Origin of the sequence: Streptomyces iconiensis, assembly GCF_028657195.3 — a bacterium.
Taxonomy (GTDB): domain Bacteria; phylum Actinomycetota; class Actinomycetes; order Streptomycetales; family Streptomycetaceae; genus Streptomyces; species Streptomyces iconiensis.
Genome location: NZ_JANCPR020000014.1, coordinates 112,064 through 200,092, shown reverse-complemented (window position 1 = coordinate 200,092; position 88,029 = coordinate 112,064). Strand labels below are relative to the sequence as shown.

Annotated in this window: 81 protein-coding genes and 1 pseudogene (1 of these 82 running past the window's edge); 42 read left to right on the top strand and 40 right to left on the bottom strand. The window is 70.5% G+C overall.

Translation table 11 applies throughout. The features are described from left to right. Positions 1-39 precede the first annotated feature (39 nt). From NMN56_RS16715 to NMN56_RS16705, 3 genes are all read right to left on the bottom strand, one after another. Positions 40-3,114 (bottom strand): bifunctional [glutamine synthetase] adenylyltransferase/[glutamine synthetase]-adenylyl-L-tyrosine phosphorylase, encoded by a 3,075-nt coding sequence (locus tag NMN56_RS16715; RefSeq protein ID WP_283742488.1) that lies wholly within the window; start codon positions 3,112-3,114, stop codon positions 40-42. Between the two features lie 173 nt (positions 3,115-3,287). Beyond that, complete coding sequence (locus tag NMN56_RS16710; RefSeq protein ID WP_274039479.1) at positions 3,288-4,649, bottom strand: glutamine synthetase family protein; 1,362 nt, start codon at positions 4,647-4,649, stop codon at positions 3,288-3,290. 218 nt (positions 4,650-4,867) lie between these two features. After that, the gene (locus tag NMN56_RS16705; RefSeq protein ID WP_274039480.1) at positions 4,868-5,878 is read right to left on the bottom strand and encodes a LacI family DNA-binding transcriptional regulator; all 1,011 of its coding nucleotides are present in this window, start codon (positions 5,876-5,878) and stop codon (positions 4,868-4,870) included. A 209-nt stretch (positions 5,879-6,087) separates the two neighbouring features. Here NMN56_RS16705 and NMN56_RS16700 point away from each other — a divergent pair, with 209 nt between their 5' ends. The 10 genes from NMN56_RS16700 (at position 6,088) to NMN56_RS16655 (ending at position 15,305) form a co-directional block, all read left to right on the top strand. After that, positions 6,088-6,840 (top strand): glutamine amidotransferase, encoded by a 753-nt coding sequence (locus tag NMN56_RS16700; RefSeq protein ID WP_274039481.1) that lies wholly within the window; start codon positions 6,088-6,090, stop codon positions 6,838-6,840. Between the two features lie 6 nt (positions 6,841-6,846). Beyond that, positions 6,847-7,392 carry a hypothetical protein gene (locus NMN56_RS16695; protein ID WP_274039482.1) on the top strand — a complete coding sequence of 182 codons (546 nt, stop codon included), beginning with the start codon at positions 6,847-6,849 and terminating at the stop codon, positions 7,390-7,392. Then, positions 7,389-8,411, top strand: a complete 1,023-nt coding sequence (locus NMN56_RS16690; protein ID WP_274039483.1) for a DMT family transporter — start codon at positions 7,389-7,391, stop codon at positions 8,409-8,411. The genes NMN56_RS16695 and NMN56_RS16690 overlap by 4 nt, the downstream gene beginning before the upstream one ends. Positions 8,412-8,503: 92 nt before the next feature. After that, a complete protein-coding gene (locus NMN56_RS16685) occupies positions 8,504-9,541 on the top strand; it encodes a phosphotriesterase family protein (RefSeq protein ID WP_280842605.1) in 1,038 nt (345 codons plus the stop codon). Between the two features lie 164 nt (positions 9,542-9,705). Continuing rightward, the gene (locus NMN56_RS16680) at positions 9,706-10,821 is read left to right on the top strand and encodes an LLM class flavin-dependent oxidoreductase (protein ID WP_274039956.1); all 1,116 of its coding nucleotides are present in this window, start codon (positions 9,706-9,708) and stop codon (positions 10,819-10,821) included. Further along, positions 10,818-11,519 (top strand): FMN reductase, encoded by a 702-nt coding sequence (locus NMN56_RS16675; protein WP_274039485.1) that lies wholly within the window; start codon positions 10,818-10,820, stop codon positions 11,517-11,519. The genes NMN56_RS16680 and NMN56_RS16675 overlap by 4 nt, the downstream gene beginning before the upstream one ends. 139 nt (positions 11,520-11,658) lie before the next feature. Beyond that, the gene (locus NMN56_RS16670) at positions 11,659-12,198 is read left to right on the top strand and encodes an RICIN domain-containing protein (protein ID WP_274039486.1); all 540 of its coding nucleotides are present in this window, start codon (positions 11,659-11,661) and stop codon (positions 12,196-12,198) included. A 418-nt stretch (positions 12,199-12,616) separates the two neighbouring features. Beyond that, a complete protein-coding gene (locus tag NMN56_RS16665) occupies positions 12,617-13,561 on the top strand; it encodes a polyprenyl synthetase family protein (RefSeq protein ID WP_274039487.1) in 945 nt (314 codons plus the stop codon). A 95-nt stretch (positions 13,562-13,656) separates the two neighbouring features. Next, complete coding sequence (locus NMN56_RS16660; protein WP_274039488.1) at positions 13,657-14,553, top strand: ABC transporter ATP-binding protein; 897 nt, start codon at positions 13,657-13,659, stop codon at positions 14,551-14,553. After that, positions 14,550-15,305, top strand: a complete 756-nt coding sequence (locus NMN56_RS16655; protein WP_274039489.1) for an ABC transporter permease — start codon at positions 14,550-14,552, stop codon at positions 15,303-15,305. The genes NMN56_RS16660 and NMN56_RS16655 overlap by 4 nt, the downstream gene beginning before the upstream one ends. Positions 15,306-15,598: 293 nt before the next feature. Here NMN56_RS16655 and NMN56_RS16650 read toward each other — a convergent pair whose 3' ends face one another. Together NMN56_RS16650 and NMN56_RS16645 are read right to left on the bottom strand one after the other, a co-directional pair. Beyond that, complete coding sequence (locus tag NMN56_RS16650) at positions 15,599-15,754, bottom strand: hypothetical protein (RefSeq protein ID WP_274039490.1); 156 nt, start codon at positions 15,752-15,754, stop codon at positions 15,599-15,601. 308 nt (positions 15,755-16,062) lie between these two features. Then, positions 16,063-17,139 carry a terpene synthase family protein gene (locus NMN56_RS16645; protein ID WP_274039491.1) on the bottom strand — a complete coding sequence of 359 codons (1,077 nt, stop codon included), beginning with the start codon at positions 17,137-17,139 and terminating at the stop codon, positions 16,063-16,065. Positions 17,140-17,522: 383 nt separating this feature from the next. On the opposite strand from NMN56_RS16645, the gene NMN56_RS16640 reads away from it, so the two are divergent. Beyond that, on the top strand, positions 17,523-17,657 hold the full coding sequence (locus tag NMN56_RS16640; RefSeq protein WP_280842606.1) for an RICIN domain-containing protein: 135 nt from the start codon (positions 17,523-17,525) through the stop codon (positions 17,655-17,657). 70 nt (positions 17,658-17,727) lie between these two features. Here NMN56_RS16640 and NMN56_RS43020 read toward each other — a convergent pair. Together NMN56_RS43020 and NMN56_RS16630 are read right to left on the bottom strand one after the other, a co-directional pair. Next, positions 17,728-17,847: pseudogene (locus NMN56_RS43020) on the bottom strand (DUF397 domain-containing protein); the annotation flags it as partial. Then, positions 17,807-18,733 carry a helix-turn-helix domain-containing protein gene (locus NMN56_RS16630; RefSeq protein ID WP_347178601.1) on the bottom strand — a complete coding sequence of 309 codons (927 nt, stop codon included), beginning with the start codon at positions 18,731-18,733 and terminating at the stop codon, positions 17,807-17,809. The gene NMN56_RS16630 and the pseudogene NMN56_RS43020, both read right to left, overlap by 41 nt. 144 nt (positions 18,734-18,877) lie before the next feature. Here NMN56_RS16630 and NMN56_RS16625 point away from each other — a divergent pair, with 144 nt between their 5' ends. Further along, positions 18,878-19,048: a hypothetical protein gene (locus tag NMN56_RS16625; RefSeq protein WP_274039493.1), complete on the top strand. Its 171-nt coding sequence runs from the start codon at positions 18,878-18,880 to the stop codon at positions 19,046-19,048. A 1-nt stretch (position 19,049) separates the two neighbouring features. Beyond that, on the top strand, positions 19,050-19,271 hold the full coding sequence (locus tag NMN56_RS16620; protein ID WP_274039958.1) for a hypothetical protein: 222 nt from the start codon (positions 19,050-19,052) through the stop codon (positions 19,269-19,271). A 344-nt stretch (positions 19,272-19,615) separates the two neighbouring features. On the opposite strand, the gene NMN56_RS16615 is transcribed toward NMN56_RS16620, so the two are convergent. The 4 genes from NMN56_RS16615 to NMN56_RS16600 form a co-directional block, all read right to left on the bottom strand. Further along, complete coding sequence (locus NMN56_RS16615; RefSeq protein WP_274039494.1) at positions 19,616-20,986, bottom strand: hypothetical protein; 1,371 nt, start codon at positions 20,984-20,986, stop codon at positions 19,616-19,618. A 255-nt stretch (positions 20,987-21,241) separates the two neighbouring features. After that, entirely contained in the window at positions 21,242-22,447 is a 1,206-nt protein-coding gene (locus NMN56_RS16610) for a S8 family peptidase (protein WP_274039495.1), read from the bottom strand. A 156-nt stretch (positions 22,448-22,603) separates the two neighbouring features. After that, positions 22,604-23,758, bottom strand: a complete 1,155-nt coding sequence (locus NMN56_RS16605) for a LuxR C-terminal-related transcriptional regulator (RefSeq protein WP_274039496.1) — start codon at positions 23,756-23,758, stop codon at positions 22,604-22,606. Positions 23,759-24,045: 287 nt separating this feature from the next. Then, positions 24,046-24,222 carry a hypothetical protein gene (locus tag NMN56_RS16600; RefSeq protein WP_274039497.1) on the bottom strand — a complete coding sequence of 59 codons (177 nt, stop codon included), beginning with the start codon at positions 24,220-24,222 and terminating at the stop codon, positions 24,046-24,048. A gap of 44 nt (positions 24,223-24,266) precedes the next feature. Between NMN56_RS16600 and NMN56_RS16595 the strand changes: the two genes are divergently transcribed. From NMN56_RS16595 to NMN56_RS16580, 4 genes are all read left to right on the top strand, one after another. Further along, complete coding sequence (locus NMN56_RS16595) at positions 24,267-25,175, top strand: nitroreductase/quinone reductase family protein (RefSeq protein ID WP_430542604.1); 909 nt, start codon at positions 24,267-24,269, stop codon at positions 25,173-25,175. Positions 25,176-25,399: 224 nt separating this feature from the next. Further along, complete coding sequence (locus tag NMN56_RS16590; RefSeq protein WP_274039499.1) at positions 25,400-25,888, top strand: hypothetical protein; 489 nt, start codon at positions 25,400-25,402, stop codon at positions 25,886-25,888. A 597-nt stretch (positions 25,889-26,485) separates the two neighbouring features. Next, positions 26,486-28,126: a multicopper oxidase family protein gene (locus NMN56_RS16585; RefSeq protein WP_274039500.1), complete on the top strand. Its 1,641-nt coding sequence runs from the start codon at positions 26,486-26,488 to the stop codon at positions 28,124-28,126. Between the two features lie 229 nt (positions 28,127-28,355). Then, on the top strand, positions 28,356-30,107 hold the full coding sequence (locus NMN56_RS16580; RefSeq protein WP_274039501.1) for an NAD+ synthase: 1,752 nt from the start codon (positions 28,356-28,358) through the stop codon (positions 30,105-30,107). Between the two features lie 127 nt (positions 30,108-30,234). Here the strand turns inward: NMN56_RS16580 and NMN56_RS16575 are convergent, their stop codons facing one another. The 5 genes from NMN56_RS16575 to NMN56_RS16555 form a co-directional block, all read right to left on the bottom strand. Further along, positions 30,235-30,798 carry a GNAT family N-acetyltransferase gene (locus NMN56_RS16575; RefSeq protein ID WP_274039502.1) on the bottom strand — a complete coding sequence of 188 codons (564 nt, stop codon included), beginning with the start codon at positions 30,796-30,798 and terminating at the stop codon, positions 30,235-30,237. Then, positions 30,791-31,420, bottom strand: coding sequence for a lasso peptide biosynthesis B2 protein (locus NMN56_RS16570; protein ID WP_274039503.1), 630 nt, complete (start codon positions 31,418-31,420; stop codon positions 30,791-30,793). The genes NMN56_RS16575 and NMN56_RS16570 overlap by 8 nt, the downstream gene beginning before the upstream one ends. Next, complete coding sequence (locus tag NMN56_RS16565; protein WP_274039504.1) at positions 31,417-33,090, bottom strand: albusnodin/ikarugamycin family macrolactam cyclase; 1,674 nt, start codon at positions 33,088-33,090, stop codon at positions 31,417-31,419. The genes NMN56_RS16570 and NMN56_RS16565 overlap by 4 nt, the downstream gene beginning before the upstream one ends. A 66-nt stretch (positions 33,091-33,156) precedes the next feature. Next, positions 33,157-33,291, bottom strand: coding sequence for an albusnodin family lasso peptide (locus tag NMN56_RS16560; RefSeq protein ID WP_274039505.1), 135 nt, complete (start codon positions 33,289-33,291; stop codon positions 33,157-33,159). A 434-nt stretch (positions 33,292-33,725) separates the two neighbouring features. Then, complete coding sequence (locus NMN56_RS16555) at positions 33,726-34,289, bottom strand: ATP-binding protein (protein ID WP_274039506.1); 564 nt, start codon at positions 34,287-34,289, stop codon at positions 33,726-33,728. 266 nt (positions 34,290-34,555) lie between these two features. On the opposite strand from NMN56_RS16555, the gene NMN56_RS16550 reads away from it, so the two are divergent. The 4 genes from NMN56_RS16550 to NMN56_RS16540 all read left to right on the top strand — a co-directional run bounded on the left by NMN56_RS16550 (position 34,556) and on the right by NMN56_RS16540 (position 36,083). Further along, on the top strand, positions 34,556-35,377 hold the full coding sequence (locus NMN56_RS16550; protein ID WP_274039507.1) for a helix-turn-helix domain-containing protein: 822 nt from the start codon (positions 34,556-34,558) through the stop codon (positions 35,375-35,377). Further along, entirely contained in the window at positions 35,374-35,589 is a 216-nt protein-coding gene (locus NMN56_RS16545) for a DUF397 domain-containing protein (protein WP_274039508.1), read from the top strand. Before NMN56_RS16550 ends, NMN56_RS16545 begins: the two co-directional genes overlap by 4 nt. A 123-nt stretch (positions 35,590-35,712) precedes the next feature. Then, a complete protein-coding gene (locus NMN56_RS43515) occupies positions 35,713-35,871 on the top strand; it encodes a Scr1 family TA system antitoxin-like transcriptional regulator (protein ID WP_488199812.1) in 159 nt (52 codons plus the stop codon). Continuing rightward, positions 35,868-36,083, top strand: coding sequence for a DUF397 domain-containing protein (locus NMN56_RS16540; RefSeq protein WP_274039510.1), 216 nt, complete (start codon positions 35,868-35,870; stop codon positions 36,081-36,083). Before NMN56_RS43515 ends, NMN56_RS16540 begins: the two co-directional genes overlap by 4 nt. Before the next feature lie 78 nt (positions 36,084-36,161). On the opposite strand, the gene NMN56_RS16535 is transcribed toward NMN56_RS16540, so the two are convergent. The 4 genes from NMN56_RS16535 to NMN56_RS16520 all read right to left on the bottom strand — a co-directional run bounded on the left by NMN56_RS16535 (position 36,162) and on the right by NMN56_RS16520 (position 41,409). After that, positions 36,162-37,367: an MFS transporter gene (locus NMN56_RS16535; RefSeq protein ID WP_274039511.1), complete on the bottom strand. Its 1,206-nt coding sequence runs from the start codon at positions 37,365-37,367 to the stop codon at positions 36,162-36,164. A 540-nt stretch (positions 37,368-37,907) separates the two neighbouring features. Further along, positions 37,908-38,831, bottom strand: a complete 924-nt coding sequence (locus NMN56_RS16530; RefSeq protein ID WP_430542603.1) for an endonuclease/exonuclease/phosphatase family protein — start codon at positions 38,829-38,831, stop codon at positions 37,908-37,910. Between the two features lie 398 nt (positions 38,832-39,229). Beyond that, a complete protein-coding gene (locus tag NMN56_RS16525) occupies positions 39,230-39,826 on the bottom strand; it encodes a TetR/AcrR family transcriptional regulator (protein ID WP_274039513.1) in 597 nt (198 codons plus the stop codon). Beyond that, positions 39,823-41,409: an MFS transporter gene (locus NMN56_RS16520; RefSeq protein ID WP_274039959.1), complete on the bottom strand. Its 1,587-nt coding sequence runs from the start codon at positions 41,407-41,409 to the stop codon at positions 39,823-39,825. The genes NMN56_RS16525 and NMN56_RS16520 overlap by 4 nt, the downstream gene beginning before the upstream one ends. A 292-nt stretch (positions 41,410-41,701) precedes the next feature. On the opposite strand from NMN56_RS16520, the gene panB reads away from it, so the two are divergent. The 3 genes from panB to NMN56_RS16505 all read left to right on the top strand — a co-directional run bounded on the left by panB (position 41,702) and on the right by NMN56_RS16505 (position 44,744). Next, positions 41,702-42,571: a 3-methyl-2-oxobutanoate hydroxymethyltransferase gene (gene panB / locus NMN56_RS16515; protein ID WP_274039514.1), complete on the top strand. Its 870-nt coding sequence runs from the start codon at positions 41,702-41,704 to the stop codon at positions 42,569-42,571. Between the two features lie 293 nt (positions 42,572-42,864). After that, entirely contained in the window at positions 42,865-43,866 is a 1,002-nt protein-coding gene (locus NMN56_RS16510) for an ATP-binding cassette domain-containing protein (RefSeq protein WP_274039515.1), read from the top strand. Next, complete coding sequence (locus tag NMN56_RS16505; RefSeq protein WP_274039516.1) at positions 43,863-44,744, top strand: ABC transporter permease; 882 nt, start codon at positions 43,863-43,865, stop codon at positions 44,742-44,744. The genes NMN56_RS16510 and NMN56_RS16505 overlap by 4 nt, the downstream gene beginning before the upstream one ends. A 275-nt stretch (positions 44,745-45,019) precedes the next feature. Here the strand turns inward: NMN56_RS16505 and NMN56_RS16500 are convergent, their stop codons facing one another. Then, positions 45,020-48,955, bottom strand: coding sequence for an AfsR/SARP family transcriptional regulator (locus tag NMN56_RS16500; RefSeq protein WP_274039517.1), 3,936 nt, complete (start codon positions 48,953-48,955; stop codon positions 45,020-45,022). Continuing rightward, positions 48,919-49,842: a LysR family transcriptional regulator gene (locus NMN56_RS16495; protein ID WP_274039518.1), complete on the bottom strand. Its 924-nt coding sequence runs from the start codon at positions 49,840-49,842 to the stop codon at positions 48,919-48,921. The genes NMN56_RS16500 and NMN56_RS16495 overlap by 37 nt, the downstream gene beginning before the upstream one ends. Before the next feature lie 142 nt (positions 49,843-49,984). Here NMN56_RS16495 and NMN56_RS16490 point away from each other — a divergent pair, with 142 nt between their 5' ends. After that, the gene (locus NMN56_RS16490; RefSeq protein ID WP_274039960.1) at positions 49,985-50,950 is read left to right on the top strand and encodes an EamA family transporter; all 966 of its coding nucleotides are present in this window, start codon (positions 49,985-49,987) and stop codon (positions 50,948-50,950) included. A gap of 2 nt (positions 50,951-50,952) precedes the next feature. Here NMN56_RS16490 and NMN56_RS16485 read toward each other — a convergent pair whose 3' ends face one another. Beyond that, a complete protein-coding gene (locus NMN56_RS16485; protein ID WP_274039519.1) occupies positions 50,953-51,180 on the bottom strand; it encodes a DUF397 domain-containing protein in 228 nt (75 codons plus the stop codon). Next, on the bottom strand, positions 51,177-52,043 hold the full coding sequence (locus tag NMN56_RS16480; protein WP_274039520.1) for a helix-turn-helix domain-containing protein: 867 nt from the start codon (positions 52,041-52,043) through the stop codon (positions 51,177-51,179). Before NMN56_RS16480 ends, NMN56_RS16485 begins: the two co-directional genes overlap by 4 nt. Positions 52,044-52,234: 191 nt before the next feature. On the opposite strand from NMN56_RS16480, the gene NMN56_RS16475 reads away from it, so the two are divergent. Both NMN56_RS16475 and NMN56_RS16470 read left to right on the top strand, forming a co-directional pair. Further along, on the top strand, positions 52,235-52,819 hold the full coding sequence (locus NMN56_RS16475) for an ATP-binding protein (protein WP_274039521.1): 585 nt from the start codon (positions 52,235-52,237) through the stop codon (positions 52,817-52,819). Further along, positions 52,816-53,766 carry an MvdC/MvdD family ATP grasp protein gene (locus tag NMN56_RS16470; protein ID WP_274039523.1) on the top strand — a complete coding sequence of 317 codons (951 nt, stop codon included), beginning with the start codon at positions 52,816-52,818 and terminating at the stop codon, positions 53,764-53,766. The genes NMN56_RS16475 and NMN56_RS16470 overlap by 4 nt, the downstream gene beginning before the upstream one ends. 14 nt (positions 53,767-53,780) lie before the next feature. Here NMN56_RS16470 and NMN56_RS16465 read toward each other — a convergent pair whose 3' ends face one another. After that, the gene (locus tag NMN56_RS16465) at positions 53,781-54,740 is read right to left on the bottom strand and encodes an Lrp/AsnC family transcriptional regulator (protein ID WP_274039524.1); all 960 of its coding nucleotides are present in this window, start codon (positions 54,738-54,740) and stop codon (positions 53,781-53,783) included. Positions 54,741-54,857: 117 nt separating this feature from the next. Between NMN56_RS16465 and NMN56_RS16460 the strand changes: the two genes are divergently transcribed. Further along, positions 54,858-56,462 carry an MFS transporter gene (locus tag NMN56_RS16460; protein WP_274039525.1) on the top strand — a complete coding sequence of 535 codons (1,605 nt, stop codon included), beginning with the start codon at positions 54,858-54,860 and terminating at the stop codon, positions 56,460-56,462. A 357-nt stretch (positions 56,463-56,819) separates the two neighbouring features. Next, entirely contained in the window at positions 56,820-57,617 is a 798-nt protein-coding gene (locus tag NMN56_RS16455; RefSeq protein ID WP_274039526.1) for a site-2 protease family protein, read from the top strand. Positions 57,618-57,955: 338 nt separating this feature from the next. On the opposite strand, the gene NMN56_RS16450 is transcribed toward NMN56_RS16455, so the two are convergent. The 9 genes from NMN56_RS16450 to NMN56_RS16410 all read right to left on the bottom strand — a co-directional run bounded on the left by NMN56_RS16450 (position 57,956) and on the right by NMN56_RS16410 (position 67,160). Next, the gene (locus tag NMN56_RS16450; protein ID WP_274039527.1) at positions 57,956-58,144 is read right to left on the bottom strand and encodes a hypothetical protein; all 189 of its coding nucleotides are present in this window, start codon (positions 58,142-58,144) and stop codon (positions 57,956-57,958) included. A gap of 213 nt (positions 58,145-58,357) precedes the next feature. Further along, on the bottom strand, positions 58,358-59,887 hold the full coding sequence (locus NMN56_RS16445; RefSeq protein WP_274039529.1) for an MFS transporter: 1,530 nt from the start codon (positions 59,885-59,887) through the stop codon (positions 58,358-58,360). Between the two features lie 91 nt (positions 59,888-59,978). After that, a complete protein-coding gene (locus NMN56_RS16440) occupies positions 59,979-60,638 on the bottom strand; it encodes a hypothetical protein (RefSeq protein ID WP_274039530.1) in 660 nt (219 codons plus the stop codon). A gap of 32 nt (positions 60,639-60,670) precedes the next feature. After that, positions 60,671-61,396 (bottom strand): NADPH-dependent F420 reductase, encoded by a 726-nt coding sequence (gene npdG, locus NMN56_RS16435; protein WP_274039531.1) that lies wholly within the window; start codon positions 61,394-61,396, stop codon positions 60,671-60,673. Positions 61,397-61,873: 477 nt separating this feature from the next. Next, on the bottom strand, positions 61,874-62,677 hold the full coding sequence (locus NMN56_RS16430) for a TrmH family RNA methyltransferase (protein WP_274039532.1): 804 nt from the start codon (positions 62,675-62,677) through the stop codon (positions 61,874-61,876). A gap of 44 nt (positions 62,678-62,721) precedes the next feature. Beyond that, positions 62,722-63,594, bottom strand: coding sequence for a carbohydrate ABC transporter permease (locus NMN56_RS16425; RefSeq protein WP_274039533.1), 873 nt, complete (start codon positions 63,592-63,594; stop codon positions 62,722-62,724). Then, the gene (locus tag NMN56_RS16420; RefSeq protein ID WP_274039961.1) at positions 63,591-64,448 is read right to left on the bottom strand and encodes a carbohydrate ABC transporter permease; all 858 of its coding nucleotides are present in this window, start codon (positions 64,446-64,448) and stop codon (positions 63,591-63,593) included. Before NMN56_RS16420 ends, NMN56_RS16425 begins: the two co-directional genes overlap by 4 nt. A 190-nt stretch (positions 64,449-64,638) precedes the next feature. After that, positions 64,639-66,009 carry an ABC transporter substrate-binding protein gene (locus NMN56_RS16415; RefSeq protein WP_274039534.1) on the bottom strand — a complete coding sequence of 457 codons (1,371 nt, stop codon included), beginning with the start codon at positions 66,007-66,009 and terminating at the stop codon, positions 64,639-64,641. Then, positions 66,006-67,160 carry a sialidase family protein gene (locus tag NMN56_RS16410; protein ID WP_274039535.1) on the bottom strand — a complete coding sequence of 385 codons (1,155 nt, stop codon included), beginning with the start codon at positions 67,158-67,160 and terminating at the stop codon, positions 66,006-66,008. Before NMN56_RS16410 ends, NMN56_RS16415 begins: the two co-directional genes overlap by 4 nt. Before the next feature lie 185 nt (positions 67,161-67,345). On the opposite strand from NMN56_RS16410, the gene NMN56_RS16405 reads away from it, so the two are divergent. From NMN56_RS16405 to NMN56_RS16370, 8 genes are all read left to right on the top strand, one after another. Continuing rightward, entirely contained in the window at positions 67,346-67,957 is a 612-nt protein-coding gene (locus tag NMN56_RS16405; RefSeq protein WP_274039536.1) for a hypothetical protein, read from the top strand. Between the two features lie 179 nt (positions 67,958-68,136). Then, positions 68,137-69,222 (top strand): substrate-binding domain-containing protein, encoded by a 1,086-nt coding sequence (locus tag NMN56_RS16400; RefSeq protein ID WP_274039537.1) that lies wholly within the window; start codon positions 68,137-68,139, stop codon positions 69,220-69,222. A gap of 215 nt (positions 69,223-69,437) precedes the next feature. Next, positions 69,438-70,796: an ABC transporter substrate-binding protein gene (locus NMN56_RS16395; protein ID WP_274039538.1), complete on the top strand. Its 1,359-nt coding sequence runs from the start codon at positions 69,438-69,440 to the stop codon at positions 70,794-70,796. A 116-nt stretch (positions 70,797-70,912) separates the two neighbouring features. After that, on the top strand, positions 70,913-71,890 hold the full coding sequence (locus tag NMN56_RS16390) for a carbohydrate ABC transporter permease (RefSeq protein ID WP_430542600.1): 978 nt from the start codon (positions 70,913-70,915) through the stop codon (positions 71,888-71,890). Beyond that, positions 71,887-72,747, top strand: coding sequence for a carbohydrate ABC transporter permease (locus NMN56_RS16385; protein WP_274039539.1), 861 nt, complete (start codon positions 71,887-71,889; stop codon positions 72,745-72,747). The genes NMN56_RS16390 and NMN56_RS16385 overlap by 4 nt, the downstream gene beginning before the upstream one ends. Positions 72,748-72,971: 224 nt before the next feature. Next, entirely contained in the window at positions 72,972-73,973 is a 1,002-nt protein-coding gene (locus NMN56_RS16380; RefSeq protein WP_430542599.1) for a hydroxyacid dehydrogenase, read from the top strand. Further along, complete coding sequence (locus NMN56_RS16375; protein WP_274039540.1) at positions 73,970-75,925, top strand: DUF2264 domain-containing protein; 1,956 nt, start codon at positions 73,970-73,972, stop codon at positions 75,923-75,925. Before NMN56_RS16380 ends, NMN56_RS16375 begins: the two co-directional genes overlap by 4 nt. 43 nt (positions 75,926-75,968) lie before the next feature. Beyond that, on the top strand, positions 75,969-77,249 hold the full coding sequence (locus NMN56_RS16370; protein ID WP_274039541.1) for an MFS transporter: 1,281 nt from the start codon (positions 75,969-75,971) through the stop codon (positions 77,247-77,249). A 321-nt stretch (positions 77,250-77,570) separates the two neighbouring features. Here the strand turns inward: NMN56_RS16370 and NMN56_RS16365 are convergent, their stop codons facing one another. Continuing rightward, a complete protein-coding gene (locus NMN56_RS16365) occupies positions 77,571-78,059 on the bottom strand; it encodes a MarR family winged helix-turn-helix transcriptional regulator (RefSeq protein ID WP_274039542.1) in 489 nt (162 codons plus the stop codon). Between the two features lie 109 nt (positions 78,060-78,168). On the opposite strand from NMN56_RS16365, the gene NMN56_RS16360 reads away from it, so the two are divergent. Continuing rightward, positions 78,169-78,513: an EthD domain-containing protein gene (locus tag NMN56_RS16360; protein WP_274039543.1), complete on the top strand. Its 345-nt coding sequence runs from the start codon at positions 78,169-78,171 to the stop codon at positions 78,511-78,513. Positions 78,514-79,051: 538 nt separating this feature from the next. Here the strand turns inward: NMN56_RS16360 and NMN56_RS16355 are convergent. Then, positions 79,052-79,303: a hypothetical protein gene (locus NMN56_RS16355; protein WP_274039544.1), complete on the bottom strand. Its 252-nt coding sequence runs from the start codon at positions 79,301-79,303 to the stop codon at positions 79,052-79,054. Between the two features lie 68 nt (positions 79,304-79,371). On the opposite strand from NMN56_RS16355, the gene map reads away from it, so the two are divergent. Beyond that, the gene (gene map, locus NMN56_RS16350; RefSeq protein WP_274039545.1) at positions 79,372-80,229 is read left to right on the top strand and encodes a type I methionyl aminopeptidase; all 858 of its coding nucleotides are present in this window, start codon (positions 79,372-79,374) and stop codon (positions 80,227-80,229) included. 125 nt (positions 80,230-80,354) lie between these two features. Continuing rightward, positions 80,355-81,035 carry a biliverdin-producing heme oxygenase gene (locus NMN56_RS16345; RefSeq protein WP_274039546.1) on the top strand — a complete coding sequence of 227 codons (681 nt, stop codon included), beginning with the start codon at positions 80,355-80,357 and terminating at the stop codon, positions 81,033-81,035. Positions 81,036-81,410: 375 nt separating this feature from the next. Here the strand turns inward: NMN56_RS16345 and NMN56_RS16340 are convergent, their stop codons facing one another. Further along, positions 81,411-81,842: an ATP-binding protein gene (locus NMN56_RS16340; RefSeq protein WP_274039547.1), complete on the bottom strand. Its 432-nt coding sequence runs from the start codon at positions 81,840-81,842 to the stop codon at positions 81,411-81,413. A gap of 249 nt (positions 81,843-82,091) precedes the next feature. On the opposite strand from NMN56_RS16340, the gene NMN56_RS16335 reads away from it, so the two are divergent. Next, positions 82,092-83,285, top strand: a complete 1,194-nt coding sequence (locus NMN56_RS16335) for an RtcB family protein (RefSeq protein WP_274039548.1) — start codon at positions 82,092-82,094, stop codon at positions 83,283-83,285. A 138-nt stretch (positions 83,286-83,423) separates the two neighbouring features. On the opposite strand, the gene NMN56_RS16330 is transcribed toward NMN56_RS16335, so the two are convergent. Next, positions 83,424-83,810, bottom strand: a complete 387-nt coding sequence (locus NMN56_RS16330) for a hypothetical protein (protein WP_280842608.1) — start codon at positions 83,808-83,810, stop codon at positions 83,424-83,426. Between the two features lie 121 nt (positions 83,811-83,931). On the opposite strand from NMN56_RS16330, the gene NMN56_RS16325 reads away from it, so the two are divergent. Next, positions 83,932-84,720: a helix-turn-helix transcriptional regulator gene (locus NMN56_RS16325; protein ID WP_274039550.1), complete on the top strand. Its 789-nt coding sequence runs from the start codon at positions 83,932-83,934 to the stop codon at positions 84,718-84,720. 202 nt (positions 84,721-84,922) lie between these two features. Here the strand turns inward: NMN56_RS16325 and NMN56_RS16320 are convergent, their stop codons facing one another. Beyond that, a complete protein-coding gene (locus tag NMN56_RS16320) occupies positions 84,923-86,620 on the bottom strand; it encodes an HtaA domain-containing protein (protein WP_274039551.1) in 1,698 nt (565 codons plus the stop codon). 63 nt (positions 86,621-86,683) lie between these two features. Continuing rightward, positions 86,684-88,029 carry the 3' portion of an HtaA domain-containing protein gene (locus NMN56_RS16315; protein WP_274039552.1) on the bottom strand. The gene runs 250 nt beyond the window's last position, so the window shows 1,346 of its 1,596 coding nt (coding positions 251-1,596); its start codon lies beyond the right edge, outside the window — the gene reads right to left on this strand; the stop codon is at positions 86,684-86,686.

The following is an 88,029-nucleotide window of genomic DNA, read 5'->3' as shown; positions in this document are numbered from 1 at the left end:
CCCAAGAACAAACAGGCGCAGGGGGCGAAGCCCGCACGCCTACGCAGCGCCATAGAACAACCGCTCAACAACCAACCGAGCCCGCCGAGTCACCCGACGGGAGTCGTCCAGCATCTCCCCCACATGCCCCGGCCCATACCCCAGATACCGCCCCACCCCCGCCAGCTCCCGCGACTCCGAAGGAAACGTGTCCGCGGGCCGCCCCCGCACCCCCCGCACCAACGTCACCGCGTTACGCAGCCGCGAAGCCAGCACCCACGCCTCGTCGAGGACACGCGCGTCCTCCTGCCCCAGCAGGCCCGCCGCGAGCGCAGCGGCCAACGCGGCCCGCGTCCGCGTGGTCCGCAGCCCGGCGACCTCCGCCCCATGCCGCAACTGCAAAAGCTGCACGGTCCACTCGACATCCGTAAGCCCCCCACGCCCGAGCTTCATATGGGTCGTGGGGTCGGCGCCCCGCGGCAGCCGCTCGCTCTCCATCCGCGCCTTGAGGCGCCGGATCTCCCGGACGGCGTCGTCGTCGGGCCCGCCCACCGGATACCGCAGCGGATCGACGAGCGCGAGGAACCGCGCCCCCAGGTCCTCGTCCCCCGCGACGTACTGCGCACGCAGCAGCGCCTGGCTCTCCCACACCAGCGACCAGCGCCGGTAGTACGCGGCGTACGAGCTGAGCGAGCGCACGAGCGCCCCCGACTTGCCCTCCGGACGCAGGTCGGCGTCGATGACCAGCGGCGGATCGGCGGTGGGCAGCTGCAGCAGCCGCCGCATCTCGGTGGCGACGGCGAAGGCGGCCTTGCCCGCCTCCTGCTCGTCGATCCCGTCCCGCGGTTCGTGGACGAAGAGGACATCGGCGTCGGAGCCGTATCCCATCTCGTGCCCGCCGAAGCGGCCGAGCCCGATGACGGTGAACCTGGCGGGAAGCTCGTCGCCCCACTGGGCGCCCACGGCGGCGCGCAGCGCGCCGGAGAGGGTGGCGGAGTTGAGGTCGGTGAGCGCGTCACCGACGCGGTCGAGGGAGGCGGCCGGGTCCTGGGGCGCGGCGCCCTCGGTCCCGTAGGCACCGATGAGGTCGGCCGCCGCGGTACGGAACAGCTCGCGGCGGCGCACACCGCGCGCCGCGACGACGGCCTGTTCGGCGTCTCCGGCGCGGCCGACCGCTGACAGCGTCTCCTGCACGAGCGCGGTCCTGCTGCGGGGCCGCAGTCCGTGCTCGTCACCGAGGATCGCCACGGCCTCGGGGGCACGCAGCAGCAGGTCGGGGGCGTAGCGGCCGGCGGACAGCACGCGGGCGAGGTTCTCGGCCGCCGCGCCCTCGTCGCGCAGGAGCCGCAGGTACCAGGGGGTCTTGCCGAGCGCGTCGGAGACCTTGCGGAAGCCGAGGAGCCCGGCGTCGGGGTCGGCCGAGTCGGCGAACCAGCCGAGCAGTACGGGCAGCAGGGTGCGCTGGATGGCCGCCTTGCGGCTGACGCCGGAGGCGAGGGCCTCCAGGTGGCGCAGGGCAGCGCCGGGGTCGGCGTAGCCGAGCGCTTCGAGGCGCTGGACCGCGGCCTTCGGGGACAGCCGCGCCTCGCCCACGTCCAGCTGTGCCACGGCGTCGAGGAGCGGCCGGTAGAAGAGCTTCTCGTGCAGGCGCCGTACGGCGGCGGCGTGCCGCCGCCACGCCTTGTGCAGCTCGGCGACGGGCTCGCTGCGGTAGCCGAGGGAGCGGCCCAGGCGCCGCTGGTCCGCGTCGGAGGAGGGCATGAGGTGGGTGCGGCGCATCTGGTAGAGCTGGATGCGGTGCTCCATGGTGCGCAGGAAGCGGTACGCGGAGTCGAGCGAGGCGGCGTCCTGGCGTCCGACGTAGCCGCCGGCGGCGAGCGCGTCGAGTGCGTCGAGCGTGGTGGAGCTGCGGAGTGTGGGGTCGCCGCGGCCGTGCACGAGTTGGAGCAGCTGTACGGCGAACTCGACGTCGCGCAGCCCGCCGGGGCCGAGCTTCAGCTCGCGGTCGAGCTGCGCGGCGGGGATGCTGGCGACGACGCGGCGGCGCATCTGCTGGGTGTCGGTGACGAAGTTCTCGCGGTCGGCCGCCTGCCACACCATCGGCGCGACGGCCTCGACGTACTCCGCACCGAGCGCGAGGTCCCCTGCGACCGGCCTGGCCTTGAGGAGGGCCTGGAACTCCCAGGTCTTGGCCCACCGTTGGTAGTAGGCGACATGGCTGCTGAGGGTCCGTACGAGGGGTCCGTTGCGGCCCTCGGGGCGGAGGTTGGCGTCGACGGGCCAGATGGTGCCCTCGGGTGTGCTGTCGGAGCAGATGCGCATCATGTGCGCCGCCAGCCGGGTAGCGGCCCTGAGCGCCTCGCCCTCGGCGTCGCCCCCGCCGGCGCCCTTCGCTCCGTTCGTCGCGTTCGTCCCGTCCGCTCCCCTCGCCTCCCTCGCCTCCCTGTCAGCCGGTCCGCCGCCCGCAGGCTCGGCGACGTAGACGACATCCACGTCGGAGACGTAGTTCAGCTCGTGGCCGCCGCACTTGCCCATGGCGATGACGGCGAGCCTGCACAGCGCGGCGTCCTCGGGTGCCTCGGCCTCGGCGAGCCGGAGCGCGGCGCGCAGGGTGGCGGTGGCCAGGTCGGCGAGTTCGGCGGCGGTCTCGGCGACATCGCTGGTCCCGCACACGTCGCGGGCCGCGATCGACAGGATCGCGCGGCGGTAGGCGACGCGCAAGGTGTCGGGGCTGACGACGTCGCTGAGCGCTTCCTCGAACTCCTCGACACCGGGGTGCAGGTCCGTGGACTCGTAGGTGACCAGGGCCTTCCAGTCGTGCGGGTGCGTGGCCAGGTGGTCGGCGAGCGCGGCGGAGGCGCCGAGCACTCCGAGCAGCCGGTCGCGCAGGGGCTTGGCGGTGCGCACGGTGTCCAGAAGGGTCTGCGCCTCGGTGTCCAGCGCCTCGACGAGCCGGACGAGTCCGATCAGCGCGAGGTCGGGGTCGGCCGTGGCGCCGAGCGCGTCGAGGAAGAGGGTGTCGGTGCGCAGCGTCGCCAGTTCGGGTTCGTCCAGCAGCCGTGCCGCTGCCGCCGGGTCCGCGAACCCGTACCGCAGCAGCCTCCTGAACGCACTGTCCGGCCGTCCGCTGACCACCTGAAGGCTCCTCTCGTCTCCACACACCGACCGCACCACGCCCACCAGCCCCACCGGCCGCGCCTGCCCGGGCACGACGGGCGTACCCGGCGGCGGGCGTGCGTCGCCCAACGGCGGGCCGTGCCCCACGGCGCAACGGGAGGGGCGTGCCCGCGGACACGTCGGGCGTGGCATTACAGCACGGGCAACGACTTGCGCAGCTCGAACGCGGTCACCTCGGAGCGGTACTCCTCCCACTCCTGCTTCTTGTTGCGCAGGAAGAAGTCGAAGACATGCTCGCCCAGCGTCTGGGCGACGAGTTCGCTGCGCTCCATGAGGCTGATGGCCTCGCCGAGGTTCTGCGGCAGCGGCTCGATGCCCATCGCGCGCCGCTCGGCGTCGGAGAGCGCCCATACGTCGTCGTCGGCGCCGGGCGGCAGCTCGTAGCTCTCCTCGATGCCCTTGAGCCCGGCGGCGAGCAGGACGGCGTAGGCGAGGTAGGGGTTGGCTCCGGCGTCGAGGGAGCGCATCTCGATCCGCGTCGAGCCGGTCTTGCCCGGCTTGTACATGGGCACGCGCACGAGCGCCGAGCGGTTGTTGTGGCCCCAGCAGATGTACGAGGGCGACTCGCCGCCCTCTCCCGCCGTGCGGTTGGCACCGCCCCAGATGCGCTTGTAGGAGTTGACCCACTGGTTGGTGACGGCGGAGATCTCGCCGGCGTGCTTGAGCAGGCCGGCGATGAAGGAGCGGCCGACCTTGGAGAGCTGGTACTCGGAGCCCGACTCGTAGAACGCGTTGCGGTCGCCCTCGAAGAGGGAGAGGTGGGTGTGCATGCCGGAGCCGGGATACTCCGAGAACGGCTTGGGCATGAAGGTGGCCTGGACGCCCTGTTCGAGCGCGACCTGCTTCATGACCAGGCGGAACGTCATGATGTTGTCGGCCGTCGACAGCGCGTCCGCGTACCGCAGGTCGATCTCCTGCTGGCCGGGGGCTCCTTCGTGATGGGAGAACTCGACGGAGATCCCCATGGACTCCAGCATCGTGATGGCCTGGCGGCGGAAGTCCATGCCGACGTTCTGCGGGGTGTGGTCGAAGTACCCGGAGGAGTCGGCGGGCACCGGGCGGGTGCCGTCGACGGGCTTGTCCTTGAGCAGGAAGAACTCTATCTCGGGGTGGATGTAGAAGGTGAAGCCGAGGTCGGAGGCGCGGGCGAGGGCCCGCTTGAGCACGTAGCGGGGGTCGGCGTAGGACGGCGAACCGTCCGGCATGAGGATGTCGCAGAACATCCGGGCCGTACCCGGGGCCTCGGCCCGCCACGGCAGTATCTGGAAGGTGCTGGGGTCCGGTTTGGCGATCATGTCCGACTCGTAGACCCGCGCGAAGCCCTCGATGGCGGAGCCGTCGAAGCCCATGCCCTCGTCGAACGCCTGCTCAAGCTCGGCGGGCGCCACGGCGACGGACTTGAGGAACCCGAGAACGTCGGTGAACCAGAGCCGGACGAACCGGATGTCGCGCTCCTCCAGCGTCCGGAGCACGAACTCCTGCTGTTTATCCATCGCTAATCCACCCATCCTCGCTGGTCCGGCCGGCCTCTCCGGACCTCGTGATCACAGGCCGCTTACGTGACACCCATGAGCGTCCCGCCTCCCCGTTTCGCGCAGATTACGCGGGTGCCGGCGGTGGCCCACGACCATTGCACCAGACACCGGCGACCCGGGCCGCATCCACGGCCTGCGGATCGGCTCGGCCGGGCCGCCCGGCCCGGCGCCCGGGGTCAGGTGGCGGGGGCCGTGGCCGAGCCGCGGATGACGAGGTGCAGCGGGAAGACCCGGGTGACGCGCTCGCCGCCGGGGTCCTCGATCCGGGCCTGTACGAGGTCGAGCGCCGAGCGGGCCAGGTCGGCGACGGGCTGCTGGAGAGTGGTGAGCTTGGGCCGCAGCCACTCGCCGACGCGGATGCCGTCGCAGCCGACGACGGACAGGTCCTCGGGGATGCGCAGTCCGTGCAGCCCGGCGGCCGAGAGCATGCCGACGGCGACGATGTCGCTGCCGGCGAAGACGGCGGTGGGCGGTTCGGCCGCGCCGGTCAGGTACGGGAAGGTACTGGCGCCGAACTGCTCGGTGTAGGGCCCGTGCAGGACGAGTGCCTCGTCCACGGGCAGCCCTGCGTGCTCCATCGCCTCGCGGTAGCCGCGCAGCCGGTCGCGGCTGGTGGACAGCTCGGGCGGGCCCGCGACATGCGCGATACGGCGGTGCCCGAGCTGGGCGAGGTAGGCGGTGGCCTGGTAGGCGCCGCCGTAGTTGTCGACGGAGATGGCGTCGGCCCGCGAGGTGTCGGCGATCTCCTCGTCCAGGACGACGACGGGAAGCCCGCCGCTGATGGCCTTGACGAGACGGGGATTGCGGCGGTGGATGCCGACGTAGATCATGCCGTCCACCGCCTCGGTACGCGCGACCAGTTCGCTCAGGCTGGACTCGCGGCGGGCCTGCTGCCCGGTGACGCCGACGACGAGCGCCACTCCGCTCGCGGCGGCCGTCGCGGCGATCTCCTCGGCCAGTTCGGCGAAGAACGGGTTGACGAGGTCGGGAACGATCAGCGCGACGACGGGGCTGTTCTCCGGCGCCGGCGGCGGCGCGGCGGAGGGCGGCGCCTCGTACCCCAGCTCGCGGACCGCGGCGTCGATGCGCTCGGCGGTCTCCGGGTTCACCTTCAGCTGCCCGCGCAGATACCGGGACACCGTCGAGACCGAGACGTGCGCGTGTTGCGCAACACGGGCCAGCGTCACGGTCTTCTCCTCTTTGCCGGTGTGCGCATACGGCTGCCGAGTGTACCGACCTTCCCCGTTCCCTCCCCCTCGACCGCACTCGCCTCCCACGTGGGCAGCGTCTGTTGGCACCCATCGGCCGTACCCATTGACTGCGCACAACAGCGGACTTAGCGTTGCGCAACACAAGGCAATACCGAGCAATATTTGCGCAACACTAGGAGACAAGAATGGCCCGCGTCCTCCTCGCAGGCGAGTCCTGGATCAATGCCTCGACCGATTTCAAGGGCTACGACGCCTTCCCGCACGCACAGCTCGAAGTGGGCGCGACCCCGCTCATCGAGGCGCTGGAGGCCGAGGGACACCAGGTGACCCACCTGCCCTCGCACGCGGTGGCGACCGACTTCCCCGAGACGCTGGAGAAGCTCGGCGCCTACGACGTCGTGATCCTCTCCGACATCGGCGCCAACTCGCTGCTGCTCCCCCCGCAGGTCTTCGCGCAGGGGCGTCCCTTCCCCAACCGGCTGAAGCTGCTCGCCGAGTGGGTGCGCCAGGGCGGCGGCCTCGCGATGGCGGGCGGCTACCTGAGCTTCCAGGGCTTCCAGGCCAAGGCCAACTACCACGACACCGCCGTCGAGGCCGTGCTGCCCGTCTCGATCCTCCCGTACGACGACCGCGTGGAGTGCCCCGAAGGCGTCTCCGGCGAACTGACCGACCAGGCCCACCCGGTGACCGCCGGGCTGGACGCCACCTGGCCGATCCTGCTCGGCTACCAGAAGCTCACGGCGAAGCCGGAAGCCCAGGTGCTCGCCACGGTCGAGTCCCGTCCGCTGCTGGCCGTACGGGAAGAGGGCGCGGGGCGCACCCTGGCCTTCGCCTCCGACATCTCCCCGCACTGGGCCCCCACCGAGTTCATCGAGTGGAAGGGCTACCAGCGCCTGTTCCACCAGGCCATCTCCTGGCTCGCGGCAAGCGCGGAGTGACTCCCGATGCCGACATCAGGGATCACGGTGGTGGGCAGCCTCAGCACGGACCTGCGGCCGAGCGCCGCACGGCTGCCCCGTAACGGAGAGACGACAGCGGCGTCCGGGCCGGCCCGTTCCATCGGCGGCAAGCGCGGTCGCGGCGGCTACCCGGCGGTCGCCGCCGCGCGGCCCGGACGCCGGGTCTCCATGGCCGGTGCCGCCGGCCGTCGCGCTGTGGGAGCGGCCCGGGCCGGCACGGCCCCGGCGGGTGCCTCACGGGCCCCCGCCACCGTGGACGACGTCGCGGCACCGGCTCGTACGCTGTCCCTGGAAGGGGACCTCGTCGTCACCCTCGGAGCCGGCGGCAGCGCCGTCGTGCCACGCCGCGCAGGCCGGGCGACCCGCGTACCGGCGCGCGGCGGCGCCTCCCCCGTCGAGTCCGCCCGCCGGGCGGGCGCCGTGGCCTCGGTCACCACCGCACGGCACGGCGGGCCGGGCTCTCTGCCCGCCGGCGCCGATGTGCCCGGGTCCCCCTCCAGAACGCAGCGCGAAAGGGCGGCGACACGATGACCCATCTGACTCCCCCGGCACCCTCACCCGCCGTGGACGCCGGGCAGCCCGAGTCCCAGCGGCGCTCGGCGCGCGGCACGGCGACGGCACTGCTCGTCGTCGCGACCGTACTGGCGGGCACGCTCAGCCCGCTCCAGTCCACCGTCAACGGCGCCCTCGGAAAGGAGATCGGCGACGGGAACGCCGCCGCCGTCATCTCCTTCGGCAGCGGCCTGATCCTGATGTTCCTCATCGTCTTCGCCCGGCGCACCACCCGCCGTCAGGCCCTGGCGCTGCCCCGGCTGATCCGCGGCGGCGAGGTCGGCTGGTGGAACTATCTGGCGGGCCTGTGCGGCGGCGCCGTCGTCCTCTCCGAGGGGATCGCCGTCGGCGCGCTCGGGGTCGCCGTCTTCCAGATCGCCCTGATCTGCGGCATGGTCATATCCGGTGTCGTCTGCGACCGCTTCGGCGTCACCTCCGAGGTCAAGCAGCCCGTCTCGCCGCCCCGGCTGCTGGGCGCCGTACTGGCCGTCGCCGCCACCACCCTCGCCATCTCTCCCGCACTGCACGTGCCGGGCGCCGTCGCCCTGGCCGTGCTGCCGTTCGCCGCGGGGCTGCTGGCCGGCTGGCAGCCGGCGGGCAACGCGGCCGTCGCACGGAGCAGCGGCTCCATGCTGGTCTCGATCGGCTTCAACTTCCTCGTCGGCTTCACGGTCCTGCTCGTCGGCTACCTCGTCAGGCTCGCCACCGGCTCAGGGCACTTCGCGCTGCCCGACGCCTGGTGGATGTACACGGGCGGCGCTCTGGGGCTGCTCTCGATCGCCTTCATGGCGCTGCTCGTACGCGGCCTCGGGCTGCTGCTGCTCGGGCTCTCGTCCGTCGCGGGTCAGCTGCTGGGCTCCCTGATACTCGGCGCCGTCAGCCCCTCGCTGGGAGAGGACGTCCACCTGGCGACCATCGGCGGTACGGTGCTGGCGCTCGTCGCCGCCGGTATCGCGATGATCCCCGCCCGCAGCACGAAAGTCGCAGGCCAGTCATGAGCACCGCCCCGTCCGGGCCCACCGGACCTACCACACCCCCCGAGCCCGCTGAACCCGCCGCCGCTCCGGCCGGCGGCCGGGCCGCTCCGAGCGTGCAGACCGTGCTGGGCCCGGTGCCCGCCGACCGGCTGGGGCTCGTCCTGCCGCACGAGCACCTGTTCAACGACCTGTCCGGAGTGCAGGACCCGCCCGCCTACGGGTTCACCGAGGCGCTCCCGGACCAGCCGGTCAGCGCCTCGGTCGCGTGGGCGCTGCGGCACGACCCGTACTGCAACCGGGACAACGTCGCCGCCAAGCCGCTGGACGACGTCCTGGGGGAGATCGCGGCCTTCCGCTCCTGCGGCGGCGGCACCCTCGTCGATGTCACCTCCAGCGCGGCGATCGGCCGCGACCCGGAGCTGCTGCGGCAGGCCGCGCGGCGCGGGGGCGTGCATGTGGTCATGGGGTGCGGGGCCTACCTGGAACGATTCGAGGGCGACCGGATCTCGGCCGCCGAGGTCGAGGCCCAGGCAGCGGCCGTCGTCGCCGAGCTGGACCACGGCACGGGGCCGCACGCCGTGCGGCCGGGCATCATCGGCGAGATCGGGGTCTCCCCCGCTTTCACCGCGGCCGAGCGCGCCTCGGTGCGGGCGGCGGCGCTGGCCCAGCTCGACCGGCCGCACATCCCGCTGATGTTCCACCTGCCCGGCTGGCAGCGCAGGGCGCACGAGGTGCTGGACCTGGTACTGGACGAGGTCGGGGTCGCGCCCGACCGGGTCGTACTGGCGCACATGGACCCCTCGGGGCACGACACCGGCTACCAGGACGCGGTCGCGGCACGCGGGGTGTGGCTGGAGTTCGACATGATCGGCATGGACGTCACCTTCCCGCAGGAGGGCGCGGCCCCTGCCGCCGTGGACACGGCGGACGCGGTCGCCCGGCTCGCCCTGCGCGGGCACGCGGGGCAGCTCCTGCTCAGCCACGACCTGTTCCTGAAGCAGATGTGGACCCGGCACGGCGGCAACGGCTTCACGTTCGTGCCCACCGTCTTCGCCGAGCTGCTGGCAGCGCGGGGGCTGGACCGTGCGCTGATCGCCAATCTGACGCGGGACAACCCCGCTCGTATGCTGGCCGGAGGGGCGGCGAGCTGACCCGCCGCGGCCGTGTGGCCGTACGTTCTCGCTGGTCAGGGCCGTACCCCGGGTCCCGGGAATGCGGGACGGCCTGGGAGCATTGAGGGATGTAGTTCAACAGTCAACTACTCCCACGAGCGGACGGGACGGCGAGCACCATGACGGCCACGGCCACCACCCCCCTGCAGTTCGGGCTCTTCAGCGTCGGCGACGTGACACCCGATCCCACGACGGGGCGTACGCCGACCGAGCACGAGCGGATCAAGGCGATCCTCACCATTGCCCGCAAGGCCGAGGAGGTCGGGCTCGACGTCTTCGCCACCGGCGAGCACCACAACCCGCCGTTCGTACCGTCGTCGCCGACGACCATGCTCGGCCACATCGCCGCGCGCACCGAGAACCTGATCCTCTCGACCGCCACCACCCTCATCACCACCAACGATCCTGTGAAGATCGCCGAGGACTTCGCGATGCTCCAGCACGTCGCCGACGGCCGCGTCGACGTGATGATGGGGCGCGGGAACACGGGCCCCGTCTACCCCTGGTTCGGCCAGGACATCCGGCAGGGCATCCCGCTGGCCATCGAGAACTACGCGCTGCTGCGCAGGCTGTGGACCGAGGACGTGGTCGACTGGCAGGGCCGCTTCCGCACACCCCTGCAGGGCTTCACCTCGACCCCGCGCCCGCTCGACGGCGTCCCGCCGTTCGTGTGGCACGGCTCCATCCGCAGCCCGGAGATCGCCGAACAGGCCGCCTACTACGGGGACGGCTTCTTCGCCAACAACATCTTCTGGCCCAAGGGCCACTTCAAGAAGCTGATCAACCTCTACCGCGACCGCTTCGAGCACTACGGCCACGGCACCCGTGAGCAGGCGCTCGTCGGGCTCGGCGGCCAGGTGTTCATGCGGAGGAACTCCCAGGACGCTGTCCGTGAGTTCCGTCCGTACTTCGACAACGCGCCCGTGTACGGACACGGGCCCACGCTGGAGGAGTTCACGTCCGAGACGCCGCTGACCGTCGGCAGCCCCCAGGAGGTCATCGAGAAGACCCTGACCTTCCGCGAGTCCTTCGGCGACTACCAGCGCCAGCTGTTCCTGATGGACCACGCGGGGCTGCCGCTCAAGACCGTCCTTGAGCAGATCGACATGCTGGGCGAGGAGGTCGTCCCCGTGCTCCGCAAGGAGATGGCCGCCGGGCGCCCCGCCGGCACGGCCGAAGCGCCCACGCACGCGGCCCGGGTCGCCGCTGCTCAGGCCGCTGCCGCACGGGCCGACGAGAAGGGAGAGGCCACCGTATGACCTCCGGGACCTCCGGGACCTCCGGAAGCACAGTGAAGCTCGCCGTTGTCTCCGCCGGCATCGGCGAGCCCTCCTCCACCCGCCTCCTGGCCGACCGGCTGGCCGAGGCAACGCGCCTCGCGCCGGCCGGACAGGGCAGCGGCGACAGCGACAGCAACGGCCACGGGGCCGAGTTCCAGGTCGAGACCGAGGTACTCGAACTGCGCGAGCTGGCCTCGGAGATCGCCCACACCTTCGTCACCGGCTTCCCCGGCGGCGCCCTGCGCAGCGCGCTGGAAACGGTGAGGGAGGCCGACGGTCTGATCGCCGTCACCCCGGTCTTCTCCGCCTCCTACAGCGGCCTGTTCAAGTCGTTCTTCGACGTCGTCGGGATGACGGACGAGGACGCGCTGCGCGCCAAGCCCGTGCTGCTCGGCGCCACCGGAGGCAGCCCCCGCCACTCGCTGGTGCTGGAGCACGCCATGCGGCCCCTGTTCGCGTATCTGCGCGCGGTGACCGTTCCCACGGCTGTGTACGCGGCGACCGACGACTGGGCGGCGCCGGACGACGGAGTGACCCCGTCCCTCCCCCGCCGCATCGCCCGCGCGGGCGGCGAGTTCGCCGGCCTGCTCACCCCCGGCCGCTTCCCGGCCGGGGCGCAGGAGGACGAAGTCGTGCCGTTCGAGCAGCAGTTGGCCGCCCTGCGCCCCAATGACTGACGAATCATAGGTTTACGGCGCATGAGCCACACTTACCGGTGAATACGGTCATAATAGCTTTTCCGGTGAACACCGATGGTCCAGTCTCTCTCGCAGGCAGCACTCACCGAGGTGCTCCCGTACAAGAGGGGTGGTCCACATGCGCGTTCGTTCAACAGCTCTGCGTTGTCTCTCCGTCGCCGCTGTCACCGCAGCCGCCGTGGCAGGCGGTATGTCCACAGGGGCGCAGGCCGCCGGAGCCGCGACGGCCAAGGCACCCACCGCGGCAGTCGACAGGGTCGTGCAGATCAGGACCTTCGCCGGCAAGTGCCTGGACGTGGAAGGCGCCAGCCACGCCGACCGCGCACGCCTCATCCAGTACCGCTGCCACAACGGCGCCAACCAGAAGTTCCGGCTGCGGAGCCTGGGCGGCAACACCTGGGAGATCAGGACCTTCGCCGGCAAATGCCTGGACGTGGAAGGCGCCAGCCACGCCGACCGCGCACGCCTCATCCAGTACCGCTGCCACAACGGCGCCAACCAGAAATTCCAGTTCGTCAACGCCGGAAACGGCCGCGTGGCCATCAAGACCTTCGCGAACAAGTACTTCGACGTGCAGGGCGCCAGCCAGGCCGACCGTGCGCAGATCATCCAGTACCGCTGGAACGGCGGCGCGAACCAGAGGTTCCGCCTCGTGTGAGAGCTTGAGCGTCTGAGCGCCTCGACCTGACGGCCGTGGCCCGGTGCGGGGGCACTGGGCCACGGCCGTCAGTCTGCCCGCGCCCCTACCGCCTCACGCCCTCAACGGCCGCCTCCCGTACGGCGGTTGGGTACGCCGAGGCACCCCCGCAGCCCATCCGTACAGGGAACCACGGACGGTCGCACGCGTCAGCTGTCCGCTCTTCATATGGCCTGACCTGCCATTACCCGTTCCGGTGGCCACTCGTGGCAGCCCTGGCGTGTCGCTCGTGGCGGTCGGTTAGCTGGTGCGCGTGCACAGGTCTCACGGGTCATCGTCGGCGGCGGGGACAGCTCCGGCATTCTCCGGGGCGGACGTCTTCACATGGTCGAGGAATCTGGTCACTCCGGCTCTGAGAGCGGCCCTGGAAGAGCTGCCGGTGGCCGAGCGGGAGGTCGTCGCCTTTCACAGGGGATGGAAGACCGCGGTCCCCGGCACGGCCGCGCCGACCGGCCAGGACGGCGGAGGCAAGGCGCTGCGGCCCGCGTTGGCTTTCCTGTCGGCGGCGGCGGTGGGCGCCGAGCCCGCCTCCGTGCTCGCGGGGGCCGTCGCCGTTGAGCTCGTGCACGACTTCTCCCTCGTACACGACGACGTCATCGACGCGGACCCGCTGCGGCGCCACCGGCCCGCCGTGTGGAAGGAGTTCGGGACACCGACGGCCGTGCTCGTCGGTGACGCACTGCTCGCGCGCGCCATGGGCCACCTGGCCAAGGCGCCGGGGCCTGCGGGCGGTCGCGCGGTGCGGGAGCTGGCGGCGGCGCTGGAGCGGCTGTTGCTGGGGCAGAGCCAGGATGTCGCGTTCGAGAAGGCCGAACGTATCTCGGTGGCCGAGTACCTGGAGATGGCCGCCGGCAAGACCGGCGCGCTGACCGGTTGCGCGTGCGCCCTGGGCGGGCTGCTGCCGGGGCTGCCGGAACGGCGGGTGAACAAGCTGAGGGACTTCGGCCGGCATCTGGGGATCGCCTTCCAGTGCGCCGACGACGTCCTGGGCATCTGGGGCCTGCCCGAACGCAGCGGCAAACCGGTGGGCGCCGATGTCGCGGCCCGTAAGAAGTCCCTGCCTGTCGTGGCGGCGCTGGCCGCCGACAACCAGGCGGGCCGGGACCTCAACGCGCTGTACGGGCAGAGCGATCCGTTCAGCGCCCAGGACGTGCACCGGGCGACGCGGCTGATCGAAGAGGCCGGCGGCAGGGCGGCTGCGGAACAGGAGGCGGCGCGGCAGGTGGATCACGCCATGCGCGCGCTCTCCGGGGCCGAACCCGTGGGCCATGTGTACCGCCAACTGCACGACCTGGCCAGGTCGTTGATCCGGAGGGACCACTGAAACCGTACCGGGAAGGCGCGTTGCGGAAGGGCGCGCCCCGTGAGGGCAGGACGAGCGGTGGCGCGTCGGGAGAGAGCCGCACACCAGGGGAGGGCATGTCGCCGGAGAGCGCGAGACCATCCGAACGGCGGGCAACGGCCGGTGAGCCACTGGCCGTCAGCGCCTACGGCCTGGGGGTGACCCGGGGCCGGACCCAGCTGCTGTCCGACATCAGCTTCGGCGTACCGCGCGGCACCATCGTGGGCCTGCTGGGGCCCAGCGGCTGCGGCAAGACGACCCTGCTGCGCTGCGTCATGGGCATCCAGGGCGGGACCACAGGGCATGTGCAGGTCCTGTGCCACTCGGCAGGGGCCAAGGCCCTGCGTACCCGGGTCGGCTATGTGACCCAGGCGCCCTCCGTCTACGCGGACCTGACGGTGCTGGAGAACCTCCAGTACTTCTCGGCCGCGCTGGGACTGCGCGGGTGGCGGCGGGAGAACGCTGTCGTACGAGTGATCAAGGAAGTGGATCTGGCCGAGTACGCCGACCGCCCGGTCAAGCGGCTGTCGGGGGGCCAGTACTCACGCGTCTCCCTCGCTGTGGCGCTGCTGGGCACGCCCGATCTGCTGGTCATGGACGAACCGACGGTGGGACTCGACCCGTTGGTACGCCGCGAGCTGTGGAGCGTGTTCCGCAGGCTCGCCGAGGGAGGAACCACCCTGATGGTCTCCAGTCACGTCATGGACGAGGCGGACCGCTGCGACCGGCTGCTGCTGATGCGCGAGGGGCAACTGCTGGCCTCCTGCAACCGTGCCGAACTGCTCGCGCACACCGGGAGCGGCAGCGTCGAGGAGGCGTTCGCGCGGCTGGTGCCCCGCAAGGAGTCCGCATGCGGTCCCGCGCGGCGCGGACGGGGGGCGGCGCTGGGAGAGGCCGGCTCGTCCCCGCTGCTGGGAGAGGCACTGCCGGAACCGCTGTCGCTGTCCTTCTTCCCCGAGGAGCCCTGTTCGTGAAGTCCTCCCGCAGGCAGTTGCCCTTCACCCTGAGCGTGACCCTGTCCACCGCGAGGCGCGTGCTGCGCCAGCTCTCCAGGGACCGGGGCAGCATCGTGCTGATGCTGGGCATCCCGTGCATGCTGATGGTGCTGCTGAAGCTCATGTTCGACCACACCAACAGCACCTTCGAGCGGGTCGGGCCCCAGGTGTTCGGAGTCTTCCCGCTGATCGTGATGTACCTGGTGGCCTCGGTCTCCATGCTGCGCGAGCGCACCAGCGGTACGGCGGAACGGCTGTTGACGCTGCCCGTGCAGCGCCTGGACATCATCCTCGGCTACAGCCTGGCGTTCGGGTTCCTCGCCCTCCTCCAGGCCCTCGCCTCCACCCTGCTCGTCGTATGGCCGCTGGGGCTCGACACGAAGGGGCCCGCCTATCTGCTGATGGCCATCGCCATGCTCGGCGCGCTTCTCGGTCTCGCGCTGGGCCTGTTGGTCAGCGCTTTCGCGCGCAACGAGTTCCAGGCGGTGCAGTTCCTGCCTGCCGGGGTGCTGCCGCAGTTCCTGCTGTGCGGCCTGTTCCTGCCCCGCTCGGAGATGCACGGGGCGCTCGACGGCCTCTCCCAGGTGATGCCGATGACGTACGCGGTCCAGGCGGCCGGAGAGGTCGCCCGGCACGGCGGGATCACCGGCATCTTCGTCCGGGACGCCATCGTGGTGCTGCTGTGCGTCATCGCCGTATTGGTGGCGAGCGCCGCGACGCTGAAACGCTGAACGGCCCCGCGGCCCGCTCTCCCCTCCCTTTTCCCCTTCCCCTCCCGGTACGGGAAAGCGATGCGGGCCTGCGGGCAGGAGCAGGAAGGCGGCGGCTCAGGAATACGGCACGGGAATGCGGGGGCCGGTATGGAAAATGAGGCAGGAAAGAAGCTCTGAAAACATTACGGAAAGCTGCAACGGAAATCCGCAAAGCCGCCCCGGAGAGCGGCGGACGAATACGGGCCACGCAGTTGCGGGGTGTACGTGATCCAGCAAAGGATTACGTACACCCCGCAGTCAGTTGCCGCCCGTTACATGTTCCAGTTGAATCCACCGGAGAACTGTCCGCGCCGCGGGACCTGGAAGGGCCCCATCGAAACGGTGTCCCGCGGATCCTGCGCCGTCCCCCAGTCACCCGGTGCGTCGGCCGCCGAGCTGGGGGCCTTCTGCACCTCGGGGGCCGCCATCGCGACTCCCGTACCGCCGAATGTGGCCAATGTGACGGCAATGACGGACGATACGGCAGCGCGGCGGAAAAAGGACATCATATCTCCTCTGAAATGTGTGCGTTCAAGCATGCCGACGCATCAAGTATTGCCAGCCGCAAGGAACTTGAATAGCGCCGCATCGACAATTACCACTAAAGAGGAAGGGCTCGCAGTCCGCTTGATTCAGCAGAAAAGCAGGGTGCTTGAGTGGGCGCGGAACGGCGAAGAGCCCGGCCCCCAGGGGGCCGGGCTCGGTCGTCGCGGTCGCTGTGCGCCAGGAGCGGCGCTCAGGCGCCGATCAGGTCGCGGTCCCACCACCAGGCCACGCTCGGTGCGGGCAACGGAGCGCGTGTGGTGACGGCCGGCCGCTCGGCCCACTCCAGCGCGGCGTCCCCCATGGCCTCGTCGGGGACGCGCCCCAGCGACAGATAGCGCGGGACACGCAGGCCCCATTCGGCGTTGCCACGGATACCGAAGGACAGTCCGTCCAGGTAGCAGCGCAGCTCTTCACCGGCGCGCCGGCGTACCCGCTCATGAACGTCGAGGTAGCGCAGCAGCACGCGGTCGCGCAGTGCTGTCGCCGCGCGCACGGCCTCCCGCACCGTCAGGTCCTCGTGGCGCATCAGGACGCTGTAGATGTTCTGGTCGGTGTGGCCGCGCTTCATCTCCTTGAGCAGCGAGTGGCTGTCGTTGTCGAGCGCGGCCACCATGATGGCCATCTCCGTCAGCGCGCGGACGGCGGGATGCTCAAGCTCGGCGGCCGGCACCTCCATGCCGGTCGCCAACTCCAGCATCGCGAACGTCGGTTCGCCTCCTGCGGACAGCAGCCGCATCGCCAGGAACTCGTCCAGCTCCGGCATGCGCCCAGCGGCTGCGTTGCCGATCTGCCAGGCCACGCCCGACAGCCACGCCCGGTGTGCGGCACCGAAGCGCCGCACGAGTGCCGGCTGGCCGAAGGAGCGGAACATGGCCGCGATGCCCTGCAGCGCCGGGATGAACCGCTCCTCCTCGTGCCGGGCCGAGGGCGCCTCCAGGCCCCGCTGCACGGCGCCCGCCAGCGCGTTGAAGGCGGCGGGTCGCGTACTGAGCGGCCCGTTGTCACAGCGCGCGTCATCGAACGCGAAGCCCCAGTAGACCCACAGCGAGGTCGCCAGCAGCCGGTCGTCGTCGGCCACGGGCGCGAACCGGGCGAAGAAGTCGGCGCTGTGCGTGGCCACGACCCAGTCACGCTCACTCGGCGTGGCACACATGGTGCTGTTCTCGATCCACTCCTCGGCCCGCGCCTCGACCTGCGCGGCCCGACGGTGCCGCGCGGACTCCAACGGACACCAGATGAGCGGCAGTTCCACTTCGGACAATGACATCCGCACCACACCCCACAACGACGCCTCACCCTGACATAAGCACCTAAGCAGGGCGGGTCAGCCGGAAGCACCTGGTACCAGGCGAACCGCTCGATGGTGTGGTACGAGCGGTCACGTGGCCTGATGATCGGCGCGGTGGGCCCCGCACCGGCGGCGCCAGCCAGTGTCCGGCACCGCCCCCGAACAGGAGAGGACCGTCAGAGGTGCTTGCCGCGTCGTACCGGGCGACCATGGGGCGTCCGGGTTCCCCTGCGGTGTCCGAGCCGGGCTCGTCGGCGCCGACAGCGCCGACGGCCAATACGGTGCGGGTGCCCGGTACGAGGCGCGCTGCGTTGCAGCGCATGTTCTGCTGCGGAACGACGGCCGCGGCCGGAAACGGCCGCGTGGCCATCAAGACGTTCGCGAACACGTACCTCGACGTCCCGGGCGCCAGCCGCGCCGACCGTGCGCAGATCATCCAGTACCGCTGGAACGGGGGCGAGAACCAGCGGTTCCGCCTCGTCCGATCCCATGCCTGACGGCCTCTGAGCCAGGCAGCCGCGGCCCGATGCGGGCCACGGCTGCTTCCCGCACTCCCGGCGCTAGCGCTTAGCGCTTCATGTCCTCAACGAAGGCTGCCCACGCGGCGGTTGAGAACGTCAGCCCCGTACGGCTGACATCCTTGCTGTCACGCACCGGAACGACGCCACAGTCGCGCACGAGACCCGGCGCCCACTCGACGCAGTTGCCTCCCTGTCCGTCGCTGTAGCTGGACTTGGCCCACTTCGCTTCGCTCATGGTCTTCCTTCACGCTTTTGATGTATGCGACGGAAGTATCTGGGCTCAGCGCGCACGCACGCAAGCGGTCAAAGACCTCTACAGCATCAGCGGCGGCAGCCTCCGTGTCGTACATCCGCCCAGTCTGTGGGCCTTCCACATACACACGTGGCGCGTTGTTCGGAAGCTCCAGAATCGCGAAAGGGGTGCTGATCGCGACCTCCGCTTCGCTGTAGGGGAGCACCTGCACCGTCAGCCTCGGACGCCGCCGCATCTCTTGCACGATGTAGTCGAGCTGACCGGCCATGACGCGGGGGGAGCCGACCTGCACCCGCAGGCACGCCTCGTGCAGGACTACTGACACTCGGGGTGCGTCCGGCTTCTCCAGGGTCTCCCGTCTGCGCAGGCGACTTGTCGTCTTGGCATCCAGATCTCGCTGGGAGACGGACGTCCTCCCCTGTCGCAGCACCGCCCTGGCATACGGCTCGGTTTGCAGCATTCCCACGATGAAGGTCGTGGAGAAGTCACGGATGGTCCGTGCCTCTCGCTCCGCATCCATGTGCGGAGCGAACCAGGCCGGATATTCGCCATCGACCACACGCCGGAGCTGCCGGACGAACAAGTCCCCGGTTCCGAAGACGCGATCGCACGCCTCCATGAACTTCATCGAGGGCAGGATGCGCCCCGTCTCCACCTGGCTCACATAGCTCTGCGTGTATCCGGTGGCGGTGGCGAACGCCGTCTGCGAGATCTTGCGTGCCGTGCGCACCCGATGCACGTCCGCGCCGAGTCCCGGCGGGACGTTAATAGCCGATGCACGCTTCTGTGACTTACTCATGCCGACCTGCCCACAGTGAACGCTGCGGGCACACACGCTGGAGCCGCAGCCATTAAGAACCGCGTTGATTACGTGCCATCTTAAGCCCCTGCGTGTTGAGTTGGCCACACAGAGTCACAACGCCAACGGTACGAGGCAGGAAGCATGGGGCAACACGGGCAGGCCGACGACCAGGCGCAGGAGTGCGGGGACTGCGCCTGGTTCTGTACGCAGATCGACCGGGCGATGGGTTACCCGCAACCGCGAGCCGATCTGGAGGCGCTCTACGGCGCTCATCTGCGCCACGAGCACGCCCCAGAGGAGCGGGGTGTGTGAGATGTGGGCCGAGGGTGAGTTCGCGCAGGACAGGAAGACGGGGAAGACGGGCGAGGTCGTACAGGTGACAGGGCCCGCGCCCTTCATTTACCGGATCGCGCTGGACGGGGGCGACGAGCCGCCCATCATGATCTACCGGTATGGCGACGAACTGCGCCGCGTGCCGCTCTTCGTGGCGGATGTGCGCAACCGGGAACGCTCAACGGCAACCGGCGCCGACTGACCGGCCCCATCCCGAATCGTCGACGCTCAGATGTCGTTTTCTTCTGGTTTATGCCGTCTCATGTATCCCTTAACTCGCCCCGGGTCTCGCACATGTCGATTTCGGGCACGCCGGTTCCGGGCTGAACTGGCCGACGAGAGCTGAAAGTCGGGCACGCCGCAGCCCTGACTGAGGGACGCCGGGGACGTGGGCGGACGACACACGGACATGAACGTGGCGGCGCCCGCCGGGAACGTCGAAACGACCCACGATCCGGGCAGCGGTCCTCTCGGGGCCCCGTGGCATCCCTGGGGCCGGGTGCTCTCCGCCTGCTGCCAGGTCCCACCGGGCGAGACCGCCGATCATTACTGACCGGCGTCGTACCTGGCGATCATGGGGCGTCTGGGCCGCTCGGCGGTGTCCGAGTTGAACTCGACGGCACCGACGGCCAGTACGGTGCGGGTTCCCGGCACGGAACAGGCGGCGTAGCAGCGCATGTTCTGGCCGGAACGACGGCCGCTGCGCGGCGTGGGCGTGCTGCCGTCGGGGCCCGCGACATCGGGCGGCTGCGCGAGCTTGTGGACTTCGCCGCCCCGGGTGAGACGCGTGTCGGAGTCGAGCAGCAGGCCGCCGGCGCCGTCAGCCGCCGTGGCCCTGGCGTCGAGGGCGCGGGACAGCTTCGGGAGACGGCGTTCGTTCCACTTTCCGCCGTCCCACTCCAGGACGATCGGCCCGTCCTCGGGCTCCTCCTCCACCTCACCGTGGTTGTAGCTGTGGTTGCCCAGCGCCCAGACGCTCCGCTGGTCCTCGGCGAGGGCCACGGCTTCGAGGGAGGCGCTCGCCTCCGGCGGCACGGGATCAGGAAAGCGGAAGGCCGGGGACTTCACGGTCTGCCACCCGCCGTCACCCCAACGGGCCGTGGCCGGTTGGGGGTAGTGCCCGCCCCCGCCTTCGGGCTCGCTGTCGCTCATGCCGACGACCCACGCGAGGGGAGCGCCGCCAGAGCCTTTCGCGGGAGCCGCGGTGACCGATTGCGCGACGAAGGCGGGCTTCGTGTCGCGCCAGGTGGAGCCGTTCCAGTACAGGACGCTGCCCTGGAGACAGAGCCAGGCGTGATCGGGTCCCGCGGTGGCGAGCCGGTCGCCGCGGCCCGGCCAGACGGAGCTGTCGGCGAGGCGGGGCAGCGCCGGCAGGGTCCGCCACTTGGCGCCGTCCCAGCGGTAGACCTGCGGGGCCCTGGTGGTGATGCGTCCGGAGACCACCTCGCTGGTTCCCACCGCCAGCCAGACGTTGTCGGGCCCCGTGGCGGCGAGGGTGAAGTCGTGGGCGCCGGAGGGGAGTTCGCGCGGGAGAGGGTGGGTGCGCCACGCACGGCCGTCGTAACGCTCCAGGAAGGGCTCGGTCTGCTTCTCCTCGCCGGGGGCGCCGCTGGTGCCGAGGACCCATACGTCGTCGGGGGCCGATGCCGCGAGGGTGACGTAGGTGGCGCCGTGGCGGTCGCCGAAGTGCACGTAGCGCCACGCCTTCCGCGGCGAGCGCGCGGCGTCGGTGGCGTCGGCGGGACCGGTGTCGTCACCGGGGCCGTACGCGGAGCCGCCGAGCGCTGGACTCTTCCCCGTAGCTCCCGCACCCCCGTCGCTGTCCGCCGGTCGGGAAGCGCAACCGGTCACGGCGGCGGCTCCGGCGACGGCCGCCACGCGCAGCACCGCACGCCGGTGGAGGGGACGATCTTTCATGAGAGGCGACTCTAGTACGCGAGTGCGAGCGCAGGGGCCGTACGAGCGGGTCCCGTTACGGGAGCGGGATTCCGGTACGGGAGCCGGGAGTTCGATACAGGAGCTGAGATCCCGGTACGGAGGCCGGGACTCCGGTACGGGAGCGGGGGTTCCGGCCCTGCGCCCGCACGCAGAGCCGCGGGCCCGTGTGTGGGGCACCGGGCCGCGACGGGTCCTGTTGGGAGGCCGGTGGGGGACGGCCTCGGGGTGGATCGGTTACTCGACGACGTTCAGCAGCAGGTTGGGCGAACCCTGACCCGGGCTGCCGACGACGTCCTTGGAAGCGCCGTCGGTCAGCGCCTTGCTGACGTCGGCCGGAGCGGCGTCCTTGTGTCCTGCGAGGTAGACCGCGGCGGCGCCGGCCACGTGCGGCGAGGCCATGGACGTACCGGAGATGGTGTCCGTGGCGTCGTCACCCGTGTTCCACGCGCCGGTGATGTCGACACCGGGGGCGTAGAGGTCAAGGATCTCGCCGTAGTTGGAGAAGTCGGCCTGCGCGTCCTTGTTGTCGGTCGCACCGACGGTGATGGCCTCAGGTACGCGTGCGGGCGAGCTGTTTCCCGCGTCCGAGGACTCATTACCCGCGGCCACCGCGAAGGTGACGCCCGCCTTGATGGAGTTCTGGACGGCCGTGTCCAGCGCCTCGTCGGCTCCGCCGCCGAGGGACATGTTGGCGACCGACGGTGCCTTGGCGTTCTTGGTCACCCAGTCGATACCGGCGACGACGCCCTCGGTGGTGCCCGAGCCCTGGTCGTCCAGAACGCGAACGGCGACGACGTTGGCCTTCTTGGCGACGCCGTGCGCCTCACCCGCGACGGTGCTGGCGACGTGCGTGCCGTGGCCGTTGCCGTCCGAGGCGTCGTCGTCACCGTCGACGGCGTCGAAGCCGCTGCTGGCGCGGTCGCCGAAGTCCTTGTGCGTGGTACGGACACCGGTGTCGATGACGTACGCCGTGACGCCTTCGCCCGCGCTGTCCGGGTAGACGTACTTGTCGTCCAGCTTCAATTCAGGGGTGTCGAGGCGATCCAGGCCCCATGAGGGCGGATTGGCCTGCTCGGCGTTGATGCTGTGCTTCTGGTTCGCGAAGACCTTGTCGACCGCGGGGTCGGCGGCCAGTTCCCTGGCCTCCTGCGCCGACATCTTCGCCGAGTATCCGTTGAGCGCCGTGGTGAAGGTTCTCTTCACCTTGCCGCCGTGCTCGGATATGACGGACTTGCCCTTGGCCGACGCCGACTTGGTGCTGACTGCCGACTTCTTCATCGTGACGATGTAGCTGCCCTTGACGGCCTTCGCCGAGCTGGCTCCGACGACCTTGCCTTCGGTGGGCGCCGCTGTCGCGGGAAGCGCGGAGACCGATCCGATCGCCGCCGCCGCCACTGCCGCAGAGATGCCGATGGCAACCTTTTTGCGCGTCACTGCCATTGCGAGGGTTCCTCCTCGTGTGGGGGGTGCGCTGTGGGGTGCGCGTTCGGAACGCTAAGCGCATGGACACGGCCAGGACAAGAGTTCCTTTATGAAGCACGCATTCGGGCATTCGCCTTATCCGCTGCCATTCGCCGTGGTTCGGGCGTCAGTTGGCTAGACGATTTCCGCACCCCCACCGCGTGCGCCCTGGGCCTGCTTCCGCACCTCCGCCGGGGCCTGCTCCTGCGCCGGGTCCTGTGCCTGGTCCTGTGCCTCTGCTTGGGCCTGCGCCTGCGCCTGGGCTTGCGCCTGCGCCTGCGCCTGGGGAACCCATCCCAGACTCGCGGCGCGCACCCCCAGCTGGAAACGGGTGGTGGCGCCCAGCCGCTCCATCAGGCCGTGCAGCCGGCGCTGGAACGTGCGGTAGCTGATGCCGAGCTGACGCGCCATCACCTGGTCCGTCATGCCCGTCGTCAGCAGCGCCAGCAGCCTGGCCTCCTCGGGGCTGGGCCCGTCGGAGGAACCGGGGTGCCGGCCCGACAGATACTCCGAGATGGGCAGCGCCCGCCCCCACAGGACCTCGAAGAAGTCGCACAGCACCTCCAGCAGCCCCGAGGGATGCACCACCACGCTGCTGATCAGTTCGTTCGGCGCCGCGCGCAGCGGGATCAGCGCGATACGGTCGTCCGCGATCAGCATCTTGGTCGGCGTGTCCGCCATCACCCGTGCGTCCTCGCCCAGTTCGGCGCTGGCGCGGATGTCCGTGTCGAAGCGGCGCGAGGTGACGAGGCCGTCGGTGTCGTAGATGACGCGGTAGCCGATGCCCCGCCGCATCATCTGGGCCTGCACCGGCATCATCCCGGTCTTCGGGTCGAGCCGGTCCGGATCGCTGTTCGCGTACGGGGGCCGGTCGATGCCCCGTATCTGGTGGCGTGCGCTGCGCTGCAGCTGGTCGACCTGGCGGATCACGGCGGCGCGGCCCGTGACGATCTCGACGAGGTCGAGGGGGTCACGTCCCGCAGCGTTCGTACGGAACCTCGCCGCCAGGAGCTGGATGTGCCGGCGCGTCCTGTGGATCTCCTCCTCGCGTGCGAGCAGGAGCGATTCGAAGGCGACCTCCGGGGCCACCGGAAGGTAGCGCTCGGCCCCGCCCCTGTCGGCCGCGAACCGTCCGACGAGGCTCAGCTCTTCGAGCGCGGCCAGCGCCTCCCGCACCCGTGAGGCGGTCAGCCCCAGCGCTGTGCGCAACTCGGAGACGGTAACGGCGCCGTCCACGAGCGCCTCGTAGATCCGCTGCTGGACGGGGTCGAGATCCAGTGCCTCCAACATGCTGCGCATCCTGTGCGCGGTGGCGAGTTCACGTCAATGACCGAACCTCGCCAGGTGCGGGTCAAAAACTCAGGAACCGCACATCCACCCCACGCGTTGACACGCGAACGCCGCCCGCCTGTAATGGCTTCCACGTGTCACGTGGCGTCGGCCAAAGAGCAGTGGGCAGGCCGGCAGCCGGGCGAACACCGTGCACCGAGGGGCCACAGCATGAGTACTTACTCCGCACTCCGCGCCTGACGTTCAGCGCGTCGACGCGTTCCCGCGTCGCCCCTCGTCACCTCTCCTCATCCCGCGACCGAGCACACGGGCACCTCTGTGCCCCGTGCCCCGCGCGGTTCCCGCATCCGTCCGAACGGCGGAGGCAGCGTACGGCTGACGGGCGGCACGTGGCGTACGCGTGCCTCGACGCGCCTCAACTCCCGTACCTGACCTGCGCGTTCGCTGCGCTGTGCGCGCGCCACATCCTCACTTTGGAGCCAGTTTCCTGATGTCCCGAGCCGACAACCTGCCTCGGTCCCGTACCCAAGCCGTCGTCGACGAGTTCCGCGCGAACGGAGGCGAGGTCGGCGGCCCCTTCGCGGGCGGCGACCTCCTCCTGCTGACCACCACCGGAGCCCGCACCGGCGCCGCGCACACCACGCCCCTGGGCTATGTGCGCCACGACGGTCTCCTGCTCGTCGTCGCCTCCAACCTCGGTGCGCCCGCGCATCCCGCCTGGTACCACAACCTCCTGGCCCGCCCGACCGTGAGCGTCGAACTCGGCACCGAGACGTTCGAGGCGATAGCGGTACCGGCCGAAGGCGCCCGGCGCGACGACCTCTTCGCCCACGTGGCACGCGTCGCACCCGGTTACGCCGACCATCAGGCCCGCACCACCAGGGCCCTGCCGGTCGTGTCGCTGCAACCGCCGGAGCACACCCTCGGCGACACCGGCGCACCCCGCGAGATCACCAACCTCGCTGACAAGCTCCTTGAGATCCACACCTGGCTGCGCGCCCAACTGCGGTACGTACGCGAAGAGACCGCCGCGCACCTCGCGGCGCGTACCGCGGCAGCGCCGGGCGAAGTACCGCCGCCCGGCCTCGGGCTCCAGATACGGCAGCACTGCCTGGCGTTCTGCGACACCCTGACCTTCCACCACACCAGCGAGGACGGACACGTCTTCCCGCCCATCGGACAGCACCACGCCCATCTGCGGCCCACCCTCGACCGGCTCCGCGAGGAGCACGTCGTCGTCGCGCGCCTCAAGGACGAACTCCTCGCCCTGCTCGCCGGGCTCGGCGGCGCCGAGCCCGGGGTCTTCCTCGCCCGGCTCGACCGCCTGACCGAGCAGCTGACCGCGCACCTCGACTACGAGGAGGAGCATCTGCTGCCCGTGCTCGCGGAGATTCCGTTCCCGCCGCGGGTGCCGTAGGCGCCGAAGGCGCCGTTCGGCGCCTGGTCTGTCGCTCGGCCCGGGTGCCGCCCGGGGTGGGGCACCTCGGGTGGGGGCGTTCCGGGTGCCGCCCGGGTGCCCCCGCCCGGGGTGAGGGGCCGGTGGTGGGGTGCCCCGGATACCCGGGGCGGGCATGCGGTTAGGGTGAGTGCGTGCGGCACGGTACGTGTGCCGTACGGCATGTGACGACTGAGGCGGGACCCATGGCAGAGCGCAGGCGCGGCACCGTTTGGTGCGGGCGCGTGCTGCTGCTCGCCACGCTGCTGTTGGGCATCGTGACGATGCACACCCTGGGCCATCCCGCCTCGGAGCCCGCACCGAGCGAGCCGTCACCGGCCGCCGCCCAGCACGTGAGGGCTGCGCCCGACACGGTGGCTCACATGGCCGCACCGCTGCGGGCTGCGCCCGACGCCGTGGCTCACGTGACTGTCGCGCACGCCATGCCTGCCGGTGACGCCTCGTCGCCGCACAGTGGGCACGGCATGGATACGGACCCGATGTCCGTCTGTCTGGCCGTACTTGGCGTGTGGTCTGCGGTCGCGCTGCTCGGCGCCGCTGTGGTGCTTGTCCTGCGTACGCGGTTCCGCGACCTACTCGCGCCGCGCCGCACCCGCACACTGCGCGCGCTCCGGCCCCTCGCCCCACCCAGCACCTCGGATCGCCTCGCGCGGCTGTCTGTCCTTCGGATTTAGATTCCCGGCGGAACGTGTCGCTTTTGCGGCCTGCGAACGTTGTTCCTTCCCCCTTTGTCATTCCGCCGGACCCGCACCGTCGTGGCGTTCCGCCGTCGCGGCGGGAAGAGGGGTGGCCCCTCACGCCAACTCGGCGTGCGGCTTGCCCTTCCTCGCCATTCCGCCGGACCCACGCCGTCGTGGCGTGTCACCGTTGCGGCGGGAAGGGGGGTGGTCGGCCCTCACTCCAACTCGCCATCGCGGCGGGAAGTGGGGCGCCCCCCTCACGCCGTCGTAGCGCGCCGCCGTCGCGGCGAGACGAGGGGCGATCCCCTCGCCCCGTCGTAGCGCCGTCGCAGCGAGACGAGGGCGCGACCCCCTCACGCCGAACGCGACGTAACACCGTCACGGCGAGACGAGGAGCGCCTCCTCACACCGAACGCGACGTAGCACCGTCGCGGCCGGACGAGGGCGTGGCCCTCACGCTGGCGTGGCGTGGCGTGGCGTGGTGGTGTCGCGGTGGGGAGAGGGGTTGGGGCAGCGGGGGGTCGTGGGAGGGGTGTTCCGCCTTGGGTCGGGTCAGAGACAGGTCGGTACATCTTTGTGAGGTAGAGACATATGCGTTCCATTCCCTCTCGCCGGGCCGTGCTCGGCGCGGGTGCCGCGCTTGCCGGTGGCACCGTGCTCGCCGCGTGTTCCGATGGCGGCAGCGCGGACCACAGCGGCATGAACCACGGGGGCAAGGGCCCCGGTGGCTACGTAGAGCCGGACGGCAAGGAGGTGCGGGCGGCGGAGGCCGAGCGGGCCGGGGGCCGTACCGAGAAGGTGAAGCTCACGGCGACCCGTACGCGGCTGGACCTCGCGGACGGTACGAGCGTCCCTTCGTGGGCGTACGACGGGCGGTTGCCCGGCAAGGAAGTACGGGTGGCGGCGGGCAACACGCTGGCGCTCACGCTCGCCAACAACCTTCCGCAGGCGACATCGCTGCACTGGCACGGGCTCGCCCTGCGCAACGACATGGACGGCGTTCCGGCGCTCACACAGCGGGACATCAAGCCGGGCGCCGACTTCACCTACCGCTTCGCCGTCCCGCATCCGGGCACGTACTGGTTCCACCCGCACTCGGGTGTCCAGCAGGACCGGGGGCTGTACGCGCCGCTGATCGTGGAGGACCCGAAGGAGCCCTTGGAGTACGACAAGGAATGGGTCGTCGTCCTCGACGACTGGGTCGACGGCGTGGACGGCTCGACGCCGGACGCCGTCATGGCCGAGCTGAGCAAGGGCATGGGCGGCATGGATCACGGGGGTGGTGGCAGCGACGGCGGTGGCATGGACCACTCGGGCCACGGCATGTCGAACATGGGTGGGCGCAAGGAGCCTACGGAGAAGGGAGACGGCGAGAAGGAGGGCAAGAAGAAGGCCGGCAAGGGGCCTTCGCGCATGATGATGGGCGCCACCAGCAAGCTGCTGGGCGGCGACGCGGGGGATGTGAAGTACCCGTACTACCTGGTCAACGGCCGTACGCCGCAGGATCCCGATCGCTTCGAGGCCAAGCCGGGTGACCGGGTGCGTATCCGCCTGATCAACGCGGGCGGCGACACCGCCTTCCGCGTGGCGCTGGGCGGGCACCGTATGACCGTGACGCACACGGACGGTTTCCCGGTGGAGCACGCGGAGACGGACGCGCTGCTGCTGGGCATGGGCGAGCGTTACGACGTGCTGGTCACCGTCAAGGACGGCGTCTTCCCGCTGACCGCGCTCGCCGAGGGCAAGAAGGAGACGGCACGCGCCCTGCTCCGTACGGGCGGCGGCTCCGCACCGTCGGCGAAGGCACGCCCCAGCGAGCTGGACGGCAAGCTGCTGACGGCGGACAAGCTGAAGGCCGACTCCTCGGTCCTGCTCAAGCGCGGCAGGCCCGACCGTACGGTCACGCTCAAGCTGACCGGCGGCATGGACACGTACAACTGGGGCATCAACGGCAAGAAGTACGACCCCGAGCAGCGTTATCCCGTCTCGGCGGGCGAGCGTGTCCGGCTCCGCTTCATGAACGCCACCACCATGTGGCACCCGATGCATCTGCACGGCCACACCTTTGCCCTCCCGGGCGGAGGCCCGCGTAAGGACACGGCCATCGTTCTGCCGGGCAGGACGCTCGATGTGGACTTCGACGCCGACAACCCGGGCCTGTGGATGGTCCACTGCCACAACGTCTACCACGGCGAATCCGGCATGATGACGGTCCTCGGCTACCGCCGCTGACCCCTGGCGGGGCACCCGCCACGACGAGGCTCCTCCCCCCACGGAAGGAGCCTCGTCCCCAGGCCGGCCGGGGCGCTCTCGTTGGGCCCTGGCCCCCGGCCGGCCCGGTGGTGGCCCACGACCACAGGTTCGCCGCCTCGCCGCTGTCCCGGTAGGTCCGAACGGCCCTGGCAGGGGGCCGAATGCCTCTCCCGCCCATAACGTCAGGCCGACGATTACACTCGGGGGCGTGGCTCAACTACGTCTCGCACTGAATCAGATCGACTCGACCGTCGGTGACCTGGAAGGCAACGCGGAGTCCGTCCTCCAGTGGACGCGGCACTCCGTGGAGCAAGGCGCTCACCTCGTCGCCTTCCCCGAGATGACGCTGACCGGCTATCCGGTCGAGGACCTGGCACTGCGCAAATCCTTCGTCGAGGCGAGCAGGGCCGCGCTGCGTGAGCTGGCCGGGCGGCTGGCGCGGGAGGGGTTCGGTGAGGTGCCCGTCGTGGTCGGGTATCTCGACCGGTGCGGGCAGGCACAGGCCCGCTACGGGCAGCCGGTGGGGGCGCCGCAGAACGCGGGTGCCGTGCTCTACGGCGGCGAGGTCGCGCTGACGTTCGCCAAGCACCATCTCCCCAACTACGGCGTCTTCGACGAGTTCCGCTACTTCGTGCCGGGCGACACCATGCCCGTCGTCCGCGTGCGCGGTGTCGATGTCGCGCTCGCCATCTGCGAGGACCTGTGGCAGGACGGCGGCAGGGTGCCTGCGGCACGCAGTGCGGGTGCCGGGCTGCTGCTGTCGATCAACGCGTCGCCGTACGAGCGGGACAAGGACGACACGCGCCTGGAACTCGTACGCAAGCGGGCCCAGGAGGCGGGCTGCACGACCGCGTACCTCGCGATGATCGGCGGCCAGGACGAGCTGGTCTTCGACGGCGACTCGATCGTCGTCGACCGCGACGGCGAAGTCATCGCGCGCGCACCGCAGTTCGAGCAGGGCAGCGTCGTACTCGACCTCGACCTGCCGACAGCGCCGGCCGAGGCGCCGTCCGGTGTCGTGGACGACGGACTGCGCGTCGAGCACCGCGTACTGTCCGCCGAGCCGCTGCCCGCCTACGAGCCGGAGGTCACCGGCAGCGAGGCGCCGCGCCTGGAGGACGACGAGGAGATCTACACCGCGCTCGTCGTGGGTCTGCGCGCCTACGCGGCGAAGAACGGTTTCCGTTCGGTGCTGATCGGCCTGTCCGGCGGCATCGACTCGGCACTCACGGCCGCCCTCGCGTGCGACGCGGTCGGCGCCGAGAACGTGTACGGCATCTCCATGCCGTCCCGCTACTCCTCGGAGCACTCGCGCGAGGACGCCGCCGAACTGGCCGAGCGCACCGGGCTCAACTTCCGTACGGTCGCCATCGAGCCGATGTTCGCCGCGTACATGGGAGCGCTGGAGCTGACCGGCGTCGCCGAGGAGAACCTCCAGTCCCGGCTGCGCGGCACGCTGTTGATGTCGGTGTCCAACCAGGAGGGCCACATCGTGCTGGCCCCGGGCAACAAGTCGGAGCTGGCGGTCGGCTACTCCACGCTCTACGGCGACTCCGTCGGCGCGTACGGGCCCATCAAGGACGTCTACAAGAGCAACGTGTTCCGCCTCGCCAGGTGGCGCAACCGCGCCGCCGCCGAACGCGGCCACACCCCGCCGATCCCGGAGAACTCGATCAGCAAGCCGCCCAGCGCCGAGCTGCGCCCCGGCCAGGTCGACACCGATTCGCTCCCCGACTACGACGTGCTGGACCGCATCCTGGAGCGCTACGTCGACGGCGACCAGGGCGCACCCGAGATCGTGGCGGCGGGCTTCGAGGCGGAGACCGTGCACAGGGTGCTGCGGATGACCGACCGCGCCGAGTACAAGCGCGGCCAGTATCCGCCGGGCACCAAGATCTCCCCGAAGGGCTTCGGCAAGGACCGCCGCCTGCCCATCACCAGCGTGTGGCGCGAACGCTGAGCTTGGGCCCGAGCCGGGATAGCCCTCCGGCCTCGCGCCTACCCTCCGACAGCTCATCCGGCCAGCTCCGGCTACCCGCCCATGGCGCCCGGCGTCCTACGTGTGCGAGGAGACCCTGGGGCGCGCCTCAGCCCTCGGCACCGGTCACGGCGGACGGTCCGGGGAAGTCTCCGGGCAGCGCATCCATGAGGATCTCGTCAACCGGCCGCCCGAGCCAGTAACCGGATTGGCGCAGCCGCCCGGCCTGCCTGAACCCGGCCTTCTCATAGGTGGCTGCTCCGACCCGGTTGGGCTCAAGCACCTTCAGCCACACCATGCGCAGCGCTCCGACGTGGAACGCCCAGTCGACTGTGAGCCGGGTCGCCTCGGCCGCGTAGCCCTTGCCGCGCTCGCTCGGTGCGAGGACGATCACGAACTCTGCCGTGCGGAGGACTCCGTTCACGTGCAGCGTGGTCAGGCCGATGGCTTCCTTGTCGGCCCTCCGTACGACTTCGAACTGCTGGAGTCCCTGATTGCCGCGCTGACGCTCCCAGCCGGATACGCGCGACTCCCACGCCTCCGGGAACGGGGCACCGTAGCCGAGGAGCGTATGCACATCGCTCTCCCACTGGTGGTACTCCGGGAGCATGTCCTGACGCGGCATCCCCAACGCGAGCCGGTCGCCGTTCAGCAGGATGTGCGGGTCACTCACGGCGGTGTCTCTCCCTTCGATCCCGAAGAGCGGGACCGGGTCCGTCTGGTGTGTGGGCCGGGGTGTAGAGCGAGGTGTCGGGAGGCTCCTCGACAGGTCTCCCGTACCGGTCAACGAGCCAGGCGTGCAGCCGTACGGGGTCAGTGGCCACACCGTGTCTCCACTCGCCCCGCCGTCCGGCGAGGGAAAGCAGCACCGCAGCGGCGGCTGATTGTTCGAGGCACGCCCAGCGGGCCGGAATCGCTCGCGACGCCCAACGGATGGCGCGTACAGCGTAGTGGGCTTGACGGGCCGTCGCGGGAGCGAAGTACCGGCCGCAGCAGGCGAGCCGCACAAGACGGCGAAACCGCCTACGGCGTAGTCCGCACGTGCGCACGACGGTGGTGAGGAGTACGGCGGGAAGGGCCGCCAGGCGCCACCGCAGCGGCACCGGAGCCCAGCCGGGGAGGATGGCGGGAGCATCGGTGGTTCCCCATGTGCGGACTGCGGGCTCGACGTGTACGACAGTTCCCCTGGACGGCTGGCCAGAGAGGGGACGCAACTCGGTTCTGCCGGTGTCGTAATCGATGATCACGCAGGCGTGTGGGGTCAGCGCGACGACCCTCCGGGAAGCGTTGCTCATCGTGTATCTGCCGGAGTCGGGCTCCACCAACGGATGGCCGGCTCGCGTTCGATGGAGTCAAGCCATGCTTCCGCAGCCAGGGCGGGAAGCAAGGTTGCCCAAACGGTCTCGGCGCCCAGAGCAGCGGCGTGCACGGTGGCACGCAGCGGCGCGGGATCGACGAGCCCGCGTGCTACGACGCGCCCGTTGGCGAGTTCCAGTACACGGCGGAGGTTGGCCCTCATGCCACGGTGGAAGTCGGCGGTGAACACGCCCTTCGTGGTGCGGCTGCGGTGCGGCACGGGCAGCAGGTCGCCGCATGAGTCCACGAGGAGGGGCTTGTACCGGTGCACGGAGAATCGGAGGTGAGCGGGTACGGACACCACCGCGTCGAGTACGGCTCCGTCGAGGTATGGGTTGTGCAGTTCGACGCCGAGTGCATCGGCGAGTTGGGTGTCGGCGTGAGCGGTCCGTGCCGCATGGCGAACCGAAGTGATCAACGCCGCGTCGGCATCTTCCCGGCGCCACATCGGTGGGGGCACGGCGGACGACAGCCAGGCGGGCCGCGTGAGCCATGGCCGCGCCACCGCTTGCATGTCACCACGCAGGGCCGCCGTGATCAGCGAGCGGGGGTCCTGCCTGCGCAGCCGTGCCCACGCCAAGGCGTCTGCGGTCAGGCGCAGCCAGCGTCTGCTGCGGGCCAGGTCCACGAGGTGCCGAGGCGAGGGAAGGAAAAGGTCGTCGCCTCCATCTCCGGTGAGGTGCCGGACGGCTCCCATGGCGGCGGTGATGCGCAGTTGGGCAGAGAGCATGGCCCAGACCGCATTCGAGGGTGGCGGTTCGTCAACCGCGGGTAGTGGTGTGTCAGCCACGCTGAACGGGAGGTGGTGCTCTTCCAGCGGGAACTCGATTCGCGTGAGGCCCGGTACATCCAGGGCTCGCGCGTACCGGAGATCGCCCCCTTCCGTGATGCCGGAGGGATGTGCTGTCACTGCGGTGAGCGGACGGCATCGTGCGGCGATCACGGCGAGAGTGGTGGAGTCCATGCCCCCGAGATCCGTCGAAGACGGCATGTCCCGGACGCGTACCCGTACGCCTTCGGTCAAGGCGTGGCGGATGGCGGGGAGGGCTTCGTCCTGCCGGCGCGTGACCGGCGACCACCAGACGGATGACCGGACGGCATCCGCGTCCAGGGTCAGCCGGTGTCCGGCCGGTATCGGCGTGACGTCGGCCCAGGCACTGCGGCCGGGCACCGGTGCCTTCGCATCCCAGAGGTACGAGGCAAGCCAGTCGTCGTCCACGCGCCCGCCGACCAGGGCGGACAGAGCCCGGGAGCTGGATGCCCACACAACTCCGTCCGGGGTGGTCACTGTGTAGAGCGGGCAGGCTCCAGCAGCGTCCGTGACCACTTCCACGGCACGATGCCCGGTGAGGCGCACGGCGATGTACGAGCCGGCCCAGTCGCCGACAGCCCTCGCGAAGTCCCGAGTGTCCAGGGCACGAGCGAGTTCCTCATCGGCCGCCGAGCACGGACCGAGCACCGCCAGCCGGGCGTTGCGCCCCTTCGCGGTGCGCACCAGGTCAGCCGACCACGCGCCCATCACCCACAACGCGGGACCGCTCCAGAGCAGCCGCGCACCTACCGGCGTGACCTGCCGACCGCCAGGGGCGCAGCCGCCGAACCAGCGCATCAGTCGTCCTCTCGCTCCACGTCGAAAGCGCGACGGTGGCCCCCTCACGAGGGCCACCGTGCTCAATCAGTCGTACGGTGTGCGCTTGCTCTCGCTGCCGGACTGATCGCTGCCGCGTGTCAGCGTGGCTGCGTCACCAAGAACGATCACTGCGGGGGGCTCGATGTCCTCCCCGCCCGTCTCACCGACCTGATGCTCCATGCCCTGCTGCCTCCTCCCCATCAGCTCGTGTCCATGACCATCGTGGAAACGGTCTCTTTCGCACAGCCCTACACAAGAGGGCAGTTACCCCACCCACCCGACCCAAAGCACGTGATGCGCGGACGGTGAGGTGACCCCCGCCGCCTGCTAGCGGCGGGGACTTCATCCCGCCCCGGTCTCTCAGCCTGTCCAGGGTCAGGAAACAGGGGCGATGTCCAACGCCTCGCGGATGAGCCGGGCTTGGTACAGCGCGCGACGGGACGCGCGAGCGTGTGATGCGGCTCTGCTCCCTCGTCCAGCTCGCGCAAAGTGGCCACAGCGATGTGCTCGCCACAGGTACGCAAGATCAGCAGGTCGTGGCTCTGCTGTTCCCGCACATGCACTACGCTCCGACGTGCCCACGGGGACGACCTTCAGGGCAACGTGGACGCGACTCACGTTCCATCGCTTCGGTACGTGAACCTGTCCTGGTCTTCAAGCAATTCCTGCCTCGTTGGCGGTCGGACGGTGCAGCCGCCAGTCGTCACTTCACCTTGTGGCTCCGGTCGTAGGTCGTCGGTGATCGGCACGCGATCACCGACGGCCTCAAGGGAGACTTCGGCCCAGACGGTCTTCCCGACGACCTCGGCGGAACAGCCCCACCACGTGCACAGAATGTTGACTATGGCCAGGCCCCGCCCGCTTTCGCTGAGTTCCTGGCCGTCAAGGCTTCCGGTGAGTCCCTGCGGATGATGGAGCTTCGGCTGGGCCGGGTCGGTATCGCGAACCTCCACGCGGACGACGCTGACAAGGCGGCGAAGGGTTACCTCAACTTCACGCCCTGGTACGCGCCCGTGCGTCACCGCGTTCGCGAACAGCTCGCCGACCACCGTGACAACGTCCGACGCCACTTCCTCGTGGATCTGCCAGTCACCGAGGACGCGCTCGGCTCGGCGGCGCACTTCCCTGGCCTGCGCCTTGTGTGTGGGGTACCGGACACGGTCCGTACGTTCAGACATGGGGGTGCCTCTTCTCGCCGCTGTGCACCTACGGCGCGTCAACCCAGGCGAACCGCAAAGGAGTTCACCATGCTGACGGGCCAGCAAGAGCACTCACCATGCCCCAAGAGCACCCCAAGGTGCAAGTCCCCACTATTCGTTCGCCACACGTTGGTTGTTGCCAACAGTCGGGAAGGGGCACACTGTGAGAGCCGATTTGAGCTGGGAGGGGAGGCCCCGTGGCCGTTAACAGGAACCCAACGGTCCGACAGCGGAGGCTGGGCCGCATGCTCCGTGACCTCCGGAGGGGAGCGGACATGACGCTCGCTCAGGCTGCTGAGGCCCTGGAGTGCGCGGAGTCCAAGATGTCCCGCATCGAGGCGGCGCACTCCGGTATCCGTTCGCTGGACCTCCGAGTGTTGCTCGACGCATACGGCATTGATGACCAAGGACTCCGGGCGCGCCTGAGCGAACTCGCTCGGCATGGCCGGGAACGAGGGTGGTGGTCGCAGTATGAGGGCGCGCTCAGGCCCGCTTACGCTGACTACATCGCTCTGGAGTGGGACGCTTCGGACATCTACGTCGTGGAAACCGCCCTTGTTCCCGGACTGCTCCAGACCCCTGCCTACGCGGAAGCGGTCGTGAGGATGCAAGCCCCGGACCAGACCGACGACGAGGTGCAGGCCCAGGTCAAAGTCCGGGGCCAGCGTCGGCAGGTCTTCGCCAGGAGTGCGCCGCTGCGGCTCTGGGTCATCCTCACCGAGTCGACCCTCAACCACCGGGTCGGCGGTGCGGAGATCATGAGGGAGCAGTGGGAGAACCTGATCCCACTGGCGCAGCAGACCAACGTGCAGGTTCAGGTACTGCCCGCCGAATCACCGCTCAACGCTGCCCTCCACGGCCCGTTCGGCATCCTCGCCTTCCCGGAGCCCGCGGAGACGGATGTCGTGTACGCGGACAACCTGCTGAGCACCATCTACTACGAGGAGCCGGAACAGGTGGCGTTCTATACGACCCTGTACCGTCGCCTCAACTCGGAGGCGCTCTCAGCCGATGAATCCCTGGCCCGTATCCGCCGAGCCGTCGAAGAAATGGAAGAGACACCGTGAACACGTATATCCCTGACTCGTCCGCAACCGGATTCAGCTGGTTCAAGTCTTCTTACTCCAGCAGCGGAAATCAGTGCGTCGAATCAGCGAAGGTTCCCGGAATGGTCCCCGTGCGTGACAGCAAATCCCCGCACGGCCCCGCCCTTGCCTTCTCACCGGACACATGGTCGCTCTTCGTCCGGAGCATAAAAGAAGGCGAATTCGGTATCTGAGCAGATTACAGAAGAGCCCCCCTGCCCCGGCGAGAGCTGCCGCGACAGGGGCGCTTGCGTACCGCGAATCGTTCGGTGACGGCGGCCGGTTCGTCCGCGAAGGAGACGATCCGCAGGACTGCGATGACGGGCCGCCGCCACCGAAGGCATCAAACTCTCTACGTCGAAGACCGTGAACACGTGGAAGTGTATGGGCAGGCATTCGAACGGCTACGGGCTGCGGCCCTGTCGTTCGAGGGCTCCCTTGCCCGCATCGCCCAGTTGAAGGAACGGACTCCATGAGCACCCGTATCTCAAACTCCACCGCTCTCAACGCCCAATGGACGAAGTCCAGTTACAGCGCCGCGCAGAGCGACTGCGTGGAGATCGCGTCCCTCGACGCGCAATGCGCCGTGCGCGACTCCAAGAACCCCAACGGGCCCGCGCTGGTCTTCAGCCGCGAGGGTTTCCACATGTTCGTCACCGCCGTCAAGCAGGGTGGCGCGCAGAGCTGACAGCCCCGTCGCAGAGAGCGCCCCGCAGATGGTCGGAACCATCTGCGGGGCGCTCTCGTGGGGTGGGCCCGGTAGGGCCTACCGGTGCGTCAACGCTTCGGCGGCGTCGGGGACGGCTTCGCCGCGTGCCACCACCCGGGAGTCCCGGCGGGCGAGGGAGCCCGCGACCAGGGCGATGCCCAGGCCGGCCAGGGCGAGTACGGCGCCGACGAAAGTCGGTGAGGTCCAGCCCCAGCCCGCCGCGATGACGATGCCGCCGAGCCAGGCCCCGCCCGCGTTGGCCATGTTGAACGCGGAGTGGTTGGAGGCCGAGGCCAGCGTCGGTGCGTCGGAGGCGGCCCGCATCACCAGCATCTGCACGGGTGTGGTGATCAGGAAGCCGACGGCGCCGATGAGTCCGACCAGCACGAGCGCGGCCCAGGGCACGGGCGCCGCGAAGTGGAAGAGGACCAGCAGCACGGCGAGGGAGCCGAGCGCCGCGTAGAGCGTGCGGCGTGGGGCGCGGTCGGTGAGCGGGCCGGCGGCGAACGTACCCAGGGTCATGCCGATGCCGAAGAGCGCGAGCACCCAGGTCACGGAGGAGTCGGCGAAGCCGGTGACCTCCGTCATGATCTTGGTGAGATAGCTGTAGACGGCGAAGACACCGCCGAAGCCGAAGACGGCGGTGAGCAGCCCGAGCACGACCTGCCGGTTGCCGAGCGCGCGGATCTCATGGCGTACGCCGCCCTGGTGTTCCAGGGGCAGCTTGGGGACGAGCGCGGCGAGCGCGAGCATCGCCGCCAGACCGATCGCGGTGACGACCACGAACGTGGCACGCCAGCCGAGGTGCTGGCCCAGCGCCGTGCCGCCGGGGACTCCGACGATGTTCGCGACGGTCAGCCCGAGGAACATGGTCGCCACGGCGCGCGCCGCGCGGCCCTCCCGCACGAGGCGGGCCGCGACCACGGCGCCGACGCCGAAGAACGCGCCGTGCGGCAGGCCGGCGAGCACGCGCCCCGCGAGGAGCGTGCCGAAGCCGGGCGCGAGCGCGGAGGCGAGGTTGCCGACGGTGAAGAGCCCCATCAGGAGCAGCAGCATCCGCTTACGGGGCACGCGGGCGCCGACGGCGGTGAGCAGGGGTGCGCCGATGACGACACCGAGGGCATAGGCCGAGACGAGGTAACCGGCGGTCGGCACTGACGTGCCCAGATCGTCGGCGACGTTCGGCAGCAGGCCCATCATCACGAACTCGGTGGTGCCGATACCGAAGGCGCCCACGGCGAGAGCGAGCAGAGCCAGTGGCATGCGAGGTGAACCTTTCGGGCTTACAGAGCGGGTGGCCGCACGGGAGCGGGTCGCCGCACGGAGCGGTTGCCGCACGGAGCGGTTGCCGCACGGCCGCGCGCCGACCGCCGCTGAGGGACGACCCACCCGTGCACCGCCGTGGCGCACACGGCCCCGCGCACGTCGTACGGTGCGCGGGCGCACGGCACGGGCACGGGGCACCGGAGGCGCGGGGTCAGGGCAGGTCAGGGCGGCGGTACGGCGGAGCGGGAAAAGGGACAGGGCGTCATTGCCCTATGTTCGTCCGGAGAACAAAGCCTCCCAGCAGGATGTTCCCGGCGCAAAGCACGGACTTACGGCACCGGGGCGCAGCCCTCATGCGGGCATGCCCGACTGTGCCGGTATGTCCCGTTACACCCGTACACCTCGCCACCCGCTGAACCAGGCCGGGGCCTCCGGGCCCGGAGCCAGGTGCCCGGCCCCGACGGGCCCAGCGGCCCGGCTCAGGGACCCCAGCTCGGGAGCCCCGGCCCAGGCCCGACCCGGAAGTCCGGGAACTCCTCAGTCGGTCAGGTTCAGCTTTGCCCCGACCGGCAGGTGGTCGCTGCCGGTGGAGGGGAGAGTCCAGGCGGAGACGGGGTCGGCACCCTTGACCATGATCTGGTCGATACGGGCCATCGGGGACGAGGCGGGCCAGGTGAAGCCGAACCCGTTGCCCGCCGCACCCTGGGCCGAGCGCATCTGGGAGGTGATGGGGGCGAGCGCGCGGTCGTTCATGGTGCCGTTGAGGTCGCCGAGGAGGACGACCTTGTCGGCCTTCTCGTCCGCGATGGCCTCACCGAGCGCGTTGGCGCTGCCGTCGCGCTGGCCCGCCGTGAAGCCCGCCCTGAACTGGACGCGTACGGACGGCAGATGCGCGGCGTAGACGGCGACCTCGCCCTTGGGTGTCTCGACGGTGGCCCGCATGGCGCGCGGCCAGCCCATCTTGATGTCGACGGGCCTGATGTCCTTCATCGGGTACTTGCTCCACAGCCCGACGGTGCCGGTGAGCTTGTGGTACGGGTGCGAGCGGTCGAGGCCCCGCTTGTACGCGGGCCCGGACCGGCCCGTGACCTCTTCCAGCGCGATGATGTCGGCTCCCGAGTCGACGAGCGCCCGCGCCGTGCCCTCGGGGTCGGTGTTCCCCGCGTTGACGTTGTGGGTGACGACGGTGAGGTCGCCGCCCGTACCCGTCTTGTCGCTGATGAGCCCGCCGAAGAGATTCACCCAGACCAGGGTGGGCAGCAGCAGCGCGATGAGGGCCGTCGCCGAGCGGCGGAGCACCGCCAGCACCAGCAGCGGGACGATCAGCACCCCGCCCCAGGGCAGGAAGGTCTCCCAGAGCGAGCCGAGGTTGCCGATGGAGTTGGGGATCTCCGAGTGCAGGTAGAAGGCGAGGGTCAGGACGATCGCCAGGGTGGTCAGCAGCCAGCCGCGCCGCCACATGCCCTCGCCGCCCCAGCGCCCGAAGGCCCGGCGTGCGCGGCTGCCGGAGTGTCCCGACCTGTACCGCCGGCCGTCGCCACCGTCCACCCCGTGCGTGGCCTCCGCCGTGTGCGCGCGCGCCATCCGCCGTCCTCACTTGCCTGGTTTGATGCCCGATGAACGATAGGCGATACCGGTTCTCATCTTGTTGAACCGTGGAGCCCCACCTGCCGGTTTCGACGGGGTTGACCGCCGTCCGACCGGCTCGCCTGGATCGTACGAGTGCGAACCCGTACGGGATGTGGGACGTATGCGCGGGGTCGCCGGGTTCCGGCACCCGGCGGATCGTTCGCCCCTGTGACAGAACGCGCACATCACCCCGGAGCGGTCGCACCACGGGCGGGCACGGGAGCGGTGCGTCAGGTGCCGCGTACACCTTCCAGTACCGCGTCCACGATGCATACGGGCAGGTCCTCGGGCAGTTCGTCCCAGGCGCGCAGTGCGACGCGGCTCAGCATCGGTCCCGCGAAGAGGTCGGCGAGCACGGGTACCGGGATGTCGTCGCGGAGTTCACCGCGCTCGACACCGCGCCGCACCACGTCGTGCAGCAGTTCGCGGCGGCGGGCGATCACCGTTTCGTGGTACGTCTTCCACAGTTCCGGATGGCTGCTCACGTGCCCCGCCATGGTGCGCAGAAGCGTCGAGGTGCGCTTGGCGATGCCGATGCGGCGCTGCCACTCCAGGATGCCGATGAGAATCTCGCGCACGGGCCCGTCCTCCGGGCCTTCGTACGGCGGCTCCTCCAGCGTCCGCAGGACGTCCAGGAGCAGCGCGTCCTTGCCCGGCCAGCGACGATAGACGGCGGCCTTGCCCACGCCCGCCGTACGCGCGACCCGTTCGACGGAGACGGCATGGGCCGGGACGCCCTCCTCCAGCAGGCGGAGGACGGCCTCGATGATGGCACGCTCGACGGCCTCACTACGGGGGCGTCCACGCCGTGCGGGTTCCGGAGTCATCGCGGGGACTCTACGTGCCGGGCGCCCGCGTCCGGCGGCTCGGGGCTCTCCGGCCCGGAGTCCTTGACCGTCTCGGAGTCCTTCGCCGTCTCGGAGCCCTTCGCCGTCTCGGGGCGCGTTCTGCCCGGGAGCCAGAGCGCGACGACGGCGGCGCCGAGCAGCGCGACCACGGCTGCGCAGACCACCGTGACGTGCATGGCGTCGATGAACGCCGCCCTGGCGGGTGCCACGAGCGCGTGCCCTGCGGCGCCGAGCCGGTCGACGAGTGCGAGGGTGCCCTCGATGGACTCGCCCGCCGTATGGCGTGCCCCTTCGGGCAGGCCGGGTACGGTCTCCAACTCGCCCTTGACGCCCTCGCGGTAGCGCGCGGAGAGCAGGGAGCCGAGTACCGCGACCCCCAGCGCCCCGCCGACCTGCCGGAAGGTGTTGTTGACCGCCGAGCCCGAGCCCGCCTTCTCGGTGGGCAACGACTGCATGATCGAGACGGTGGCCGGGGGCATGATGTGCGCGATGGCGGCGCCGAGTACGAAGAAGACGGTCTCCAGGACCCAGATCGGCGTCGTCTCGTCGAGGAGGGCGAAGCCGAGGAAGCCGGCGGCGACGGTGAGGAGCCCCGCGGTGCAGACGGCCTTGGCGCCGAAACGCTCCACGACCAGCCGGGCACGCGGCGCGAAGATCATCTGCGCCACCGCGAGCGGCAGCATCAACAGCCCTGCCTGGAGCGGGGTGTAGCCGCGCACGCTCTGGATGTAGAAGACGGCGAAGAACGTGACGCCCGTGAGCGCGAAGAAGACGAGCGCGACGGCGGCGACGGCCGCGGAGAACTCGGGCTTCCTGAAGTAGCGCATGTCCAGGGCCGGATGGCTGGTGCGCCGCTCGTGCAGTACGAACAGGGCGAGGACGAGGAGCCCGCCGCCCACCGTGGCGAGTACCTGGGGATCGGCGAAGTCGGCGAGCTGGCCCCCTTTGATGACCCCGTAGACCAGCAGCACGAGCCCGGCGACCGAGAGCAGTACGCCCAGCGGGTCGAACCGCCCCTTGTCCGGGTCGCGCGAGTCGGGCACGAGGAGGGTCATGGCGAGGAGCGCGACGAGCACGATGGGAACGTTGACGAGGAAGACCGAGCCCCACCAGAAGTGCTGGAGGAGCAGGCCGCCGGTGATGGGCCCTATGGCGATGGCCAGCCCGACGCCGCCCGCCCAGATGCCTATGGCCTTCGGCTGTTCCTCGCGCGGGAAGACGTTCATCACGATGGCGAGCGTGGCGGGCATCACAAGGGCGCCGCCGAGGCCCATCACGGCGCGGAAGGCGATGAGTTGGCCGGGGCCGGTGGACACGGCGGCGAGCACCGAGCCCACGCCGAAGACGACCAGCCCCGCCAGCAGCACCTTCTTGCGGCCGAAGCGGTCACCCAGCAGCCCCGCGGTGAACAGGAGTCCTGCGAAGACGAGCGTGTAGGAGTTGACCGCCCACTCCAACTCGGCCTGACCTGCGCCGAGTCCGGCCGGTGCGGGTTGCGCGATGGTCTTCATCGCGACATTGAGGATGCTGTTGTCCAGAACGACGATCAGCAGGCTGAGCATCAGGACGGCCAGGATCGCCCATCGCCTTCTGTGGACGGGGCCGGGCCGGCCGTCAGGGCCGCCATCACCGTCGCCGTCGGGGCCGCCGTCGCCGCCAGGAACGGGGTCGGGGTCGGGGTCGGATATTCGCGGAGGGTTCATGGAGGGGAGGCTAGACCTATTCCGATACGGGACCGTTCCGTATCGTAAAGCTTCGGCCACCTTCCCCTCCCGTGGGAGCCGTGCCAGCATGGCCCGTGGATCCGGAGACGCCGTAAGGGCGCTTCGAGACGACAACACAGGAGTAAGAGCGATGCCGCAGACGACGCAGCATGCCCCGAAACAGGACGACCAGAATCCCCGCTCCCTCTACGGCGGCAGCCGCAACCGCCGTGTGACCGTACGCGATCTGGCACTCGCCAAAGAGCGTGGCGAGAAATGGCCCATGCTCACCGCGTACGACGCCATGACCGCCTCCGTCTTCGACGAGTCCGGCATCCCCGTGCTGCTCGTCGGCGACTCGATGGGCAACTGTCACCTCGGCTACGAGACCACCGTGCCCGTCACCATGGACGAGATCGCCATGCTCACCGCCGCCGTCGTACGGGGCAGCAGCCGCGCCCTCGTCGTCGCCGACCTGCCGTTCGGCTCGTACCAGGAGGGGCCCGTCCAGGCCCTGCGCAGCGCGACCCGGCTGGTCAAGGAGGCCGGCGCCGGTGCCGTGAAGCTGGAGGGCGGCGAGCGGTCGTCCGAGCAGATCGGACTGCTCGTACGGTCGGGGATTCCCGTGATGGCGCACATCGGGCTGACGCCCCAGTCCGTGCACGCCATGGGCTACCGCGTACAGGGGCGCGGCGAGGAGGCGGCGCAGCAGGTGCTGCGCGACGCCAAGGCCGTACAGGACGCCGGTGCCTTCGCCGTGGTGCTGGAGATGGTGCCGGCCGGCGTCGCCGCCGAGGTCACGCGGTCGTTGCAGGTGCCGACGGTGGGGATCGGCGCCGGGGCCGAGTGCGACGCTCAGGTTCTGGTGTGGACCGATATGGCGGGCCTCACACCGGGGAAGCTGCCCCGCTTCGTGAAGCGGTACGCCGAGCTGCGGGGTGCGCTCGGCGGGGCGGCTTCCGCTTTCGCGGAGGAGGTCGTGTCCGGCGCCTTCCCGCAGGGCGAGCACACCTTCGAGTAGGTCCCCTCTCCTCTGCCTGTTTCCCGCCGTTTCCCGTCCCCTTGTCGTTCCCCGCCCCCTGACGGGGGGCGGGGAGCTGCGCACCGGCCGTGGACGGTCTGCGGCATCGTCGCGGGCTGTCCGCCGGTGGCCCCGCTGTGCCCGCCCGTTCCGCCTTGCGGAACGCCCGCCCGCAGAAGGGGGCAGAGGGGTGGCGCCCGCTCGCAGAGGGGTGGGTCGGGGGTGGGCCGCGTGGGCGGGGCGTGTAGGTGAGCTGTCGGTCGTTTGTCGGTGGGGACTGGCACCTTGGAAACATGACGCGAGAGAAGACGACGAATGCGGTCGAGGTCCGCGGCCTGGTGAAGCACTTCGGGGAGACGAAGGCCGTCGACGGCATCGACCTGGATGTGCGTGAGGGCACCGTCATGGGAGTGCTGGGGCCTAACGGCGCGGGCAAAACGACTCTCGTACGGGTGCTCTCCACCTTGCTGCAGCCCGACGCGGGGACGGCCACCGTCGCCGGATACGACGTGGTGCGCCAGCCGCGGCAACTGCGCCGCACGATAGGACTCACCGGGCAGTACGCCTCGGTGGACGAGAAGCTTTCGGGCCGGGAGAACCTCTACATGATCGGGCGCCTGCTCGATCTGTCCCGTACGGCCGCACGCAAGCGGGCCGACGAGCTGCTGGAGCGGTTCTCCCTTACCGAGGCGGCCAAGCGCCCCGCGAGCAAGTACAGCGGCGGCATGCGCCGCAGGCTCGACCTGGCGGCCTCCATGATCGGCCGCCCGAAGGTGCTGTACCTGGACGAGCCGACGACGGGCCTCGACCCCCGTACCCGTAACGAGGTGTGGGACGAGGTGCAGAACATCGTGGCGGACGGCAACACCGTCCTGCTCACGACCCAGTACATGGAGGAGGCCGAGCGGCTGGCCAGCGAGCTGACGGTCATCGACCGCGGCCGGATCATCGCCGAGGGCAAGGTGCCCGAGCTGAAGGCGAAGGTCGGCGGACGCACTCTTGAGGTACGCCCGGTGGACCCGGGCGAGCTGTCGAGGATGGTCGGCGCCCTGGCGCAGGCCGGGCTCGACGGGGTCTCCGGCGCGACGGCCAGCGAGGAAGCGGGCGTGGTGACCGTGCCGATCGTCAGCGACGAGCAACTCACGGCCGTCGTCGGGCTCCTCGGCGAGCGCGGCTTCGCCATCGCCGACATAGCCACCCATCTGCCCAGCCTCGACGAGGTGTTCCTCGCCCTGACCGGCGAGAAGGCCACCCACGAGGACGAGAAGAACGAGCTTGAGGAGGTAGCGGCGTGAGCACCGCCACCGTCAAGGCGCCCCAGTCCTCCGGCACTTCGCCGGGCCCTGGCGCCGGTTCGGCGCCCGTGAAGCCGGGTGCGGACGAGGGCCGCATAGGGCTGCGGGCCAACCTGCGGCACATCAGCGCTCTCGTACGCCGCAACGCCCTTCAGATCAAGCAGGACCCCGAGTCGATGATGGACGCATTGCTGATGCCCATCATCTTCACGCTGCTGTTCGTGTTCGTCTTCGGCGGCGCCATCGGAGGCGGCTCCGGGGGCAGCAGCCGGGACCAGTACATCCAGTACCTGATCCCCGGCATGATGGGCATGATGGGCATGTCCATCGCCATGGCCGTCGGTACGGGCATCAACGAGGACTTCCGCAAGGGCGTCATGGACCGCTTCAGGTCCATGCCCATCGCACGCTCCTCGGTGCTGATAGCCAAGTCCGTGGTCGAGGTCGGCCGCATGCTGGTCGCCGTCACCGTCCTGCTGATCGTCGGCTTCGCCGTCGGTTTCGACATCCACGGGCACTGGCTCGGCATGCTGGGCGCCGTCGGGCTCACCGCGCTCTTCGGTGCCTCGCTGCTGTGGATCTTCATCCTGCTCGGTCTGACGATGAGCACGGCGCAGGCGGTCCAGGGCGTCTCCTTCCTGGTGCTGATGCCGCTCCAGTTCGGCTCGTCCATCTTCGTGCCGACCGGCACCATGCCGGGCTGGCTGAAGGCGTTCACGGACGTCAACCCGCTGACACATGTGGCGGACTCGGCCCGTGGCCTGATGCTGGGTGAGGGCGCCGTCGCCAACCCCGTGATGTGGACGGTGATCTGGTCGGTCGGCCTGACCCTGCTGACCGCGCCGGTGGCGATCTCGAAGTTCCGCAAGAAGACCTGACGGTCTTGGGGGCGCGAACGTGCGGGGTCCGGTGGGGTGTATCCCACCGGACCCTGTACGTGCCAGACCTGACGGTCTCGGGGCGCGAACGTGCCGGGTCCGGTGGGCTGTGATTCCGCCGGACCCTGCGCGTTGAGGTGCTCGCCGTCGCGGCGGGAGGCTGCGTGCCCGGCACGGCGGGAGAGTGCGTGCACGGCGCGAGGGGAGAGTGCGTGCCCGGCGGGGCGGGGCGGGGAGAAGGTGGGCCCGGGAGGGCCTGTGGCGGGGCGGGGGCGTTAGTTTTCGTGTACCAGGGTGACGGCCTCGGGGAGGGTGAGGGTGGTGCCGTGGGTGTGGGCCGTGGTGTAGGCCGCTTCGGGCAGCGCTGCCCGTACGGCCTTTTCGGCCGCCTCGCGTGCCTCGCGCTCGACGGGGTGCGGGTAGTGCCCCTCCGGCAGTTCGGTGAGCGCGTCGTACGTGCCCAGCAGCCGGGCGCCCAGCTCCGGACGGCCCAGCCGTGCGTACGCGTTCGCCGCCGTGACGAGCTGAGAGAGCGTCATCTGCGGGGCGATGGTCTCCGCGATCGCGCCGCGCGACTTGTCTATCGACACGCGCAGCAGTTCCAGGGCCCGTTGCGGGTCGCCGTCGACGCAGTAGATCCACGCGAGGATGCCCTGCATCATTCCGCCGAACACGTCCGGAGCCTGCTCCGCGAACTGCCGCGCCACAGGCTCCAGAATCTCGCGCGCCCGTGCCGTGTCCCCACGCCGCGTGAGGTGGATGCTCAGCTGTATGGCCGCGAAGTTGGGCCCCTCACCGTTTATGTGCTCGGCCGCCTCCGTCGACTCCCGTAGCAGCCTGTCGCCCTCCGCTCTCAGCTCGGGATCGTCCAGCTCCACCAGTACGGCCCCGAGCCGAGACTTCAGCAGCGGCACCTGGCTGTGCGCACCGAGCTGCTCGGCACGGGCGATGGCCGCGCGGAAGTCCTCGGCGGCGCCCGCGAAGTCGCCCCGGGCGCTGAGGGATTCGGCCCGCCCCGACAGCGCCTCGGCCTCGCCCCAGGCGTCACCCACGCGCCGGAAGATCTCCAGGCTCTCCAGCGCGTCCTCACCCGACTGCTCCCAGGTGCCGGGCCGGTCGCTCGTCAGCTTGGCACGCAGTTGGAGCGCGAAGGCCAGCTCCCATTCGTAGCCCAGCTCGCGGCAGCCGCGCACCGTCGCGTCGGTCAGTTCCTTGAGCGCTTCGTGCCGGCCGCTCATGATCCAGGCGAAGATCCACATGCAGCCCGGCAGCCGGCAGGTCTGCGGGGAGCCCGGGGTGTAGGTCTCGGAGATCGCGTACAGCTGCGCCTGCCGCTCCGGGGTCTCCAGCTCGGGAAAGCCCTCCGCGACATCGACCAGGGCCATCATCCGCACCCCGCGGCGCGCCTCCCACAGGACCTCGTCCCGCATCGGCGGCGGCGCGTCCGTGATCCGCTCGTACAGCGGCGGCGCGGGCGTGACGGGCCGCACGAACGGGTCGGGGCCGAGGTCGGACGCCACCCTCGACCAGGTGCGCGCGTCGGAACGGTGGTCACGCAGGTGCCAGAACCAGCCCATCGACAGCGTCAGGCACAGCACCTCCTGTTCGTCGGACGCGGCGGCGGCCCGGCGCAGCGCCGTACGGATGTTGTCGTGCTCGCGCTCCAGACGGTCCAGCCATACGCCCTGCTCGGGGCCGCGCAGCAACGGGTCGGCCGTACGGGCCAGTTCGCGGTACGCCACCAGATGCCGGCGCTCCGCCGCGGCCCGCTCACCGGGACCGCCAGACCCACCCGGTCCGCCCGAACCGCTTGGACCACCCGGTCCGCCTGACCCGCCTGACCCGCCGTCAACGCTGTCCAGCTTCTCCGACGCGTACTCGGCCACGGTCTCCAGCAGGCGGTACCGCATGCCGAGCGCGCCCTCCGAGGGCACCGCGATCACCAGCGACTTGTCGACAAGTGAACCCAGAAGCGCGGGCGTCTCCCCCTCCCCCGCCTCCGGGATGTCGCCGCACACCTCCTCGATCTGCTCCAGCTCGCAGCCGCCGGAGAAGACGGCCAGCCGCCGCAGCACGGCGCGCTCCGCACCGTTCAGCAGCTCCCACGACCAGTCCACGACGGCGCGCAGGGTCTGCTGGCGGGGCAGTACCGTACGGCTTCCGCTGGTCAGCAGCCGGAAACGGTCGTCGAGGCGGCACGCGAGCTGGCGCGGCGTGAGCGAACGCAGCCGTGCCGCCGCCAACTCGATCGCGAGCGGCAGCCCGTCGAGTCGCCGGCAGATCTCCGCACACGCCTCGGGAGCCTCGTCGATACGGAACCCCGGCCGTGCCGAGGCACCCCGGTCGGCCAGCAGTTGGAGCGCCACCGGGTCGGGCAGCGGCTCGACGGGCCGCACCGACTCGCCGGGCACACCCAGGGGTTCGCGGCTGGTGGCCAGCACGGTGACACCGGGGCACTCCACCAGCAGGGTCTCCACGAGCTTGGCCGCCGCGTCGATCACGTGCTCGCAGTTGTCCAGCACCAGCAGCATGCGACGGTTCGCACACCGCTCGGCCAACTGGGCAAGCGGGTCAAGGGCGTTGGGGTCGGCGGCGGCACGCAGCCCCTCGGCCGTCGACGTGCGGATGGCCGTCTCGCGCCCGCCGAGCGCGGTGAGTACGGCCTCCGCCGTGTCCTGCGGATCGCGTACGGGGGCGAGTTCGGCCACCCACACGCCGTCCGCCCACTCCGCGTGCCGCGCGGCACGGGCGCTCGCCGCCGCCTCCAGCGAGAGGCGCGTCTTGCCCGCGCCCCCTGAGCCGGTGAGGGTGACCAGCCGGGCCGTGCCCAGCTCGCGCCCGATCTCCTCGATCTCCCCCGCCCGTCCGACGAACGAGGTGAGACCGGATCGGAGATTGCCCGGCTGCGCCGTGCCCGGGCCTTGTGCCATGCCCGGGCCTTGCGTGATGCCGGGGCCCTGTCCGTTCTCGGGGCCTTGCGCCGCGCCGGGGCCTTGCCCGTTCTCGGGGCCTTGCGCCGCGCCGAGACCTTGCGCGGTGCCGGGCTCGGAGCCTGGAGCAGGGCTCGGTCCGGGGCCGGACCCCGGCTCGGGGCCAGACTCCGGCTCGGGGCCAGATTCCAGCTCGGGGTACGCCGCAGGTCTCCGTGCGGGCGCAGGGCCGGGGCCAAGGGCAGGGCCCGGCCCAGTGACCGAGGAGCCCAGTGGCGAGGGCGAGCCCGGCGCTCCTGCCCCGCGCCCCGTACGTGCCTGATCCGTACGCGCCTGATCCGTGCGGGGCGTACCGGGCGCGCGGCGGGGATCGTAGGCGCGGGGCGTACCGGACGCACGGTCGGACCCGCCCCGCCCGGCTCCGTAACCCGCTCCGGGCGCCACCCCCGGCCGCCCGGGGCCCGACCCCGGTCCCGCTGCCGACACTCCTCCCGCTCCCGGCCCCGGTTCGGTGAGCAACTCGGCGTGCAGGGCGCGTAGTTCGGGGCCCGGGTCCACGCCGAGGCGGTCGGCGAGTCTGACCCGTACGGCGTCGTAGGCGGCCAGCGCCTCCGCCGTCCGGCCCGCCTCGCGCAACGCGCGCAGACGCAGCGCCTGCAGCGGCTCGTCCAGTGGGTGGTCGGTGGCCAGCTGGCGGACGACGGGCAGCACCGCTTCCGCCTGTCCCAGCGCGAGGGACGCCTCGGCGCGGTCTCTGCGCGCGGCGAGCTGGCGGTCCTCGGCGCGCAGCGCCACGGCCCCTCCCCCGTCGGGCAGGTCGGCCAGCGCCGTACCGCGCCACAGCGCGAGCGCGTCGTCCAGCAGGGCCGCCGCCTTGCCCGCTTCCCCCTCGCCGAGCGCGGCGGCGCCCTCGGCCGCGAGGCGTTCGAAGCGGAAGAGGTCGATGTCGTCCCTGTCGGCAGCGAGCCTGTACCCGCCGCCCTCGACCGAGGCGACCGCCTCACGCCCCAGCGACCTGCGCAACCGCCCGACGAGCGCCTGGATCGCCGCCGTCTCATCGGCGGGAGGGGGCTCGCCGTCGGCCCACACCCCTGCGGCCAGCTCGCCCGTGCGCACCGCGCGACCGCCCGCCAGCGCGAGCGCGGTCAGCAGGGCACGCAGCCGCGCCCCGCCGACCGGCACCGTCGTGCCGTCCTCGCGGAGCACCTGCGTCGTCCCCAGAACGCGATAGAAGTAGCGCACCTTCACATACTGCCAGCAGGCTCTGACATCGGCGGGCACGGAGCTTCCCGCAGCGCACGCAGCGCCACCGTGATCGCGGGGCGCCGCGAGACCCCCTGGCGCCATACGGCGAAGAGCCGCCGTGTGGGCGCGGGTTCGAGCGGGCGCAGCGTCACGCCGTCGGGCAGCGTGCCCCTGCCCAGGCGCGGCAGCAGCACGATCCCGAGCCCTTTGGCCGCCAGCGCGACCTGGGTGTGGTACTCCGCGACGTAGTAGGCCACGTCCGGCTCCTGCCCCACGGCGCGCAAGGTGGTGTGCAGCCAGTCATGGCACACGGAACCCGGCGGCTGGCAGATCCACCGCGCCCCCGCCAGGTCCTCGCGTACGAGCGCCGAGCGCGCGGTGAGCGGGTGCCCTGCGGGCAGCAGTACGTCGCACACGTCGTCGCCGACGGCGAGGCGGCGTACCCCTTCGGGCGCCGGCATCGGCGCGATGTCCCAGTCGTGCGCGAGCGCGAGGTCCACCTCGCCCCTGGCCACCAGCCCGATCGACAGGTGCGGGTCCACCTCGGACATCCGCAGGTCCAGGTCCGGGTGTTCGGCGGTGAGGCGCGCGAGCACCCCGGGCATCAGGCCGCGCGCCGCACTGGGGAAGGCGGCGAGGTTCAGCCGCCCGGCCGGGCGGCCCCTGCGCTCCTCCAGCGCGACCTCGGCCTGCTCGGCGAGGCTGAGCATCTCCCCCGCAGCGCGGACCAGCAACCGGGCCGCGTCGGTGAGCGCTATGCCTCTGCCCTGGCGCTCCAGCAGCGTCGTACCCGTCTCGCGCTCCAGCTTGGAGATCTGCTGGGAGATCGCGGACGGGGTGTAGCCCAGCGCCTGTGCGGCACCGCCCACCGAACCGTGCACGCCGACCGCGTGCAGTGCGCGCATCCGCGCCAGATCGAGCATGACCCGCCCCCCGACTCCTCGCTGACTCGCTGACTCGCTGACTCGCCACCGATCGGTGATTGTTCAGCAGTGCTGAACACAACTATGCAGAAAGCCGTGCTGGTGCTGAAGAGTGGGCGCCGATGAGGATCGGGGCATGCGTATACGCCCCCTCCACTTCTGCCTCGCCGTGCTGGTCGCCGCCGTCTGGGGCGTCAACTTCGTCGTCATCGAGATCGGCCTGCGCCACTTCCCGCCCCTGCTCTTCTCCGCGCTGCGCTTCCTGGTTGCCGCCCTCCCCGCCGTCTTCTTCGTACGGCGCCCGCGCGTCGCGTTCCGCTGGATCGTTGCGGTGGGACTGACGCTGGGGGTCGCCAAGTTCGGGCTGCTGTTCATCGGGATGCAGCAGGGGATGCCGGCCGGGCTGTCCTCGCTCGTACTCCAGGTCCAGGCCGTCTTCACCGCCGTGCTCGCCGCCGTACTGCTGCGCGAACGCCTCGGCCGCACACGGCTGTTCGGCATGGCGCTCGCGCTCACCGGAATCGTCGTCGCGGCCGTTGGCCAGGGCACGGCCGGCCCGCTCGGCGCGTTCGCGCTCGTGGTCGTCGCCGCCGCGTTCTGGGGCCTGTCGAACGTACTGACCCGCAAGGCTTCCCCGCCCGACGCGCTCTCCTGGATGGTGTGGGTCAGCCTGGTCCCGCCCCTCCCCCTGATCGCGCTCTCCCTCCTGTTCGAGGGCCCCGAGGCCGACCTCGCGGCCCTGCGCTCCCTGGACCTGGGCGGCCTCGCCACGCTCTGCTACGTCGCCTGGGTCACCACCCTCTTCGGCTTCGGCGCCTGGGGCTTCCTGCTACGCCACTACGACGCCTCCTCCGTCGCCCCCTTCTCCCTCCTCGTCCCCGTCTTCGGCATGACCTCCGCAGCGCTGCTCCTCGGCGAGGGCTTCACCGCCTTGGACGGGGCCGCCGCAGCCCTGCTGATCGGCGGCGTCACCGTCATCTCCCTGGCGGGCCACCGCCGCACGCCCCTCCCGGCCCACCCGGCACCGGGCACGGCAGGTGCTCAGGACAGCGACGAGCCCCCGCCGCGCGAGGCAGCGGGGGCTCGTATGCCGTCGGCTTCTGGCTGAACTCAGGGCAGCAACAGGCTCTGCTGCCCCTGGGCGATACCGCCCGTGAACGCCCTGTAGTCGGCCTCCGAAACCACAAGCACCCTGGCCTCCGGGTCACCAACATCCACCGAGTCCCGCAACGCGACGACCCCGTCCACGAATGCGACCTCCAGGCAGTTGTCGCCCGTCCCATTACTCAGGTCACTCTTGACCCAGGTCGCGTCGGAGAGGTCCACCTTCTTGTTCATCTGGAACTTTCCTTGATCAGGTTGTGGATGTGACGCTGGGAGGCTTCCACGTCCAGTGCCTCGCCCCGGAGGTGGCTGAAGGCCGTCTCGTAACGTCCGATGTCGCTATCTTCCTCCAGGTACAAGGCCGTTGTCATCGGCTCGACCACGACGACCGGAGCCCCGGCGGGGAAGTGCAGGAGACTGAACGGACCGTCCATGCCGGCGTGTGCACCGTGCTGGAAGGGCAGCACCTGAATGACCACGTGCGGGTGCTCCTCGGTGGTGTTCAGAAGGCGCTCCAGCTGTTCCTTCATAACGTCCGTACCGCCAACTTGGCGTGCCAGAGCCGCTTCATCCAGAACACACCACAGGTGAAGCGGCTGGTCTCGGATGAGTGCCCGCTGCCGGGCCATGCGGAGTTCGACGTAGTTGTTGATCTCCCGCTTGGACTGCCACTTGCGACCGCGTTCCACGAGCGTCCTCGCGTACGCCTCGGTCTGGAGTAGCCCGGGCACCACCGCAGTGTAGATCTCGCTCTTGTGCGCCAGTTCCTCAAGGTGCAGGTACTCGGCGAACGGATCCGTCACCGTCTTCCGGTACTCGTCCAGCAAATTGGACCGCTTCCCGGAGGCCGCCATGGAGGCGAGCCCTTTGAGCTTGTCCTTACGGGCCTGGTTCTCCAGGCCGTATGCCTCGAAGAAGCCGGGCAGGCTGATCGGCGGTACCCGTTGCTTGCCGTTCTCGATCCTGCTGAGCGTCGGAGCCCCGGGCAGAGACAGCAGGTCGGCAGCGTCGGCAAGGCTCAGCCCCTTCCCGTTGCGGAGAGCCCTCAGTTCCAGGCCGAGCCTGCGTCGGTGGAGATTCGGTTGCGCGTCGGTCATGTCATCCCCTCCTCGCCCGGCAGGTTATGACTGCGGCGCTTTGCCGTATCCAAAGAATGCGTTCTTGTAACCCTTTTGAGGGGCATTCATTGCGGACAACATTGTGAAACCGGAATATGAGGCGTGCCGGCGGGGCCGCCAACTCGCGGGGCCCACACGCTCGTTCGTCGCCCGAGACCGGAGGCGCCACAATGCGCATCACGCAAGCACAGGAGCTGAGGCTCAGCCTCGACGCCGTTCCCCTGGAGATCCGCAAGGCCCGTAGAACGGTCCAGGCGCAGTTGAGTTCGTGGGGCTGCGAGTCCGTCGCGGACGCGGCGGTGCTGGTTGTCGGTGAGTTGCTGAGCAATGTGCACAAGCATGCGGAAGGGCGCTGTGAAGTGCGGGTGCTGGTCACGAACAGTGGGCTGTTCATCGGCGTCAGCGACACGGTGATGACGCTGCCCCGGGTCGTGATCGCGTCCGACGCGGCGGAGGACGGGCGGGGCATGCAGCTCGTCAGTGCCCTCACCGAGCACTGGCAGTCGGTCATCACCGACTGCGGCAAGGAGGTCAGGTGCTGGATGCGGGTCCCGGGTGCGGGCTCGGGGCCCGGACGCCAACGGCCCGCCCCTTACGCCGGGTTCGCCGGCCGGCGTGCTGCCGTCCTGGAGCCGGCCGTCCCGCTACCGCTCAGGGCGCCGGCTCGCGCATCCGGAAAGCCAGGCAGCAGGCGACCGTACGCACTCGCCGGTACGGACTTTCGGCCGACCGCTCTTGCCGGAGCCGTCGAATGAGCACCGTACTCGTCGTGGACGGGCCCGCCGACAGGGAAACGGCCCTCTTGGTGGAGGGACTGACCGAGGCCGGGGTACATGCCGTCCGCCTGGACACGGCGGACTTCCCGAGCGAGGTGGAACTGCGGGCCACGCACGGGGAAGGTGCCTGGACAGGGACGTTGACCACACGGGAGGGCGGCGTCGAGCTGTCGGAGATCGCGGCGGTGTACTGGAACCGCCCGGGGCTCTTCACGTTTCCTGAACTGTCCGAGCCGGATGCAGCCTGGGCATGCGAGGCCGCACGTATCGGATTCGGCGGGGTACTCAGCGGTCTTCACACGCGCTGGATGAACCACCCGGGCCGGGCCTCGGCCGCGGAGTTCATGCCTCAGCAGATGCTGGCGGCGCGCTCCGCCGGGCTCGACACCCCTCGGACACTGATCACCAACTCCGCGGAAGAAGTCGCCCGCTTCGCAGGCAGCATCCGTGGGCCGCTGCTCACCAAGCCACTCGGTTCACGCCACCTGCAGCACACCGGCGGTACGGAAACGGTGCGCACGCGCGTCGTGGACCTCGACGATCTGAAAGGGGTGGAGCTGACCGCGCACCTCTTCCAGGAACAGGTGGTCAAGGACTACGAGGCGCACCTCGTCTGCGTCGGCGGGGCCTGCCACGCGGCGCGTATCGACACATGCGGGCTTCCCCCTCGGCTCGACCGGCGGTCCGGGGCCGACGACCTGGATGCCACCCCTGTCGAGACACCCGCGCATGTGGCCGCAGCGGTGCGGTCCTTCACGGCGGCGCTGGGGTTGTCGTACGCGTCCTTGGACTTCGCCGTCAGGCCCGATGGAACGTGGACGTTCCTGAACTCCCGCTCTTCGGGCCCGTGGGAGTGCCCGCGCCCCCTCACGGGCGCGGTGGTGCGGGAGTTCGTGCGCACGCTGGCTGGGTGGTGCGGACGGTGACCGCGCCCGCGCCGTCAAGGGAGGGCGGGGGCGAGGCGTTTGACCTCTTGGAGGGTGGGGGCCGTCTCGATGGTCTGGATGCCGGGGAGGGGGCCGATGTGCTGGTCGATGTAGTCGTACAGGTCTGCGGGGGTGCGGAAGATCCCGCTCGCGACGAGGTTGGAGGTGCCGGTGACGGCGGCGGCGAAGGCGATCGCGGGGTGGGTGGCGAGGGTTTCGCCGACGGTGCGCAGGTGGGCGGGAGCCACGTTGAGCCAGAGCTGGGTGGGCATGTGGTAGCCGAGGAGCTGGGGGTCGAAGTCGACGGAGATGCCGAGGGCGCCCTCGGTGCGCAGGCGGTCCAGATGGCGCTGGACGCTGGAGGGTGAGCGGCGGGTGGCCGCACTCAGTTCCGGCAGGGTGGCGCGGCCGTCGCGGGCCAGTTCGGTGAACAGGGTGCGGTCGGTGGCGTCCAGCGTGAGCGGCGCCGTGGCAGGGGTGCCGGAATCCGCCGCGGGGACGGGCGGTACGGGCCCGAAACGGGTGGCGTGCCATGTGCTGGCCTCCCCCGCGAACATCCGCAGCATGCAGTGGGCGCTGACCGAGAGCACATGCGGGGTACGGGGGAGTTTCCGCAGCAGCAGCGCGTTGCGTTCGTCGGCGCTACGGGTGTTGACAGCGCAGCACAGTTCGGTGCCGCCGGAGGCGAGGGTGACCCAACTCGTGTCGGCGCGACGGGCCAGGGCCTCGGCGATCGCACCCGCGGCGTCGGGCGTGCAGCGCAGCCGCAGCAGCCAGCGGACCAGGCCCAGGCGGGCGGCGACCGGCTGGCCGACGATGCGCAGGCCCCGGCCGCACAGGCGCTGGTAGCGACGCGCGACGGTGCGCTCGGAGACCTCCAGCCTGCGGGCGATCCGGCTGAAGGGAGCGCGGCCGTCGAGCTGGAGAGCCTCCAGCAGCCGCTGATCGACAACGTCCAGGGAGTCGGAATCCACCGCTGCACCTCGTTCCCGCGCCGGAATCTGCCATGGGTCAGGGTATGGCTTGGGGCGGCGCCGACGGCCCGCTGAAGGTGTGCGGGACCTGTCCGCCTCACCTCTGGAGAGCCCCGCATGCGTATCTGGGGACCACTTGCCGCCATCTGTCTGGGCACCTTCATGCTGCTCGTCGACGTCACGATCGTGGTGGTCGCGCTGCCGTCCATGTCCGAGTCCCTGGGCTCGTCGCTGTCCCAGTTGCAGTGGGTCGCCGACGGTTACGCGCTCGCGGTCGCCGCCGCTCTGCTGGGCGCCGGAATGCTCGCCGACCTGCACGGGCGGCGCCGGGTCTACGTGGCGGGGCTGATCGTGTTCGCGCTGGCCTCGGTCGCGTGCGCGCTGGCGCCCGGCATGGGGTGGCTGATCGCCGCCCGGCTGGTGCAAGGCGTGGGCGCGGCAGCGATGTTCACGACCACCCTGTCGCTCATCAGCACCCTCTACTCGGGCCGGCGCCTCGGCCTGGCCTTCGGCGTGTGGGCCGCGGTCGCCTCAAGCGCCGCTTCCCTGGGCCCGGTTCTGGGCGGACTGCTCACGCAGGCACTGGACTGGCGGTGGATCTTCTACGTCAACGTGCCTTTCACCGCCCTCGCGTTGGCGATGACGTTCCGCTTCATCCCCCGTTCCGCGCCCGTACGGCAAACGGCCCGGCGTCTTGACGTGCCCGGCGTGGCACTGTTCGCGCTCGGCGCCGGCGGGCTCGTCTACACGCTCACCGCCTCGCACAGCCATGGCTGGGCAGCGGCGCCGACGCTGGTTCCGCTGGCCCTGGCGCTGGTCGCGCTGGCGGTCTTCGTCGTCGTGCAGCGGCGGACCGCGCATCCGCTGCTGGACCTGTCCCTGTTCCGGCGCCCCGCGTTCAGCGCGGCGATGCTCACCATCGCGCTGGGCGAGGCCGCCGTGTACGGGGTCCTGCCCTACACCTCGCTCTGGCTCCAGTCCGTCCAGGGCCTCTCCCCCGTCGGCACCGGACTGGTCGTACTGCCGCACGCGCTGGCCGCCGCGCTGGTCGCGGTGGTGAGCGGACGGTGGATGCCCAGGCCCTCACCCCGCCTCGGCGCCACCCTCGGCCTGACGCTGGCCGGACTCGGGATGGGCCTCGAAGGGTTCCTCGGCCCGGACTCCGGCTGGCCCGCACTGGTCGGCGGACTCGCGCTGAGCGGGGTCGGCATGGGCCTGATCTTCCAGGTGGCCGCGGCGCTCGCCCTCGGCTCGGTGCCGCCCGAGCGCGCCGGGATGGCCGGCGGCGCCTACAGCACCTTCGAACAGCTCGGCTACGCCTTCGGCGTCGCGGCCTTCGGCACACTCGCCGTCACCACCATGAGCCGCTGCCTGAACGGTACGGTCACCGCCCCGCACGAGGCGGCGCAGACCCTGTCGGGCGGCGGCGCCGACACCCTGCTCGCCGCCGCCCCCGCCAGTCGGCGCGACGCCCTCGACCACACCCTGCACGCCGTGTTCGCCTCGGCCCACAACACCCTCGCCCTCACCGCCGCGGCACTGTGCCTGTCCGGCGCAGCCTTCACCCTCTGGCTGACCCGCAGCCGGGTGCGCTCGCGCGCGGCGGTACGGGACGCGGTCCCGGTACGAGATGCGGACGCGGTACGGGACACGGACGCGGTACGGGACACGCCGGGGGCGCCGGGCCCCGCGGGTCGGGGGACCCCTGAGTACGAGGGGTGAGCGTGCGGCCTGGACCCGGGGGTCCGGCGGGCCCCTTGGATGCCGTACGGCCTCACTCCGTACGGGCCCCGGGGGCGGCCTGACCGGGATGCAGGGGGCGGCTGCACCCCGTACGGGATCCAAGAGGCGACCCCACCGGGATCCAGGGGCGGCTGCACCCCGTACGGGGGGACGGGCGCCGCGCCGTTACCGGGCGGGAGGGGCGCGAACGGGCATGGAGCGGTCACTCGGCACCAAGAGCTGAGAGACCTGGCGAAAAGCAGCGGACACGGTCCTCTTGGGGCCCTCCCGCCCCAAGAGCCCAGTACGCCACTCGGAGTTCGCGGCGTGGTGCTGCGCCCGGTACGGTCTGGCTCCATGACCAGCGCATCCACCCATCCGGAGCATCACCGCATCAGTCCGGTCTTCATCGGGCTCGTCGCGATCATGGGGGTTTCCGGCTGGGCCGTCTGGTCGGGCCTGGCGGAGGTGACGGGCGTCGCCGTCTTCTTCTTCGTCGTCTCCACCTGGATCGTCTCGCTCTGCCTCCACGAGTACGCGCACGCGCGCTCGGCCCTACGGGCCGGTGACATCTCCGTCGGAGCCAAGGGCTACCTCACGCTCAACCCGCTGAAGTACACCCACGCGCTGCTCAGCATCGTGCTGCCCGTCATCTTCGTGATCATGGGCGGGATCGGACTGCCGGGCGGTGCTGTCTACATCGAGCGCGGGCGGATCAGCGGCCGTTGGAAGCACAGCCTGATCTCCGCCGCGGGGCCGTTGACCAACGCGCTCTTCGCCGTACTGCTCACCGCGCCGTTCTGGCTCGGCGCGATGGGGAACGTGCCGGTCGCCTTCCGCTGCGCCCTCGCGTTCCTCGCGCTGCTCCAGGTGACCGCCGCGATCCTCAACTTCCTGCCCGTTCCCGGGCTCGACGGCTTCGGCGTCATCGAACCCTGGCTCTCCCAGAAGACCCGCCGCCAGGCCGAGCCCTTCGCACCCTTCGGCCTCCTCATCGTCTTCGGCTGCCTGTGGATCCCCGAGGTCAACAGCGTCTTCTGGGACGGCATCGACGCGGTACTCCGCGCCCTGGGCGTCTCCGACCTGGAGACGTACTTCGGCCTCGAATACTTCCGCTTCTGGCAGGGCGAACCGCAGAACGTCTTCGTCCCGTAAGCGGGCTGTGTGCCCCCGTACGCGTATATACGGCCGTCCGCCATGCTGCCGGGACCCTCGCCGCTGTGGTTGCTCGCCGTCGCGGCAGGAGCGAACCAGAGGGCTGGCGCCCCCTGCAGCCCCCGCCCGGTCGCCGTGCTGCCGGCCCCGCACGGGTTCTGCCCCGACAGCGAGACGGGATCTGGCGGCGCCAGCCCTCACCGGCGCTCTCTCGCGTCAGCGAGAGGGGGTGCGGGGGCGCCAGCCCCCGCGGATGTTCCGCCGCGACGGCGAGCAACCACGGCAAAGAGGGTCCGGCAGCATCCGAGACGGCCGAACCCCCACGTACGACGGCAAGCTCACCCCGCGGTGGAGCGCCGGCCGCGCCGGTGGTAGTACCAGGCCATGTTGGAGGTGAGGCCGGCGAGGAGGACCCAGATGATGCCGATCCATCGGCCGTTGGCGAAGGAGACGACGGCCGCGACAAGGGCCAGAACGCAGATCAAGGTGGCGTAGAGGGCGAGGCCCTTGGGGATGCGGGCTGGCATGGCTCGGGGCTCCAGTCGGACGGAAGGTGCGGAGCACCATTGTCCCGCACCCCCTCATAGGGGTTGATGCCACCCACCGGGCACGCACTCACGCAAGGTTCACGCCACCCAGGGGCGCCCACACAGGGCGCCCCGCACAGGGCGCCCGCACACACGGGACGCCCACGCACCACGGGGCGCCCACAACCGCGGGGCCGCCCGCACAGGGCACCCTCACGCGCGGTCAGCGCGCGAGGCACGGCGCCCGTACCGGCGCCCGTACCACACGTCGGCGACGGCAACGACGAACGCGGCGGCAACGAAACCCAGCGCACCGAGCAGCCCATGATCGAGGGCCGTGGCCCAGTCGCGGCTGCTCGCGAGCCAGGCGAAGAAGATCGCTCCGACGGCGGCGATCCCCGCGGCTGAGCCGATCCGCTGGCCGGTCTGGAGCACGCCGCCCGCCGCGCCGCCCTGGGCAACGGGTACGGAGTGGAGCGCGAGGGTCTGGTTGGGGGAGATCACCAGTCCTGAGCCGAGTCCGGCGAGCAGGAAGGGCGCGACGAGGGCCCAGCCGATGGAGTGGCTGCGTACGAGGTCGACGGCGACGCCGGCCCCCGCGAGCCCGATCAGGACGAGCAGCAGTCCGAAGGCGATGAGCGGGCGCCCGACACGGGTGATGAAGCGGCCTCCGACGGCGGCCGAGATCGCGGACCCCACGGCGAAGGGCGTCATGGCGAGGCCCGCCTGGAGTGCCGTGTAGTGCATGCCGTTCTGGAGGAAGAGCGTGAAGACGAAGAAGATCGTCGTGAACCCGGCGAAGTAGAACAGCCCCAGCAGCACGCCCAGCGAGTACGAACGGGCCCGGAAGAGCCGCAGGTCGACCAGGGGTGCCAGGCCGCGCCGCAGATACTTGCGCTCCCACCACAGGAAGAGGCCGATCAGCGCGGCGCCCACGAGTACCAGGAGCCATTTGCCCTGACCGTGCCACTGCCGTTCCTCCACCAGCGGCAGCATGACCGCGACCACCCCGAGGCCGAGCAGCAGTACCCCGACGGGGTCGAGGGACTTGCGGTGCGCGGTGTCCCGTTCGGCGCAGGTGGAGGGCACGAGGCGCAGCGCGAGGAAGAAGGCGACGACGCCGATGGGGAGGTTGACGAAGAACACCCAGCGCCAGCCCTCGTCGGCGCCGAACGCCTGGATGAGCAGTCCGCCCAGCAGCGGGCCGACCGCGGTGGAGATACCGATGGTGGAGCCGAGCAGCCCGAACGCCTTGCCCCGCTCGTGTCCCCTGAAGAGTTGCTGGATCATGCCGGAGATCTGGGGGTTCAGCATCCCGCCGGCGAGCCCCTGTACGAGCCGCGCGGTGACCAGCCAACTGGCGCCCTGCGCCACGCCGCAGGCCATGGAGGCGACGGTGAAGAGGACAAGACCGCCGAGGAAGGCCGTACGCCGCCCGTACGCGTCACCGAGCCGTCCTGACGGTACGAGGGCGAGGCCGAAGGTGAGCGCGTAGCCGGACAGCACCCAGGAGAGGGCCGATTCGGAGGCGCCGAGCCCCTTCTCGATGGAGGGGAGCGCGACGTTCACGATGGACACGTCGAGCAGGGCCATGAAGCCGACGACGAGGCAGACCGAGAGCGCCTTCCAGCGCCGCGGATCGGGTACGTAACCTTCGCTGTCCTCCGCCCCTGTGGCGGCCCCCTCCGTGTCCGGGGACCCCGAGGCGGCTCCCTCCGCCCCCGAAGAGCGCTCCGTTCCCATACGTGCCTCCCGGCGGGCGCCCCTCCCCTTCGGCCGGGCGCCGCCTACACCATGATGGGTGGATTCGCCGGGTATCGCACATCGGAGGCGATCAGCTGCCCGCCTGCACTGCCAGTTCCCTGGCCACGTCGGTGACCTGCGCCTTTGTGACCTCGGACTTCTCGGTTCCACCATCACCGATACCGAAGATCAGTGCGACGTCACCCTTGCCCGCCACGGGGAGGCGGACGGAGGCCACGTTCCCGCTGGGCGTGAGCAGCGGCTTGCCGCGCGGCGCCTCGTTCGCCTTGGCCGCGTACGCCTTCAGCGCCTCCATGTCCATGCCGGCGTCGTGCTGGATCTGCGGGAGCAGCACGTTGACGGCCGTTCCCTTGCCGGTGCCGACGGTGAAGACGTGCACCCTCTCCTCGCCGATCCGGTAAGCGCAGTTCACCAGCGCGCCCCGGAACGAGTTGAGGGGTGCCTGCGGGTCGCTCTTGTCGGGGGACTCGCCCTCGACCTTGCCCTTCTTGACGCGTTCCTTGATGCCGGCGGCCTTGGTGGCTGCGGCCATGTCGTAGGAGACCGGGCAGGTGTCACCCGGATCGGCGGCCATCTCCTTGACCTTGCCGACGCTCAGCGCGGCACCGCCCCTGTCGTCACCGGAACCGCCGGATCCGCCGCCGGAACGGTCGCCCGAACCCGAGCAACTGGCGAGCACGCCCGCCAGCACCACGGCCACGGCCAGACCTGTGTACTTTCCGTCCCGCATGTGCTTGTCCGCGCCCCTCAGATGTCCGTGAATCAGATGTCCGTGAGGCGGACACCCGCGTGCGCCTTGTAACGGCGGTTGACGGAGATGAGGTTGGCGACCAGCGACTCGACCTGGTGCGCGTTGCGCAGCCGCCCCGCGAAGACGCCCCGCATCCCGGGGATACGGCCGGCGAGCGCCTGGACGATCTCGCAGTCGGCACGGACCTCGCCCAGCACCATCACGTCCGTCTCGATCTCCTCGACCTCCGGGTCGGAGAGCAGGACGGCCGACAGGTGGTGGAAGGCCGCGGTCACCCGCGAGTCCGGCAGCAGCGCAGCCGCCTGCTCCGCCGCGCTGCCCTCCGCCGGCTTCAGCGCGTAGGCGCCCTTCTTGTCGAAGCCCAGCGGGTTGACGCAGTCCACGACGAGCTTGCCGCGCAGTTCCTCACGCAGCGACTCGACGGTCTTCGCGTGCCCCTCCCACGGCACGGCCACGATCACGACATCCGCGCGCCGCGCGCACTCCGCGTTCTCGGCGCCCTGAACACCGTTGCCGATCTCGTCCGCCGCCTGCTGCGCCCGCTCGGCGGCCCGCGACCCGATGATCACCGCCTGCCCCGCACGCGCCAGCCGATACGCGAGCCCGCGCCCCTGATCACCCGTACCACCCAGCACGCCAACGGTCAGCCCGGAGACATCGGGCAGCTCCCAGGGGTCCTTCCTGGGCGTGGGCTTGTCGGCGGCGGAAGCGGAGGCTGAGGGCTCAGGAGTCGTCATACGCAGAATCCTGCCACCCCCCGAAACACCCCGCAGCGCCGAGCCCCGTGAAGACGATCACGTTCCCCCGGGCCGCCGGCGGAGGACTTGCGCCAGGGCGCGGCGGAGAGGCCGTAGGCGTACAACTCGAACTTCGCGCCATCCGTTGAGCTTGCCCCTGACGTTGTCCCGTAGCGGGCCACGGCTCGCTTGTCCGGCGGGCTCACCACGAGGTCGGCGGCGCTCTTTCCGCCGCTGGAGCCGGGTGCCTCGTTCAGCCGCATGTGTGCGTGCTCGCCAGCTTGGGCCCGCTGTCCTTCGTACGGCACTGCCATCTCCCCCTACCCGTCTGCGACTTCAGCCACGGGCGCGCTGTCACCACACTGTGCGCGGGAGCACGTGCGCTCTGTTATCAGGCAGGCACCTTAACGCCGGAGCTTCGGCGGGGGTCAACCGCCTCAGTGGCGCTGGAACAGGTGAGAGGGCAGAGGCCGGGGGTCACCGGCGTTGGCGGGCCGTCTCGTAGAGGAGGGCGGTGGCGGCGTTGGCGGCGTTGAGGGAGGTGGCCGCGCCCTGGATGGGGATGCGGAGGGTGTGGTGGGAGTGGGTGCGCCAGGTGGTGCTGAGGCCGGTGGTTTCGTTGCCGATGAGGAGGAGGACGGGGCCGGTGAGGTCGGCGTCGTAGAGGGGGGTCTCGCCGTCCTCGTCGGTGGCGAGGACCGTGACGTGCGGGGGCAGCCAGTCGAGTACCTCGTTGGGTGAGGGAACGCGTACGGCGGGGAGCGCGAAGAGGGAACCGGTGCTGGCGCGGACCGACTTGGGGTCGTAGAGGTCCGCGGCGTGGCCCGTGACGATCAGGCCGTCGGCGCCGAAGGCGTCGGCCGAGCGCAGGAGCGAGCCGATGTTGCCGGGGCTCGTGGGGCGGTCGAAGAGGACACCGAGGAACGTGTCGCCCACGGGGATGCGGGACAGGCCGTCCTCGGGCATGGCGACGACGGCGATCAGCTCGGCGCCGGGCTCGTCGCGTTCGCTCAGTTCGGCGAGGAGTTCGGGCGCGAGGGCGACACGTTCGCCGCCGATGTGGTCGGAGGCGAGCAGGTCGCGGGCCCAGTCCGACAGGCGGCTGCCGTAGGGGTGGAGGAGGGCGCGTACGGGCCAGCCGTGTTCGACGGCGAGCGTGATCGGACGTACGCCCTGCACCAGGAACTCGCCGGCGCGGCGGCGCTTGCTGCGGTTGGTGAGAAGGGCCTGCCACTGCTGGAAGCGGGCATTGCGGGTCGTGATCCGTTGGACTGTGCGCACCGGTGAAGGCTATCCGGGCCCGCTTACGGTTCTCCGGCCTCGGGTCAGTTCTTGACGCTGCCCTCGGTGAGGCCCGCGCGCCAGTACCGCTGGAGTGCGCCGATCAGGAGCATCAGGGGCAGGACGGAGAGGAAGGCGCCGCCGACCGTGTACTGGTACAGCTCGGGCTGGCGGTCGGCGTAGCCCTGCCAGGTCGTCAGGCCGAGTTGGATGGGGTAGAGGTCCGAGTCGGACAGCATCACCAGGGGCAGGAAGAAACTGTTCCAGATGTGTACGAACTGGAAGAGGAAGACGGTGACCAGCGCGGGCGCCATCATGCGCAGCCCCAGCGTGCGGAAGATCCGGGCCTCGCCGGCACCGTCGATACGGGCGGCCTCCAGCAGGGAGTCGGGCACGGCCGCCGTGGCGTAGATCCGGCACAGGTAGACGCCGAAGGGGCTGACCACGCTGGGCAGCAGCACCGCCCAGTAGGTGTTGACCAGGCCGATCTCGCTGAAGAGCAGGTAGAGCGGCAGGGCGAGCACGGTGTGCGGGAGCAGCACCCCGGCGAGTACGACGTTGAAGACCGTCTCGCGCCCGGGAAAGGGGAACTTGGCGAGCGCGTATCCGGCCGCCGCCGACAGCAGGGTCGCGGCGAGCGCGCCTCCGCCCGCGTAGAGGAGGCTGTTGAGCGACCAGCGCAGGAAGACGTGGTTGTCGAAGCGGAGCAGGTCGCCGAGGCGTTCGAGGGGGCGGGGGTCGGCGAACCAGAGGCCGAAGGTGCCGAAGAGGTCACCGCTGGACTTGGTGGCGGAGACGGCAAGCCAGTAGACGGGCAGCAGGAAGTAGAGCGCGGCGACGGTGAGGAGGGAGAGGACGAGGACGCGGAGGCGCAGGGGGGTCGCCCCTGCCCGCGTCGGCGGGCGCGGCGGGGTCACCGGTCGCGCTCCCGTTGGCTGCCGACGAGCCGCAGGAAGCCGAACGAGAGCACGCACGCGACGAGTGCGATGAGTACGGCCTCGGCGGCTGCCGCGTGCTGGTTGTTGCTCTTGAACGCCTGGTGGTAGGCGTGCAGGTTGGGGGTGTAGCCGGAGTCGATGGCGGGGGCCAGCGGCTTGAGGACCATCGGTTCGGCGAACAGCTGAATGGTGCCGATGATGCTGAAGACCGTGGTGAGGACGAGCGCGGGCCGGATGAGCGCGAGCTTGATGTGCCGTGCGGTCTGCCACGCGCTCGCGCCGTCGATACGGGCCGCCTCGTACAGCTCGCCGGGTACGGACTTGAGCTGCGCGATCAGCACGAGCATGTTGTAGCCGGTGAACTGCCAGGTGACGATGTTGGCGATGGACCACAGGACGGTGGACTGGGAGAGGAAGTCGACGTCGGCGCCGACGCCCCGCGCCAGTTCCACCAGCGGGCTGATCCCGGGGACGTAGAGGAAGCCCCACAGGATGGAGGCGATCACTCCGGGAACGCCGTAGGGCAGGAAGTACGCGGTACGGAAGAAGCCGACCCACCGCGCCGAAGCGGAGTCCAGGAGCAGCGCCAGCGCGGTGGCGAGCAGCAGCATCAGCGGGATCTGTACGACGGCGAAGAGCAGCACCCGCCCGAAGCCGGTCAGGAAGAGGCCGTCGTCCAGGGCATGCGCGTAGTTGTCGAGGCCGGCGAAGGCCGTGCCCGTTCCGCCGAGTCCGAGCGGGCCGCTGCGGGTGGGCTTGAGCAGGCTCTCGTAGAGGGCGTAGGCGATCGGCGCGACGAAGGTGAGGAGGAAGAGCGCGCCGAACGGCAGCAGGAACCCGGCAGCCGACCGCGTGTGCCGCGCGCGGCCCGTGCGGTGCGTGAGGCCGGTGCGGTGCGTAAGGCCCGTGCGGTGCGTAAGGCCCGTGCGGCGCGTAAGGCCCGTGCGGCCGGTGTAATCGGCGTGACCTGTGTGGCCCGTACGGCCGGTGCGGCGGGGGCCGCGCGCGTTGGGGGGTGCCACCTCAACCCGCCTTCACCTTCAGCCCCTTGTCCTTCAGGTCCGTGACCGTCTCCCGCTGCACCTGCGCCAGCGCCTTACGGAAGGACATGTTCCGGTCGGTGACCGCGTCGGTGAAGGCGTCGCCGAAGCGCTGCTGGAAGGTGTCCATCAGCGGGCCCCACTGCCACCGGGTGTCCACGGCCCTGTCGGCGCGCGCGAAGACGTCGCTGTAGTGCTGGCCCCCGAAGAAGGCACGGTTCTTCTCGGTGTCGGCCGGCTTCCAGCCGCGGGTGGCGGCGGGCCATCCGGCGCCGCCCTCGATGAGGGCCTGGAGGGCACGGGGGTCGGAGTTGAGCCAGACGGCGAAGTCCGTCGCGTCCTTCGGGTAGCGGCACTTGGCGAAGACGGCGGTGGTCGAACCGCCCCAGTTGGCGTGCGCGTTGTCGCCCTCGCGCCACTGCGGGAGCGGCGCCACACGCCAGGCGCCCTTGGTCTTGGGCGCGTTGCCGACGATCAGCGCATCACCCCAGCCGGCGCCGAGCCAGGCGGCGATGCGGCCGGTCTGGAGGTTCTTGTACCAGGCGTTCTGCCGGTCGGGGTCGGTGCGGACGAGCTTCTCCCTGACCAGCCGTTCCCACAGGTCGACGACCTTGCGGGTGGGCGCGTCGTCCACGGTGACGGTCCACTCGTCGCCCTCGGCACGGAACCACCGCGCGCCGGCCTGCCAGGCGTAGCCGGCGAAGCGGTACCCGTTGGTCGGTGCGAACGTCTCGATGTACGCGCCCTCTGCGCGGACGCGCCGCGCCGTCTCCTCGTACTCCTCCCAGGTGGCGGGCGGCTCCAGGCCCCATCTGCCGAACAGGTCCTCGCGGTAGAAGAGGCCCATGGGCCCCGATGCCTGCGGGATGGCGAAGACGGACTTCCCGAAGACGGACTGGGCCCACTGCCAGCCGGTGAAACGGTCCTTGACCTCGGCCGCGCCGTGCTCGGTGAGGTCGGCGAGGCCGTTGCCGAGGAGGAAGCTGGGTACGGTCATGTACTCGATCTGGCCCAGATCGGGCGGGTTGCCCGCCTTCACGGCCGCGTGCATCTTGGCGTACTGCGCGCCGTCGACGGGCGAGACCTTCTCGACCTTGACACGTACCTCGGGGTGCCGCTCGTTCCACATCGCCACGGGCTTCTCGATGCCCGGCACCCATGCCCAGAAGGTGAGCGTGATCTTCTCGCCCTTCTTGCGCACGCGCGGTCCTTCACCCCCGCCGTCGTCGCCGCCCCCGCACCCGGCGGCGAGCGTGGCCCCTGCGGCAGCGGCTGCGCCGAGTACGGCCCTGCGGCCCACACCCCTTCCCGCCCCCGCCTCCGCTCTCGTTCCCGGTCCCGCCCCAGTGCTCATGTCAGCTCCTCCACGGGAACGCGCCGGAAGGTGACCGTGCTGTACGCGCTGGTTTCGCCCGTCTCGTAGAGCAGTCCGAGCGTGGTCCGGTCCACGCGCACCAGGTCGGAGTAGGCGGCGGGCCGCTCGTCCACGGTGTGCGCCGTGCGCCAGGTGACGCCGCCGTCGTCGCTCGCGCGTACGGTCATACGGCGGCGCAGCTCGGGGTCGGCGGGGGCCGAGAACAACAGCACGTCGGGGTCGCGGAGTTGCAGGACACTGCCCTGCACGACGGGAGCCGTCAGTTCGGGTTTCGGCTCGAAGGGCGCCGTCAGCGTCTCGCCGCCGTCCTCGGACACGGCGTCGGCGCGGTGCGCGGCGGGCGCCGGGGGCTCGGTGTCGTTACGGGTGTTGAAGTAGACGCGGCCATCGGGGAGTTGGGCCGCCGTTGTCTCGTTGACGTTCACCCGGCCGTCCGGGTCGTCGTCGAGGTAGCCGAGGCGCCAGGTGGCTCCGCCGTCGTCGCTGAGCAGGTCGTGGCCGCCGTTGTAGCGGCCCTCGGTACCGTTGTCGCCCGGCTCGCTCGGCGGGATCGAGTGGTTGGCGGGTACGACGACGCGGCCGGCGCCCGGGCCCGCGTCCAGCTGGATCGCGTGCCCCGGTGTTGTGGCGTACCAGCGCCATTCGGGCCGCTTGACCGCTTCGGTGATCTCGCGGGGCTCGCTCCAGGTCGCACCGCCGTCGTCGCTGTGCCTCACCCATACGCGGCGCCCGTCGGCCTGCGTGACCAGACCGCGGCGGATACGGTCCTCGGTCGCCGCCGCGGCGTTGCGCACGAACACCAGCAGCAGCCGGCCTTCGGCGAGCACCACGGGCGCGGGATTGCCCGCCGTGCCGTCGCCGTGCTCGGCGACGACCTGGAGGCGCCCCCAGGTGAGGCCGCCGTCCTCGGACCGCTTCGCGACGATGTCGATGTCGCCGCTGTCGGCCGACGAGTCGACCCTGCCCTCGGCGAACGCGAGTACGGCACCGTCGGGTGCCCGCACACACGCGGGGATGCGGAAGCTGGCGTACCCCTCGCTGCCGGCCCGGAACGGCACGGAGGTCTCGTACGGCGCTGAGCTCTGGTTCCGAGCGGAGTCCTGGTTCGGAGCGGAGTTCTCGTACGGCATGGAGCGGCTCCAACTGCCAAAGGGAGAACGTCCCTTGACCACCAAAGGTAGAACGTCCCTTGTCCTGTCGCGCACCGTAGGCAGACCGGAAGAGGCCGTCAAGGAACGGGACATGAACCCCTTTCGGGGGACGTTGGTGCCGTCGCCGCAGCGCGGTCCTGACGCCGGGGCGACAATCCGGCGGTATGGATGCGGTACAGGTCGCGGCACTGCGCGAGATCTTGGCGGGAAGCGAATGGCTCCGTGACACCCGGCGGTTCGGGGGTGCGCTGCGGAGCACGGTCGGCGCGCGGGGCGGCGGGCTGCTGCTGGTCGGCACCGCGACCTACGAGCCCTGGCACCTGGCGGCGCACCTCGACGACGAGGCGGCGTGGTCGGGGCTGCCCGAGCTGGCGCCCACCCTCGTACGGCACACCGTGCCCCGTTCGGCCCCCGCGCACCTCTCCGTCGGTCTGGGCCGCGTCGAGTCCGCAGGCCGCGCCGAGACGCTGCTCGTCGTGAGCGAGGGGCGGGGCGCGGGGGAAGCCCTGCTGGAACGGGTGGACGGCGCGCGCCGCGCCGGTGCCACGGTCTTCGCGCTCGCCTCGCCCGAAGCGGAGTGCGAACTCTCCGCACTGGCCCACGAGTCCCTGACCTCCGAGGGCCCGGACGGTATCGGCCTGGAGACCGTCCAGCACCTGGTGAGCGCGGCTGCGGGAGAGTCCGTCGCGGCACGCTCCCGGGCGCCCCGCCGGCTGCGCGACCACCTCACCCGCCTCGCCGACCACCTCACGGCCCCCGCGCCCGCGCCCTGGTGAGCGCGGCCCCTGGCCGGCCGACCACCTCGTAGCCCTGGCGTCCGCCGGCGGTGAGACGGGCTGCCCCGCTGTCCTGCTCCCCAGCTCCCCAGCTCCCCAGCTCCCCAGGTGGGACGGTGCCCCGCTGTCCGGTGATCGCTATGCTGCGGGGGAAAACGGTCAAACGAACAGGGGGCCGGATGCGGGAGCACTCCGTGACGCGGCGGGAGCGTGTGGTCGAGGCCGTACGGCTGCGCGGTGAGGTACGGGTCGCGGACCTGGCCGACGAGTTGGGGGTCTCCGTCGTCACGCTGCGGCGGGACGTCGAGGAGCTGGCCCGGCAGGGAAAGGTGCGGCGGGGGCACGGCGTGGCCCGTTCGCTCGCGCCGGCGCAGCCGCTTCCGCACGGCGGGGCACCCGTCGGGCTGATCGTTCCCGAGCACCACTCCTACCTGTTCGAGGCGGTACGCGGCGCCAGGACCGCGCTGGAGGGCGCGGGGGTACGGATGGCGATGCACATCGCGCAGCACGTACCGGGCGCCGAGCAGACCATGGCCCGCCAGGCGCTGGAGCAGGGTGCGCGCGGACTGCTGATCGCGCCGCGCTGGCGTACGGCGGACGCACCCGCGCTGGACGAGCGCTGGATGGCCGAACTCCCCGTTCCCGCCGTGCTGTTGGAGCGTGCTGCGGCACCGGGCTCCGCGCTGCACGCGATGGACTCGGTACGCAGCGACCACTGGTACGGGGCGCATCTGGCGCTGGAGCACCTGATCGGGCTCGGCCACCGCCGTATCGTGCTCGCGGCCCGCGACGACAGCCCGACGGCGCGCACGCTGCGTGCTGCCTTCGCCGAGATCGCGCGGGCGCGGCCCGAGGTCGAGGCATGGACCACGGTGCTCAGCTCGCAGCACGCCACCCCCGAACCGCCGCCCGAGGGCGAGGGCGCGGCGCCGCCGGTCGAGCTGGCCGCGGTGCTCAGCGAACACCGTGCGACGGCGGCCGTGCTGCACGCTGACGTGGACGCGCTGATGCTGGTGCAGCAGTTGCGGGACGCGGGCGTACGGGTGCCGGAGGAGTGCTCGGTCGTCGCGTACGACGACATGGTCGCGGCACTGGGCAGCCCGCCGCTGACGGCGGTCTCGCCGCCGAAGGAGGAGTTGGGGCGCGTCGCGGCCGAACTGTTGCTGCACCGGCTGGAGCATCCGCGCGGGGTCGCGCCGGAGGCGGTACGCCATGTCGGGCTGCTGCCCGAGCTGAAGATACGGGGGTCGGCCGTCGAGGTGTGAGGGGGCGGCTGCGGCTGGGCCGCCGTGCTTGCTCGGCTAGCGCCGCGCTTGTTCCGCGCCCGTCCCGTTGTGCCTTCTCCCCTGTGCCGGTCGGCGAACTTCGGTCGCCTGCCGATCGTTTGACCGTTTTAGTTTCTTCTGATCGACCCATTGACCCCTTCCTCGGGGGCGATCAGGATGCCGGTGTTCCCCCCTCCGCCCCAAGGAGGCACCCTGTGCACGCCCGTCGTATCCGCATCGCACTCACCGCACTCGCCACCGCAGCCCTGCTCGTCACCACGGCCTGCACAGGCTCAGGTGGAGAGGGAGCCGACGCCAGGAACTCCCTTGGCGACGGCCCCGTTCACCTCACGTTCTGGTCGTCGCTGCGCGGCAGCCAGGAGGTCGTGGACGCGTTCAACAAGAGCCAGGACCGTATCCGTGTCGACTTCGAACAGGTTCCCTCCGGCCAGCTGGGCGGCTACGCCAAGCTCAGCAACGCCGCCCGCGCCGGCAATGCGCCCGACGTCGCCACCATCGAGTACCCGCAGGTGCCCGGCTTCGCCATAGACGGCGTCGCACGCGATCTGACACCCCTGATGAGCGACAGGCTGCGGAGCAAACTGCTGCCGCAGGCGCTCGCGTTGACCACGTTCGAGAAGCGCACCTTCAGCGTTCCGCAGGACGTGGAGCCGATGGTCTACCTCTACCGGCGCGACCTGTTCAAGAAGCACGGCATCAAGGTGCCCCGCACCTGGGAGGAGTTCGAGAAGGCCGCCGCCCAGGTGAAGCGGGCGGAGCCCGGATCGCGCATCGCCACCTTTCCCACCGACGGCGGGCACCATCTCGCGGGGTTCGCCTGGCAGGCGGGCGCCCGCTGGTTCGACACCTCGGACAGCACCTGGACCGTCTCCATGACCGACAAGCCCACCCGCAAGGTCACCTCGTACTGGCAGCGGCTCATCGACAGGAAGCTCGTCTTCCTCAACTCCGTCGACACCCAGGCCGGAACGGCCCAGGTGGGCCGCGGCGAGGTGTTCGGCAAGCTCACCGGCGCCTGGGACGCGGGCGGCACGATGGCGGCGCAGCCCGCCCAGAAGGGCAAGTGGGGTGTCGCGCCGCTCCCCCAGTGGGAACGCGATCTCAAGCGCGGCAAGCCCCGCGTCGGCACTCACGGTGGGTCCACGTTCGCCGTCACCAAGGACAGCGAACATCCCAAGGAAGCCATGGAGTTCATCGAGTGGCAGGTCTCCAGCCCGGCGTCCTGGCGGGCCCGGCTCTCCAGCGGTATCAGCAGCCAGTACCCGGCGGCGAAGGGGCTGCTGCCGGTCGTGCGTAAGGCCATGGACACCGACTTCTTCGCCGGTCAGGACATCTATCGCCTCTTCCGGCGCGAGGCCGGGCACATCTCGCGCGACTGGACGTGGGGGCCGCGGATGACCGCCACGCTCAAGACCCTTCAGGACGGGCTCGCCCGGGCCGGGGGCGGGGACGGCACCGTTCTCGGTGCGGTTGAGGAGGCTCAGCGGTCGACCATGCCGGACTTGAAGTCGCTCGGGCTTGACGCGCGGTTGCGGGAGGGGGGTCGTCGGTGAGGGTGTTTTCCTGGGCTTCTGTTTCCTGGGCTTCTGTTTCTTCTTCGGCCTCCGTTTCTTCTTCGGCCTCCGCTTCGTCCTTGGCCTCCGATTCTTCTTCGGCCTCCGCTTCGTCCTTGGCCTCCGCTTCCTTGGCCTCCGCCTCGTCCGGTGCTCGGCCCGGCTCCGGCCGAGCGCGTGCGCGGCGTATCGCTCGGCGACGGGAAAGGGGGGCCTGTGCCGCGCTGATGGCGCCGTTCCTCGTGTTGCTGGTCGTCGTTTTTCTCGTGCCTGTGGGGGGCGCCGTCTGGCTCAGTTTCTTCAGCGACGATCAGCCGGGGCTCGGGTTCGGGCCCGAGCGGACCGTCTTCGCCGGGCTCCGCAGCTATGAGGCCGTGCTGTCCGATCCCACCTTTCTCGCCGGGCTCGGCACCGCCGCGCTCTACTGCCTCGTCTATATCCCGCTCATGGTGGTGGCCGCGCTCGCGCTCGGCCTGCTGCTCGACTCCGGCGCCGTACGGCTGCGGCGTACAGCGCAGCTCGCGCTGTTCCTGCCGCACGCCGTGCCCGGGATCATCGCCGCGATCATCTGGCTGTACCTCTACACGCCCGGGCTCAGCCCCGTCCTCGATCTGCTCGCCAAGGCCGACCTCACCGTCGACTTCCTCGGGGTCCATCTGGTGCTGCCGTCCATCGTCAACATCGCCGTGTGGAGCAACCTCGGCTACAACGTCATCATCTTCTACGCCGCGCTCCAGGCCGTTCCGCGTGAGGTGATCGAGGCCGCCGTCGTGGACGGTGCGGGGCCCGTACGCACCGCGCTCCAGGTGAAGGTGCCGCTGGTGCGCAGCTCTGCGGTGATGGTCATGATGTTCACGCTGATCTGGTCGCTGCAATTGTTCACGGAACCGATGCTGCTCAGTCAGTCGACGCCCGTTGTCGGCAGCCGCTTCACGCCGAACATGTACATCTACGATGCGGCGTTCACGCGTAACAACTACGGCTTGGCAGCCGCCGCCTCTGTGGTTCTCCTCGTCGTCACCATTGCCCTTTCCTACGGCCTCAGCCGTTGGACCAATCGCGCTGCACGCGCGCCTGAGGAGGCCGCACGGTGAGTGTTACCCCGCCTTCGCTTCGCCCCCGGATGCTGGGGCGTGGCGCCGTCAACGCGATCGTCGGGCTCTCCGCGCTGTACACGCTGCTGCCTGTGCTGTGGCTGCTGCTGGCTGCCACGAAGGACCGTGGCGCGCTGTTTCGCAGCGACCTGTTGTCGCTGGGTGATTTTTCGCTGGGCGACAATCTGTCGGCGCTGTTCTCCATGGAGGGCGGTATTTACGGGCGTTGGTACGTCAACAGCCTGTTGTACGCCGTACTCGGCGCGCTCATCGGTGCGATGGTCAGCGTCGCGTGTGGTTATGCCTTCGACAAGTACAGGTTCCGGCACAAGGAGAAGCTGTTCGGGCTTGTGCTGGCGGGGGTGATGGTACCGCCTACTGTGCTGGCGCTGCCGTTGTATCTCATGGCGTCGAAGGTTGGTGTGGTGAACACCTTTTGGTCGGTGTTCATTCCCGTACTTTTCAACCCCTTCGGGGTGTATCTTGGGCGGATTTTCAGTCAGGGGTATGTGCCGAATGAAGTTCTTGAGGCTGCTCGGGTTGATGGGGCGGGGGAACTCGCGTCTTATTTCCGTGTGGCGTTGCGGATGTTGGGGCCTGGGGTTGTCACTGTGTTTCTGTTTCAGTTGACTGCCATCTGGAACAATTTCTTTCTGCCGATGGTGATGCTTTCTGATCAATCGCTCTTTCCTGTGAGTTTGGGGCTGTATGTGTGGAACAGTTCGGCTGTTGTGACGCCGGATTACTATCCTGTGGTTGTGGTGGGGGCGTTGCTGGCTGTGTTGCCGCTTGTTGCTGCGTTTGTGGTTTTGCAGCGGTATTGGAAGGCTGGGCTTACTGCGGGGAGCGTTAAGTAGTTATTTTGGGGCTTCGCCCCTGTACCCTGTTGTGGTTCCTGTGGTTTTGCCCCAGGTTTCTGTTTTTTTATATGGGGCTTCGCCCCCTTGCCCCCGTTGGCCTCGCCGGCCGGGCGTCGGGGGGCTCCGCCCCCCGGCAATCCCCCCGCCAAAAGGGGCTCCGCCCCCTCTGGACTCCCCCGGCCGTATCGGGGCCAGGCTCTTGTGAAGTGAGAGGTGAACGTATGCGCGTGCGTGCGGGTGTGGCTATGGATAGGCGCGTGGCGTCAGTTGTGCTGAAGGCGCCTGTCTGGCGGGAGTTGGCCTCGGTGACGGAGTTGGCTCCTCTGGTGCTGGATGACTTCGGCACGGTGGAGGCGCGGGGGGTGCTGGCTGAGGTTGAGGTGTTGGTCACGGGGTGGGGGTGTCCGGTGCTGGATGCGGAGGTGTTGGGGTGGGCTCCGCGGTTGCGGGGTGTGGTGCATACGGCGGGGAGCATCAAGGGGCATGTCACCGACGCGTGTTGGGCGCGCGGGGTGGAGGTGTCCTCGGCGGCGGTGGCGAATGCCGTGCCCGTGGCCGAGTACACGGTGGCGATGGTCCTGCTGGCGGGGAAACGGGTGCTGGAGGCCGCACGGGAGTACAAGAGCGCGCGCGCCCGTGGGGACTGGCTGTGGCCCGACCCGTTGATGGGGAACTACCGGCGCACGGTGGGGGTGCTCAGCGCCTCGTTGATCGGGCGCCGTGTGATCGAGCTGCTGCGGCCCCATGATCTGGACGTGCTGCTGTACGACCCGTACGTCGATGAGGGTGAGGCGGCTGCGCTGGGTGCGCGTAAGGCGGAGTTGGGCGAGGTGTTCGCGGTGTCCGACGTGGTGAGCGTGCACGCGCCGCTGCTGGAGGCGACGCGGGGGCTGGTGAGCCGCGAGCTGCTGGCCGCGCTGCGGGACGACGCCACGGTGATCAACACGGCGCGGGGTGCCGTCGTGGATCAGGAGGCGCTGACCGACGAGGTACGCGCCGGGCGGCTCCGCGCGGTGCTGGATGTGACCGAACCGGAGGTGCTGGCGGCGGACCATCCGCTGTGGGACTGCCCCAACGCGCTGCTCACCCCGCATATCGCGGGGTCGCAGGGCAACGAGTTGGACCGGCTCGCCGACTTCGCCATTGCCGAGGTGCGCCGTTGGGTGGCGGGTGAGGGGTTCGCTCACGGGGTGCGCCGGGACAGGAAGGAGTTCCTGGCGTGACGGGGCCGGGCGGCGGGGTGGCGGGGGTGCTACTGCCCGATTTTGACTGGGAGTTGAGTCCTCGTACCGGGTTCACGCGTGCCCATTGGGAGGCCGCCGCCGACGGGATGCTGCGTGCCGCCTGGCGCTGGGCCAGTCCGGGTGGGGCGCTGCTGGATCTGCCGGGGAGGGCCTCGGTTTCCGGGGTGCGTTCGGACGGATTGGAGGGGTACGCGCGTACTTTTCTCGCCGCCGCCTTCCGTACTGCTGGGGCCGGGGGCGAGGTGGGTGAGGGCACCCCCTGGTTGCTGGAGCGGTATGCGGAGGGCCTTGCGGCCGGTACGCGTACGCCTGGGCGTGCGGACGCCGAGTCCTGGCCGCTGATCCTCGACCATCCGGGCGCGGGGCAGCCCATGGTGGAGGCCGCCTCGGTCGCGCTCGGGCTGCGACTCACCCGGCCGTGGCTGTGGGACCGGCTCGGTGGTGACGTGCGGGACCGGGCCGAGGAGTGGTTGCGCGGTGCGCTGCGGCACACTCCGGCGCCGAACAACTGGTACCTGTTCCCGCTGACCGTCGCCGGGTTCCTGGAGTCGGTGGGCAGGGGTGACGCGGAGACGGACGCCGCCATCGGGCGGGGGCTCGCGCTGCTGGACGGGTGGTGGCGGGGCGACGGGTGGTACGCGGACGGGGACGGACGCGCCTTCGACCACTACAACGGCTGGGCGCTGCACCTGTATCCCGTACTCCATGCCCATCTCGCGGGGGATGCCCGGTTGTTGGAGCGTTACGGTCCGCGGCTGCGCGCACACCTGGAGAGCTTCGCGCTGCTGTTCGGGGGCGATGGTGCGCCCGTCCACTTCGGGCGCTCGCTGACCTACCGTTTCGCCGCCGGTGCCGCCGTCGCGCTCGGCGCGCTCACCGGGCACACGCCACTCGGGCCGGGTGTCTCCCGGCGGCTGCTGAGCGGCGCGCTGCGCTACTTCCTCGACCGGGGCGCGCTCGACGCCGACGGACTGCTCACCCTCGGCTGGCACGGGCCCCATGACGCCTCGCTGCAGAACTACTCGGGCCCGGCCTCGCCCTACTGGGCGTCCAAGGGCTTCGCGGCGCTGCTCGTTCCCGCCGGTGATCCGCTGTGGACCGCGCGGGAGGAAGAGGCGCCCAGCGAGGGGCAGGACAGGGCGCTGGCCGTCGCCGCACCCGGGTTCCTCGTGCAGACCACAGGGTCCGACGGGGTCGTACGGCTGCACAACCACGGCAGCGACCATGTGCGGCCCCGCGAGGGTGAGGCGTACGCGGACGAGGATCCGCTGTACGCGCGGTTCGCGTACTCCACGGTCAGCGGGCCGTGCGCCGCGGACAACGTGCCCGACAACCATGTCGCGCTCGCGCTCCCCACCCGGCCCCGTACGTGGAGCGTGCGGCGGCGTGTCCATCCCCTCGGGTGCTGGTCCTCGCCGGACGGCCGGTTCGGGTGGGCCGCCTCCTGGCACCGGCCCGTCTTCCCGCCGGGCTCACCCGAGGTGCCCTCGCTGCGCGTCGAGAGCGTCACGCTGGTGCGCGGCCGGTGGGAGGTGCGGGTGCACCGGGTTGTGGGGGCTCCGCCCGGCACGCGGCTGCGGGTCACCGGCTGGGCGACCGAACTCCCCACCGCGCTCAGCCCGTTGTGGGGGCTGGCCTCCACCGGGCCGCTCCGCGCACCGCACGGCACCGCGTTCGTACGGTGGGCCTCGGTGCCCGCACTCGTCGGCGAACCCCCGCTCGTCGCCGCCCTCGCCACCCTCGGGGACGGGGACGGGGACGGGGACGGGGCCGGAGACGGGGCCGGAGACGGGGAGGGGGATGCGGGCGGGGCGGGTCCCGCGCCGTATGTCCGCGTCGGCGCGGGGGCGTTGAGCGTGGTCTGGGCCGGTTTCACGGCGCTCGTTCGCTTCGATCCGCTGGTGGTGGAGCAGGAGGAGCCGCCCGGGTAAAAGCAGTTGCCGTGCCATGGGGGGCTGAGGAGCATGAGCCGTCGTGCTTCCGGATCTGTCTCCCTGGCGTGCCTCGCGCGACTTCCGGCTGCTGTGGACCGCGGGTCTGATCACGGTCTTCGGCAGCTTCCTGACCTTTGTGGCCCTCCCCCTTCAGCTCAAGGAGCTGACCGGGTCGGCCGCGGCGGTCGGCGCGCTCGGCGCCGTGGAGCTGGTACCGCTGATCGTCTTCGGGCTGTACGGCGGTGCGCTCGCCGACGCCGTGGACCGTCGCAGGCTGATCCTGTGGAGCGAGGCCGCGCTCGGCGCCGTAGCCGCGGGGCTGCTGCTCAACACGCTGCTGCCGCACCCGCTGGTGTGGCCGCTGTACGGCGCCGCCGCGGTCACCAGCGCGCTGACCGGCATCCAGCGCCCGGCGCTCGACGCGATCGTGCCCCGCATCGTGGCGCACGACCAGTTGAGCGCGGCGGCTGCGCTGAACGCGCTGCGGTGGCAGGTGGGCGGTGTGGCGGGGCCCGCGCTGGCGGGCCTGCTGATCGCGTACGCGGGGCTGGAGACGGCGTACGCGATCGACGTGGCCACGTTCGCGTTCTCGGTGCTGCTGAGCCGCGGGCTGGCACCCTCGCCCGCGGCGCACGACGCGCAGAAGCCCTCGTGGAGCGGCATCCTGGAGGGAGCGCGGTACGCGTGGGGGCGCAAGGAACTGCTGGGAACGTACGCGGTCGATGTGGCCGCGATGCTGTTCGCGTTCCCGATCGCCCTGTTCCCCTTCATGGCCGACCAGTTGGAAGCGGAATGGTCGCTGGGGCTGATGTACGCGGCGCTGCCGTTCGGTTCGATGCTCGTGAGCGCGACGAGCGGCTGGTCAGCACGGGTGCACCGGCACGGCAGAGCCGTGGTGCTGGCCGCGCTGGGCTGGGGCGTCTCGATGACGGCCGCCGGCTTCGCGGGCAACGTGTGGCTCGTCCTGCTGTGCCTGACGCTCTCGGGCGCCTTCGACATGGTGAGCGGCATCTTCCGCACAACCATGTGGAACCAGACGATCCCCGACGAGCTGCGCGGCAGACTCGCCGGGATCGAGTTGCTGTCGTTCTCCGCCGGGCCCCAACTGGGGCAGGTGCGCTCGGGCGGGGTGGCGTCCCTCACGTCCGTACGTGCCTCGGTGTGGTCAGGCGGCCTGGCGTGCGTGGCGGCCGTGGGGCTGCTGGCCGTGACCCTGCCGAAGTTGATGTCGTACGACGCGCGGACGAGCGAGCACGCGAGAGCCGTGCGGCTCTCGCGTGTGGGTACCGGTGGGGCCGGGGGCGAGGGACCTCGTAGCTGACGGCCCCGTATCTTTCCTGGCCTGACGGCCCTCGCCCCCACTTTTGCCTGACGGCTCCCGTCCCCACCTGGGCCTGACGGCTCCCATCTCTCCCTGGTCTGACGGCTCCCGTCTCTCCTGGTCTGCGGGCCCCGGGGGTCTCTTGCTGCCGGGCCCGGGCCCGAGGCGCTGTGACCCTGGGCTCAGCGCCCGGGGCCCAGCTCGGGAGGCCGGGCTCAGCGCTGGCGGGCGGCGCTCAAGCGCGCATCACCGGAAGACCACCCGGCCAGGAACCCTGTTCGGCCCGTACATTCCGTGCATGACCGGTGGGGATACGGCTGGTCAGCGCGGTCGCCCGGTGGAATCACCTGCCTCCCGCCGCACGGTTTCGGCGACGCTGGAGAGCGCTGCGCCGAGGTGACGGCGCTGCACAGCGGTGAGCGGCTCAAACACGAGTCGGCGCACCTGTGCGACGTGTCCCGGCGCGCTGTCGACCACCTTCTGCCGACCGCTGTCGGTCAGCGTCGCCAGGGTGTAGCGACCGTCGCGCGGGTCGATTCGGCGAGCGGTCCACTCTCGCGCCTCAAAGCGGTCCATCAGCTTCGACAGCCGCGGGAGGGTGCTGTCGCAGTCCCGGGCCAACTCGCTGAAGCGCATGGTGGATTGATGCGCCATCGACAGCCGGGCGAGCACGCTGTACTCGAAGTTCGAGATGCCGGCGTCGCGCTGCAACTGGCGGTCCAGCGCCGCGGGAAGCGCGATCACGACGGTGAGAAGGTCCTGCCAGAGTTCCTGCTGCTCGGTGTCGAGCCACGGTGACGGTTCATCCATGTGATCCATATTACTTGCCTGGGCAAGAAATATCTATTGCCTAGGCAAGTCAATACCGTCTACCTTGTGAGTTGCCCAGGCAAGTTAATCTCGGCCTCAAGGAGTCCCTGTGATCAAGCTCAGCATCTTCCTGACCCGGCGGCCGGACCTCTCCCACGACGAGTTCGTGGACTACTGGACGCAAAAGCACACCCCCCTGCTCTCGACCCTGCCCGCCGGAGAGGTCCCGGTCCGGCGCTACGTCCAACTGCTGCCCACCGACGACGAGATCCCTGGCATCAGCACCGCTGACTACGACGGTGTCGCCGAGGTGTGGGTCGACAGCATCGCCGACGCCACTCGCTGGTTCACCTCCGACACCTACACCACCACCATCGCGGCGGACGAGGAGAACTTCCTCGACCGCTCCCGGACCCGCTTCCTCTACTCGACCGAAAGCCCGATCTTCGGCTGAGCACCGCCGCCCGCGCCGACTCGCCCCGGGGGGCCTCCAGCCGACTGTAGGCAGATCGCTCTGCCCGGGCCCGGGTCGGGTCCCAGGCGACCTGAGGCGGCGATGCCGCCGGTGCCGCCCGTCCCGGCCTGGCTGGACAAGAAGGGCGGGCGCCCGGAGGGCTACTGCCCTGCCGGATGCTGGATGCGACCGGTCCGACTCGATCTCGCCGGCCCTCGGGACTGGGCCGCACGGACCGCCTCCTCCCGCGTAACCTCCACCCGCTCACGAGCGGAAGCCTCCCGCGCTTCCGGAAACCCCGACACCGACGTCATCGCCCCCCGGACGATCAGGCGGAAGCAAGCCGCAGGATCTCTCCCTCCCCCGGGAAGCACCACGCCTGACCAGCGAAAACTCAACGATCGCGGTCGGCTGAGATACGGCTTCTCAGAGCTGGGAGGCCGGTTCTGGTCTCAGGGCGTTCAGCTCCGGCCGGGGGGGGGTCAGCTCCGACCTGGAGTCAGCTCCGGCCGGGGGGAGTTCAGCTCCGGCCGGGGGTTCAGCTCCGGCCCGGCGGCTCTTCCTGGCCGCCCGCTCGGGGGGTGCCGCTGTCGTGCCAGCGTGGGTCGTTCTCCCACTCGGAGGTGCGCTCCCGCGCGGTCTGCAGGGCGTGCTCGGCCTCCTCGCGGGTGGCGTAGGGGCCCATCCGGTTCTTGCCGGGCGACTGGGGGCCCTCCTCGACCTTGCCCTCCTCGACGTTGAAGAACCACTCGCCGGGCTTGCCGACCGTCTTCCGCTTGAACAGAGCCATGGGGCCATGGTCCCCCACCCACGCTCTCGCCGCAGCACCCGGCGAAGCGACGGCCTAGACTCGCGAACATGTCTGGCCAGTCACTTCTCGTACCCGGCACGGTTTCCCCACCCCGTTCCGTGCCCACCTCGATCCCCCGCCCCGAATACGTCGGCAAGCCCGCACCCACCCCGTACGACGGGCCCGAGGTGCAGGAAGCCGAGACGGTGGAGCGGATGCGGGTCGCGAGCCGTATCGCGGCGCGCGCACTGGCGGAGGCGGCGAAACACATCGCGCCGGGTGTCACCACGGACACGCTGGACGAGGTGGCGCACACCTACATGGTCGAGCACGATGCCTACCCGTCCACGCTGGGTTACCGCAGCTTCCCCAAGTCCCTGTGCACCTCGGTCAACGAGGTCATCTGTCACGGCATCCCCGACTCCACCGTGCTGCGCGACGGGGACATCGTGAACCTCGATGTGACCGCCTTCATCGACGGCGTGCACGGCGACACCAACGCGACGTTCCTGTGCGGCGACGTGGACGAGGAGTCCCGGCTGCTCGTGGAGCGGACGCGCGAGTCGCTGAACCGCGCCATCAAGGCGGTCAAGCCCGGCCGCCAGATCAACATCATCGGCCGGGTCATCGAGTCGTACGCCAAGCGCTTCGGCTACGGCGTCGTACGGGACTTCACGGGCCACGGCATCAACACATCGTTCCACTCGGGGCTGATCATCCCGCACTACGACGACCCGCGTGCGACGACGGTGATGCGTCCCGGGATGACCTTCACCATCGAGCCGATGCTGACGCTGGGCACGTACGAGTGGGAGATGTGGGAGGACGGCTGGACGGTCGTCACCAAGGACAGGAAGCGGACGGCGCAGTTCGAGCACACGCTGGTGGTGACGGGCACGGGGGCCGAGGTCCTCACGCTTCCCTGACGGAGAAGCGGGTACGGGTTTCCCGACAGGGCGTCGGCAACATCTTGACTTAGGTAAGCCTAAGTACCAGGATCAACGGTACAGCGCTACGGGCCGCACGCCCTGTCGGTCCACTTGTGCCCGCTATGCACCCTCGGGAGCCTGCCTTGACGTCTGCTTCGGACTTCTCCGCCCTCATTCGCACCGCCTCGCAAGAGCAGCACACCGAGGCCGAGGGGTCGGCCTTCATGAGCGAACTTCTCGGCGGCAGGCTCGGTCTTGAGGCGTACACCCGCTACACCGAGCAGCTCTGGTTCGTGTACCGCGCCCTGGAGGAGTCGGCCGGCTCGCTGGCCGACGACCCCGTCGCCGGGCCCTTCGTACGCGGCGACCTCTTCCGCCTCCCCGCACTCGAACGCGACCTCACCCACCTCCACGGCGGCACGTCCTGGCGCGACGGGCTCACCCCGCTTCCCGCGACGGCCGCCTACGCGGACCGTATCGCCGAGGTCGCCCGCGACTGGCCGGCCGGCTACGTCGCGCACCACTACACCCGCTACCTCGGCGACCTGTCCGGCGGCCAGATCATCCGGGGCACGGCGGAGAAGACGTGGGGCTTCGCGCGCAAGGGCGACGGCGTCCGCTTCTACGTCTTCGACGCCATCGCGAACCCGGCCGCCTTCAAGCGGGAGTACCGCGCCCTGCTGGACGCGGTACCGGTCGACGATCTCGAAAAGCAGCGCATCATCGACGAGTGCAAGCGCGCTTTCGCGCTGAACACTCGCGTGTTCGCGGACCTCGGCGCGCGGTTCCGCCTCCCGGCGTAACCCTCGCCCCTTTCGCGCGGCAACCCCCTGTTAGCGCCGGAGTCCCCTCTTCCGTCCCCTCTTCGCGCCGCGCCCCCTTCTCGCCGCAGCGGCGCGCAACCAGCTCGGACAGGGTCCGGCGGAATACGTACGCGCCGGAGCAGCTTCCTGGACGGCAACGGCCCGCCAACTGGCGGCAGTTCGGCACCGCCGGACTGCGGTACCGGGGTGCTCGCCGTCGCGGCGGGAAGGGGGTTGAGCCGCTCGCCGTCGCGGCGGAAGAGCGGAAGGGTGCGGGGGCAAAGGGGTTGGGCCGCCGGTCGTTGGGACGGGGAGAGGGGGCCGTACGCCGTCGGGGGCAACGGGATGGGCGGTGGGCCGGGCCCCGGGAGGGGCTCAGGCGCGGAACCAGACTCGTTTTCCGCCTCCCTCAAGGCGTTCCCAGCCGAGCCCGTTGGCGACCTCCCTCAGCATCCACAGCCCGCGGCCCTCCTCGGCCCACCAGTCGGGGAGGGAGACGACGGGCAGCATGTCCGAGACGTCGCGGACCGACACCTCCACGGCCTCGCTCCCCACCCGTCGCACCGTCAGCTCGCACCGTGGGCTGCCCGCGTGGCGGGCGACGTTGCTCAGCAGTTCCGTCACCCCCTGCAGCACCACGTCCCGTACCTGCGGTTGTTGCTGCCACTCGTCCATGGCCCGCTTCACCAGCCTCCGGAAATGCGCCAGTTCGCGCGGACGCGCGGTCAGTTTCCACGTGTACGAGAGCGGCGGCGCGACCGCTGCTCCCTGTTGGGTCCTGCTGCTGCGGTCTTCGGCGCGTGCCATGTGTTCTCCCAGGTGGTGCGGTGCCCCAACAGACTGTCCGGGCACGGATGTTCACCGCAAGCGCTTCACGGCCCGATGGCCGGTAAGCGACCGTAAGTACCCCGGTGGCGTACGGCATGGCGGAAAACTCTTTGCGGTCGCAGGTGCGTCGCTGGGCACAATGGGTTCCACGCCTTCCCGAGAACGTACTGGCACAAGCGCCGGGCTAGGCGGTCATTTGCTTATTTGCTCAGGGGGAGTCGAGCCGTCATGTCGCATGTCGAAATACCTGGTGCACGGGTGCCCATCCGGATGTGGGCCGATCCGTCGAGCGTCGAGGATGCCGCGCTGCGGCAGCTTCAGAACGTGGCGACACTGCCGTGGATCGAGGGCCTCGCCGTGATGCCTGACGTGCACTACGGCAAGGGCGCAACGGTCGGGTCCGTGATCGCGATGCGGGGGGCCGTGTGCCCGGCCGCCGTCGGGGTGGACATCGGGTGCGGGATGTCGGCGACGAAGACGTCGCTGACGGCGAACGATCTGCCCGGTGACCTCTCACGGCTCCGCTCGAAGATCGAGCGGGCCATACCGGTGGGACGCGGTATGCACGAAGAGCCGGTGGGCCCCGACAGGGTGCACGGACTGCCGACCTCCGGCTGGGACGACTTCTGGAGCCGGTTCGACGGGGTGGCGGAGTCGGTGAAGTTCCGGCAGGAGCGTGCCACCAAGCAGATGGGAACGCTTGGCGGAGGCAATCACTTCTGTGAAGTTTGCATCGATGAGGAGGGCTCGGTCTGGCTGATGCTGCACTCCGGTTCCCGGAACATCGGCAAGGAACTGGCTGACTTCCACATCGGCCAGGCCCAGAAGCTGCCGCACAACCAGGGCTCGGTCGATCGCGACCTCGCCGTGTTCGTCGCCGACACACCGCAGATGGCCGCCTACCGGCACGACCTGTTCTGGGCGCAGGAGTACGCGAAGTACAACCGCGCGCTGATGATGGGCCTTCTCCAGGACGTCGTACGCAAGGAGTTCAAGAAGGCGAAGCCCGTCTTCGAGCAGACGATCTCGTGCCACCACAACTATGTGGCCGAGGAGACGTACGACGGCGTCGATCTGCTCGTCACCCGTAAGGGAGCGATCCGCGCGGGCGGCGGGGAGTACGGGATCATCCCGGGCTCGATGGGCACAGGTTCATACATCGTGAAGGGCCTCGGCAACGCCGCCTCGTTCAACTCCGCCTCGCACGGCGCCGGGCGCCGCATGAGCCGTAACGCGGCGAAGAAGCGGTTCACCGAGCAGGACCTGGCCGACCAGACGCGGGGCGTGGAGTGCCGTAAGGACTCCGGCGTCGTGGACGAGATACCCGGCGCCTACAAGCCGATCGAGCAGGTCATCGACGCACAGCGCGACCTCGTCGAGATCGTGGCCAAGCTGCGGCAGGTCGTCTGTGTCAAGGGCTGAGCACCACGTGGGGAGTGCTCACCCCTGCGGGGAGCGCCCCTCGGGTGAGGGCTGCTCCCCGCACTGCCCGTGTTGCTCGCTCTACTCGCGTCAGCAGGCGTAACCGCCCGCCACCGATGTGGAGTTGGCGACGTGCGCTCAGTCCTCGCCTTCCGGGCCGGCCGCCACCCCGAGACGTTCGCCTCGGCGCTGTGCGATGTCGAGCGCTGTCCCCAAGGCATCGAGGGCGCCCTTGAGGGCGACCCGTAGCGCCAGGGGCCCAGCCGTCGGGTTGTTGAGAATCGACTGGGCGTCGGCCAAGGCGCCCCGGCAGTTGTGCACTTGGGCCTCCTCCAGGTTGTCGGCCAACGCGCTGACGAAGCCGTCCTCGTCAGTGGACAGGTAGCACGGATTTCCCCGCTCGTTGGTCCACGGCAGCCGTCGGAGGTTCCTGTGAGGCAAGGACACCTCGGGGCCGGTGGAGCCGAGGTCGTCGTTCCCGTCGGGGCCCGATGGGCGGGTACTGCGGGTGGCGTAGGGCTTCACGAGCAGGATGCTCCTCCGTGATGCCCGACAACGCGACGACGGACGAGGCGTCGGAGAGACGTCACCCTATAGGGCGTCAATCCGGTGTCATAGGCGAGGTCAGAGGGCTACCGTGGTCGGTATGACGAGTGCAACGGCACAGGCTTACGAACCGAACGACAGCCTGCGGGCCGTCCGTCTGGGAATGCGGCTCAGTCAGGACGAGATGGCCCAGGCGATCCGCCGGTCCGGGGTCGAGCTGGGCGAGCCCAACGATGCGAGCAAGCGGCTCGTACAGCGCTGGGAGGCAGGGATCAGCCGGACGCCCCGTCCCGTCTACGCGCGAGCACTGGAACGTCTCACCGGCCGCCCCGTGGAGGCCCTTGGGTTCGCTCTGGCGGTGCCCATGGCGCGAGTGCGCGACGACGGCCGGGGCGGGCACGACCTTGAGCCGGGGCCGGAAGGTGTCACCCCCGCGGCGGCCGGTCAGCGGACGGTCCCTGCCGCCGTGGCGGAGGACTACAGCGGGGTCTGGCTCAGCAAGTACGAGTACTACTCGTCCGGCCGCTCCTCCTCGTTCGCCGGACAGCACTTCGTCGTTCTCGTTCAGCACGGACCACGGCTCACGGCCCGGTCCCTGCCCAACGGGTCCTCCAACCCCGGCTCGCCGCTCTCGCTGGACCTCACAGCGGACAGCAACATCGTCACCGGCACGTGGATGGAGCAGACCGCGACGGACGGCTACTACGCCGGGGCCCGGTACCACGGCGCCTTGCAACTACTCGTGGAGCCGACCGGTCGCCGCATGTCCGGCAAGTGGATCGGCTTCGGCAAGGACTTCGACGTGAACAGCGGCCCGTGGGAGCTGGTCTTCCAGGACGCCTCGACGTCCAGGGGAACGATCGAGCGCTACAGCCGGCCGCCTGAGTAGGTGTCCGCGCCCGTTTTCGGGGTCGTTTTCGGGGGCGGCGCCGCGACATGGCGGTGCGGTGCCGTACAAAAGCACGCCCCCCGCGTGCCGTTCCTCCGGGGAGGGGCGGCGGCGGTTCGTCCGAGGGCCTGGTGCGGGCGAGCCGGTGCGGGGGGCGCGGGAGAGCTGGACCGTCAGCTCTCGTTCGGGGGGAGGGCGGGTGTCAGCTCTCGTTCGGGGTGGGGTGGGTGCGGCGGCGGGCGGTGTATACGGCGGTGCCGCCCAGGGCGGCCAGGAGCGCGGCGCCGCCTAGGAGGGTGGTGGAGGGGACGTTGCTGCCGGTGGAGGCCAGTGCTCCGGTTGCGCCCGGGCCGCCGACGGTGCCGGCGCCGCCTGCTGAGGCGGGGTTGGTGCCGGTGTCGCTCCCGGCGGAGCCCGAACCGTTGTCTGAGCCCGAACCCGCGCCCGGGAGCGCGGCGTTCTCGTCGAGGGAGACGGCAGCGGTGACGGGGTCGAGCTTGTCGCCCGCCTGGTAGAAGCCGCCGAATGCCTTGGCCCCCGTCTTGGTGAGCGTGGCCGGGGCCTTCTTGATGGTGACCACGTCCTTGACCGGGTCCAGCGCTCCCGCGTCCAGCTTGAGGGAGGCGACGGCGAGGCCCTTGTACGTGGAGACCTTGCCGCTCTTCCTGTCCTTGGTGCGCACATCGGAGACGAGGGTGCCCTTGGTGCCGTCCGCCTTCATCCGGAGATGGGAGAGGGTGAGGTCGAGGGTGTAGGAGCCGCCGTCCTTGTGGCCGAGGAAGCGGACGCCGCCCTGGAACGAGGCGTTCAGGGAGCCGGACTTGGCGTCGCCGCCCGCCTTCGGGAAGCGGTAGCCGCCGCTGGTGGAGGTGGCGCCGCCGGAGAGGGCGACCTTGCCGTGGGCGATGGGCCCGGTGACGTACTCGCGGAAGGATGCCTTGACGCCCCAGTCGAGGTTGCCGTCGACGATGGCGCCGGGCGCGTGCGCGTGCTTGTCCGTGCCCGATCCCGACCCGGGCCCCGAGCCCGAGCCCGGCCCCGCGCTGCCGCCGCCAGTGGTGTCACCCGAGCCGCCCGTCCCTGTGGAGCCTGCGGTACCGGTCGAGCCGTTGGTGCCGCCCGTCGAACCCCCGCCCGAACCCGCGCTCGTGGAGCCGCCGTTGGCGCCACCGGCGCCACCGGCGCCGCCCGTACCGCCGCCCGTACCGCCACCGCCCGTTCGCACCCCGAGGGAAGCGGCGTCGAGCTTTTCGCCCTCCTTGTAGTAGCCGGCGAAGGCGGTGGAACCGTCGGACGTGAGGGTGGCGGGGATGTCGGCGAAGGTCATCGTGCCGCCTGCGCCGCTGCCCGGCTTGACGTTCGAGAGGTCGAGGGTGGCGAGCTCGACGTCCTTCTTGGCCTCCTTGGGCTTGCCCTCGCCCGTGCCGCTCACCACGTCGGCCGAGAGGGAACCGCTCTTGCCCTCGGTCACGAGCTTGAGGCCGGACAGCTTGATGTCGAGCGCGCCATGGTGACCGTAGAGATGGACGCTGCCCTGGAAGGCGGTGGAGACGGCGTGCTTGCCCATGTCGTACGTGCCCTTGCCGTCCGTGAAGCGGAAGGAGCCGTCCGCGTTCGTCCTCGCGCCGTCCGCGACCGTGATCTTGCCGCCCGCTATCGGCCCGGTGAGGTAGTCGCGGAAGGACTTCTTGATGCCCCAGTCCAGGGTGCCGTCCGTCAGCGGGACGGCGGGCGCCGCATTGGCGGTTGCCCCGGATCGGGCGCCCGCGCCGTCGGCCGGGGTCGCGGCGTACGCGGGCAGCGCGAGGGCCGTGACGCCGAGCACGGTCGCGGTGGCGGCGGCCAGCGCGAGGCCGCCGCCTCGTGAACGGGGGTGCGGGGAGCGCGCGTTGACGTTCATGGTCCGTTTCTCTCCTGAGGTGGGCGAGGGAAGGGGGGGAAGGGGGCGTCGCTCGGTTCGGTCTCAGCCGGGCGGGGTGGCGCCCCGTTTTCTGCGGAGGACGGCGAAGCCGATGCCTGCGGCGGCGAGTACGGCGACTCCCGCTCCGGCCGCGATCAGCGGTCCCGTGGAGGCCATGGAGGACGCGGCGGAGGCGGCTTCCCCTGCCCTGTCCGACAGGTCGGCCCGCTGCTTCTGCTCCGCTGAAGCGGAGGCTCCGCTGCCGAGGTCGGGCAGCGCGGGCAGCTTCGCCTTGTCGTCGAGAGCGACGGCCAGCGAAACGGGGTCCATGGCGGTGCCCTTGGCGTACATGCCGCCGAAGGCGCGTGCGCCGTCGGACGTGAGCTTCGCCGGTGCCTCGGTGAGGGTGACCAGGCCCTTGGCGTCCGGCTTCAGCGCGGCCTTCTTCGCGCTGAAGGTCACAAGGGGCTGGGTGCCGGTGGCCTTGCCGTCCCGCTTCACCTGGGCGTACAGGGTGCCCTCGCCGTTCTTGACGCGTACCGACACGTCCGACAGCGCGAGGTCCAGGTGCTTGCCGGTGAAGCGGACCGCACCGGCCAACTCGGCCTTGAGCACGCCGTCTTCCGTGTCGTACTCGCCCTTGCCCTGGCCGAAGCGGAAGAGCGCTCCGCCGTCCTGGGCGCCGTCCGTCAGCTTCCATGTGCCCTTCGCGAGGGAGCCGGTGACGTACTCGCGGAAGGTGCGGCGCACGCCCCAGTCCACGGCGGCGTCCTCGATACGGCCCGCGCCCTTCTTCTCGCCCGCCTTCTCCCCCGGCTTCTCGCCCGGCTTCGTCTGCGGCTGCGCCTTCAGGTCGGCGGAGAGGCTGACGGGGTCGAGGGGCGTGCCCGCCGTGTAGTACCCGGCGAACGACTTGGCGCCCTCGGCGGTGAGCGTGGCCGGAACGTCGGTGAGGGCGATGGGCCCCTTGCCGCCCCGCATGTTCACACCGGACAGGCGGAGCGAGGCGAGCGGTACCTGTGCGCGGCTGGTCGTACGGCCGCTGCCCTTGGCCTTGCTGCGGATGTCGGCGAACAGGGTGCCGGACGCACCCGCGATACGGACGGTGGGACGGCTGACGGTGAGGTCGAGTTCTTTCGTACCGTCCGGCTTCTTGTGCCCGGTGAAGCGGACGCCACCGGAGAAGGACGCCTCGAAGGTGCCGCTGCCCGGTGCGTAGGTGCCGCTGGCGGAGTGGAACCTGAACTGGCTCTGACCCGCCGTTGCCGCGCCGCCGTTGAGCGCCCAGCGGCCCTTGGCTATGGGACCCGTGACATAGCTCTGGAACGACGCCTTGATGCCCCAGTCCAAGCGGCCCCCGGCCACGGCCCGTTCACCGGTTCCGGCCGTGACCGCGCGGGTGGCGGTGA

Excerpts from the sequence above, each read along its gene's own strand:
- NMN56_RS16480 (WP_274039520.1), bottom strand. The coding sequence starts at position 52,043 with ATGACCGACGCGCAACCGAATCTCCACCGACGCAGGCTCGGCCTGGAA.
- NMN56_RS16660 (WP_274039488.1), top strand. The coding sequence starts at position 13,657 with ATGTCGCCGGAGAGCGCGAGACCATCCGAACGGCGGGCAACGGCCGGT.
- NMN56_RS16560 (WP_274039505.1), bottom strand. The coding sequence starts at position 33,291 with ATGGAGCATCAGGTCGGTGAGACGGGCGGGGAGGACATCGAGCCCCCC.
- NMN56_RS16510 (WP_274039515.1), top strand. The coding sequence starts at position 42,865 with ATGACGCGAGAGAAGACGACGAATGCGGTCGAGGTCCGCGGCCTGGTG.
- NMN56_RS16615 (WP_274039494.1), bottom strand. The coding sequence starts at position 20,986 with ATGAAAGATCGTCCCCTCCACCGGCGTGCGGTGCTGCGCGTGGCGGCC.
- NMN56_RS16565 (WP_274039504.1), bottom strand. The coding sequence starts at position 33,090 with ATGCGCTGGTTCGGCGGCTGCGCCCCTGGCGGTCGGCAGGTCACGCCG.
- NMN56_RS16460 (WP_274039525.1), top strand. The coding sequence starts at position 54,858 with ATGCGTATCTGGGGACCACTTGCCGCCATCTGTCTGGGCACCTTCATG.
- NMN56_RS16410 (WP_274039535.1), bottom strand. The coding sequence starts at position 67,160 with ATGCCGTACGAGAACTCCGCTCCGAACCAGGACTCCGCTCGGAACCAG.
- NMN56_RS16605 (WP_274039496.1), bottom strand. The coding sequence starts at position 23,758 with ATGTTGGAGGCACTGGATCTCGACCCCGTCCAGCAGCGGATCTACGAG.
- NMN56_RS16590 (WP_274039499.1), top strand. The coding sequence starts at position 25,400 with ATGGCAGAGCGCAGGCGCGGCACCGTTTGGTGCGGGCGCGTGCTGCTG.
- NMN56_RS16475 (WP_274039521.1), top strand. The coding sequence starts at position 52,235 with ATGCGCATCACGCAAGCACAGGAGCTGAGGCTCAGCCTCGACGCCGTT.
- NMN56_RS16405 (WP_274039536.1), top strand. The coding sequence starts at position 67,346 with ATGGATGCGGTACAGGTCGCGGCACTGCGCGAGATCTTGGCGGGAAGC.
- NMN56_RS16690 (WP_274039483.1), top strand. The coding sequence starts at position 7,389 with ATGACCCATCTGACTCCCCCGGCACCCTCACCCGCCGTGGACGCCGGG.
- NMN56_RS16550 (WP_274039507.1), top strand. The coding sequence starts at position 34,556 with ATGCTCCGTGACCTCCGGAGGGGAGCGGACATGACGCTCGCTCAGGCT.
- NMN56_RS16645 (WP_274039491.1), bottom strand. The coding sequence starts at position 17,139 with ATGTCATTGTCCGAAGTGGAACTGCCGCTCATCTGGTGTCCGTTGGAG.
- NMN56_RS16620 (WP_274039958.1), top strand. The coding sequence starts at position 19,050 with ATGTGGGCCGAGGGTGAGTTCGCGCAGGACAGGAAGACGGGGAAGACG.
- NMN56_RS16325 (WP_274039550.1), top strand. The coding sequence starts at position 83,932 with ATGACGAGTGCAACGGCACAGGCTTACGAACCGAACGACAGCCTGCGG.
- NMN56_RS16520 (WP_274039959.1), bottom strand. The coding sequence starts at position 41,409 with ATGCTCAGCCTGCTGATCGTCGTTCTGGACAACAGCATCCTCAATGTC.
- NMN56_RS16610 (WP_274039495.1), bottom strand. The coding sequence starts at position 22,447 with ATGGCAGTGACGCGCAAAAAGGTTGCCATCGGCATCTCTGCGGCAGTG.
- NMN56_RS16675 (WP_274039485.1), top strand. The coding sequence starts at position 10,818 with ATGACCTCCGGGACCTCCGGGACCTCCGGAAGCACAGTGAAGCTCGCC.
- NMN56_RS16400 (WP_274039537.1), top strand. The coding sequence starts at position 68,137 with ATGCGGGAGCACTCCGTGACGCGGCGGGAGCGTGTGGTCGAGGCCGTA.
- NMN56_RS16440 (WP_274039530.1), bottom strand. The coding sequence starts at position 60,638 with ATGCGGGACGGAAAGTACACAGGTCTGGCCGTGGCCGTGGTGCTGGCG.
- NMN56_RS16345 (WP_274039546.1), top strand. The coding sequence starts at position 80,355 with ATGCACCCTCGGGAGCCTGCCTTGACGTCTGCTTCGGACTTCTCCGCC.
- NMN56_RS16585 (WP_274039500.1), top strand. The coding sequence starts at position 26,486 with ATGCGTTCCATTCCCTCTCGCCGGGCCGTGCTCGGCGCGGGTGCCGCG.
- NMN56_RS16355 (WP_274039544.1), bottom strand. The coding sequence starts at position 79,303 with ATGGCTCTGTTCAAGCGGAAGACGGTCGGCAAGCCCGGCGAGTGGTTC.
- NMN56_RS16540 (WP_274039510.1), top strand. The coding sequence starts at position 35,868 with ATGAGCACCCGTATCTCAAACTCCACCGCTCTCAACGCCCAATGGACG.
- NMN56_RS16470 (WP_274039523.1), top strand. The coding sequence starts at position 52,816 with ATGAGCACCGTACTCGTCGTGGACGGGCCCGCCGACAGGGAAACGGCC.
- NMN56_RS16630 (WP_347178601.1), bottom strand. The coding sequence starts at position 18,733 with ATGAGTAAGTCACAGAAGCGTGCATCGGCTATTAACGTCCCGCCGGGA.
- NMN56_RS16335 (WP_274039548.1), top strand. The coding sequence starts at position 82,092 with ATGTCGCATGTCGAAATACCTGGTGCACGGGTGCCCATCCGGATGTGG.
- npdG (WP_274039531.1), bottom strand. The coding sequence starts at position 61,396 with ATGACGACTCCTGAGCCCTCAGCCTCCGCTTCCGCCGCCGACAAGCCC.
- NMN56_RS16530 (WP_430542603.1), bottom strand. The coding sequence starts at position 38,831 with ATGTGGCGGCGCGGCTGGCTGCTGACCACCCTGGCGATCGTCCTGACC.
- NMN56_RS16485 (WP_274039519.1), bottom strand. The coding sequence starts at position 51,180 with ATGAACAAGAAGGTGGACCTCTCCGACGCGACCTGGGTCAAGAGTGAC.
- NMN56_RS16365 (WP_274039542.1), bottom strand. The coding sequence starts at position 78,059 with ATGGATGAACCGTCACCGTGGCTCGACACCGAGCAGCAGGAACTCTGG.
- NMN56_RS16650 (WP_274039490.1), bottom strand. The coding sequence starts at position 15,754 with ATGGCGGCCCCCGAGGTGCAGAAGGCCCCCAGCTCGGCGGCCGACGCA.
- NMN56_RS16710 (WP_274039479.1), bottom strand. The coding sequence starts at position 4,649 with ATGGATAAACAGCAGGAGTTCGTGCTCCGGACGCTGGAGGAGCGCGAC.
- NMN56_RS16320 (WP_274039551.1), bottom strand. The coding sequence starts at position 86,620 with ATGAACGTCAACGCGCGCTCCCCGCACCCCCGTTCACGAGGCGGCGGC.
- NMN56_RS16455 (WP_274039526.1), top strand. The coding sequence starts at position 56,820 with ATGACCAGCGCATCCACCCATCCGGAGCATCACCGCATCAGTCCGGTC.
- NMN56_RS16535 (WP_274039511.1), bottom strand. The coding sequence starts at position 37,367 with ATGCCACTGGCTCTGCTCGCTCTCGCCGTGGGCGCCTTCGGTATCGGC.
- NMN56_RS16525 (WP_274039513.1), bottom strand. The coding sequence starts at position 39,826 with ATGACTCCGGAACCCGCACGGCGTGGACGCCCCCGTAGTGAGGCCGTC.
- NMN56_RS16570 (WP_274039503.1), bottom strand. The coding sequence starts at position 31,420 with ATGAGCAACGCTTCCCGGAGGGTCGTCGCGCTGACCCCACACGCCTGC.
- NMN56_RS16555 (WP_274039506.1), bottom strand. The coding sequence starts at position 34,289 with ATGTCTGAACGTACGGACCGTGTCCGGTACCCCACACACAAGGCGCAG.
- NMN56_RS43515 (WP_488199812.1), top strand. The coding sequence starts at position 35,713 with ATGACGGGCCGCCGCCACCGAAGGCATCAAACTCTCTACGTCGAAGAC.
- NMN56_RS16380 (WP_430542599.1), top strand. The coding sequence starts at position 72,972 with ATGCGCGTGCGTGCGGGTGTGGCTATGGATAGGCGCGTGGCGTCAGTT.
- panB (WP_274039514.1), top strand. The coding sequence starts at position 41,702 with ATGCCGCAGACGACGCAGCATGCCCCGAAACAGGACGACCAGAATCCC.
- NMN56_RS16495 (WP_274039518.1), bottom strand. The coding sequence starts at position 49,842 with ATGCTCGATCTGGCGCGGATGCGCGCACTGCACGCGGTCGGCGTGCAC.
- NMN56_RS16340 (WP_274039547.1), bottom strand. The coding sequence starts at position 81,842 with ATGGCACGCGCCGAAGACCGCAGCAGCAGGACCCAACAGGGAGCAGCG.
- NMN56_RS16700 (WP_274039481.1), top strand. The coding sequence starts at position 6,088 with ATGGCCCGCGTCCTCCTCGCAGGCGAGTCCTGGATCAATGCCTCGACC.
- NMN56_RS16450 (WP_274039527.1), bottom strand. The coding sequence starts at position 58,144 with ATGCCAGCCCGCATCCCCAAGGGCCTCGCCCTCTACGCCACCTTGATC.
- NMN56_RS16415 (WP_274039534.1), bottom strand. The coding sequence starts at position 66,009 with ATGAGCACTGGGGCGGGACCGGGAACGAGAGCGGAGGCGGGGGCGGGA.
- NMN56_RS16670 (WP_274039486.1), top strand. The coding sequence starts at position 11,659 with ATGCGCGTTCGTTCAACAGCTCTGCGTTGTCTCTCCGTCGCCGCTGTC.
- NMN56_RS16445 (WP_274039529.1), bottom strand. The coding sequence starts at position 59,887 with ATGGGAACGGAGCGCTCTTCGGGGGCGGAGGGAGCCGCCTCGGGGTCC.
- NMN56_RS16695 (WP_274039482.1), top strand. The coding sequence starts at position 6,847 with ATGCCGACATCAGGGATCACGGTGGTGGGCAGCCTCAGCACGGACCTG.
- NMN56_RS16625 (WP_274039493.1), top strand. The coding sequence starts at position 18,878 with ATGGGGCAACACGGGCAGGCCGACGACCAGGCGCAGGAGTGCGGGGAC.
- map (WP_274039545.1), top strand. The coding sequence starts at position 79,372 with ATGTCTGGCCAGTCACTTCTCGTACCCGGCACGGTTTCCCCACCCCGT.